The sequence below is a fragment of the Nostoc cycadae WK-1 genome (assembly GCF_002897135.1).
GTDB lineage: Bacteria > Cyanobacteriota > Cyanobacteriia > Cyanobacteriales > Nostocaceae > Nostoc_B.
The window spans coordinates 134,700-222,393 of the sequence record NZ_DF978426.1 but is presented as its reverse complement, the minus strand read 5'-3'; the positions used below and the strand labels follow the sequence as shown (position 1 = coordinate 222,393).

Below are 87,694 nucleotides of genomic sequence, written 5' to 3'. Positions count from 1 at the left end.
CCTGTAAATTTTTCCACCGACTTACTTACGGTTTAGAAAGTTTAAAATAATACCTAATTAACATAATAGCTAAAAAAATTCTTATTTACATTAATTAATGATTTGATAAAAAGCTTAAGTTAATTTAACTTAACAAATAAGTATTTTGTTAAAAATAAATTGAAAACATAGTGACTTCAGTAGTACATAAGGAGTAATAATGTCAAAAGATTCACAAACTAATCAATCTATGGATAACAAAGATGATTCTTTTACTAAGTCAGATTTGATTCAAGAGTTTTACTTAGAAAGGTACAAATATATTCTTCAAGAAATTCGTTCATTAAATGAAAATATTCATAAATATCTAACTTTATTTCAAACACTAGCTACTGCTATTGCTACTGCTGGAGTTGCCTTATTTGTAGGTCGGCAGCAACTTAATCTTACTCCTGAAATCACTAAAGTAGCACTTCAAGGTTTGCTGGGACTACTTGTGATTTTAGCTGCATTTGTTGTGTTCTCAATTGTAGCAGGGATATTTTCTTGGTTAGATTATAGAACTGAAGAAGTAGAACTTTTAAATAAAGTTGTTGGTGTTGGTTTTCGTAAACTTCCTAAAAAAAGTAATTTTTGGCGTTGGCAGGAAACTTATGTTCTTTTTTTTGTTGTGATTGTTGTGATCATCATCATTAGTTACGTACAAAGCTACATCATCCCACTCATTAAATAAATCCAACATGATAGAAGGACACGATTATATAGGAGTTGGGGTTGGTGCTGTCATATTCAATGACAAAGGACTACTATTTTTAGCAAAGCGAGGTCAAGCCGCTAGAAATGAAAGGGGAACATGGGAGTTTCCTGGTGGAGGTGTCCAATTTGGTGAACCCCTCATTGAAGCAATTAAACGCGAAATCCAAGAAGAATATGGAATGCAAATAGAGGTTAAAGATATTTTAGGCGTGTTTGACCACATCTTATTAGAAGAGAAACAACACTGGATTTCTATCACATATATAGCTTTACATTTTACTGGTGAGCCAAGGATTAATGAGCCAAATAAGTGTGAATCTATTGGATGGTTTACTCTAGAAGATTTGCCACAGCCTCTGTCAAAAATTACTCAATTAAACTTACACACGTATCTTTCAGATTATCTATATAAGTCAGATGCAGCCGCAGGCTAAAAACTTGCGGTACAGAACAAAAAATTGTTTTTTAAACTAGACTAGCTGGAGTAAATTAGGATGGCATTACAGACAGAGGCTGAAAGACAAGCTGATAAGGTACGTGAATTATCAGAATTTAGCAATCTCTCCTTACCAGGTGTTCGAGAGCAAGTTACTGAGATGCTACGCCTTATTGGACATGAGGGAATCTTTGCCACTTATACAAAGCATGACATATCACATATTGATTTCATGCTAAGGATGCTTGATTGGTTAATTCCAAAAGAGACATCAACTAAGATGACTCCTGCTGATTGGTTGTTGGTTGTTTTATCGATATATCTTCACGATTTGGGGATGTTGGTGACGACTGAGGAATATCAGCAACGAAAAAATAATGAAGAATTTCAAAACTGGCTTAAAAGTCTTGAACGTACTAATGAAGGTCGTGAGTATCTTATTGCTCGAACGCATCGCATGACAGATGATGAAAAAGAACGGTTTTTCTTTCAAGAATATATCCGTAAGGGACATGCTGCACGGATACGTGAATGGATAACAGGCAACCACTCACGAAAATGGGGATCACAAATTAATGCTATTGCCAAAGAATTAGAAAAGCTATTATCACCTTTACCAATTCGCTTTCGTGAATATCTTGGTACTGTGTGCGAAAGTCACCATGCAGATGATTTGGATAAATATGATAAGTATCCTTTGTTTGCGCTATGTGGTGCGACACCTCCATCTGGTGTCAATGTTCAGTATGCAGGAATCTTGCTCCGTACTGTTGATCTTTTACATGTAACGCAAGATCGTACTCCATCTGTTATGTTTCAAACTATTCGACTATCAGATCCTAAAGGAGTTTCGGAATGGGATAGACAATTAGGAACTTTTGCTGTTTATCACATAAACCGGACATTTGAGCTAACAGATCCTGACTCTTGTATTGTTAAAATCTCTGCAAATTTTAGAGAAGAAGCACCTCTGTTTGCACTTCAAGAGTACATTACCTACGCTAACAAACAAATATTTCAATCGAAGCGATGGGCTGAAAAAAGTCAGCAAGAACGAGACGGCAAAGACTATATTTTTCCCTGGCATACAGTCAAAGGTGATGTACAACTTGAAGGTGTACCACCAAGCCCTTTAAAATTTGAACTTGATCGAGGAAGATTACTAAACCTATTAGTTGGACACACAATCTACAATGATGCAACAGTAGCAATTCGCGAATTGCTACAAAATTCAATTGATGCTGTTCGCTTTCAACATCATCTGGATATCAGGAAGGCAAGAGAAAAAGGTCAAACAACAACGCCACCTATAGGAACTGTTAGGGTTAGATGGAAACCTGATAATCGACAACTTATTGTTGAAGATGATGGTATTGGCATGGATAAGGACATCATCGAAAATCATTTAATGATGGTTGGTTCTTCGTACTACAATACATCTCAATTTGAATCTGATTTTAAAGATTTTACTCCAATTTCTCGCTTTGGTATTGGTGTATTAACTTGTTTCATGGTGTCAGATGATATTGAAATTGTTACTTGTCGCGATCGCAAAGGACATCGTATTCGTATGACATCAGTAGATACAGATTACTTGTTGCGAGAAATCCAGCCTGATGATCAGTTACTTGAGGGGCTTGAACCTCATGGTACACGCGTAACTTTACGTCTTCGTGAAACAGTTGATCTCTCTAAAAAAACAATAGAGGAGATTGTCCGATATTGGATTATTCTTCCAGCTTGCCGTGTTGAATTTGTTGATGCTACTCAGGAACCTCAACAGATTGGTTTCAATTCACCTGAAGAAGCTTTGAGATACTTCCATACAGATCAGCTTAAAGCAGCTTCTTTAGAAGATGAAGCTTCAGGTAAGAAATTAGATGTTATTGTTAAAAAACGTTGTGAACAAGGCGAAGATAGAGCAGGACAATACGAACTTGCATTTGCTGTAAACAGCAACTTATGGTTAGAACGTTCATTTGCACAACGTCCTGAAAAAGAATTGCCAGCTGTGTGTATTGAAGGAATTCGTGTATCTAATGGACTGCCTTGGTTTAGCTATCAGTCCAACTTGTATTCTGAACGCTCAATCAGTGCAATTTTATCAGTTAGAAATGATCGCCGCTTCCGAACTACTGTATCGCGTGCAGGTTTAGAAAAAGATGAAGAGTTTGAGCGTATTGGACAGCTTTGTGCCGATATGCTGTTTGAACATCTTACAGATGAAATTAAAAGAATTTCCGATAAACCTGGACAACCACTTTCACAAGCATCCTCCGCTTCATCTGGGCTTTACAGAAATATTTTGAAAGCAACAAATGCAGGTTCTGCAACTCAATATATTGAGTCTTTATATCTAGATTCACCTTCAATAGTGATTGAAAAATTAAATGATGAGTTAAGCTCTAACAATAAAACATCTCGGTCACTTGTTAGTCACGTTGATCTTCAAGCAGAGACAGAGTTTTGGACTGTTGAATCAAGATTGGTAGATTCTCTTGGAACCATTTCTAGGGATTTAGGCCGTGAGTTGAGTCTTAACGAATTTATTGTTGCTCTTGCACCAGGGTACAAAGAACTACAATTTACTCCATTAGTGCCAGATGCACACCTATTTAGTGAAGTTATTTTGAATTCACATCGTCCTGAACTAGCTAAATTTAGCCGTCAACATCAGCAAACAGCTATTAAATGGATTCGACGCACGAGTAATGACATTAATTTTTCTATAAATGTTATAAATTTATTATCTGAAAATTTTGTAAAAGATATAGCTATCAATTATATTTATACCGATCAAGAGCGAAGGAAAAGAAATCCGTTTTTTGAAAATTTAATTAAGGCCTTAAACAGCAAAGAATTGTTTGTAATTCCAATGGATATTGTGAAAATATCAGGTGATGACAATCAAGTACAAATGGTACAAAATAGAATCACTACAATGATTAAGCAGGGCAGTGACTTAGAGAAGCTATGGAGTACATTCAAGGAAGCACTTCTTTATTTAAAAAACCAAAAACCAGATACAATTGATTTATTAAGAGCAGCTTCAGCAGTATATTCTTTCTCATTAAATTCACATTTAAAGCGGAAAGTGTATTATTCTTCACCTTCAGCAGAATCTTACATATTTGCATGGAAAGATGGTGTAGATATTTTGCGTTCAGCTTTTAGAGACATCAACTCTAATATCGATTTACCAGATAGTATTAACAAATTAGTTGCTCACTCTCATATTTTTAATGCATCAAATTACTGGAGAGACTGGTTTAATATTTATTAAAAATTTACATTCAATTTTGAACCGCTAACTCTAGAATCAACTAACTATTTTTATGATGATATTTTTCATCATAAAATTGAATTGTACATATATACATATAATTAATCAATATTTTAATGGTGGGTTGCCACAAAGCGCAACCCACCATACAAGTTTAATTCAACACAGATTGCATGAGTGGTTTATCGGGTGATACATTCCCTGAGCGTAACCATTCTGTCAGGTCTTCGGGGGCTTTGGCTTGCGTGAGGCGATCGCGCAAATCTTTACCTTCGAGAATTTCGCGTTGCAACAGTTCTTGGGCGGTTTCTTCTAACAAGTCGCGGTTTTGTTGCAGAATGCTCAAGGCGATATGGTGAGCATTGTCTACGATTTGTTTCACTTCGTGGTCAATTTCTTGCGCTACTTGAGGACTAATAGCACGGCGAGCGTTACCGTAACCATCAAGAAACTGTTGTTGAATTTTCTCAAAGGCAACTGGCCCTAATTTATCGCTCATACCATATAAGGTAACGTAGCGTTCGGCTAAATCTGTGGCTTTTTGGATATCGTCACTTGCGCCTGTGGAAACTTTGCCAAACACAACTTCTTCGGCGGAACGTCCACCTAATAAGGTAGCAATGCGACCGCGAATTTCGTCTTCAATCATCAAAAAGCGGTCTTCTTCGGGCATTTGAATTGTATAACCCAAAGCCCCAACACCACGGGGGACAACAGAGATTTTTTCAACTTTACCAGCACCCGGCATCAATGCACCGATGATAGCGTGACCAACTTCGTGATAAGCAACGGTCTTTTTCTCGGTTTCGTTGAGTACGCGAGAGCGTTTTTCTAACCCAGCAATTAAACGTTCAATTGCTTCGTTGAAATCTGCCATAACCACCGCTGGGCGATTTTGCCTTGCGGCTAACAATGCGGCTTCGTTGACAAGGTTAGCTAAGTCTGCGCCAGCAAAACCAGGAGTTCTAATAGCGATGGTGGCGAGGTTAACATCATCCGCCAATTTGACGTTACGTGCATGAACTTTGAGAATTGCTTCTCGACCAATTTTATCAGGGCGATCGACCACAACTTGACGGTCAAAGCGTCCGGGACGGCGTAAAGCTGGGTCAAGCACTTCTGGACGGTTGGTAGCGGCAATGATAATTACTCCAGTGTTGGCATCAAAGCCATCCATTTCGGTGAGTAATTGGTTGAGGGTTTGTTCCCGTTCATCGTTACCGCCGACAAATCCACCCGCACCACCGCGAGATTTACCCAGTGCGTCTAATTCATCGATGAAGACAATACAAGGTGCTTGCTGTTTGGCTTGTTCAAACAAGTCGCGCACACGCGCCGCACCCACACCAACAAACAATTCGATAAATTCTGAACCGGAAATGCTGAAGAAAGGAACGCCAGCTTCCCCTGCGATCGCTTTTGCTAGTAATGTTTTACCTGTACCCGGAGGGCCGACTAACAACACACCTTTAGGAATTTTTGCACCTAAGTTGGTATATTTGGTCGCATTTTTCAGGAAATCTACAATTTCTTCGAGTTCGGCTTTGGCTTCATCCACCCCAGCTACATCGGGGAATTTTACCCCAGTGCTACCTTCAGAATAAATGCGAGCTTTGCTTTTACCAACTGTGAGTGCAGCCGGGCCACCACCTTGGCGATTCATTAAAAAGCCCCAAACCCCAAAGAAAATTAACGGTGGTGCAACCCAACTGAGGAGAGTTCCAATCCAACCATTTTGGTCTGGGAGTGGTGCGGCAAACTCAACGTTATTCTCACGCAGAATTTTAGGTAAATCTAAATCGAGGGCGACTGGTGTAGTTGCAAATACTTGTTCAGTCTTTTTACCATCGGCAGTTGGCGTTTTAAGGGTATACTCAATGCGATCGCCACCCACAACGGCGCGGTCTACTTTACCCTGTTGTACTTGAGTAATAAAGTCACTATAAGGTACTTGTGGTAATCGAGGGCCAAAGAAACTAGGAACTATAAAATTAAGCAGTAATAACAGAGTAAACAAAATTAGTAAGCTACCCCCAAACTGCCTGATTCGCGGCGGTTTGATGGAATTTTTGTTATTTTTTTCTACAGGCATTTTGATGTATCCTCAATTTAGATTTGTCATTAGTCATTGGTCATTTGTCCTTTGTGTTGACAAATGACAAAACATAAAGTCCCCCATTCTAAATTCCTAAAAAGCTTACTACCTGGGTTGCTTCATTTCAGACTTCAGACTTCAACCTTCATGTGTATTTATATGAATATTGTAGAGAGTCTTCCATTGCGCCTAGATTCGGGTATACCCTACAGAAACAGGTGAATTGCCGTACTGCTATGGAAAATCAACTCAGTTTTATTGTCAAACTACTTGTACTATCAGCGTTGATCTCGCTGTTAATTAAGTATGTACTGCCAAACGTGGCGCTGCCGGCGACAGCAATAAACGCCCTAATTTTAGTTTTATTGCCTACTATAATTATGGCGATCGCTTTATTCTGGCGATTCCAAACCCAGAAACAAACTTAATTTAAATCACCTAGGCGTTGTCGCTAAAATCAGCTAACCTAACTGCATTACCAGAAGCATCACACCAACAGCCGGGAGTCAGCCTGTGAACCTTGGTCAATGGATTGGCTTAATCGCCATAGTTCTCTCTCTATATATATTGTGGCAAATCAAAGAAGTATTGTTACTCATGTTTGCCGCCGTGGTGTTAGCCACCACCTTAAATCGGTTAGCAAAGCGCTTCCAAAACTTGGGGATGAAAAGGGGATTTGCTGTACTCCTTTCAGTTGCTCTGTTTTTTGCTGCGGTGGTGGTTTTTTTCTTATTGATTGTGCCACCTTTTGCCCAACAATTTCATGAATTAACTTACCGTGTTCCCCAAGGTTTAGAACGCTTTAATAGTTGGCTGGATGAAATGAAAACGAGAGTTCCCAGCCAGTTAGTTCCCTACATTCCCGATCTCAACAGTCTGATTCAGCAAGCACAGCCTTTTATTAATCGCGTTTTGGGGAGTTCTTTTGCTTTTGTTTCCAGTTCTTTAGAAGTTGTCCTGAAAGTTTTGTTGGTGCTGGTGTGGACGGGAATGCTGTTAGCAGATCCCTTAGCCTACCGCAAAGTATTTATTCGCTTATTTCCCTCCTTTTATCGCCGCCGAGTAGATGGTATTTTAAATAAATGTGAAGTCTCATTAGGCGGATGGGTCACAGGTGCGTTAATTGCAATGGGTGTTGTGGGATTGATGAGTGTGGTTGGCTTATCAATTTTGGGTGTTAAAGCGGCTTTAGCTTTAGCTGTTTTGGCAGGATTTTTAAACTTAATACCCAATCTTGGCCCAACACTAAGTTTAGTTCCCGCAATGGCGATCGCTTTATTAGATGCGCCTTGGAAATCTGTTGCGGTCTTAATTCTTTACTTTATTATTCAACAAACCGAAAGTAATTTCATCACACCTTATGTCATGGCGCAGCAAGTTTCCTTGTTACCCGCCGTCACCTTAATTTCTCAATTGTTTTTTGTGACTTTCTTTGGCTTTTTAGGATTATTTTTAGCTTTACCTTTAACAGTTGTTGCCAAAATTTGGGTACAAGAGATTTTAATCAAAGATGTATTGGATGAATGGGGAACTCATCATTCACAAGATGCTGAGGTGGTGATAGTTTGTAATTCTCCTAGTAATCATGATGATTGGCCGGAAGAAAATTCAGCTACTTCTGTTGAGGATACTTTATCCAAAGAAGATTAATCAGATTTACATTTAGAGGATGTTTGAAAAGTCCTGCTGTGTGTAGCAAAAGGTTGTAGATTCCCCTTTCTAAGGGCAGGGCTGTTTCATTTTCTAGAGAAAATAAGTTTAGCACAGGGTATTAGAGGGGCAGGGAGACTCTGCCCTCTACGACTAACCTAAATTCAAACGAAAAAATAAGACTTCCAGATTTTTCTTCTCAGAATGAAACAGCCCTGCCTTATTAAGGGGGTCGCCGCAGGCGGGGGGATCTTAACCGAAACGTATTACTATCATTCTTGTTCAAAAATTAAATATGATTTCTGTATTTAAGCCAAAATGCACCCAGTACGGGGAGGAACAGTGAGAGAAAGTTGTTTAGTTTCTCCTGCGTTATTCCATTCAAATTCTGCGTAGCCAAATAGCAGCTTGCTAGGTTGAGCTTGCAAACTAGTAATATCTATGTTTGCTTGAGCAGATGCTGTGCCAGTATTAACGACTATCATTAATTCTTCTGTACCTAAAGTGCGGGCAAAAACATATAGTGTCCCTTGGGCATAAAGAACTTGATAATGTCCTATCCGCAAAGCTTGGTAAGCTTGACGAATGTCAATTAATTGGCGGTGAGTTTGCAAAATTTCTTGATCCCAATTCGCTTCTAACGGAAAGCCGCGTCGGGAGTCGGGGTCTATTGCACCGGGTAAACCCACTTCATCACCATAATAAATACTGGGCGCACCAGGAAAGGTGAGCAAAAGTAAAGTTGATAATTGGATGCTGGCTTTATCGCCACCTGCAATAGTCATTAAACGTGCGGTATCGTGACTAGCAAGTAAGTTGAGTTGCGTTAGCTGAATTTCCCAAGGATATAGTTGCAATAGTTCTTGGATTTTAGTGGCGTACTCAGCAGCAAATAAAGGTGGATAAGGTTGATAGTCACGACTTTGAACTTGTTCTAAGACTACGCGATCGCCTGCGGTAAAGGCAATTGTCGGCCCGGCAAATAAATAATTCATTACGCCGTCAAATTGTGTCCCATCCAACCACTCACGCGAATCTCCCCACACTTCACCCACAATATAAGCTTCGGGGTTAATAGCTTTAACTCGCTCTCGAAATTCTTGCCAAAAACCAGGAGTTTTAATTTCAAATGGCACATCTAACCGCCAGCCATCAATGCCGAATCTTATCCAATATTCGGCAATTTCCATGATATATTCTCTCACTTCTGGGTTGTCGTGATTAAACACTGGCAAAGCCCGATTATCCGCCCAACCTTCATAATTAGCCGGAAACTCACCATTATAAGGAGAAAGCGGCCAGCCGTGGATTTTAAACCAATTTACCCAAGGCGAATGGGGGCCATTTTCTAAAACATCATGGAAAAAGAAAAACCCACGACTTGAATGATTAAACACCCCATCTAAAACTACTTTGATATTCCGTTGATGGGCTGCTTCTAACAATTCTTTAAACGCTTCATTTCCTCCCAACAACGGATCAACTTGGTAATAATCATGGGTATGATAACGGTGATTACTAGCCGACTGAAAAATGGGCGTGAAATAAATAGCGTTAATTCCTAAACCTTGGATATGGTCTAATCCCTCAATAATGCCCCACAAATCGCCGCCTTTATAACCTTGGAGTGTGGGCATTGCTTCCCAATCTTCCCAACGAGCTTCGTGTAGCAACCGTTTACGCGGCTGTTTGCTTCTGGCGAAGCGGTCTGGAAAGATTTGGTAAAAAACAGCGTGCTTAACCCAGTCTGGTGTTTGAATTTGCATAGGTAATTATTTGTATCTTCAGGAGAGATTGTGGCAAATATTTCTACATTTATGACTCTCACCTATGATGGAAAAATGCCAAAGATTTTAATTGTTAATTTTAGATTTAAAATTTTAGATAGTAGCTTTACTTAGCCTAAGTTTGCTCACGCAAAGATGCAGAGGCGTGGAGAATCCGAGTACAGCAGTTCAATAGGATGCTTTCTAGCCATATCTCTCAGTACGTTAAGGCTAATCCTCATTTTCTTAAAACTAGCAAATCTTTGCATAGCCGTAACACATCCTACTAAATATTTAATTGATAAATAGGCTCTTAAGTTAGTTGACAGTTGTATTACCTTTTTGCAACGTTTATCAATGAAATTCAAATAAATTTTGCTTATTCACTGTGAATGTTACTGAATTAGTTAAAATCTCTATTATTCTCTTACTAGTTGCCACTGGTGTAGCCTTGCTATCCCGTCGGTTGCGAGTTCCTTATGTTACGGGTTTGGTATTAGCAGGTTTACCCATCACTGAATTATTGTCTCATCGCATTGGTTTAGACCCTTCTTTAGTTTTAAATCTGTTTCTACCAATTCTGATTTTTGAAGCTGGTATTAATACAGATGTGAGTCGCCTACGCAGCACGTTTAAACCAATTGCTCTTTTAGCTGTGCCTGGGGCTATAGTTTCCAGCGCGATTATTGCAGTAATGTTAAAACTAGGGCTGGTATTAACTTGGATACCAGCTTTACTTGTTGGCGTAATTTTGGCAAATACAGACACCGTTTCGATGATTGCGGTGTTTAAGGAAATACCTGTGCCTTCTCGTTTATCTACTATTGTTGAAGGCGAAACTTTATTTAATGATGCAGCTGCTTTAGTTTCATTCAACCTGATTTTGCAAGTATATTCTACAGGTTCACTGACGTTAATAGAGGGAATTCAGCAATTGCTATTTATTGCTGTAGGTGGTTGCATTGTCGGTTTAGTCTTAGGTTACTTAAGCATACCTGTATTCGCCCGTTTGGATGATCCTCTGAGTAGTCTTTTGCTAACGGTTGCAGTCGCACTCGGAACTTTTCAGGTTGGACAGTTTATCGGTGTATCTGGTGCTGTGGCGGTAGTTGTAGCTGGATTAATTTTTGGTAATTTGGGACTTTCGCGCAATACTTCGGCTTCTAGTCGCATCACTTTGTTGAGTTTTTGGGAATATGCCAGTTTTACGGTTAATACTTTTATTTTTCTGCTGATTGGTCTAGAAATCAACTTGGTAACGTTCTGGAAAACTTTACCTGCTGTGTTACTGGCAGTTTTAGCTTATCAAGCAGGACGAATACTAACAGTTTATCCACTACTAGCAACAGTTCGGTGGTTCGATCGCCCGATTCCTCTGCGTTGGCAACATTTACTTTTTTTAGGCAACATTAAAGGCTCTCTCTCAATGGCTTTGGCGTTGAGCTTACCAACTACTTTACCAGGTAGAGATGTTTTGATTGCGTTAGTTTTTGGCAGTGTGCTGGTTTCGTTAGTCGGACAAGGTTTAAGCCTACCTTGGCTAGTCAAACGCTTAAAATTATCGAAATTCTCCGAGACGCAGCAGCAAGTTGAAGAATTACAAGCGCAACTGATGACAGGTAAAGCCGCACAGGAAGAATTAGATAGCTTATTGAAATCAGGAGTATTGCCAAAATCAGTATACGAAGAAATGCGATCGGTTTATCAAGTCCGAGTGGCTGGGGCAGAAAAATCACTGAGAGACTTATATAATCGCCGCGTTGATAATTCAGATGCGAAAAATCATGATTTAAGCAAATTAGATGCTATTCGTCGTCGCTTGCTGTTAGCCGAAAAGGGAGTTCTCAACGAAGCGCTGCGTAAGCGAATTCTTTCGGAAGAAATTGTCCGGGGACGGATACAATCTCTTGATGAACAAATGCTGCAACTTGATGATGATTGATAGCTTTTGAATACTGCTTATTTTTTGTACATTTTTATCACTTTTCCCGGACTAATAAACGATATTCCTTGCTGAAAATCAGTGCCAATCATCACTGCTTCAACTATCGGTTCAGATATTGCTGTTGATGATACCCACTCAACAATAAAATTTGCCCCGACACCACCCCGGCTATCATTGCGATTCACAAAAAATTCTGTAGAGGCGAGTGCATCTAGTTGAATTGGCTTTTCTAAATATTGCTCAATTAATTTACCGTTGGAGTCGTAATAACGCACAGAAGTAATAATTATAGGATTAGCCACATCTGTATTCCTAATACTCAAGGTAGCTGCTAAATTAAAAATTTCTTGGCGATTGTGATGATATATCTCAGAATAAATAGGAACATAAATAGTTTGACCCATTGCTATTTTAAAATTCTGATCTAAAGTCACAACTTTATGAGCCTGACCACTCGGAGTTGGCTTAATTTGTGACTTAAGAGAATTTTCTGATGTTTGACAAGCCGTGAGAAAAATAACTGCGATCGCTAAAATAATCTGTAAATAAAACTTCATGCAAATTACTTACAACCCTCGATAAAATCAATGACTTGATGTACACTTCCTGGCTTAGTCGCAATCAAGACAGTCGAACCTGGTTCTAGAACTGTACTACCATTCGGAATCATCAAATCTTCGTGGGGATGAGGTTGATAGCCAATAATCAGAGAGCCACTAGGAAATCGAGCATCTTGTGCTATTTCAGCTAGGCTGCGATTCACTACATAACAATTATTGGGAATCGCCAGTTTTAAAACTTCAATCTGTCCTTGCTCAAAGTGCATCATTGATTCTACTTGCGGATATTCAATGGCATTTACCATTGTGGAAACGGATAGTTCAACGGTGCTAATTACATGGTTGGCTCCTGCTAAACGCAGTGGTTCTGCAAAATCAGAATGGCGCAAGCGACTTAAAATGTGCGTCACACCGTAGTGTTTGGCAAGAGTTACCATTGCTAAGTTCAACGCATCACTTCTCAGGACTGCTACTAAGGCATCGGCTTTACGAATTCCCGCTTCTAACAACACTTCTGTACTCACAGCACTGCCTTCAAACGCCATTGCTCCCACTTGTTCACGGGCATAGCGACAAGCTGTAGGCTCTATATCAATGACGGCAACAGTATGTCCTAGTTCTACCAATTTTTGAGCTAAAGAAAGCCCTACTAAGCCTGCTCCACCAACTAGCACGTACATGGCTACTCCTGATACTCAAAAACTTTTTCCTTTACAGGTTAACAATAAAGTGAATTTGACGAGCTTGTTGGATATTGGGAGAAATACTTTGGTACTTACTCTTTCAACTTTGAGGCACATCAACAACACGCCATTCCTGAATACCCCAACGTTGCAAAATTGGTTCAGCATGAAGAATATCTGCTTCTGTGCCTTCTATGGTTACTAAATAATTGCCCTGAAATACTTGGTCATGATAAAGTTGCGCTGCTTCTTCCGGCAGAAACCAACCCCGCAGCGCACCAATGATTCCGCCCGCTGCTGCACTAGCGCCACTCCCTAAAAGTGTGGCTAAGGCAGACTCAACAGCCAGGGCTGGGCCAAACCCAGGAATCAGCAAAATCCCAAAACCTGCAACTAAGGTAAGTAACCCGGCTGTTCTCGCAGTTGCTAATGCACCTATAGCCGCCCCTTCTGATTGAGTGATATTATTTGCTCTGGGATGATTATCGTCAAGTTCAGGCTGGCGAGTAATTACAGAAATTTTATTCATCGAAAAGCCAGTATTTTTTAATTCGGCGATCGCTTGTAGTACAATTTTGCGATCGCCAAATATGCCAATAGCGTGCTGGAGTTTACCTGAAGCCATTTTGCCTGCCAAAAACATGAATGAGTCAACAAAGCTTTAATCTTTGCTGGATTTGTTTTTAGTCTTAGCAACAAATATGACGAGAAAATGACTATCTATAGATAAATTGTTGACGCTTGATAGGATGAAAAGCTGACTTTACATAACTTGCTCTACGAGTTACTTACCAACAATTTTGTATTAATTACTACGAACTTTTGGCTTTATAATTCTTGATGTTTAGTTATAACATTTAGGAATTACATAAAATAAACTCTTACCTTTACCTATTCATCGCCAAAAGATGTATCTTCCCAAAACGAGCAAATTTATAACTTTTCCGTAATCATCGGGACTGTCACTGAATTACTAAAAAGCACTTCTAAAAGAAACATTTAATTTAGACACTCATGACCAAGTAATTCAACTAATCATCTCTACTATATTTGTTGACGCTAGGATATTTCAGAAGTTACAACAACATCAAATGAGGAGAGAAATAATTCATGAAAATTAGTGAGAAATGAAAATTTTAGCATTAAAATTTATGAGTTATTGATTCATTCATAAACTGATTTATGGCTATCTAGTAAAACCATAGATAACCATAAATTCTCCAGAAATAAAGCAGCAAACATCACCTAAATTTTCCTAATTTAGGGTGAATTCTCTTACTGAAAAAATTACTGTTTTCCCAAGAATAGAGGTTAAAACCACAATGAGACACGAAAAACTTTCTCCTGGGCTGCTGTTGGCAGTGGAAGATTATCAACATGAAGGGCTACCAGCTTTGATGACACACAAGCGATCGCTTGGGATCATGGCACCTAAAAGTATTGTCAAGCCTACCAAAAGCCTGGTGTTTATCTACTGTGACGATGACGCAGATTTAAGCCACTTGGCACAATATGGCATAGAAGTTAATCAAAATGCAGGCCATGTGCGTACAGCTTTCCTCCCCATTGAAAGTTTAGATGCTTTATCAGAAGAACCATCCATCCAGCGGATTAAACCATCGCGTAAGCTCAAACTGCGGATGGATGTTGCACCCCAAGCCGTAAAATTACCAGAATTTAAGAACAAAACTGGACTAAGTGGCAAGGGTGTAATTATCGGTGTGGTTGACAGTGGGATTGACCCAAAACATCCTGCTTTTGCTGGGCGGATTTTACGGTTATGGGATCAAACCCTACCGGGGCCAGGAGTTAAAGAAGGTGGTTATGGTGCGGAATTAACAGATGCCTTACTCACTGTTTCCCAAGATACTGAGGGTCATGGTACTCATGTTGCAGGTATCGCGTCTGGTGCTGATGTTACTTACGGTGGTGTCGCACCAGACGCAGAATTAGTAATTGTCAAATCTGACTTACAGGATGCTCACATTGCTGATGCTATCCGCTACGTTTTTCGAGTAGCTGGTGAGTTAGGACGGCCAGCAGTAGTCAATCTCAGTTTAGGTGGACACGCGGATGCTCACGATGGTAGCGACTCCCTTTCTAAAGTGATTGACGCAGAAACTGGCCCTGGTAGAATTGTTTGCTGTGCAGCTGGTAACGAAGGCAACGACAATATTCATGGTCAAGCTACCATAACCAGTGGACGAATGAAAGGAATGCGGTTTAATGTGCCTTTAAATCAAGTCGGTATTGTCTGGTTGAATGCTTGGTATTCCAAAGACAGCCAATTAGAAGTTTCCTTACGCAGTCCTAACGGTTTTGTCACTCCTTTCCAAAAAATTATTCCTAACGGGAACCCAACCGTAGATCATCAACTCCCCGATGCAAGGGTGCAAATTGTCACGCCCGGCCCAGATGCGTCCAACGGCGACTATAATTTCTTTGTCCAGATTCGCGGAAATGGCCCCTCGCCAGTGATGGGAGGTATTTGGCAGCTAAGAGTCCGTAACACATCTTCTAATGATACCCGCTTAGATGTATGGACATTAGATGATACTTCCTCAGTGTTTTTTACGGGTACTAGTGTTAAAGATTCCCTTAAAATTGGTGCGCCAGGATGTGCTGACAGTGCAATTACTGTTGCTGCCTATACCACCAAAGTTAAGTACACAGATATTGATAACCAAGTGCGAGAAATGGGTTTAGAACCCAACTGCATTTCTGAATTCAGTAGTGAAGGGCCGTTACGTAATGATGCCCAAAAACCGGATGTTGCTGCACCTGGAGCAATGATTGTGTCTGCTCTGTCTTCTAATGCCAATGCTGACCGTTCGATGACGATTAATTCTAAGTTTTTGGCGATGGCTGGCACTAGTATGGCGACACCTTTTGTTACAGGATTGGTAGCATTATTATTGCAGCGCGATCGCAACTTAGATCCCCAAGCCATCAAAGAGCTATTCCGCAAAAACAGTTCAATTCCAGGTAAACCATCTGGAACCTTTGATCATAAATGGGGTTATGGCTTGATTAATACAGAGAATCTGTAATAAGACGTATAAATTGGTGTATTACGTCTGTATAAGGGTAGGTAATCAAAACTTAAAAATTTGATAGCTTAATGTTAGGCCAGTTTCCAACTTGCCTACCCTTTTACTAAGGAAATACTTATGAACTATCAAAAGCTAGGCGCAGCACTGGCGATGGCACTTAATGATGTTCAAGATCCAGCCACGCCAAGTTTAACGGTATTTATCCATACTGAACCAATTTCCGAGGCGGCGATCGCAATTTTACAAAGTTTTGATGTTAGTGATGTTACTAGTGATAAAGATACTTTTACTGCCACCTTATCAGCAAATGCAATTTCCCAGCTATCAGAACAAACTTGGGTAAAATCTTTACAACTCTCCCAAAAGTTAGGGTTGCTGAATAATGGAAAAAGAATGCAAAGTTTCAAAATTTGACAAGTTAATCAAGCTTATAGTTACATCGCTATTCAAAAAAATTTCCCGTTATTACTACAGTTAATAACGGGAATAGATATTATTTTTAATATACTTTAGCAATTATCGAGTCGCAACTTGTGGCCCTGACCACACTTCTGTCTGATCACCAAAAGTTACAGGCTGATCAGCATCTGTTGTATTTACTGTTTTACCATCAGTAGCAACTTTTACCAGAGGCCATTCTTCTTCACCCATTTCTCCTTCGCGGAACAGTACGTGATCTGGTTGGTTTTTACTCCAACCTAGTAACACCGCAATTTTTTCATGCTCTTCTTCCTGGCGAGATGGAGCAACAGTGTTAGTGTGATTTTTTTGTCGATCCCAGATAACTGCACGATCGGTTGCGTCGCCTGTATTGAATACACCCTCAAATTTACGTGCTAAAAAGCGATCGCTTTTTTCTGACCAGCTAACAGGAACCAATACCCCAATTTTGCCATTTTCTTGGATCTGTTCTGGTGGTGCAACATTACTATGTAATAACGGATCTTTGACTTGCGAAGTTGAAGCCATTACCCGCAATTTCTTAGTTTGTCTATCTTCAACAAACATCGTACTGCTAACACGGCTGTTATACATTTCCGGTTTAACCTCCATTTGCACCCGGCTGTAAACAGCATACTTACCATCAGGAGAAACCACGGGTAAACTCCGGTAATAGCGCACCCCACTATTACCTTTTGCGCCAATTGCTTCTTGATTTGCCACAATCCATTTCCAAGGAATTGGATGGGGACTACCAATAGGATCTACTTGTTCTGCTTGCTCATCGCTAGGGAATTCCATTGCGGGTTCATCAGTGGTAGATTCTGATTCTGACTCTTGGGGCATTGGTACAACCCCTGGAATGCGATTTAATGCTGATGAGCCGACAAGAGCATTTTTTGCAGATGCAAAATAATCTTCTTGCCTTAACGACTCAATCTCAGCGGCTTGTAATTTTGTCGCTAACTTCAGATCATTGACGTTGATGTTGGGAATTGGAGCCAATTCTACTGCTGCTAAAGGATCAGTAGTAGTTATATCACCGCTTGTATGAGAGCCATTTTTGATTGCATAATCTGCTACTACTAAAGACTCGATTTTTTGTGCTTGTATCATTGGCTGTTCCCCAACTACAGCCAATTTCTGTGAAAATGAAGTAGATTCTCCGGTGCTGGAGTTGTGCGGAGCATCTTGAAACATTCCTGCTAAATCAGGCTCACCAAAATTAGCCGTCTCTTGAGGTACAGCTTCAGATTCTCCCGCATCAGGAGTAATTTTAGCTACTACTTTTGATTGTTTAGCAGAGGTAGAGTGACCTGATGCAGCAATTAAAGGAGCAATCAGCATCACTACAACAACAGAATTAAGAAATGGTTGCACACGGAACCATCCTGACAGCAAGAGGGGTTTGAGCATGTGTGGACTCTCTAGAAGTGCGGGTGCTGTGTGAGGAGCAATCGATGTCTATGTAGCAAGAAAAAAGGTGATGACTACAGGTATAACAATAAACTCATGGTTTTAACGAGTTGTGAGCAATAATTTTTTTAAATTTGCATTGCGTCACATAAATTGATTATCATTAGCTACACCTTTTGCTGAATAAATACTATTTATTTACGAAAGTTTTGCCAATACAAAGCTAATGCAGATTAATCGCAAAATTACTGCATAAACTCAAATTTTACGCCTTTCACCCATCATTAACCACACCAGAAAACTGATAATTAATTAAGAAGCATAAGGCGCATGATGTTGGCTACAAATACTAGTACAGATTGGCGGCAATAAAGCACCAATTATAATTTGCTCAAAAGCTCACTATATAGGTTTCTTTATTTCAGACTTCAGCCTTTTTGTACTAGCAGCCTACAGGTAGAGCAAATAGCTGAACTGTTGGGATAGACTTTAGCAACTGCCAAGCCGCAGGAGGCTCCCATGATCCCTGCTACAACAGTGCAGACCCCGGTAACGTTGAAAGTGAGTGAGGCGTTACTTTAAAAGCTGGGAAAGCTGACGCACAACATATAATACTCGAAAAACCGAGTTAGTATCCACCCCTGGGAGTAAATTAATATCTAACTGTAACAATTGGAAAAGTGCAGCTAGACTTGTAACTGCATTTTAGGAAAAACCGACTAGCTACTTTGCTTTGGTAAACCTCACAAAGCGCTTTTTTTGTCTCTAGCTGAATCAGCCTACTAAATAAAGTGTCAAGTTGATATCAATTTATCAACATATTGGGTTAAATTATTTTTAGTTTATCAATAAAACTTCGTTTCGCCAACTTTATAGAGAAAATAGGGAATAAGGAGGATAATAATAAGTATCTCAGTAATTATTACCTATTGACTATTAAATATTGATTATTGATTAATGAAAGTTGTATTTTTTGGCACTCCTGAATTTGCTATTCCTACTCTAGAAAAATTACTGAATCATCCAGAATTTGAAATTTTGGCAGTAGTTACTCAACCGGATAAACGTCGAGAACGTGGAAACAAACTTACTCCTTCACCTGTAAAAACACTTGCTCTCAATCATAATTTGCCAGTGTGGCAACCAGAGCGAGTCAAAAAAGATAGTGAAACTTTAACCCAGTTGCAACAAACAGCAGCTGATGTGTTTGTTGTGGTAGCTTATGGACAGATTTTGTCGAAAAAAATCTTGAAGATGCCTAAATTGGGTTGCATTAATGTGCATGGCTCAATTTTACCCAAGTATCGCGGTGCGGCTCCGATTCAGTGGTCTGTATGTAATGGTGAAGCAGAAACAGGAATTACCACAATGTTAATGGATGTCGGTATGGATACAGGTGATATGTTACTGAAAGCAACCACACCTATTAGCTTGTTAGATAATGCTGATAATTTAGCCGAGAGATTAGCGACAATTGGTGGAGATTTATTAATAGAAACTTTGTTAAAACTGAAGTTGCAAGAAATTCAACCAGTTCCGCAAAATAACGCAGAAGCTACTTATGCACCTTTGATACAAAAGCAAGATTACGAGTTAAATTGGTCAAAGAGCGCTATACAATTACACAATCAAATTCGGGGTTTCTATCCTAACTGCTACACAACGTTTCGGAACCAGACTCTCAAAATTACAGCCACCCTTCCCCTTGGTTCTGCTTACGCTGAAGAAATACCACCAGAATTAGCAAAAATATGTCAAAAATTGCCTGATTTATCCAATACATCTGGTAGTCCAGGAGAAATAGTAAGCATTACCAAGGGAATAGGAGCGATCGCCCAAACGGGAGCAGGTTTATTATTACTACGGGAGGTTCAGTTAGCTGGTAAACGTCCTCAGTCGGGATGGGATTTTGTCAATGGGACGCGTTTAAAAATAGGCGAAGTTTTGAAATAATATGAAGTACAAAGTTTCAGACTTCATACTAGCCTTCGGCAAGCCCCTGCGGGTCTACACACTTCATACTTTTTCATAGTAGCGACAATCCTGGCAAGGGCCGTGGGGGTTGACTGCACAGCGCACAATTTCTGACTTAGCGTTATAAATACAAGTTGCATCACCAACTACCCAACGGCCATCTACCAAAGTTTTTTCGGCTGGTCTTTGAGCAAACTGCACGTAGAGGGCTATATTATAAAGTCGATAACGCCCATATTTAAATTGATATCGATGGCGACGCTCTAGTACAGCGTAGGTTTTACCTTGAAAATCAAGATAGTTTCCCGGTTGGGGTGTCCAGTCAAGTTGCACTTTACCGAGGGACTGACGCGGGTGCGTCAGTATCACCTCGGTTGGTAGAGACTCTGGCTCCATAAATTTATGTGATGTGGTTTACATTATAAAAATAGTATCGCAGGAGCCTACGCTTGCTTATCTGACTTCGATTATAATTAATGATTAACTTTTTCTGTGAGCGATTGAGGTAAAGCGATCGCCTCAGACTTAAAATCCAAGGCGATAGATAATTTCGCTATCTCAAAACGACTTGGAAGGAATTCAAATAACCTGTAATAGTTTTGCTGAGAGTTTGTTGTTGCTTTTTCGTGGTAATCGCCATAACTTGATAAAGTCTACCTTCTGCAACGTACATCCGACTTCTGGTAATTTTACCTCCAGCATTCACAAACTCAATTTCTTTGCCGGGATGACCATTGGAACTACGAATATTGCGCTGACGAATTAAATTACTTTTCGTAGTTTTTAAAACCATAGCCTGTGCTTGCTCTAATATGGTTTGGGGATTGGTCAATGTACCATAACTGTGGGGAAACTCATTATAAACAACTACGTACGCAACTTGCTGCTTTGGTGGTTGAGCAAAGAAGATTTCTAAGTCAATTTCCCCCATATAAGTTTTTTGGATTTGGGTTTCTTTACTAGGTGTTCCTGGCATTAATACTGTAAAACGTCCATCAGGCGCACGAAATAACTTCCATTTTGGTTGGACTGGTTGCGCCGCAGTTTCTGGCTTTTGAGTTGCTGGTTGCTGGGGTTGGCGTGCTTCCACAATAAAACAGCTACCACAAACAAGTGTGGCAGCTATGAATGGTAACAATTTTTTGAATGTCATAGTTTTAGCTTTGCTGATGCAGATATCACTGATGATGTTACTGTTATAACCTCGCTGCACACAACGCTGCACCTATTAATCCTACTTGGGTGTTGAGAATAATATATACTGGTACTTCTTCTAAAAGAGAACGCATTCGGCCTTTTTGAGTAAAGTTCAATAAGAAATTACCGTGTTGAATTAAAGGTAGAATTTTCGGTGCAATTCCACCAGCGATGTACAAGCCACCGTAAGGTAAAAGTTTCAAGGCGAGATTTCCGGCTTCTGCACCGTAAGCATCAACAAATAGTTGTAGAGTTTGTTCCGAGAGGCGATCGCTTTTCTGCACTGCGGCTTTACCAATCACAGCACCAGGATCGATGCTTTTCTCTGGCTGTCCGGCTTCTTGTTCCCAGGTTCTCACAGCTTGGGCAATTTCTGGAGATTCAGTTGCATGTTTGCGTTCACCCGCCAGGGTGCCGCGCTCTGCGCGGTCGCGCAAAAATTGGTAAATCGCCACAATACCCAAACCAGAAACAACACGTTCTACAGACACACGCTGGATATCATGTTTATCCAGCAAATATTTCATCAGTTGAAATTCTAACTCGTTGCGAGGGGCAAAGTCGGCGTGACCACCTTCGGAGGGAAAAACTTGATAATGATCTCCCTGCTTCATCAAAAAGCCTTGTCCTAAGCCAGTACCTGCACCAATTACAGCGATGGGTGCTGCTGGTTTTTGTTTCCCTGGTTGTAAAGTCAGTAAATCTTCTGTACTTAAACCGAAAATACCATAACCAACAGCGGCAAAGTCATTAATCAGCGAAATTGCCGCAATACCCAATTCTTGTTGCAGACGTTCGGTATCTAAATACCATGCGAGGTTAGTTAATTTCGCTGTGTTATTGACTACTGGCCCAGCGATCGCAAAACAAGCTTTTTGGGGAGTTCCTGTATTTGCTTTGAGTAAAAACTGCTGTACTATCGGCACTAAATCAGGAAAATCCCCACTGCGATAACTGTCCTCATAAATAGTCTGTAAACCTTGTGTATCCGAGGTTTTCACCAATCGCAAAATGGTTTTTGTGCCGCCGATATCTCCTGCTAATAACAAAGTCATAAATCAATACTGAGTAATTTAGTTGTGGTTTTTGTCAATAGAAATTACGTAGAAAAATGTGCTATTTCACCCTAAACTATTGTGTATCCCTGCGTAAGTCTTGATCAAGTCAATTCAAGATTGAGGCAGAAATCTGGGTAAGACTAGATTAATATTTAATCTTTTCTTGATATGTAACTCTAGTCTTCTGCCTTGTTGAGGAATTTACGCAAATCGGATCACTTCTTCTACTTGATTTAAATGAGCAGTATCCCCCTTTAGTTCTAGCAACCATTCTGGGCCTTGAAGCACAACCTTGACTAAAGAACATAAGGAAGCTTTAACTTCAGTTTTGGCAACCTCACCAACTAACCCCATTGCCGCTCCTAGCACAGAAGCACCGTGTGCTACCAGTAATATATGCTCTGGAAAGAATTCTGCTGCTAGACATCTAGCAGTTTGTCCTGAACGTGCGCGTACTTGCTCATGTGTTTCGGGGTATTTGGCCGCAATACGCGGTGTGTAGCTAGGATCAATCCGGGGAAATAGTTCTTTTAACGCTAGAACAGAAAGTCTTTCTGGTTCTTCTGTCATCCATTCAGGATTTAGCCATTCGCTCAAGCCTGTTTCTAATTTGATGGATAAATCCAAGGTTTCAGCCACAGCATTGGCTGTTTGCACCGTTCGTAAAAAGGGAGAAGCAAAAATATGGGTAATTTTCTCGGTTTTCAAACGTTGGGCTAATTGTTTTGCCTGCACGAAACCATCATCAGATAAAGGCGGATCGTAGCGTCGTTCGGCGGTGAGGAACCAATCAGGATTTACAAAGTCGAGGCGGTTGGCGTGTCTTGCGATCCAGACTATTTGACTCATGGGTTTTTTACGGCAAATAAAGTTCACACCTATAGAAAAATAGGAGTGCTAAAAGACGGTTGCAAACCCAATATTATGACAAATTTTGTAATGTTTTGTAATAGTTAAATATTATACTAAGTATAGATTACTACTATTGATATACTACTTCCGCTTAACATTGATCAATAGCCAACTACATCCAGACAGATAAAATTAATACCTCCGGCGAGAGAGGGCATTGCATCTCAGCATCTATTAACCTGCAAATAATAGAACCTTTCAGCCGGAACAGCTAAGACTCCTTAGCTGTTTTTATTTTTTCTCTTGATGCTGCTGAATGAATATTGCACAGCCAAAAGTTAAACGATCGCACCTATCTCCATCGTTTGTGGTCAATTAGAGACCATTTATAAAGTAAATATGAGGAATTTCATTTTTACTTTATAAATCATCTCTGACTATCTTCTTTCTGAGGAACCGACCTTAAAACTGGTAAGAAATCCTATACCCGTACTAGGTTAAACCATTGTTGTATATAGTTGTTTTTTAAAATAAGTGCGATAGAGTTCGCAACGAGGTAGGATGCGATCGCCCTCAAAACAAATCAATCCTAAACTTTCGAGTTTATAAGCATCGACAGGATCAAGCGTCAAGCTTCCTGGTTGTGTTACAAGTTCAGTATATGTTTTGACTAAATGAGGATTGCTTTGCAGTTTAATCCAGTGTCGCCATAGGTGATGACGATAGATACCACCATTAGCGATCGCCTCTCTAATCAAATCTGGGAGAGTGAGAGTACAAGAGGCCAGATGATACAAGGCTAATTGAATCAAAGCCGGATGACCACCAACCAGAGACATCAATTGAGCAGATTCTTGACCAGGACTCCAGTCTAACTCGTATTTTCTGGCTAAATCTTCTACCTGTGTTTGAGTAAATTCGTTTAAACGGATTGGTAAGCCAATATTAAATGGTGAACGATTAATATCTAGAGAGATATATTGTTCTGTAGAGTAAACCACTACTAATCTCAGCTTTTGCCAATTCTGATTTTGCCGTGCTTCTTCGCACCAAGAACGCAACAAAGCAAAAAATTCTTGAGTAATATGAGGATAGTCAAAAAAGCGATCAACATCGCTCAACACCAAAACTATGGGACTGTCACTTTGTTGGAGAATATACTTTTGTAAGTAAAAGCTACAGCTTAACTTATAACCAATTTCTTCATCCCATTCGTTATCAAGATTAGGCTCAATGTCTAATTGTTGGGCAATTTTCCAACAAAGACAACGCAAAAGCTTATTTAAATCAGTCAAACAATGATCATCAATTTGATGGCAATTTACATTAACTGTGCGATATCTTTTTCGGTTAGCAAAAGCTAAAAGACGAAGCACTAGAGAACTTTTTCCCATTTGTCTAGGAGCGCGAATCCGAATTACACAGCCTGGTCGAGTAATTTCTCGATAAACTACTTCTTCTATTGGTGGACGGTCGATATATAAAGGAGAATCTAGAGCAATCGGCCCATCTGGGTATGACCAATGGTTTTCTATTTTGTAAGTAGAAAATTGAGAAGAATTATCTTTTGGTGTATATGAATATTTTGACAAAAAGTCTAAGGCTTCTGTTTTGTTTTCTCCATTTAAAACTGTGTAATCTTCTTCTCGTAATTTTAGATTAAAAGCACTAAAGCACAATTTAAGAGTTTTTTGATCTACACCTTTACTTAAAGACCATAATCGGGTCAAAGTTTTAGTAGAAATATTGATTTGTCTGCTAAGTTCTTCTAGGGTTAAACGATATCCTTGATTTTTGATAACTTCCCAAGATATAATCGCCTCTTGTAAACGTTGTATCCCGGTGGAAGTTAGTACAACGCCTCTTCTTCTCTTAGTTTTATGTTCCTGTAAATTCATAGGTTTTGTAGCAAAATTTTTGGCGTACATAAAATCTAGTAGATAAATTGTGATGGTTGATTTATGCCGAGAATTTGAGGGAAACAATTTATTCTAGTTGTGTATGATTGCTAATAACCTAGTATTTATTTTGTGTAACTTTTTTTAATTGTGAAGAGTTATTTAGCAAAGTAATTGTATATAGTTCACAATCTGTTAGATAGTAGGAGATAATAAGACTTTTTATTGATTATTTTTTAAACCACAGATTCGCATTCAGGCTGCACACTCCACCCTAAAGCACGCGTGATTTGATCTGGTAAAGTTAAGGGATTAAAGGGTTTAGCAATGGCCTCAACTACACCAAGCTGCTGAAGTTGTTGTGATGTAAACCAATCTGCAAGTACACTCAAAAGAATTACTGGAATTAATTTAGCTGAGTGTCTTTCATGAAATCTGTACAAGAATGTAGTAATGTCCATACCTGGCATAACAACATCAAGTAAGATGGCATCGGGACATTCTATCTCTAGTTGTTGAAGGGCTGCTTGGGCTGAAGCAGCTGTTATGACCTTCCATCCGACCAAATCATTTAAACAAATTTGCACCAGTTCTCGAATAGTCGGTTCATCATCAATTAACAATATTGTCTTGATTGTCATACTGAAAAAGCTGGACGGAATGAATTCAGCTTAAATCAAGAAAATAAGAAACTGATAAGAATGTCATTCGTCAATGGTCATTATTCCTCTATTCTCTACTCTTAACTTCCATAACTATTCTCTCCAGTCAAGCATTTGAGCTATTTGTTCACAAATTAGTATTGGATTAAATGGTTTATTGATAACGCCGGCTATTTGCAATTGGGCAAAGCGCTTGTAATCATCTGGTAATACTTTAGCTGTGAGCAAAATTATAGGAATTTCGTGGGTTTTGGGGTTCGCTTTAATTTGCTTGTAAAATTGAAAGCCATCCATGTCAGGCATTGATACATCAAGGAGAATTACATCTAAAGCATCATCTTGGGCTTGTAAAAGTCCTTCATGACCTGATGGGGCGGATATTGTCTCCCAGCCACCCAAATCTTCTAAGCATGTGCAGGCTAGATCTCGAAGTGATTCTTCATCATCGATAACAAGAATGCGTTTGCTCATAGTTCTTTTACCGATATTGGCAAAGTGAAATAAAATGTACTGCCTTCGCCAAGGGTACTTTCTGCCCAAATACTATCATTGTGTTGTTGAATAATACTTTGACAAATTGCCAAGCCTAGACCTGTTCCGCCTTTAGCATGAGCATCAGAAATATCTACTTGCTGAAAACGTTCAAATATGGTTTCTAGTTTATCGGCAGGAATACCTCTACCTTGGTCTTTGACTGCAAAAAGCACCCATTCTGCTTGAGTTTGGGTAGATAAGGTAATCTCTGAGTTACGGGGAGAGAACTTGATGGCGTTGCTTAATAAATTAGTTAAGGTTTGGATAATTAAATCGAAGGAAGCCCAAACGCAAGCATTAGTATGATTAATAAAGATTTTTATCTCAGCGGCCAGGGCGATTGATTGTAATCCCTCCACGGCTCGGTGCATTAAATCTGCGACATTGCTATTTACTGAATGCTGAGAATTTTGCAATGATATATGACTCACTAAACCTGTTGTTCCCCCAGTTAAAATCACAAAGGAAACTGTGAGGATCAGCCGTAAGGAAATTTTCAGCTTTTGATTGTGAGTTTGTTTTTTCCCAAAAAGATTGGAGAGCCTCACCTTTGCATCCTCCGCTTTTAAGTTTGGAGTTTTTGCTGTACACGAGAACGATCAATCCGGCTGATGACACGATTGATTAAGTCAGTCTCGACCACAGGTTTACCAATAAAGTCATCGGCTCCAGCTGCCAATACTCGTTGAACTGATTTTATATCTGTATGGGCAGTGACTACTAAAATTGGCAAATTTCCCCAATGCGGATCTTGTCGGACTACCCGACACAAGTCAGTACCACTATATGTCGGCATTTCTAAATCAATTATCAATAAGTCAGGAGTTGTAGAAACAAGTGCTTCCCAAAACTTTTGGGGATTGTCTAAGGTTTTGACTTGTAGTCCCCACGATTGCAGAAGATTGCTCAATATTTCCAACATCATTGGATCATCATCTAGAATCATCACTTTGGCTGCACTAGCTGGAGATTGGGGTAATACTTGGGTAATTACTTGAAATACTTCAGCAGTAGTCGGTGTGGTGAGAAATCCCTGAATTCCCAAACGAGCTACAGCGACTCGCTGTGTCAGATTATCTTGCTCTGCTATGACGAAAATTGGTGTAGTAGGAAACTGTTGTTTGAGTTTATTCAGCGATTTTAAACTCTTTGGCATCGATGTTTGCTCATTTAAATAGAGTAAAATCACCTTGGGCAGTTGAGAAACTTGTTGCTGAACACTCTCCCAATTCCCAGCTACTTCTATCTCCATTCCCCAATTTGCAGCTTCGGTTTTCAGTTGGTAAGTAAAAGATTCATCATGGATAGCCAGCACCAAAGGAAGTTTCATCGGTGTAAATTGCTCAACGGTTACGGGTTTGGGAGGTTGAGTGAGTGTTTCTTTGATTTGACCAATTAGTTGTGATAGTTGAACCGCATCCTTTGAAGTTAAATTTTTATCCGTAATTAGTAAATGTTCAATAGCTTGGGCGAACTTTGAGCCTGTTGCGTAGCCAAAAGAGCCTAGTGTTCCAGCTAGTTTGTGTGCTTCGTTACTAGTTTGCTGCCGTAATTCAGGCGACAATAATCCTTTATGTAAAGCTTGTTCAGCCTGCTCTAGCAAACTTACTCGTTGGATAAATGTATCTTTGTGGCGTTCTATGGCTTTGTTGATTGAAGCGATCGCTGCTAGTTTGTTTGTCTGTTTAGTTTGCGGCGGAGTCTTGAGCCGATAACCCAAGCCATAAACTGTTTCCAGTAATTCGGCAGACATTCCCACAGTTTTCAGTTTTTGGCGTAAGTCTTTAATTAAATTAGTGACAGCCCCTTCACTGGGTGAAGCATCTATTGACCAGAGGCGATCAATAATTTCACTGCGGCTAAATACACGCTGTGGATGGCGCAAAAACAGCCCTAGTAAACTATATTCCTTGGGGCTTAAAGATATAAGTTGTCCTTGATAGGTAACTTCTGCTGAGACAGTATTGATGCAGAGATTTTCCCAACTCAGCAAACTAGGCGTGAGTTCTGTCCGTCCGCGCCGCAGCAATGCTCTGATCCGAGCCAGCAACTCTGAGATATCGTAGGGTTTGGTGACATAATCATCTGCACCTGCATCCAAACCTTTCACCACATCAACACTGTGATCTTTCGCAGTCAGCAAAAGAATAGGTTTTTGCATCCCCTGAGCGCGAAGTTGTCGGCAAAGATTAATTCCGTCCAGTTTGGGAATCAGCAAATCTAACAATATCAAGTCAAAATTTGACAAGGTTGCTAAAGCTAATCCATTTTGACCATCTGTCGCCAGTTCAACTGTATAATACTCTGCTTTTAGAACCTCACTCAGTAAGGTCGCAGTTGGTAAATCGTCCTCTACCAGCAGAATTTTCACAACTTCTACTACTTACTAATCAATTATCCACATGATTTCAGTAAAACCAAAAACACTTAATCCTCAAAGAATTAAGCCCACACTGGAAACGTGCCTTATAATTTTTTGGCTATGACTTTATTTAGCAGACATTTTTTAAGATACATCTGTTTGCTTGATCAAGCAAGCCTAAATTGTCCAGAATGGAGATGTTGTATCTTTTTGGTTACAGAAAGCCTCCGGTGATGCGATCGCTTTGACTTTCTTATGCTGCTGCAATTACAGACACTTTTAGGATTATACAAGGTAATTTACGCAAATTTGTCATAAATCATCTCGGATACTGCGTACTTGCCCAGTATCGGCTTTTGCGGGAGTTTTTGAAAGTCTTTGCTCAAATCTTACATCATTCTCAATAACCGTAAGGTTAATATAGTTCCGTTAAATGCAGATTTAAATCATCTTTTATTGTGTTGAACAGCATCAGTGATATTGGATGCTAACCAATTTGGCTGAGGATAAACACTCACTTCTGTACTGAAAGTTTTATCGTGGTTTCACTTAGATAGTATCTATGAAAAGTGTGGTAATTTTTCGCTTTATTAATAGTTTTTAATATTGCTAAATTAACAATATGGCAGGTAAACGAGTTCAAAGAAAAACTAAGATATAACATCAAAATATCTGATTTTGCATTGGGTGATTCTCCGCTCCTAACATTTATGTTAGGAGCTTTATTTTTTTAAAAATACAAAATAAAATTTAATTTCTTTAAAAATATTGATAATTGTTAATTTAACAAAAATGAAAATATTAGAGATATAAAATAATCCCTAATATTTTCATTCATCAACAAGGTAAACAAATACTAACAATAGTTCCTTGATCGGGAGTGCTATTAATGGTAAATTCGCCTTGATATATTTTCACTATATGCTGCACAATAGCTAATCCTAAGCCAGAACCTTGTTGTTCATATAACTTTCTATTAAATTGAATAAATGCGCCAATCTTATCTATCTCTGCACCTGTCATTCCTTTACCATGATCAATCACATCTAATCTATATTGATAATCATTGACTTGACTCAACACTTCAATTTCACTATTTGGCAACGAAAATTTTAAGGCATTATCTATTAATTCTTCAATGATAATACTCAATTTTTCTTGTGGCATTTTCACAAGAGATTCGACTAATGATAACTTTAAATCTTTTTCTCTGTTTACTATTATCGCTTGCTTAAAACAAGCATCACTAATAACTGTTTTACTCAGGCAATTATCTATTTCTTCTTGAATTTGCCGAATTTTTTGGGGATTTCTAGCAATTAGTTCCAGATTACTATATAGTAAAAATCTTTGAGCTAATCTATGCAATCGATTGGCAGATGTATAAATGGATTCTACAATCTCAATTTCTTCTGATTCATTAATCATATCTGAATGCTCAATTAATAATTGAGACATACCAATAATACCATTTAAAGGTGTATTGATTTCATGTGGTAATGAGTGAATAATGTTCATTCTTAGTTCATCTAACTTAGCTTGAGATTGACGATCAGTCACAGCTTTTTTCTTGAGTCGTACAGAAATAGCATTGAGTAATTCTTCTGGGGTAAATGGTTTAGTCAAATAATCATCGGCTCCAAAGTCCATTCCCTGACGGAAATCTGAACGCTCTGCTTTTGCCGTCACAAATATTAAAGGAATATGGATAGTTGTTTCATTTTGACGCAGAGCAGATAGCACACTGTAGCCATCTAACTCAGGCATCATAATGTCACAGATAATTAAATCTGGTAATTGTGTTTGAGCAATTTCTAAGCCTATCTTGCCGTTTGGCGCAGACAAAGTTTCAAAATTAGAAAGTTGTAAAATTTCCAGGATATTCTCTCGAACTTGAGGTTCGTCTTCTATAATCAAAATTGTGTTCATCTACGATTTAGAAAGATAAATTATTGCTTTTGGGAATAGAATGACAACCCTAATAACATTAAAAATATATACTTATTGAAATAGAGCAATTAAGAAATAGGCTACTCTTTACTTACTATGATGTAGTAAATTGAATTTTTGCAAAATCTTGGCATTTTCTGGTGTTAATAATGCTTGTAAATTTTTCATTTCATTCAAAAGCATTATTTCCCGATCGTACTCTTCTTGTAAAATCTTCAAGTAGCGATCGCGTTCATTATCTGATTGCACCTGCCTCAGCATATACACTGCCATATTAATATTAGAAAGAGGATTACCTAAATCTTGCAAGAGTTTTTCTAAAACCTCATGACGCATATCTGCTAATTGTTTTGTTTCTTCAATTTTTTGTTGGTTGGACTGAATTTCGTGTTTCAGCTTGATATTTTGTTGACGTTCTTGTTCATACTTTTGTTTCATTAAATTTGGCTTTGCTACCCGTGCCAATCTCATCTCAATTGCCTTCAAAAGTTCCTCCGGAGAAAAAGGTTTTGTGATGTAATCATCGGCTCCTAATTCCATGCCTTGACGTAAGTCACCACGCTCGACTTTTGCAGTCAACATAATTACAGGAATAGAATCAGTTTCTGGGTCTTTCCTTAATGTTTTGAGTACACCATAGCCATCTAAATCAGGCATCATAATGTCACAGCATATCAAGTCTGGCTTTTCTGATTTAGCAAGACGTAATCCATCTAAGCCATTATTGGCAGAAATGGTTTGAAAATCAGACAAACTTAAAATCTGCTGGATGTTGGAACAGATTTGAATTTCATCTTCAATTACTAATATTTTTGGATTCATTAATTTGCTTAAAACATGAATTATATCTACACAGTTGCTTCATACCCATAAAAATAGAAGAACCATTATGAGAAAATTTGCCAAATTAGCATTGAGCAACTTAGACTTACAGCATTTCACAAAAATCCTGAGATCAATTCTTCGGTTTTTGATTCTTTTCACCTGCTCCTTGCTAACCTGTGGCCTATTTGTATCAAACTTCAAGTGAAACAGTATTAGTTCCACATAGAATCTCTTTGTTTATGTTTCCCAAAAATTATTTATGAGTAACATCTGGGATCTTCTAATTCACTGATGTGACAACCAGTGGTAGTTCTACCCTAAATGTTGTGCCAACTCCGACCTGACTGGCGATGGTAATTCTGCCTCTATGCAGGTCTACACATCGGTGAACTATTGCCAAGCCTAATCCTGTACCGGGGACATTACCAACATTACTAGCTCGGTAAAATGGCTCAAACAGGTTTTGCTGTTCTTCTGAAGAAATTCCAATACCCTGATCTTCAATCAGAAAAACAGCACTTTTATTTTGCATATATAAATCAATTTGAATATGACTGTTGTTTGGGGAGTATTTGACAGCATTGGAAAGCAAATTGCTTAAAATTTGCCGCAGCAGTTTTTTATCCATACGAGCCACGAAGTTATCGCTGGCGGAAGAACTATCTTGGGCTTGCAAGCAAAAAACTAAATTATGCTGAGGAGAACTGAGTTGAATTTCTTCTACTAAGGTATGGCAGAAACTTACTAAATCTAGAGAATTTGGCTCAAAGGCTAATTTTCCAGCTTCAGCTTTATTAATTAGCAAAATATCATCTAAAAGTTGAGTAGTGTGCTGTACGTAAGTTTGAATGCACTGGAGATGTTTTTGCTTTTGTTGCTCATCGAGTTTATGGCTAAAACTTTTTAATATCCCAGCAGAGGAAGCAATCACAGCCAAAGGAGTGCGGAACTCGTGGGATGTCATAGAAATAAACCGAGATTTTAACTCACTCAGTTCTTTTTCTTTTGCTAAAGCTTTGCAAATATCTGCCTCTGCTTTTTTGCGATCGCTAATATCACGACAGACACAAATTAGATCACCTTGTTCTGAAATCGTTAACGAAACTTCTTCTTCAAAATGACTGCCATCTTTTCTTTTAGCAATTGTTTCTCCTCTCCAATGTTTTTGCTGCATCAAAGTTGGAAAAATCTTTGTCTCAAAACGATGAAATTCTTCTTGCTCGTAGATTTCTGACCAACTTTTACCAATGAGTTCTTCGGGATGAGTATAGCCAAACATCTCTAGATGGGCTTGATTGACATAAGTGTAGATATTGCCACTTAATATCGCAATCCCATCTATGGAAGCTTCTACAGCGGCAAATTGACGTTTTAAATCTTCTTCGGCTTGTTTTTGATGGCGGATATCTTTAACTATGCCAACCGAATAAATTGGTTTACCAATTACATCTCGAATTAAAGAAACAGTCAAATTAATCCAAATTAGATAACCATTTTTATGTAAACACCGCTTTTCAATCGAAAATGTTTCTATCTCTCCTGAAATTAATTTTTGTAAATTCTTTTGATGATAGGGAATATCATCTATATAAGTCACATCCCTAAAGGTTTTATTCATGAGTTCTGCTTGGCTGTAACCCAAAAATTCGCACAATTGTTGATTAACCTTGAGAAACCGCCCATCTAAAGTTTCTAGTTTAATACCTACAGCTGCTTGATTAAAAATTGCTCTGAGTTCAGCTTCACTTTCTTGTAATTCTAAAGTACGTTGCTCAACCCTCGCCTCTAAATCTCGATTGAGTTGTTGTAAAGCTTCTTGTACTCTTTGTCTTTGAAGTTCGGCAGATGCTCTCGCCGCAAATACTCTCAAAATTCCCTCAAATTTATGGGGGTCAGGTATCCGCTTTTCATCTATTATGCAAAGTGAGCCAATTGGGTTGCCAAAATCATCACTTAAAACAACTCCCATCAAACTTTCAGCTGGCTTTGCAGCCCATCTTGCTTCTGTTGGGAACTGTTGCTGAATTCCCTCAGCACAGTAGTAATATCCTTGCTGGAGTACAATCTCACAAGGAGTTGATGTTGGGTCATAAGAAATATTGGGCTGTAACTTTCCATCAGACCAAAATCCTAAAGTGTGGATTTGCTCATCAATTAACTCACTTACCAAAGTGTGGCGGACATCCAAGGTAGAAGAAATATGCTCAACTAAAGCCGGGAAAAAGTCCTGTCCTGTTGTCGAAGCTGTACTTTCTATCAAACTTTGTAAAGCAATTTCCGTTTGTTTTCTTTCTGTAATATCTTCAGAAATACCAGTAATTCGGTAAGCTTCTCTCTGGTCATTTTTAATCGGAAAGGCACGGCTGCGAATCCAACGGATTGCACCATCGGGGCGGATAATCCGATACTCTTCATCTAATGCACCCTGCATTCGTTTAAATTTATTAGCAATAAATTTTTGGCGATCAATAGGATGGATAGAATTTATAAATATCTCATAGGATGTATACACTTCTTCTACAGGTCTGCCCCATATTTCTTCAAAAGCAGGGCTAACATAGACAATTTGGGAAAGATCATTTTGAATTTCTGTGATCCAAAGTGTACTTTTAATATTTTCTGTTAATAAGCGGAATTTTTGCTGACTCTCTCGCAAAGCAGCTTCAGCTTGTTTACGTTCTCGGAGTGCAGCTTGCTGTTCACTAATATCATTTGTGATGATGACCGCAGATGTAACTTGCTGCTCGTGCCAAATTGGGCCAATCTGAGAATGATAATATTTTAAATTTGCATTAGCGCCTAAAGCACGGGTTTCATAACTCACAACTTCTCCGTGAGCAAAAACCCGTTCTAAAGCAGAACGTTGAATCTCGCAGTCTTCAGGTAATATATAGTCATCTATACTAGTACCGACAACTTCCTCAAGGGATAAATGAGGTGTTTTTTGGTTGATAAAAGAGATTTTCCCCTCAGCATTAACCACTGTTACTATGCTGGGTGTACTTTTTAAGACAGAACGCAACATAGCTTCCGATTCCGCTAAAGCCATTTCTGCTTGCTTGCGTTCTGTAATGTCTATACCGACAGCAACAGCAGCAGTGTTTTGTTGATATTTTTGGGCTATGAGTAGGTATTTGCGTGTGATACCGTTAATTTGGGTATCAACAACGCCAGAATCGGCAGCATCTTGCCTATCGAGAAAGCAGCGCATAAACTCAGTAAATTGTGGGCTGTTTTGCAGAAACCCTAATTCTTGACCTATAAAGTCTTCGGCATTTAAATTAAAACTCTCAGCTAAATGCTGATTTACGCCTAAATAATAGCCATCAGCGCTGACCCAAGAAACAAACCCAGGTACAGCATCTAAAACTGTTTGTAATTGTTCTTTGGCTTGTTGGAGATTTTTTTCAGCCTGTTTGTATTCTGTGATGTCCTCAGAAATACACAATAAATATTCTGGTTTTTTGTCTTTGTCATAAAGTGGAATTTTAGTGGTATGTAAAATTCTGCGGCCTAGCTTGGGCGTGTCTATAGGTTCTTCGGCGATGTCTTGGGGTATACCACTGGCTAAAGCTACTTCGTCGGTTAGGCGAGAAAGTTCTAGTTGTGCTTTAGGGAAGAATTCGTCATCTGTTTTGCCAATAGCTTGCTCGGCTGTGATGCCAAATAGATGTTCGCAGGTATGATTCCAGAGTTTGAATTTGCCCAAATTTTCGGGTTTGGCATCTTTGACAAAGACCGCAACTGGCAGATTGTTAATCATTGACTGGAGAAAATTCCGCGTCTGCTGAAGTTCCTCTTGGGCTTGACGGCTTTGGGTGATATCGATACCTGTACAGACAATACAGTGAATTTCGTTATCTTGATTGAGTAAGACTTTGTTTGACCAAGAAATTAAGCGGCGATCGCTATCCTTATTGATTAAAATAGTTTCGTAACGTTGGGGAAATTCCCTAACTGCTAAATTTTGAAAAATATCTTGCAGACATTCTGTGATTTCAGGTAACACCAGTACATCCCAAACCGCTTTTCCTTTAGCCGCCTCAAATGCGTAACCTGTAGCTTGTTCGCAAGTATGATTGAAGCGAATAATTCTGCCTTGGTTATCTAATACAACCACTAAAGCATCTGTGAGATTAAAAATGGTAGAAATAAAATTACGCTCCAAGCGCAATTCGGCCTCGATGCGTTGGCGTTCTGCTAGTTTAACTCGCGCATAATTGTAGAGTCCTGCTTGTTGAATAGTAACTGCCAAAAGACTCGTAGGTGTTACTAATCCAATCAATTCCCCTTTTTCCCCGATAATAGGCAGATGACAAATGCGATATTTCCGCAGCAAATTTAATGCAGTAAAAACATCTTTAAAATCTTCTATCTTCAGTGTTACTAATTCTCTCGTCATGACTTCAGCAACACTGATACCTTCCAGATTCATTTTTTCTGCTGTTATTTTAATTAAATCTCGCTGGGTGAGAATTCCCACCAAATGTGAGTTATCTATGACAAGAACACAACTGGCAACTTGAGATGTAATATTCTCTATATCTTTACTATCTTTATTTAAATTAGGTAATGAATTAGTATTTTGGCTGGGCAACCCCTTAAAATTACTTTGCGCTTCATTGATTAATGCAATCACATCTGGAAGCAGCATCTCAGAGTTAACTATGAGAGGTTGACGGATGATAGTTTGGTGTAGATTATCAGGGCTGTGATAGTTAAGAAGCATTATGTAGATATTTGGAACAAGATAGATGATTTAAGACAAGGTATCAATAATATCTTGGTCTATAAATTTTTAATACACCTCAGTGTTTTCTATGATAAAAATTAATCTCAAATTTGCCAGGTAAAAATATCAGTATTTGACTCTTTCTATTTTCTGTAAATGTGGTTTAATTGATGATATTACTTATTGCAGATAAAGTGTAATCACTAAAGATGTGATGATAAGTAGGTACAATTTATAACTATCACTCTATTTCTTTGCCGATCAAATTGGTATTTTAGAAATTTTTTCAGTTCTTTGTCTTTTTCAAATACTAAAATTAGAGAAAATTAGTATTTGGGTAGTAAAATAGAGAGTCTGATATCCATAGCATAAAAATTACTAAACAGATTTTTACATACTCATGTATTTCTGCTAATGGCATTCCTGTAAAAATGTTAGTTGTTTGCGGCGTAATGTTAGCAAAAAATGGTTATAAAAAGCCCCATTTTGGGATTTTTTTTGTTTGAACTATTGAGATACATATAGCGGTAGTCAGATATGTTAGAACAACTTGAAAGCTTGAATGCCAGGAATATTAAGACTTGCCTTCCTGCCTTCTGCTATATCTCTATTTAGCAGTGTGATTAAGCATTAAAACATCAGGCTGTGTTCCGCATCCCAGCACTTGTTATCATACCAATTTCTGCCACTGTGTTTACAGTCAGACGCATTGTTGATCCAGGGAATAGATGTAGGGTGAGTGCTAGGAGATGAGATAGCAGAACTAATTGAAGAGATGGTAGAAGAGATGATAATTATGCTAGATGTCGATAGAATAATGAAAGACCCTACAAAAAATGCACAATTAATAGGATTACAGAAATTGGCTGTAGGTTTTTTAGTCTTGAGTTGTTGAGAATGACTTTTTATACCTGCTAAAGACATAAGTCTACACTCCTTTGGTAATTGTAGCTAAAGCTAACAGTTCTCAAAGACACTAATGAAAATTACAAAAAAATCAGTCTCTTTTCTAGCTATTTATTGCTATTCTGAAAAAGAATTTTGAATTTTGGATCAGCGCCAATCAAGAATTTAAAACCGAAAGGTAGATGCAGAATTAATGTGATTTGGAAATTGAGATAATAATAAATCCCAAATTATCTGGTAATTACATCAGGCTTTTAGAATTTCTTGATATTTACCATAACTTTATTATTCAACATTTTGATGAAAAAATAATCGAGGAAAAACAGGAAATTAGTTACTGATTAATTTGAGGATATGTACTTATCGAGAAACTTTTACTTAAGGGAGTAATACTGAGAGAATGTGCTGAAACTACACGCAAGTTTGAGGAAGTTCATAGCAGGATGATGCAGCAGAACCAATCAGCAAAATCTTTATTACCATCTAACTTGTGAGCAAAATCATTGTAGTCACTCTCAATCAGTTGTTAAATGCTGTTTTCATCACGCTAAGTAGAGAAACTTTGCCCATCGCAAATCTACTGAAAGCTTTAAGTTGGTTCTTAAGTATGTTTGCGAAACTCATTTGTGCATAGCACGTAAAACTAATGTGTACTGCCTCTAACTGGCAGTGATTTATTAATTTAGACTAAGTTAATTAAAGTTACATAGTACAACCTTTTTTTGGGAAGTATAAACATATATAAGATATTGCGGCTTTTATGCCTCTCTATTCAGAGTGGTCTTGATTTACGGGATGTTTTGAACATCAAGACTATAAACTTCTATTGTGTCGGTGTTTTTGAGTTATGAGCGATCGCTCTTCCCTAACTATTTTCCTGATTGATGATTGCGCTGTAGATCGTTATATCTATCGGCAGTATTTACAGCACGACAAATTTCAGTCATACAACATTGTAGAATTTGAGACAGCAAAACAGGCTATGACATGGTGTGAGCAACAAACACCAGATGTAATTTTGCTAGATTATTTAATGCCTGATGAGGATGGGCGGGAGTTTTTGCGAAAACTGAGGGAGAACCTGAATAATCAGCAATCAGCCATCATCCTGTTGACAGGAGCCGGGGATGAAATGATCGCCGTGAATGCGATGAAAAATGGCGCTCAAGATTATTTAGTCAAAAATAATTTCACGCCTAAAGCTTTACACAGCACTATTCATCATGCAGTAGAACGACTACATCTGACCCGACAGTTAGAACAAATTCGAGAACAACAACAACTAATTACCGCGATCGCCCTCCGCATTCGTCAGTCGCTAAAATTAGAAGAAATTCTCAGTACCACAGCCACAGAAGTAAGGGCGTTTTTAAAAGCTGACCGCGTACTTGTCTATCAATTTCAGCCAGATATGAGTGGTGTTATCGTGGCGGAGTCAGTGCTACCTGGTTGGACGATAGCTTTAGGCCAGCAAATCGAAGACACTTGCTTTCAACAGGGAGCCGGTAGTGATTATCGTCAAGGCAAAAAAAAAGCCATCAACAATATTTATCAAGCTGGCTTAAGCAATTGTCATCTGCATCTTTTAGAACAATTTGAAGTCAAAGCCTATCTAGTAGTACCCATTTTGGTAAAAGAGCAATTATGGGGATTATTAATTGCTCAACAATGTAGTGCTTTTCGCCACTGGGAATCTGTAGAGTTGGACTTGTTAGATCAATTAGGCGTGCAAATTGCGATCGCCATTCAACAGGCGAGTGCATATCAGCAAGTACAAACAGAACTGGCAGAACGCCAACGCGCAGAAGCATCCCTAAAAAGCAGTGAAGAGAGACTTAAACTGACTTTGAATTTTACTGGTATTGGCTATTGGGAGTGGAATCCCACTACTAAGCAAATATCTGCCAGTCAAAATGCAATTCATGGTTGTTGTGCTGAGTCGAGTGATGTGCAATTAACCCTAGAACAATGGTTCAGTCAGCTACATCCAGAGGATAGATTATGGGTTGAGCAGGAATTGAAACAGGCGATCGCCACTCAAACCGATTATGCTGTGGAATACCGAGTCGTCTGGTCAGATAATAGCATTCACTGGGTATCTGCCAAGGGGCGGGGAATTTACAATACAACCGGACAACTGCTGCGAATGCTGGGCGTGTTGATTGATATTACTGAACGTAAATTCTCAGAAGCAGAACACCAGCAGTCAGAAATACTGCGAATGGAATTAAATCTGCTGGAGCAAGTTCTGGAAGTCAGCCTGGCAGGTTATTGGGACTGGGATATTCCCAGCAATCAGGAGTATTTAAGCCCAACCTTCAAGCAAATGTGTGGCTATGCAGATCATGAGTTACCCAACACACCAGAAGCATGGCAACGTCTGATTTTTCCCGAAGATTTAGCAAATTCGCAGGAAATGTTCGGGCAACATGTTCAAAGTCGTGGGCAAATTCCCTATTATGGCGAGGTAAGATATCGACATAAGGATGGGTCTACCGTTTGGGTTATTTGTTCTGGGCGTGTTATTGCCTGGGATGAAGATGGTAATCCGCTGCGGATGATTGGTTGCCACATTGATATTACAGAACGCAAACAAATAGAAGCTCAGTTAATTGCTATTAATCGTTTACAACAGGCAATTTTAGATGGTAGTGACTATGCAATTATTTACAATAACTCCAATGGCATCCAAATCTTCAACGCCGCGGCTCAAAAAATGTTGGGCTACACAGCCGGTGAAGTTGTAAATCAAGTCAAGCCGAGTATTTTTCATGACTCGCAAGAACTCCAACAACGGGCAGTCGAACTGTCTTTGCAACTGGGTAGAGAAATTGCATCCGGTACAGAATTTTTTATGACCGTCACTCAAGATGGTAAAACCTATGAAAATGAATGGACTTACATTCGTCGAGATGGCTCTCGCTTTCCTGTATTTCTTTCGGTGAAAACCTTACGAGATACAGAAGGAAACAACATCGGATTTTTAGGTATTGCCAAAGATATTACCCAGCAAAAACAAATAGAAGCAGCCCTAAGAGACAGCCAACGCCGTTATGAAACTTTAACAGAAGCCGCACCAGTGGCAATTTTCCGGCTGGATACGACTGGTCAATGTATTTACGTGAATGATTATTGGAGCAAGCTCACAGATAGACCAACACCAGCGGCATTGGGTATGGGTTGGTTAGCGGGGTTGCATCCAGAAGACCGCCATTACTTGTGGATGAAATGGTCGCAAGGTTTTGAGCAAATACGCTATGAAGGCAGATATTTACATACAGATGAGAGTATTACTTGGTTTTACCTCCAAATACTTCCTGAAACCAATCCTTTCGGCAGCATTATTAGCTACATTGGCACCTTTACAGACATTACTGAACGCAAACAAGCAGAAGAAGCACTCCGAGAGAGCGAACGCCGCTATGCCCATTTGACAGAAGCAGCACCCGTCGGCATTTTCCGCCTGGATGCTAGTGGTCAATGTATTTATGTGAACGATCGCTGGAGCGAGATGACAGGTAGACCCATCCAGGCTGCCTTGGGGCTAGGGTGGGCAATAGCAATACACCCAGAAGATCGCGATCGCCTGAAGCAGGAATGGGAACTCAAATTTGATCAAGAAATTGTTGACCCTAGAGAATTCTATGAAAGTGAAGGCAGACATCTGCGTCCAGATGGTAGCATCAACTGGTTTTATGTACAGGTAATACCCGAAATTGATACCAACGGTAACATCAGTGGCTATATCGGTACATTAACAGATATCAGTGATCGCCAACAAGCAGAAGAAGCTCTGCGGGACAGTGAACATCGTTATGCCACCTTAGCGAAAGCGTCTCCTGTAGCTATTTTCCGCTTAGATGCCGTGGGCAACTGTGTCTACATTAATGATCGTTGGAGTGAGATGACAGGTAGATCAACATCGGCTGGATTGGGTATGGGTTGGATAGAAGCAATACACCCAGAAGACAGTGAACGGATTTTGAGAGAATGGTTTGAAGTAGAACTAGCACCAAACGAACTTTTTGACAACGAAGGTAGGCATCTGCTCCCCGATGGCAGTATTAAATGGTTTCACTGCTATGTATTACCCGAAACTAACGCCAGTGGCAAAGTGATTGGGTATATCGGCACACTCACAGATATTACTAGTCGCAAACAGACCGAAGAACAACTGCATCAACTCTCAGAAAGACTCACCTTAGCGCTGCAATCAGGCAGATTTGGCATTTGGGAATATGATTTTGCTCAAGCCAAACAAATTTGGGATGACCAAATGTATGAACTGTATGGGTTGAGCAAAGGTGAATTTACAGGTACTTATGATGCTTGGTTGAACTGTATACACCCAGAAGATCAAGATTATATGTTGGCGAGTATTCAGCAAGTTCTCGAAGGCCAGCAAGAATATAATGTTGAGTTCCGCATTGTGCAGCCAAGTGGTAAAGTTCGTTTCCTCAAAGGCTACGGTATTCTCAAGCGTAACCAAGATGGTGAACCTGTACGGGTGATTGGCGTAAACTTTGACATTACTGCTCACAAACAAGCCGAACAAGAACTGATTCGCAACCGGGATTTACGCGAAGCTATTTTTAACGAATCGGCCGATGCGATTTTTTTAGTTGATTCGTCAACGTTAATTACCCTAGATTGCAATCGTCGGGCAGTGGAATTATTTGAGTCGAAAGACAAAACTCAATTAATCAATATTAGTGGGCAAGCACTCCAGCGTCATCCATTCACTGCCAAGGAAACAGATGAGATAGTTGCAGAAATGCAATCTCAAGGTGTCTGGAGCCGAGAAATTGAATATGTGACCTTGCAAGGTAAGATTTTTTGGGGAAACATTGCGGCCAAACCAATTACAGTAGCCGGACGTACTATGAATATAGTCCGGATAACTGATATTAGCGATCGCAAACAGGCACAAGAAGCTCTGGCGAAATATGCCCATGCTGTTGAAGATTTATATAATAATGCTCCTTGTGGCTACCATTCCCTCGATCACGAAGGTCGATTAATTAAAGTCAACGAGACGGAATTGCAATGGTTGGGCTATGAGCGTGAGGAAATGATTGGTCAACCCTTGGTGAATTTTTTCACCCCAGCCAGCCGCTTGGCCTTTACCCATAACTATCCTTTCTTCAAACAGCGAGGCTGGGCAAAAGATTTAGAGTATGAAATGATTTGTAAAGACGGCAAAGTCTTACCAGTGTTGATTAATGCGACTGCCGTCAAAGATGCCAATGGCAAGTATTTATATAACCGCGCTACCTTATTTGATATTAGCGATCGCAAACAAGCTGAAGAAGAACTACAGCAAACAAATAAGCAGCTGGTGAACACTAACATTGAACTAGCCCGCGCCACTCGCCTCAAAGATGAATTCTTAGCCAATATGAGTCATGAACTGCGAACGCCGCTGAATGCCATTTTGGGTATGTCAGAAGGTTTGCAAGAAAGTGTATTTGGCTCCCTCAATGAACGTCAAGTCAAAGCGATCGCCACCATTGAACGCAGTGGCAGACATCTACTAGAACTAATTAATGACATCCTAGATTTGTCTAAAATCGAGTCTGGCAAACTGGAACTGCAATTAAGTGATGTTTCCGTTAGGAGTCTTTGTGATGCCAGTCTCACCTTTGTCAAACAAATGGCGTTAAAAAAGAATATTCGTCTCAATACTCACATTGATAGCAATATTGCCATCATTCAAGTAGATGAGCGCCGTCTACGTCAGGTACTAATCAACCTACTGAGCAATGCTGTCAAATTTACTCCAGAAGGAGGTTCTGTCACCATAGAAGTTCGACGAGAAGAAATAGAGGAAGTAACTTCTCCCCCAAATACGGCCAACCTTTGCTTCCATGTTACTGATACGGGCATTGGGATTGCTCCTGAAGAAATCGGCAAATTGTTTCAGCCCTTTGTCCAGCTTGACAGTAGCTTAAACCGCCATTACAATGGCACGGGTTTAGGTTTAGCATTGGTGCAGCGGATTGTCAAGCTGCATGGAGGAACGGTCTCAGTTAGTAGTGAACTTGGGAAGGGGAGTTGTTTCACTGTCCGTGTCCCCTGCCTTACCTGTGAGTATGTAATAACAACGCCAATCACTACTTTATTACCTAGAAATGTTTTACCTGCTGAAAATGCTCAAGTTTTGATTATTGAAGATTCTGTAGCAGCAGCAGACCAGATTACTCGCTACTTCCACGAAATGGGAATGCAGCCCATCACCTATTCTCAAGGCGGAGGAGCCGTAGAAGAAGTGCTGCGCGTTCAACCTGCATTAGTAATTTTGGATCTACAACTCCCCAATTTGTCTGGTTGGGATGTGCTTCATCAACTCAAAACTAATCCCCAAAGTCAAAATATTCCCGTGATTATTTTCTCTGTGGTAGATGAGCGTACCAAAGGAATGGCTCAGGGAGCATTTGAATATTTAGTTAAACCAATTACCCGCGCTCAACTTCAGGAAACTATAGGCAAATTGCAAAATTTGGCTTATTGTCAAGAGCAAAATCAAACTTTAGCATCAGAAGCAGCTTTAGCTAATCCTATGATTTTGTTGGTAGAAGATAATCAAGCAAATATTGATACTATCTCTGGTTATTTGGAAAGTCGAGGTTATCATTTGATTTTCGCCAACAATGGACAACAAGCCATTGATATTGTGAAAGTCCAACACCCCGACTTAATTATCATGGATATTCAAATGCCAGGAATGGATGGCTTGGAAGCAATGCGCCGCATCCGTGATGATCGGCAATTTGAGAATATGCCGATGATTGCACTCACGGCCTTGGCTATGCCAGGCGATCGCGAAACTAGTTTAGCTGCTGGAGCTAATGAATATTTAACTAAACCTGTAAAACTTAAACAGCTTGTAGCCACAATTCAAAAACTTTTAGGAAGATAGTAAAACTTGTCGATGGATATTCAACCCACTATTTTAGTAATCGACGATGAACCAGATAACTTTGATGTTGTTGAAACTTTGCTGGATGGAGAAAACTACCAGTTACACTATGCTCCTAGTGGTCAACAAGCTCTGAGTCGTCTTGATAATTTTCAGCCTGATCTGATTTTGCTTGATGTGATGATGCCCGATTTAGACGGAATGGAAGTCTGCAAGCAAATTAAGGCCAATCCCCAGTGGCAAGCGGTGCCGATTATCATGGTGACAGCCTTAACGGCTAAAGAAGATTTAGCTCGATGTCTAGGAACTGGTGCAGATGACTTCATTAGTAAACCCGTCAACGGTGTAGAATTACGCGCCAGAGTTCATTCTATGTTGCGGATTAAACAGCAGTATGACAGTTTACAATTATTGCTCAAACTGCGAGAAGATATGGTCAACATGATTGTCCACGATTTGCGAAATCCGCTGGCCAGCATTGTCTTAGGGGCGGAAATTCTCAAATTTCCAGGCTTATCAGCACAACAGCAACAAGGAAAAATCGAGCAAATTTTACTGGCTGGGCAACAATTACAATCACTAATTGATAGCTTATTGCTGATGGCAAAGCTGGAATCGGGCAAAATGGTTCTCAATTACAGCCCAGTCGATCTTTGTGCGCTATGTAGGTCAGCATTGGCAGATGTAGAAGCGATCGCAGCCCAAAAGAGAATCATCTTGATTAGTGAATTACCTGAACCTGGTGGCATGATTGAAATAGATGCTTTGATTTTCCGTCGAGTTTTGGATAATTTGTTCACTAATGCCATTAAATTTTCACCATCAAACTCTCAAGTTACCTTGCGTGCTGAATATCTACCAGCAGGTGGGGCGAAATTGCAAGTCGGTGATTCAGGTAAGGGCATTTCTGAAGAATTACGCAACATTATTTTTGAGAAATATGAAGTGGGAACTCGGATGTCGGAAGTTTCGCAAATTGGTTTAGGATTAGCTTTCTGTAAAATGGCAGTTGAAGCGCACTGCGGCACAATTAACATCGAAAATAATCATGCTAAGGGTAGTATTTTTACAGTTATAATTTAAATTTAGTAGTTCATATGGATAGTAAACAACTTTGGTATATTGTCAAGCGCAGTAGCGGAAATTGTGAAATCGTCCCCAGCAATTTAGTTAGAGACGATGATCCAGAGATTATGGAAAAGTGGGGGAGTTTTGCTTCTCAAGAAGAAGCGATCACGCGGCGAATTGGTTTAATCCGGGCTGGTAAGTGCCAACCCGTATAAATGCGTTATTTTTTCTCTGCGCTAGTGAGACCTTTGGCAGCAATCTGCTTACCTAAAATTTCCACTCCTTTAGCAAATTGTGGGTCTGCCATAGTAGCTAATTTGTCCCGCTCATGTAGCCATAAGTCTTGTCTTTGAGCATCAGTCAAATCCACCTTCACATCTGGCGCAATTCCTTCATGATTAATATCTCTACCACTAGGGGTATGATATTTAGCAATTGTTACTGCCAATCCAGAGCCATCTTCTAAGGGGCGCACCGATTGTACTAAACCTTTACCAAAAGTTTGAGTACCCACTAGAACCGCCCGCTTATTATCCTGCAAAGCTCCAGATAAAATTTCACTAGCACTAGCAGAACCTTTATCTACCAAGATGACCAATGGTTTCGTTGTCAGCGCTCGGCCGTTGGCTATTTCTCGCTCTTGCTCACCTTGGCGGTCAATAGTAGAAACAATTGTTCCTTTATCTAGCCACATCCGGGCAATTTCTATGCTGGAGAATAACAAGCCGCCTGGATTTCCACGCAAATCTAGAACATAGCCAGCAACTTGCTTAGACTCTAAATCTTTGATCGCATTTTGCATTTCCTTACCAGCATTAGCGCTGAATTGGTTCAAGCGGATGTAGCCAACATTCCCTGCTGGTGTTTGTTTTTGAGAATAACGTACTGGATGGATTTCAATTCTGGCGCGTGTAATATTAAACTGCTTGATAGTACTGTTGCGCTGAATTGTGAGCGTGACTTTGGTGTTGGGTTCACCTCGGATTAAGGATACAGCTTGGTTAGTATCCATCCCCTGAGTATTTTTATCGTTAATTTTCAGAATAACATCTTTGGCTAAAATGCCAGCTTTGAATGCTGGTGTATCTTCAATTGGCGCAATCACAACTAATTTCTTGGTTTTCTCATCCTGACTAATCGTAATACCGATACCTGTAAGTTCCCCAGAGGTATCAACCTGCATATTCTTGAATTCTTCAGGATCCATAAACCGGGTGTAAGGATCACCAAGCTTTTTCAGCATTTCCCGGATAGATTTATACGCTTCTTGCTGATTACTGTAGGACTTGTTCAGGTACTCCTTACGAACAGCCTGCCAATCTACCTGGTTAAAAGTACCATCTACGTATTGACGGTTAACGATTTGCCAAACTTCGTCTAATGTTTCTTTGGGACTTGCTTTAAATAAAGCCTGACCACGTGAGTGAATGCCCAGGCTAGTAACAGCAATTGTGGAGAGTGTTACTGCCGTAGCACCCAGAACAAGCCTACTTTTTGTAATCACCATAATGACAGCTGTGTCAGAGGGAAAATAATAGTCAGTATGCCCAATCTAACACAGCTATTCTGCAAAGACCGGGCATGTATTCCTAACTTCATTAAAATACTTGACAATCCGGCGAAATGGGGAATTCTGAAGTGTGAAGTATGAAGTATGAAATAGTTAGTTGTTTAGATTGGGTGTGCAGGTGTAAGGTGAAAATTTTCCTTTATACCTCTACACCCAACACACTCCAGTTGCTGCTCATAATCGGAGACGCTACGTGTAGCTTGCTTCCCCGTAAGGGTACAAGTCGGCAGAACCGTCCAACGCACTGGCTCCCCTATAACCCTTACTCATTAAGGATCTACCCAACGTCCGTCTGTTTTAATTAGGTTGATTAACTCCTCTACACCCTCTGTTTCTGGTACTTTTTTAATTTCTTCTCTTCCACGATATAAAGAAATGTAACCAGGAGTTTTGCCCACATACCCATAGTCAGCATCAGCCATTTCGCCAGGGCCATTTACAATACAACCCATTACAGCTATGTCTAATCCAGTTAAGTGCTTGGTGGCTTCCCGGACTTTATGTAACACTTCTTCTAAGTTAAATAAGGTGCGTCCACAGGAAGGACAAGCGACATATTCCACCATTGTTTTCCGCAATCCCAAAGCTTGCAAGATGCTGTAGCATACAGGAATTTCGTTTTCTGGTGCTTCTGTGAGGGAGACGCGGATAGTGTCACCAATGCCATCTGCCAGTAAGGTAGCAATACCAGCAGTAGATTTGATTCTGCCGTATTCACCATCACCTGCTTCTGTTACACCCAGATGTAAAGGATAATCCATGCCTAATTCGTCCATCCGTTTGGCTAACAGACGATAGGCGGCTACCATCACGGGAACGCGAGAGGCTTTCATTGAAACCACTAAGTTGCGGAAATCTAAAGACTCACAAATGCGAATGAATTCTAAAGCCGATTCCACCATTCCTTCTGGGGTATCTCCGTAGGTAAATAGCATTCTTTCTGCCAGTGAACCATGATTTACCCCAATCCGCATAGCTTTACCTTGGTCACGCAAGGAAACTACCAGAGGTTCTAGAGTTTCGCGGATTTTATCGCCAATTTCTTCAAATTCAGCTTGTGTATATTCGGTGCGATTGGTATTTGGTTTTTCAAACACATACAAACCTGGATTAATTCGGACTTTCTCGATGTGTTTGGCAACTTCTAAGGCAATTTTCATACCATTGTGATGTACATCAGCCACAATTGGCACATCTTGGTAGGTTTTAATGATTTTTTGCTTAATTTCTGCCAATGCTACAGCATGAGCGAGGCTAGGCACTGTAACACGCACGATTTCGCAGCCAACTTCGTGTAAACGACGAATCGCGGCGACAGAACCATCAATATCAAGAGTGTCTTCGTTAATCATTGACTGCACCACCACAGGGTAGCCACCGCCAATGGTGACATTACCTACCTTGACAGGGCGGGTTTTACGCCGCTGGATTGTAGTATCAAAGGTGGGTTGACTAGATGTGGTGTTGGAACTTGTAGGTGTAGGCAGAGTTTGCATAACTCTAGGAAGTAAATTTTTATAGCTAAAATATCAGATTGAACAATCTCTGTTTCTCAGATTGCCATAGTACGGGCTTGTTTTGGTGATGATATGGGAAAAAAGCGGATTGCGATCGCCATACTTCATCATATAAAACAAGAGCGATCGCACCATTACCTGCGATCGCTCTGTGGAAAAAATATTTCCCACGCCAATACCCCGCTAGGGGCAGTGTATAAGATAATCATTTCTTGGTGGTCAATATTGTTGAGAACATCATTAACATCCCACCAAGTAAAATTGCAAGCGCCAATCCACCAGTTGCCCAATCCAGCACATTAGTGTTATCCATCTTAAAAATCAACTCCGCGTTTGAGTTCTACGCCGTGATTTGCATAGTGTTTGTGGCAGTATACCTCAGAGTGGATACTGGCTAAATCAAAGTAAGCTGGTTGCTGTTGACAACGGCCAGTAATAATAATTTCTGTATCGCGGGGTTTGCGGAGTAAGGCTTGGACGATGGGTTCCACTGGGAGAAGTTCTAAATCGACAGTGGGGTTCAGTTCATCCAAGATGATAGTTTTATACAACCCAGAGGCGATCGCAGTTTTGGCAATTTCCCAACCGCGTTCGGCTTCGACATAATCTAATTCTTGCCGAGAATTGCGCCACACGATCGCATCTCGACCACAACGTTGATGATCTACCACTTCTGGGTAAGATTGTTGCAAAGCGGCGATCGCTGCATCTTCTGTATAACCGCTACCACCTTTGAGCCATTGCATAATTAACACGCGGGTAGAACCGGGATGGTTAATCCCTCTACCAATGGCTTGTAAGGCTTTACCCAAGGCGCTTGTTGATTTACCTTTACCTGCACCAGTATAAATTTCAATCCCCTCAATTAATAGCTGTTGGGCTGTGGGGTGGTGCTGCGGCTTCATTTCCGAGTGTAAATCGGCAATTTCCAATAACTTTTCTGGTGCGCCGCGTCCGGTGGCGATAATTTCTAATTCCTGGGGTTTGGCTTTTAATGTCCGCACCACTTCATCTACTGGTAGCAAACCCAAATCGAGGACGGGGTTCAGTTCATCTAAAACTACTACCGAATACAAACCAGATGCGATCGCACCTTTGGCCACATCCCAACCTCGTGCAGCTTCGGCGCGATCGTAGGGGATAATTTCTTCTGCACTAAAAAATTCGGCTCTTCCAGTCCGTACCTGATCGATTAAATGGGGAAACCCACGCTGCAAAGCTGCGATCGCACCATCTTCATCATAATCACGTTCTGGCCCTTTTAAAAACCGCAGCAGTAAAACGCGATTGCAATTAGCTGGTGTATTTATCCCTAAGCCAATCGAGCGCAAAACCACCCCTAAAGCCGCTTGGGATTTACCTTTACCCAAACCATCATAAACGTGAATTTGACCTGTAAGTCGTTCAGAACGCGCTTGCGCTGTGCGAATACCGATGCCGTTCCTTGTCATCTCTCGAAAACCTGTAACGTGGCAGTCTCTAATCTTACCTAACGTCTTGCACTTCCAGATCTAAAAAATCTCTTTTGGGTACTTCCATACAAGATTTTGCAGGATATATTAACAGGGTAAATAGGGGTATACTGGCACACCAAGATGGTAAATAGCGATCGCCATCACATACAGCAGAATTCAGGTGAATGAGGTACAAATTTTCATCACAAAGCTATATAAAAATAGGCTTTCGACTATGTTACCTCTTACCTGTTACCTACTGTAATTACCTTTGTCAGCCTCATTACCCTAACTTTACCTTCTCACCTTAAACCTTACCATTGGTTCTCTATGCTAGAAAATTTTACCCTTCCTCGACTTTTGCCGATTGGCGTAATGTTGTTTAACTTGTTATTTTTTTTAATTGCCATTCCTATTGAGGCTTACGTTGTCAATCGCCGACTCAAGTTTGACAAAAAAACCAGTATTTTTTATGCCATAGCCACCAATCTCTTTTCGGGAACCCTTGGTTGGGTTATATTTTTTGTCTTAGAACCACTGTTGCCGCCTGAAATTAAATCGGAATTAATTAATTATGTATTTTTTAATAACTTTAGATATCCCAATACCCAAGCGACTTTGATTTTAACTACTTTCATTATTTTCTTTACTACTTTTTTAATGAAATTTTTACTGTTACAGCTTTTAGTATTTACATTACGAGAAGATGGGTGGAAAAAACCAGAAATTGTCGAAACATCTCAGCGTAGACAGTTACGCCGTGCTATCCCTGGAATTAAATTACAAACAACTAATTTAGTGACTACAACATTAATAGCTAATTCTCTTAGCTATAGCGCTATTACAATTATTTTGCTAATTCGTAATAGATAAATAGCTGCATTTTTTGTCGAATAAATTATTGAAGGGTGAAATCATGAATGTTCTATTTAAAGATTTGCTGGGCATATTTAAGTTCACTGAAGATATCTATGCCAGAGTTAGAAAAATATTAGTTCCGTCTCAAGCTTATGCTTGGCAGACATTTATTTATTTAAGTGTATTTTCTGGAGTGTTATCTTATTTTGCCATAGGTTATGTCAGAGATATCATTGCAATTTGCGGTTGGTTATTTTTAATTGCTGGTACAGCTTGGTATACAACTGATGATCCACTGAGAGTTCCTGGAACTTTTATGCCTGTAGGTGCAGTAATTACAGGGTTCTTAGTCAGTGTTTTTGCTTTTGGCAATCAACAGGATGTAATTACTCCCAGAACCATCGTACTTTGGCCGACTATATCAGCTTTAATTACAGCAATTCCTGAATTTATTGAAGGTTCAGACACAGACTCAAAAGCGCAAATTCCCAAACCAGAAGTTAGACAAAAAATCATCGTTTTAGTTGCAAGTTGTATGATTTTAAGTTGCTGGTTGCAGTTTTACTTTGTCATGGATAAATGGTTACAAGAATACCCTAGTTTACGTGCAGATAATTTTCAGCGTAGTACCTTTGTTAGAAGAACAGATATTATCGAAAAAGTGCCGAAAAATGGTGTTTTAATTTTAGATAAACTGCAACCACTAGTAGAACAACAAATTGATGAAAGACCTTGGTCTCAAGTAGAAAAATGGCTCCTGGATGCAAGATTACAAGTAGGAAATTTGGGTAATAGAGTTATAGATAAACAACTGGCAAAGTATGAAGAAAAAGCTTTATGGCGTGTTGAACCGCGGGTAGTAAATACAAAATCAGGTGGATATATTTTAGATTTACTGAGTATTTGGCGCGGCCCAAGTTCTAGCCAAAAAGGTTACTACTTAAAAAAATCTTGTCGGATTGACCCAGTAGCAACTTCCACGAAAAAAGCAATTACAAGTAACAACCCAGAAGACAAGATTGCGGTTGGAGAAATAGAATGCGATCGCATAAGTAAATTTATTGCTGGTTCCCCTCCACCACAACAATAGTAAGTATGAAGTCTGAAACTTTATTTTTTAGCCTTCTGCGATTGAATATTGACAATTGACCATTGACTATTAACCAATGAGAACCTTGATAATTGCGAAGAATGTATTTCAAGAAGTAGTGCGCGATCGCATTTTATATGTGATTGGATTTTATACTTTGATTTTAGCGATCGCTGGGCGAGCATTACCGGAATTTGCTGCTACGAATGAAGATAAGATTTTGCTAGACTTTGGGATAGTGGCTATGAGTGTCATTACCTTAATTGTCGCTGTATTTGTTGGTACGGGACTGGTTAAAAAAGAAATTGATAAACGCACTATTTTGGTGTTAATTGCTAAACCAGTTAGCCGCAGCGAAATTATTGCTGGTAAATTCTTGGGTTTGTCAGCAGTTTTAGCTATTTTGATAGCCACAATGACAGCTATTTATCTAGGCTTTTTGCAACTAGAGAATATTCCTCATCCTACACTCAGTATTGTAATTGCCGCAGTTTTTTTGTTTTTACAGTTATCTTTAATCAATGCTGTGGCTATTACATTGGGTGTGTTTACAAATTCCTTGTTGGCGATAACTTTAACTTTTGGCGTGTATTTAATGGGGAATATTACGCAAGATTTAGTTAAATTAGGTCGTTTGAGTCGAAATTCAGCGATGGAACGCGTTACTCAAGGGTTATATCTAGTTTTGCCAGATTTATCCCGCTTAGATTTAAAAAATGATGCTGTTTATGGAATGCAAGCCTTACCTGATGCCAGTTTGTTAATCACAAATGCAGGCTACGGCGTACTTTATAGCATTTTTCTGTTGGCGATCGCGAGTTTTGTTTTCTCAAAACGGGAGTTTTAAATATTACTAATTATTAATTAATTCAGTGCTTCTTTCTAAAGGAAATCTAAAGAGACCCAGTAGGAATAAAAACGAAGGGTAGGATGCAGATAACCTTTCAGTAACATGGCTGAAACCAGAATCTTCGCAGGTATATACCAACATAACTAAAAGTATTAGGTAGGAAACAACAATGCTGGAAAGTCTGGGAAGAATTAACAATCCATTAGTCAGAAGCCTTGCCACAGCTGCTACAGTTTGCTCAGTAGTCACTTTATCTACAGCTATTGTCATTGGAGTCAGCAATCCCAAAGATAAATCTACCTATCAACTTGGTGTCTATTCTTCCATATTTGGGGCTGTGGCTGGTGCCGTATTTGGCTTAGTTTATACTAGTAAAGTAAGTGAAAATGAATCCACGCCAGACATCAAAACATTAGATAGTGATGTTTGGCAAGATTGGCGAAACTTTGTGGTTGTGCGAAAGGTAAAAGAAAGCGAAGAAATCACATCTTTCTATCTACAACCAGAAGATAAAGGTGAAATTCCCAACTTCCAACCAGGACAATTTTTAACTATTAAACTAGATATTCCCGGACAAAATAAGCCTGTAATTCGGACTTATTCACTTTCCGATTATTCTAAAACTTGTGAATACTATCGTCTCTCAATTAAGCGGGAACCTGCACCAAATGGATTAGATGTTATGCCTGGAATAGCATCTAATTTTATGCACGATCGCATTCACGAAGGTTCAGTAATTCCCGCCAAACCACCAAATGGTAAATTTGCGTTGGATGTGCATAAATCTACCCCCGCAGTCTTGATTAGCAATGGTGTGGGAATTACGCCGATGATTAGTATGGCAAAAGCTTGTACTCGTCTCAACCCTCAACGTTCTATTTGGTTTCTACATGGCGCTAGAGACAGTGACTTCCATGCTTTTCAAGACGAAATAATGGAAATTGTCCAACAAAATCCTAATTTCAATGTACATATTCGCTACAGTCGCCCCAAACTAGAAGATACAGGTAAATATCATAGTGTTGGTTATGTTGATGCGGTTTTAATTCAAGAATTAAATATCCAAGATGCTGAATATTTTTTATGTGGTTCAACTCCATTTATTCAGTCTGTTACTGAAGGACTAAAAGCAGCGAGAGTACCTAATAATAAAGTCTTCTTTGAATCTTTCGGTAAACCGATGAAGAGTGAGTCGGAAAAATCTACTCAGACTGTAACTCAAGGTGAAGAAGTTGCCGAAATTGTCTTTGCAAAATCTGGCAAAACTTTAACATGGCAACCTAGTGATGGCACTATTTTAGAATTTGCCGAAGCTAATGATATTAATCCACCTTTTAGTTGTCGTGTTGGGGTTTGTGGAACTTGTATATGTAAAATCCGCGCAGGTGAAGTTGCTTATCAAGAAGAACCAAGTGCAGCAACCGATGAAGGTGAAGTGTTAATTTGTATTTCTCAACCTGGAAGTTCTAGATTAGTGTTAGATATTTAATAAATTCCTGTGATTATCAAGAAGCCTTAGCAACTGAAGTCGCAGGCTAAACAAACAAAACCCGCGTAGGCGGGTTGAAAACTTTTAGCAAATACATTAATTGATAATCATTATGTCAGGTTTATAAATTGTCCCTTCAGGCATAATTGTATCTCTGAGCTTGCTATAAATTATTTTTGTCTCCCAAAGATTAGCATTTAACAAATTTGCCTTAGTTAAATTAGTCCATGTCAAGTCTGCACCATTTAAATTAGCTTCAGTTAAATCAGCCTCCAATAAGATTGCACCACATATACTAGCTTCTTGGAGATTCGCTCTAACTAATTTAGCTTCAATTAAAGAGGCCTCAATCAATTTGGCATAACTCAAGTCTGCTTCTGTGAAATCTGCACCACATAAAGAAGCTCCCCAAAAGTTACTATAGCTACATTGCGATCGCCATAAATAAGATCCACACAAATTGGCATAACTTAAATCAGCATGGCTCAAATTTGCTTGTGTTAAATCTGCTTCACTTAAATCTGTATCAGTCAAGATAGAACCCGATAAATTAGCAAATTTTAAATTTGCTCCTCGAAAGTTAGCACCACTTAAATTTAATTCTTTTAACTCAATTCCCTGCAAATCACATCCACTGAAATCCTGCTGCTGCAAACATTTTTCTGTAATTTGGCTAGAAATTAATTCCTGCACATCAGCAAAACTTCTCATGGTAATCACCTCAGAGTGTCAATAATTGCAAAGCTCAATTGTCAGAGGCACTGTATATCGAGATTACACCAATCCAGAGAATTAGCTGAATAAGAAATTAATCATATTTGGAGAATTCACGCAAAATAGGCTCAGAATGTATGTTCCACAACAAAAAATGCTGATTTATGTCAGGAAATATTAATAATATGCAGATAAAGATACCCAATTTATTGAAGCAGTCAGGTATCTTGTTAATCACTAATAAAATAATTATTCTTCGCCCCAAGTCTGTAACTGAAAATATACAAAAACTAAAGTTACAGCTAACAAAACTGTAGCCGCCGCCGCTGCATAACCAAAATCAAATTGTCCAAAAGCTTCTTGATAAATGTAGTAAACCAATAAATTAGTAGAATTCAAAGGGCCGCCACCAGTAATCACGTAAACTTGCTCAAAACTGCGTAATGTAAAAATTGCTGTGGTGACTGTAGCGAAAATTAAAGTGGGTCGTAATCCTGGTAAGGTAACATACCAAAATTGTTGCCAAGCATTTGCACCATCTAATTCGGCTGCTTCATAGCGGCTGGGGGGAATTGCTTGCAACCCGGCTAAAAAGACAACCATATTAAAGCCTAATTGTTTCCAAATGCTCAAAATAATTAAAACAGGCATTGCCCAAAAAGTATCCCCTAGCCAAGGAATGGGTGCAATACCAAATAAATGTAAAAATGCGTTGACAGGGCCAGTAGTTTGAAACAGCCAGCGAAATCCTAAACCAGCAGCTACTAGAGAAATAATGGAAGGTAAAAAATAAGCACCTCTTAACATTCCGCGCAAAGCTAGAGAACGATTCAATAACACTGCCAATCCCAAAGGAATAATTAAGCTGGGGATAACAGTAGCGAGGGTAAAATAGATTGTGTTACCCAGAACTTGCCAAAAATCTGGGGTAAGTAGTAAACGCCAGTAGTTTTTTAAGCCTACCCAATAAGTACCTGTGGATGTAAAACTACCAGCCGTGAAACTGAGATAAAACAAATAGGCGATCGGCCAAATTACAAAGATACCTAATAAAATTAGTGCGGGCGCAAGAAAAGTCCAAGCGGCAAATGTATCATTATCTAACCACGATTTATTACTATAGATTTTTGGCATCTATTAATTTTCCCTTGTTGCTGTTATGACCTTTCGCCCCGATTCTACCTTTAGCTTGGTTTCTCCCGTTATTAGCGATCGCCTATCATCTAGTGAGACTCCTATCAAACTAGGTATTCTGGCTTCGGGGAATGGTAGCAATTTTGCAGCAGTTGCCCAAGCTATTGAAAATGGGCAAATTAATGCCCAAATTCCAGTTCTAATTTACAATAATCCAGGTGCGAAAGCAGCAAGTCGAGCCGCTAATCTTGGTATAGAAACTGTTTTATTGAATCACCGCAAATATAAAAATCGGGAAGCTTTAGATCAACAGATTGTCCAGACTTTGCGCCAACATGATGTTGATTTGGTGATTTTAGCTGGTTGGATGCGACTGGTGACATCTGTATTAATTGATGCTTTTCCTCACAGAATTATTAATATTCATCCTAGTTTGTTACCGAGTTTTAAAGGACTTCACGCTGTGGAACAAGCGTTGCAAGCAAAGGTAACAATTACTGGTTGTACAGTGCATTTAGTTTGTTTAGAAGTGGACAGCGGCCCGATATTAATTCAAGCTGCTGTGCCAGTTTTACCAGAGGATACGCCAGAAACACTCCACGCCCGGATTCAAATTCAAGAACATCGAATCTTACCACAAGGAATTGCGATCGCTGCTAGTCAACTTCAAACCTCGCTCACACCTTTATCGGATGGGCAGAAATGTTACCTATGATTACATAATGGCTCTCGGCATCAGATTTTGAGAGACAATATAGATATAGAAAATAAGTTTCTCAATACAATTCATCGCCTCAAGTAACTTTGCCAGGATAGCAAATGGAGGTGTCCTATGTTTAGCGATTTTCCACTTTCTGACCCTACAACATACTTAATTGTCAAACTTATCGTTTTGATGTTGGCACTAATCCTTTTGATGGTAGTTTCTGCGGCTCCAGTCGTGTAGAGATGAGTTAATTTAAATATTGCTTTAAATGCTTGTTTCTCAGGAATATAGCGGTGAGATTATGCTGAAAATGAGCAATTTCTTACCAATGGCTGTTGTTGGTGTCACTCTATTAGCAAGTTCAGTGATTTCTGGTAAATTTATTTTTGCCCAAAACCTTAGCCTCGCTAATCAACCAGTCAATATTGCCAATTTAGTCAACGGCCGCTATCAATTTTGTAGTCAACCCGATCCTCAAGATTGGCGAGATGGCGCAGGTGTTTGTTTTAATTTCACTAAAAATAGAAACCAAGTGAATGGCTATTATGGCTATCCGCACTCTGATCAATTTATTTGTATTCGTGGGATAGCAGAGGGCAATCAGATTAATGGTGAAGGTCTAAGTATAGTGTGGGATATTCCGCCGAAAAATACACCTGATGCTGCTGAATTTAACTGGGATTCAGAAAAACATTTAACACTTAGTCAGACAAATATCCTCAATACCGTCAATGTTGACGAGGATAGTGCTAATTGGATTTTGTACCGCAAAGCTTCACTAAATCTTGAGGGATTTTACCAATACAATCGCCCTCGGATGACACCAGTATCTCAATTGTGTCAGTGGAGTCTAAAGTAGCAATTAATTAACTGGCATGTTCCCAGTCACTGAGCAACTCATGTTCTTGCTTGATTTTTTTGGTTTTGCGAAATGGAACTTTGGGAGAACCAATATCCGTACGCGGAAAAGACTGCTTTTTCTGCTTGGTAGACTTTTGATTTTCTGTAGTTAAGGTAGTCATTGATGATTATTTCCGAAAAACTCAGGACTACTTTAAATCATCAATTTCAAAACAGCAAATTTCTGAAGAAGTATTATTTAATTGATTTAGGCGATCGCACGGTATAAAAATAGTCTACGACTACAAACATTTTGGTATACCTTTGGCTGAGATCATCTCAGTAAACTACTAAGTAGGAGTATACCGGGGTATTTTAGATGGGAATGGCGATCGCAAACTCAGTGCCGATACCGGGCTGAGAATGAACTTCCATTGTGCCATTGTGTTTTTCTACAACAATTTGATGGGCTATGGATAAGCCAAGTCCAGTACCTTTACCCACAGGTTTTGTTGTAAATAACGGTTCAAATAAGCGTTGCTTGAGTCGTTCAGGAATACCAATTCCATTGTCAGCAATTTGAATGACCACCATTTGTTGAGAATTGACATCTGTTGTAATGTGAATTTGGGGAATGCGATCGCACATTTTGCCTTGGGTAATCGCTTCATCAAGAGCGTCAATGGCGTTAGCCAGAAGATTCATAAATACTTGGTTCATCTCTCCCACATAGCAATTGACATGGGGTAATTTGCCATAACACCGCATAACTTCAATGCCTGGGCGATCGCCATTGGCTTTTAGGCGGTGTTGTAAAATCATCAGCGTACTATCTATACCTAAATGCAAATCAGCCGCTAATTTGGTATCACTATCCGAGCGCGAAAAGCTGCGGAGTGAAGTCGAAAGGTGCTGAATTCGTTCAGAGCCTACCTGGAGTGAACTTAAAATTTTGACAATATCTTCCAGAACAAATTTCAGATCCAGGTTTCTAATAAAATCAGTAATTTTGGCTGGTGGGGTGGGATACGCTTGTTCATAAAGTTGGAGAAGCTCGGTAATTGCGTCAAAGTATTCTTGTAAAGGTGGGATATTGTTGGTGATAAAACTGATAGGATTGTTCATTTCATGGGCAATACCGGCGATTAACTCGCCTAAAGTTGAGAGTTTTTCTTGTTGTACCAGTTGTACTTGCGCTTTTTGCAACGCATCGGTGCGATCGCGCACTTGTTTTTCTAAAGATTGAGTCAATTGCTGGAGTTGTAAATGTACGCGCACTCTAGCAACTACCTCCTCTTGGGCAAAGGGTTTAGGGATATAATCTACGGCACCAAGAGAAAATCCCTTGATTTTGCTTTCTGTATCAGCTAAAGCTGTGGTGAAAATAATCGGCACATTTTGCGTCACAGGATTAGCTTTCAGGCGGCGACAAGTTTCAAATCCGTCAATACCCGGCATTTGTACGTCAAGTAAAATCAATTCTGGTTGATTGCGTTCGGCTTGGGCGATCGCACTTGCGCCATCGACTGCTACTCGAAAACGCCAACCCTCACTAGCCAGCGCTGCTGACAAGATAGATAAATTAGTCGGATTATCATCGACAATCAAAATAAATCCGTTAGTTGAAACCTTATTCATGATGCAATTTAAAAATTAAATTTATGCTGAATTAATTTATTTGTTGTTGAATAAAAGTTTCCAAACGTTTAAGTTGGAAATTGCTGGCTAATTGAATAATTTGCCTAGTAAAAGTGCTGAATTTATGATTGGAGTCCGCAAGTTGTTCAGCTATTTCTAAAATTTTTTGAATATCTCCGTCTTGTGCCAGTTCTAAAAATTGTTGTAAAACTTCTTTAGCAGGCAGAACTACATCAACTAAAGTATCTGAATTATCTACATTAGGTTTGTTAATAGAATTTTTTTGATTGTCATATAACCATTCCAGATGCAAAAATTGCCGTAGTAGTTCCAGAAGTGTTTCAGCTTCTATCGGCTTGGGCAGAAAAGCATTAGCACCCATATCAATACTTTTATATTCATCAATTGCAAAGACACTAGCAGAAGAAGCAATTACAGGTATCTTTTCAGATTGAGTCGATTGGCGTAAACTTTTAATAAACTCAAATCCATCCAGTACAGGCATTACCAAGTCAGTGATAATTAAATCTGGTTTGTAGGCGTTTACCTGTTCCCATCCTTCTTGACCATGACTCGCTTCTATGACAGTAAACCCTACGGGTTCCAATAAATTGACAATTACCGAGCGATTTTCCCATTTATCATCAACAATTAATATGGTGCGTTTTTGCCCTTGATAACCAATAATTGTGCCTCGCTCAAATCTTCTCGAAACCTTTGCCCAGTCTTTAGATTCTGGTACTTCCACCTCAAACCAGAAGATGCTACCTTTGCCAAACTCACTTTTTACTTGAATTTGACTATCCATCAACGAAATAATTTTTTGGCTAATAGCTAATCCTAAACCTGTACCTTCAGTTTGTCGCTTTTGACTTCCTACTTGTTCAAAGGGAAGAAAAATTTTCTCAAGTTGTTCAGGAGTCATACCAGTGCCTGTATCTGTAACTTCAAAGCGAAGTTTATAGATGGTTTGTCCCTTGTGATTAATTGCTTGGTTAGTGACTTGAATATTAAAGCTGACAGTGCCTTGAGAAGTGAATTTAATAGCATTACCAAGTAAATTAATTAATACTTGCCGTAAGCGTTTTTCATCAGCACGAATCCCGGTTGGTAAATCGGGGTCTAGTTGCAGATGAAAACCAATCACTTTTTGTTCAGCGCGGATGCGACAAATTTCACTTACACTGTCTAAAAATGCAGGTAAGTAAAAATCAATCGGATTCAATTCCAGTTTTCGCGCTTCAATTTTGGATAGATCTAAAATATCGTTAATGAGAGTTAATAAATGAGAACCACATTGATAAATAATGCCGATGCCTTTACTACCTTTTTCGCTTAAAGGTTCTGTGCGTTGCAGGATTTGTGCATAGCCAAGAATCCCATTAAGCGGGGTACGTAATTCATGGCTCATATTGGCAAGAAATTCACTTTTGGCTTGACTAGAGTCTTTAGCCACTTCTTCAGCTAAACGTAGCTCTGTTTCGATGCGTTTACGCTGGACAATCTCAGTTGAAAGCACTCTATTAACAGCTTCTAACTGAGCAGGACTGGGTATTGTGAGAGCGTGAGGGATGAGAACAAGTAAGGCAAATGCTGTATATATGGAAATAATTGCCGTGAACGCTTTTAAAGCACCGGAAATCCAGTAATCGGGGTGCCAAAGCGTCCAAATTTCCATCAAGTGTCCAGTCCCGCAGGCCAGGATAAACGCTCCAAATAAGAGAAAAACTCCATTAAAAGGAACATCTTTGCGTTGAGAAATAAAGTAAATCAGTAACAAAGGAATAGAATAATAGGCAAGAGCGATCGTGCCGTCAGCAATAATGTGGAGCCACACTAATTCTGGTTTCCAGAGATAACAATGCCCATGAGGAATAAAAGCGGTTGAGTAGAAAAAATAGTTAAAAAATGCCAAAACCATGCCGTGGCTCGCCGAATTTATAGTTGACTGTGCAACCTTATTATTCCCAAATTGTTATGAAAGCTGAACTTACATTTCCAAATAATCTGTCTAATTTATTACTTACCTTAGTTAGTATAACTTGTAGCTACACAGCCAAAATTGATCTAAGCAGGTTCAAAAACTTTAATTTTCTTGTGTTTATACCTAAGTAAATTTATTAGAGATGATAGCGAATTATTTAGATCAATACTGTTCAAAATAATCGTCTAGTATGCTTAAACGCTACATCTATTTGCCAAACATCTGCTGAGAATTAACAATCGAAAAACCCTGGCGTATTGGTTTAACCTTGGCTAACTCAACTTGGAAACTAACTTTATCGCTTGTTTCGCCACTCCGCGCTTCTAAAGTCCAGTTCCCAGGACGGAGATACCAAAATAAATTAGTTGATTGTAGATCAAGTTTTTCACCATTCAACCACCATTCAACCGCTGTAGATTGATTTCCTGCTAGTTTAAATTCTAATTTTTGCTGTCCTTCTGTGCCTGGATAGAGTAAAAATAAATCGCCATTATGAGGAGAAACAATTCTCAAATTGCTAGACACAAAATTTGATTGCTGCTTGGCTAACCACTCGTCATATTCGGGCGGTAGATTAAATTTTGTCTCAGTTTCGTAAGCAATCTTCTCTTCTGGATAAAAATACTCTTGCACTACAGAGTTACAGTCTGGTGTAGGACGTAAACCAGAAACTGCACATATAGGGAGTTTAATTAACCCTTGAGGAACTGTAAAATTTGCGGGTTCTTGGTTTTCGTGCAGGTGCAACATAATGCGATTCCACAAAGGTGCTGCACCCATCACACCGGATACTTGACGCATCGGTTCGCCGTTGAAATTTCCCACCCAAGTTGCAACGGTGTAGTCGGTGGTAAAGCCAACAGTCCAAGTATCGCGGAAGTTGGAAGAAGTTCCAGTTTTGACGGCGGAAGGGAAGGGCAAGTTTAGTACTGAGTCTACACCAAAAGCGGTGGCGCGGGCGTGGCGATCGCTCAACATATCAGTAATCAGTTGCCATGTTGTCGAATTTTCGATTTGAGATTTGAGATTTTGGGTTGAAGAATCGTTAACAGTAGGCACAAGTGGGATACTTTGTCCTTGTCTCGCCATTGTGACGTAAGCTTGAGCCAGTTCCCACAACGTGACTTCGCCACTACCGAGAGTTAAACCCAAACCGTAATATTCTGGAGTTTGATTCAGGTGAATAAAGCCTAATTCACGCAGACGTGCTAAAAAACTCGGTACGCCGATTTTCTCTAAAACTCGCACCGCAGGCACATTTAAAGAATTGGCTAAAGCTACCCGTACTCTTACCGGGCCGAGAAAGCGTTGAGTATAATCTGTTGGGCTATAAAGTTTTGCACCGGGAATGGCATAATGGGCGGGGACATCAGCCAAAATTGTGTTTGGGCGAATCAGTTTTTTTTCTAACGCCAACTCATAGACAAAGGGTTTGAGAGTAGAACCGGGTTGGCGTAGTGCTTGTACGCCGTCGTTGCGTCCGAGTTTGGCTTCGTTGAAATAATCTGGTGAACCGACGTAAGCTAAAACTTCGCCTGTGTGGTTGTCAATGACTAAAGCTGCTGCATCGTGGACGTTGTTAGCAGCGAGGTTGGAGATGACTTGTTGTGCTTGGGCTTCGACGAATTGTTGTAATGGTCGTTCGATAGTGGTTTGGATGAGATGATCCCCCCAACCCCCCTTAAAAAGGGGGGCTATATTCTTCCCCCCTTGATAAGGGGGGCTAGGAGGGATCTGCATTTGATTTGCTAACCAAAACAAGAAATGAGGTGCAGCGATAATTCCCCGTTGACGAGACTGAAAAACGACTTTTTCAGTTTGGGTTTTGTCGGCTATTTGCTGAGTAATATAGCCATCCTGTACCATCCGGTTGAGGACGTATTTCTGACGCTGTTTGAGTCTATCCCAATGTTGTAGCGGGTCAAAGTAGGTGGGATTATTAGGAATAGCTGCTAAAAGACTGGCTTGGGCAAGATTTAACTCACTGGCGGGTGTTGAAAAATAAGTCCGGGATGCGGCTTCTACACCATATATATTGCCGCCCATTGGTAGACGGTTGATATATGCAGTGAGAATTTCATCTTTATTCATTCCCGCCGCTAACCGCCAAGCTAACCAAATTTCTTGCAATTTTCCTGATAAGTTGCGGGTGGATGGTTCTAACATCCGTGCTAACTGCATGGTAATTGTAGAAGCACCGGAGACTATTTGTTTGGCGTGAATGGCTTGGTTGATGGCGCGGATAATGGCTTTGATATCCAACGCGCCATGATGGTAGAAACTGCTATCTTCGGCGGCGATAATTGCCTTGATAAATTGGGGAGAAACTTGATTTAAAGGGACGACGGCGGTATGTTCTTGGTCACGGGTGAGGATTGTTCCTAATGGTAGCCCATTGCGATCGCTAAATTCCAAAGCCAACTTATTTTGGGCGATGTCTGCGGTATGAATAGGCGCAAAATAAGGCAGTAGCCGCACGACTAAGCATATCAATACAATAGCTAAGATAAATTTTGACTTTTGGATGAGCCGCCTACTTAGTCTCATCAGAGACTCCCCTGTATAGTAAAACTTACTTTAATTGTGGCGCGGTGACTCTTTCTTTATCAGTGATTATTTCCAAGACTTAACAATCTCTATCAATATAAATTAAGAATTGTAGTGATTTTTGGAAATAACTACACTAAATTGGTTATCCATTGTATACCGAGTTCCTCTTTATTTTCTTCTCTGTGTAACTTTGCGTTTACCTCAGCGTACCTCTGCGTTTATTTTTATAAAACATGATTATAAAAATCATCCTCCAATTATTTATTACTCTCACATTTATACTAAGCATTAGCGGGTGTAGTTTATTGGGTATATCCTCAAACAAAGAACCGTTACCCGCCGTTTCTCCTCTCACGTCACCAAAGTTACCAGACTGGATTGAACAAATTAGCCCTATTGGTGATGCTACCCCTTTAAATCAGATTCGTATCCGCTTTAAGGAAGCATTAATTCCTGTTGAACGTCTAGATAGTGCAGAACAGCAAAATTTATTACAAAAATTTACTTTATGGCCGCCTTTACCGGGTCAATTTCGCTTTTTAACACCGCGGATGGTAGGCTTTCAAGCAGATAAAGCACTACCACAAGCGACAAGATTTCAAGTTACTTTAAAAGCGGGTTTAGCAGATTTAAAAAATCACAAGTTAAATCAAGATTTGGCTTGGACTTTTAACACTGAACCTATCAAGTTGACTGATTTACCTGGGGTGAATCCTGTGGAGAAGGCTGAGATTCAACCTATAGATTTAAAACAAAAACTGCAATTTACCTCCAATGTCGAATTAAACTTAGCTTCCTTACAAGAACATCTTAAACTTGTACCGGAAGGAAAAAATAAAGATATCAGTTTTAATGCAGAGTTGGCGAAAGAAAAAAAACCTAAAGAGGGTGAAGACCCTTTAGAGAAATTTGACCCTTCAATGCGTAATTGGGTTTATAATCTCATACCCCAGCAAGGTTTAGAAAAAGCGACTAACTACCGTCTGGTATTTTCTCCCGGCATATTACCAAATTACGGTAATTTACCAACAGATAAAGAGTCGGTGAGTAAGTTGGCGACTTATTCACCTTTAGAATTTAAAACCATCAACTTTTATGGACAACCAGATGTTAATGGAACTTACGGAAGGTTTATTAAAGGTAGCCCACAGTTAGAATTTAATAATATATTATTGGCAGATTCAGTTAAAGATAATATCAAAATTGATCCAGCACCAAAAGATATCTCTCGACTGTTCCAAGTTCCAGAAGAATCTAATTTAGTGACTCTTAATCCCTACGCTTTAGAACCTACAACTAATTATAAAATTACGATTGGAACAAATATTAAAGATAAATTTGGGCAGACTTTAAATAAACCTGTCACCTTACAATATAATACTGGCGATTTGGCAGGTGATATTTGGGTTCCATCAGATATACATATCTTTCCGTCAAATCAAAATTTACAGTTAAATATTAGTACAGTTAATTTACCAGAGTCTAAATATAAAGCTGCTTATCGTGTAGTTCAACCTAGCGATTTAGTTTATTTTAATAGTGCTTCACCTAAAGGTAATGATAACGAGTTATTACCACAGCTAAATTCATGGCAAAGCTTTAAAGTCAACACTAAGAAAAATCAACTTGTTGATGTCAATATCCCGTTAAGAGAAAAGCTTGGTAGCCCTACAGGTATGTTAGCTTATGGAGTCCAAGCCCGCACCAATAAATATCAAGATAATGGCAAAGAATTGTGGCGAGAACCTATAACTTATGGTTTAGTTCAATTAACAAATTTGGGTGTATTTAGTCAATGGTTTCCTGACTCTGGTTTAATTCGCGTGCATCATTTGAGTGATGGTTCACCAGCTAAGAATGCAGCTATTGAAGTTTATCAATCAAAGTTAGAGGAAAAATATCCCAGTAATGCTGTATCTTGCGCGATAGGTAAAACTGATGAAAATGGTAATTTCAGATTACAAGTTGATAATTTAAAGCAGTGTTTTGCAGATAATCAAAGATTTACTAAATCACCACAATTATTAGTAATTGCGCGAGAAAAACAAGATTGGGCTTTTGCGAGAACCGAAGAATATAGCGGTTCTTTTGGTTATGGTATTGATGCAGGTTGGCAAGAAGCTAAAGCAGAATCACGGGGTGTAATTTTTTCTGATAGAGACTTATATCAACCAGGCGAAAAAGCTTGGTTTACTGCTTTTGCTGACTATTTACAAAATGGGACTCTTCAGCAAGATAAAAACGCGATTTATCAATTAACTTTGCTTAATCCAGACGGAAATAAGACACAATTAGGTGGTAAAACTACAAATGAGTTTGGGACTTTTTCTTTAGAGTTACCTATTCAGAAAACTCAAGCTTTAGGCTACTATACAATTCAGGGTAAAGGTAAAGAAGGGCAAGAAATTTCTGGGGAGTTTCGGGTAGCAGAATTTAAACCACCTAATTTTAAAGTTGAACTTAATTTAGATAAAGAATTTGCCCTAACTAACGATAAAGTGGCAGCGAAAGCCGCTAGTAATTATTTATTTGGTGCGCCTGTCGAAGCTGGGGAAGCAAAATATTTTGTCACGCGCCAACAAACTAGTTTTATTCCTAAAGGTTGGGAAGAATTTAGTTTTGGGAGACAATGGTTTTGGCCGGAAGAAAGTCCATCTTTAACCAGTGATGTTTTGCAAACTAGTTCTAAATTAGATGCAAGTGGTAAAACTAGTCAAACTGTGACGGTGGCGAAAGATTTACCTTACCCAATGACTTATCAAGTAGATGTGCAAGTTGCGGATGTATCTAATTTATCTGTGGCTGCTTCTCAAAAGTTTACGGCTTTACCTAGTAACCGTTTGATTGGGTTGAAAAGTAATTTCATCGCTGATGCTGGTAAGGCTTTACCTGTTGAAGTTATTGTTACTGAACCTACAGGAAAATCAATCACAGGTCAACGGGTGCATTTAGAATTACAACAAATGAAATATAGTAGCGTGACGCAGTTAGTTGAAGGTAGCCACACTGCTAAAAATCAAGTTGAATATAAAACAGTTGGACAAGCAGAGATTACATCTGCGGAAAATCCTCAAATATTAACTTTGACACCAAAAGAGTCAGGTTCTTATCGCATTCGTGCCAATTTTAGCGATACAAAAGAGGAATTAAGTGCAACAGATTTACAAATTTGGGCAACAGGGGAAACTTCAGTTTACTGGAGTTCGGAAGATAGCGATCGCCTAGAAGTTAAACTAGATAAAAAAGAGTATAAACCTGGGGAAACTGCCACAGTTTTAATTCAATCTCCCTACCCTGAAGCGGAATTATATTTCGCGGTAATTAAAGATAAACCAATTTATCAACAAGTAACCAAAGTCAAGGGTGGTGCGCCTCAAATACAGTTTCAAGTCACACCAGAAATGTTACCAAATGCAGCAGTAGAAGCTGTGTTAGTCAGACAAGGCGCACCTCTTAACCAAGTCGCACCAGGAAGTTTAGATAAACTTGTGAAAATTGGGTTTACACCTTTTAAAGTCAACTTGCAAGATAAATATTTAAAAGTACAAGTGACACCTTTGCAAGCATCTTTAGAACCGGGTGCAGAACAAACAATACAATTAGAACTCAAAGACAATCAAAATAACCCCACCCCTGGACAATTTACTGTCATGGTGGTGAATGAAGCGGTGTTGCAACTATCTGGTTATCGTCCACCAAATTTGGTAGATACAGTCTATGCAGAACAGCAAATCTCTACCCGGTTCAGCGATAATCGTCCTGATGTGGTGATACAACCCCAAGATATCGCCAAACCCAAAGGTTGGGGTTATGGAGGTGGTTTTTCTGTCGGTGCAGCAAATACCCGTGTCCGCACAGATTTTCAAGCGTTGGCTTATTACAATGGTTCTGTGTTAGCTGATGCGAGTGGGAAGGCGCAAATAACCTTTAAATTACCTGATGATTTCACGACATGGCGGGTGATGGCTGTCGCTACCGATGGAAACTTACGCTTTGGTAACGCTGATGCGACATTTATCACCACCAAGCCACTGCTAACTAATGCCATCTTGCCACAGTTTGTCCGTCCAGGCGATCGCATTTTCGCAGGTTTATCCGTCACCAACACCACCGGGAATAACGGAAACCTCTCAATTAACGGTGAACTTAGCGGTACAGTCAAGTTTGCCGAAAATAACCCCACCACGACTTCATTGCAAACTAACGCAGAACCAGCTACCAAAGCTTATCGCTTCCCGATGATTGCAGGTGGCGTTGGAGAAAGTAAAGTCAGATTTACCACTCAACTAAATAATACAGCCGATGCTTTTGAACTGCCTTTAGAAGTGAAGCCGCTAGAAATTACCGAACAAGTTGTCGAAGCTGGGGTAACAGAAAAGCAAGTTAAAATTCCCCTCAATGTTGATAAAAATATCTACCCGGAAGCTGGCGGTTTAGATATTCAATTGGCGAGTACATTAATACCCGAAATTAAAGCACCAGCTAAACAAGTTTTAGAAGATGATGATTTACCTTTTGCAGAACCAGCCGCTAGTCAATTAATAATTGCTGCTAACCTACAAACTTTAGGACAAAAATACAGTCAATCCTTTGCTGAATTTAATCCTAGCCAAAAAGCAAATCAAGCCATTACCCAACTGCAAAAATTACAGATAGCCGACGGTGGTTTTGCTGCTTATCCAGGACAAGAAAAATCAGATCCTTGGGTTTCTGCATATTCGGCTGAATCTTTAGTAAAAGCTAATCAAGCATTTCCTGGTTTTATCGATTCTGCCACACTAACGCGCTTGAAAAATTATCTGCAAAAGGTACTAGCAAACCCAGGACAGTATGATTTTTGTAAACAACAAATTTGTAAAAATCAACTGCAATTAAACACCTTAATCGCTTTAGCAGAATTAGGTGATAAAAGCAATAGTTTCTTAGGTGATATTTACCAACAACGTAATAACTTTGATATCGTCACCCAAATCAAACTAGCGCGGTACTTATCGCAATTCCCTGAATGGCAAGATGAATCACAACAAATGTTGAACCAGCTACAACAAAATATCTATGAAACTGGACGCAACGCCGTAGTTAGTTTACCCCAAAGCTGGGGATGGATGAATTCATCTACCACCGCCCAAGTACAAGCTTTAAGGTTATTTATTGCCAAACAAAGCAAACCAGAAGTCATCGATAAATTATTCCAAAGTCTATTAGGATTACGCCGCGATGGAACATGGCAAACTAACTATGATAATGCTCAAGCTTTAACAGCATTAGTAGAATATAGTCAACTCCAACCCACACCACCAAATTTTGCCACTACAGTTAAATTAGCTGGTCAAAAGTTAGGTGAAAATCGCTTTGATGGTTACAAAAATCCTAACTTGCAACTAAATGTCGCAATGGATAAATTACCCCGTGGTCGTCATGATTTGATGTTGCAAAAATCAGGAAAAGGTAGATTACATTATTTAGTTGCCTATAATTATCGCTTGCAAGGCAACCAAGCAGGAAGATTTAACGGGTTACGAGTAACAAGAGAAATTAGCAAAGTTGGTGAAGAAAAAGTTCTGCAAAAAACAGGAATGTATGCTGTTGATAAACCCTTAACTGTAGATAGTGGTCAAGTATTTGATATTGGTTTAGAAATAATTGCAGATCATCCTGTAGATCATGTAGTAATTAAAGACCCATTACCAGCAGGATTTGAAGCGGTAGATCAGAGTTTTCAAACTGCGACAGCCGCATTACAAGCCAAAGCCGATAGTTGGGAACTTGGTTATCGGAATATTTACCGCGATCGCATTATCGCTTACGCCGACCACCTTGAACCAGGAGTTTACAGCTTACATTACTTAGTTCGTTCTGTAACTCCCGGTACATACACATGGCCTGGCGCAGAAGCGCATCTGCAATATGCACCAGAAGAGTTTGGGCGTTCGGCTGATTCTACAATTGTGCTTAACGCAGAGGTGCGCTGAGTCTTTTTATTTAACAAGTTAGATGAAATAGAATGCAGAAACTGACAAAACAACTAGTAACTTGGCTAAGTGCAACCATCATAGTTGTAGGTGTAGCAGGTTGTGATAAATTCTCTGGTGCTTCTGGAGATTTGGTTGAACGAGTTAGCGATGGTGATACTTTAGCAATTAAAGATGCTAAAGGTAATAAATTTAATGTGCGTTTTGCTTGTGTAGATGCGCCAGAAGTACCCCATTCGCAAAAAGAAAGGAACAGTAGCCGCGTTAGCGATCGCAATCAATTTAACTGGGGTGAAAAAGCACAAGCACGCTTACAACAACTCGTAAAGCAATCAGGCGATCTCGTGATTCTGAATATCACAGATACTGATCGCTATCAAAGAAAGGTGGCTGAAGTGCGTTTAAAAGATGGTACGTTTGTCCAAGAAGTCTTATTAAGAGAAGGTTTAGCTAAGGTATATCGTCCTTATCTCAATAAATGTCCCAGTAAAGATTTAGTTCAACAAGCTGAAACAAAAGCACAGCAGCAAAAACTAGGAGTTTGGAGTGATAGCAAATTTACCAACCCTTGGGAGTTTCGGAGTGCTAATAAGAATAAATAACTTGTATTTTATCTGTAAACTTTAGCCTCACCACATTAGTAGCTCAGAATAACTATTCTTTCAGACTTCTATTCGTTCTTCCCATCCATGCTTACCTGCGACTTCTTTCGTGACAAATTCAATGAGTGCTGGGGGTGCGATTGATATTAAAACACTCGGATAAACTGCTGTACCCCAAACAGGATGAACTAGCATACAGCATTTATTTTTAATGACTGGATAGCCAAGTAAGGCTTTCACTACAGCTGTATCATTATGGGGCATAGCACCAGGACGGGACAGTAACGGATAGCCAGTACGCGGATCAATTAAGTCTGCGAGATAGCCGCGATCGCGCAGATCAAAAGCCACGTCACAGCCGAACCGCATAAACTTTTCCCGTAAGCGTTGTTTCTCTGACTCAATTTCTGTTGTGCTTTTGACTAAATAATGTTGCGATCGCTGCAAGACAATTACCACCCAAAATAAAGGTTGTTGTTTCCAATCTGGTAATATGTGTTCGCAGTTGGCACAGATATATTGGCTAGGTGCATGAATGGAAATTTGCACCGCTTGTCCCATATCACCAACTAAATTTATGGGACTCCTTTGTTCCGAAATGTCAACGCTGGGGTAGTTCACTACATTGATTCGGTTTTTTACAAGTTGTTAATTTATTCCTTGCGATCGATAATAACTCTTAAAACTTTCTAAAAACCATCAATTTTTCCTCAGCAGTAAGATTTTGTTGCAAATTATGTATGTGGATGCTCAATTTTTAATCCAATTTTTATCATTTATTAACCTTACTTAAAATTCTGCACCAGATGTCAAGGACTAGAATTTTCTGGCTGGGTTGTGTAGTAAGTTTATATGTACTAATTTGAATCTCTAGACTCAAAATTCCTGCTTAATGCTTAGTTGTGAAAGTTTTGGATTGCAACAGTGGACAAGGTTAAAACCCCTTTTCTGGTTTCCTGTTGTGTACTGTCTGAGTAACCAGTTGATTCCCCACAAGATTTCCAACTGATGATTTTTTTGGAGAAGTTGTCCAAACAATTAAGTCAGGACAACTTCTGGTACACCCCTTGCACAATACAAACAATATCAGTATTCACCACAATTTGTTTGCCAAATTGGCAAAAATTAAAAATGTAGTGCGTAAGTAGGTCTGAACCTGATGATTATTGGTGTTAGCAACTCAGGAAAATTCTTAATTTTAGACGCAGTTCTCTCAAGTCAGGAAAGCCGCACACTCGCGTGTCTGTTCCTGACGGCTGAATCTTACGTTGCTAATTGTCATAATAGAAGCAGTTACTTGATTGCGTCTAAATAGTTAAATTTACTTGATTGCGTAAATCCTAGCTCTCAGAAATCAACTAAACTCAGTGAGGCTACTCATGAATACTGATCAGCAACTCAACATTAATTTACGTGAAGAACTTGAAGTAGCTAGAAGACAGTTAAAATATGACCAAAAAGGTGGAATTGCAGCCTTAGATAAGATTTACCGCCAAGGTAGAGTACCAAATCCCACTTTAAACGGTCGCTACTGGGGTGAGTTTCTGACCGCTAATTTCCATCCAGTTTTAGATAGTTGGTTAGATATTATCACTAAAATGTGGCTACCTTGGGAAGGTAAAACCTTTGATGCTAATACCAATACGGGAGATAATATTTTTACCAATGATGGCTTATTACTAGGACGCATCATCTGGCCTTTTTATAATGGTTATATTGCAGATAGTAGAGGTCGAACACTAGCTTTCAAATTCCAAACATCGCGGGACAAGTGTTTATTAGAGCCAGATATTGAAGTTTTGCGCTTGAATTTTGATTTACCTGAGAATCCTCAATTCTTGATTCGTGACTTGGTAGACCAGTTAGTCCAGATTGATGAGGATTTTTATCTAGGAAAAGCGGTACTCAAACATCCTGATGGCGGTCGGTTTTGCGCTGCTTACTTTACCCTAAAATCTGGATTGGTTACTGATTAATTATATAGGTCAATATAGCACCCTCATTTGATTTCAAGAATCGTATGAGGGTAGAGAAACATCAATAAAATTGGCTTGACAACACTTACATTAGCTAATTACTAATTATATTCCCATTCTTCATATTCCACAAAATAAATACATTGATCACACACTTCAGTCGGATTCACAGCACATTGAATATAAGGCGATCGCGCATTAAATAAGCAATCATTCTTTGGCAAAAAATTCTTAGTTTTGCGGCTTTGATTTGGTTCTCTAACCTGCATCTGGGGTGTGGCGATCGCTGATACGATTCCCAGTAAATACCAAACTGTAGTGCAAAAAGCCATTAACACAAAATCAGACACACGTCCCATATTCAACACCTAGCTAAAATCTTGACTTGCAAATGATTTTAGCGATATTAAAAGATTTATTCATCCGTCATTAGTAATTCGTCTTTAGTCAAGAAAAATAATTGATAATGAGCAAAAAAGGCTAAAAATACCTAAATCACCAGTATCTAAAGTAATAGATATCCAAAACTTATAAAAATAAATTATTCACTACTCTATTTAGCTGGAAACTCATTAACATCTGTTGAGCTTGTTACTAAAACATCAGAAGAAAGTAGTATAATTTGCAGGCTTATTAGATCGCTTAAGTAGGCTTTTGGTATTGCTCTAATGTTGTTAAATCCAGTAGTTACAATCAACATATTTCAAAAACAAGCTAACCCTCTAATATATTCAGTCGATCAAGTCATCTTTGAAGAAGGAGAGGCTGGTGATTTTATGTTTGGCATTATTGAGGGAGAAATCAATATATTAGTAAACGGTAAAGTTGTCGAGACAATTACATCTGGTGATGTTTTTGGTACAGGAGTACTCGTAGGAATCAAAAATCGGACTTATACGGCGATCGCCAAAACAAAATGCCAACTTGTTTCCCTAGATGAAAAACGATTTCTCTTCGCTGTTCAAGAAACACCGATGTTTGCACTGCATGTAATCAAAAATTATTCAGAGCGTTTGTCGCGTTTGCAACACATGGTTTAGAGGTGTAGCAAGTCAAAGGGGACAGGTGACAGGTGATAGGGTAAAAAGCTTTTAGTGTCTATCTCTGAATCACCTTGGCTATTGCTATAACTTGACTACAAGCGCAACCGAGAAACGAGACTTAATTAATACTCACTTTCTCGGTGCGATCGCATTATTTAAAGCGGCTGGACGCAATCGATAGAAAATACTCTTGTCAAATTGCACTCGCTCAAATGATTCATGGAGATTAATTGTAGTTTCTCCACTACCCAGAAATAAGTAACCATCTGGGTTTAATTGCTGTTTCACTTTGGTAAGTAAATCTTTCTTAGTAGCTATATCAAAATAAATTAAAACATTGCGAAGAAAGATAATATCAATATTAGGTAAAGTTGACCAAGAATTAACAAGATTTATTTGTTGGAAGTCAATCGTTTGGCGAACTTCATCGTGAATTTGCCATTCATTGTCTAATAATTTAAAATACTTTTCGCGCAAATTTTTAGGTAGACCACGCTTAATTTCTAATTGGTTATAACGCCCTTCCTTGGCACGGGCTAAAACTTTACCAGAAAAGTCACTAGCAATAATTTTTAAAGACCAATTAGCTAATAAAGGAAAATGCTCACGAATCAGCATAGCAACACTATAAGGTTCTTGCCCATGAGAACAGGCAGCACACCAGATATTGAGCGATCGCTCAATTCGCCGTTTTTTAATCAACTCTGGCAGAACCAATTGTTTCAAAGCTTCAAAGGGATATGTATCCCGAAAAAATGAAGTTTCGTTAGTTACTAAAGCTTCAATTGTCTGAATATGCAAATCATTCAACGGTTGATGTCGCAGGTAAGCAATTAAATTCGTAATTGTAGTGAATCCTGCGGCTTCAGCAATGGGCTGCAAATATAACTCCGCCAAATAAGTCTTATCACCATCTAACACTACTGCTGAATGCTGATAAACTAATTGCCGCAAATAGTCAAAATCCGAAGTAGTAATATCCATTGTCTGTTTCATTACAGACCCGACCTTTGAACCGGATGAATGCGCTGCATAATTTCACCTGCCATTTGCTCAAGGGGAACAATCCGATCTGCTAGTCCGGCATTGACAACAAAACCAGGCATTCCCCAGACTACACTACTAGCTTCGTCTTGTGCTAATACTTGTCCGCCAACTTCTCGGATACATTGACAGCCATGCAATCCATCTTGACCCATACCTGTAAGAATCACCGCGATCGCTCTTGCACCATAAACTTGGGCTACCGAACGTAACAGTACATCCACTGAAGGGCGACAAGAATTTTCTGGGGGTGCTTGATGAACAGCTAAACACACCTGATTTCCTTGACGCTGCACAATCAGATGAAAATCTCCCGGTGCTAACCACACTTGTCCAGCTTTGAGGGGAACTCCATCCACAGCTTCCTCTACGGGGATTTTACATTTAGAAGATAATCGTTCAGCTAGTAGCTTTGTAAACATCGGTGGCATGTGTTGCACAATCAGAATAGGAACGGAAAAATCTGCGGGGATTTCACTCAGCAGTGTAGCGAGAGCGTTCGGACCCCCAGTAGAAACCCCAATAGCGACCACATCCACTGGTGCTGTTTTTTTCGAGATAGGAAGAACAACAGCATTGGCGATCATCGCATTTAAGGGCGAAACCGCCGGGATTCCTGCACCAAATAGTTTAATTTTGGGAATTAATTCTTGGCGGATATGTTGGTTAGCAGCCTCCACACTACCCAGATTACTCGGTTTTGTGGCGTAATCTGAAGCACCTAAAGAGAGAGCTTCGATGGTAGCAGTTGCGCCAGCATGAGTAGATGTACTGAACATAATCACCGGCAGGTGTGGATAAATTGGTCGGAGGGCGGCCAAAGTTTCCAAACCGTTCATTTCCGGCATTTCTACATCTAATAGGACAACATCAGGATTGACTTGCGGAATCTTGGCCAAGGCAATGCGACCATTGGCGGCAACCCCGACTACCTCTATTTGCGGATCGCTGGATAAAATCTTACTGACGCGACTGCGAACCAACACCGCATCATCCACAACTAATACCCGAATTTTTGGCATGGTCAAGTTTCAAGAACAAAAATTGAATGTTTCACGCAGAGGAGGCAGCACGTTCGTTGTAGCGACTGCCGTCAAAGTGTCCGTCGCGCGGAGAGTAAACAAAGTTTCCTACTCCTGACTCCCAACCACCTATCAATACTTAAACTGCGTGACAACTTTTTGCAAATCTACAGCCATCCGGGCTAATTCGGTGGCGGCGGCTGAAGTGTTACTGGCTCCAATGGTGGTAGTTTGAGCATTTAGGGCGACAATGCCAATACTTTTGGCAATATCCGTGGTACCTTGAGCAGCTTCGGCTATATTTCGGGCAATTTCATTCGTGGTTGCGGTTTGTTCTTCGACAGCGCTGGCAATGGTGCTTTGCAGGTCGTTAATTTGGTTGATGATGTCAGTAATTTGACTGATGGCTGCCATTGCACCTTGAGTATCAGATTGAATCGCTTCAATGCGTTGACTAATATCTTCAGTGGCGTTGGCTGTTTGCTTGGCTAATTCTTTGACTTCATTGGCGACGACAGCAAATCCTCTCCCTGCGTCACCGGCTCTAGCGGCTTCAATGGTGGCGTTGAGTGCGAGTAAGTTTGTTTGTTGGGCTATGGATGTAATAACTTTAATGACTTTGCCAATTTCCGAGCTACTTTGACCAAGCTTATCTATTGTCTCATTGGTGCGATCGGCGGTTTTAACTGCCTGATTTGCGACTTTCGCCCCTTCTGCAACAGTTTTGGCAATTTCTCGAATGCTGGCGTTCATTTCTTCGACAGCTGTGACAACTGTGATGCTATTTTGATTGACTTGTTCTGCTGAAGCTGAGGCGGAATTTGCCTGTTCGGAAGTTTGTTTGGCATTTTCTGTCATTTCTTTACTGACAGCGGTGAGTTCTTCGGCGGATGATGCAACTGCTGTGGCAACATCCGCCATTTGTCTGATAGAAGATCTCAGACGGCTAATCATTTGATTGGCATTATCGGTCAGCTGCTTAAATTCTCCGGCGTTGTCGGCTTCGATGTGCTGAGACAAATTTCCTTGAGCCACAACTAAGGTAACTTCTCGAATACTTTTAATCTGCTCTGAGATATTTGCAGACATTTGATTGACGTTGTTGAGTAATTCTTGCCAAGAACCTTTAGCACCTTTGACGACGGCTTGAGAACCTAAATTTCCCTCTGTACCAATCTCCGAAGCGATACGAGCCACTTCGTTGTTGACCTTTTGGTTCAAACTCACCCATTCATTAAAAACTGTAGCAATTTCACTTAAACCATTGTCTTCAACTGCTAAACGGACGGTGAAATCACCATTTTTGGCGGCTTTTAATGCTGCTAATAAAGGTTGTAGTTGGATGTCTGTTGTATTTTGATTGGTTTGTATTGGTTCCGCACCATTTTCTGTGGGAGATTTAGAGTTAGCTGTTTTCCCAGAACGATTCGTAGCCATTGCCAATAACTCCTAAATGACTTTAAAGTTGAGAATTTTTTCAGTGTCAACAACTAACAAAAACCCTTCTGCAATTGGGTAAGCTCCCGCCAGTATCTGACGCATTCTACCTTTTAGGGTTGCGGGTGGAGGTTGAAAGGTGTTTTCGGGAAATTCCAAAACATCTCCAACATCATCAACAAGTAAACTAACTACTTCATGATGATGAGAACATACAACGATATTAAACCCCTGCGGTGTTTCTAGCTGAGTATTCCGCCTAGCTGACTCACCCATATCTAATCGCTGCTGCAAGTCGATGACAGTAATAATTTGGCCGCGCAAGTTAATTAATCCACAAATATCTGGCGGTGTTAAAGGTACACGAGTTAGAGCTTGGGGACGAATCACTTCTTGAACGTGCCGCACATCAATGCCAAAGTATATTTTATTTAACCAAAAAGTGCAGAGTTGTTGTTCAGCCACGATCGCTCACTTGCAACAAATAGGGGTTAGCAATCTCAATCACAGCCTCAACATCTAATATTTCTGTGATTTGCCCTTGAATTACAGCACAAAACAAAACCCCAGGTCTACTAGGGATACCTTGAATTGTCAGTGGTTCTTCTACAATATCAAGAATGCGCTCAACTACTAAGCCCACACTTAGTTCGGTATTGGGAGAAACAATTACTAATTGTAGTGTCTCGGTTTGCTGACTAGGCTGTGTATCGCCAGGAAAGATGTTTTTTAGGTCAATTAACGGCAAAATTCTGCCAACAGACCGCACAACATCCTGATTACCTACTTTTTCGATCGCAGTCCGCTTAATTTCTTCTAACCGAAAAGCGATCGCTACGGGAATTCCCATCAATGCACCTTGAGTTCCTTGAAACAGTAAAATTAACTGACGTTCTGCTACTTCTGTTGGGATGTTTGCACCGGAAATACTCGCCAATAGTTGTTGTTTTTCGTGTATCCCCGCTTGTTTTGCCAAATTTACCGCATCGAGAATTAATGCTACTCTGCCATCGCCCATAATTGTAGCTCCCGTAAACAGAGACAGGGCTTTTAATTGTTGTCCTAAAGGTTTGACAACGATATCTTCAATGTCTTCAACTGCGTCTACAACCAGCCCAAATTGGTAGTTGTCGGCTTGGATAACTACTAGGATGAGTTGGGAGTGAGGAGTGGGGAATGAGTTTGACGGGTGTAAGACTTGGCTGAGGTAAACCAAGGGGATAAGATTTCCTCGCAGGGGATATACGGGTACATCGTAAAATATTTCAATTTGTTTATGTGCTTGCTCTGGTTCTAAGCGGACTAATTCTTGCAAGCTGGCTTGGGGGATAGCATAGCGATCGCCATTACTGTTGACAATTAATGCGGGGATAATTGTTAATGTCAGGGGAATTTTCAGTTTAAAGATGGTTCCTGTTCCCGGTTGACTATCAATTTCAATACTGCCGTTAATTTTATCAATATTACTTTTGACAATATCCATCCCCATACCCCGCCCAGAAAGGTTCGTCACTTGTTGGGAGGTGGAAAATCCTGGTAAAAAAATTAAATTTATGGCTTCTGCATCACTCATTGTCTCTGCTTGTACAGAACTCACTAAACCTAGTTGCTGCGCCCGCATTTTGAGTTGTGCTGGAATTAAACCCCGTCCATCGTCACCTATTTCAATGTTGACTTTGCTGTTTTCATAAAAGGCTTGCAAAAATATCTTGCCTGTGGTTAGCTTACCAACAGCACTGCGCTCGGTTGGCAATTCAATGCCATGATCAATACAGTTGCGGACTAAATGAGTTAAGGGGTCTTTAATCGCTTCAATAATACTTTTATCGACTTCTGTCTCTGCACCTTGCATTTCTACTGCAACTTGTTTACCATGTGCGATCGCTAAATCTCGAATTACTCTTGGGAATTTCTGCCAAATAGTACTGATGGGTTGCAGTCGAGTTTTCATGACTGCTTCTTGCAACTGGACTGTAATCAAGTTGAGGTGCTGACAAGTCGCCTTAAAGCTACTATCTTGATGTTTCTGGGAAAATCCCATCACTTGATTCCGGCTTAAAACCAGTTCACCCACTAGATTCATCATCTGATCTAGCAAACTGACATTCACACGGATATAAGCTGATTCTGAGCTTGTGATTGTGGTTTCTGTTAGTTCACTAGGCTGGAGCGCTGAGGATGATGGCAATACACTAACTACCTGTTGAGTTTGTTCTAATTTTGCTAAATCACGAATAAGTGTGGAATAATCAACATCACCCTCATACTTGGTTGTTTTAATCTGAGATAGCAGCTGACGGATGCTGTCTACTGTTTGAAGTAAGGTGCTGATAATTTGTGGTGTGACTGTAAAGTTGCGATCGCCATTAACCAATGATTGCTTAGAAACATCACGCAAACATGAAATTAAACTTTCTCCTGCATGAGCTAGTGACTCTAACTTAGGAAATGGCAAAAATCCACAGTTGCCTTTAAGTGTATGGAGCGAGCGATAAATCCGATCTAACGCTTCTCGATTGACAGATGCTTTCTCAAGCTCAATGATGTCTCTTTCAATTTCCGACAAACTCTCATTGCTTTCCAAGAGAAATGCTTCTATATCATCTTTGTCAATTTCTGTTAACTCCATTAGATTTATCGGCAATAAATTTATATCTTTTGTCTTAATTTTAATATTTTTAAAACCAATAGATATATTTCTCTAGAAAGATGTTCACAGTAGTTAATGCTGAAAAGATAATGATTATCCCTAATGACCCAAATGTGAGAAATGCAATGTCCTCGTTGCCATTCAACTCAAGTTTTTAAGAATGGTCGTCGTAAAAACCGACAATGCTACAAATGTAAACAGTGTAGCCGCCAGTTTCTCGAATCTTACCATTCTTGGAGCTATTCAAACGATATCAAGCAACTTTGCTTGAAAATGTATTTCAAAGGTATGAGCCTACGGGAAATTGAACGCGTTACAGACATTCACCACACCACCGTCTTACACTGGCTACGGCAAGCCCAGTCAACCAAAGATCAAATTGCCAAAACCTAATCAGTTTGACAAAAGTCTCCCAAAAGTAGCATTATAATTTCAGCAGTATATGTATTTTGAGAGGATGTTGCTTTTGTTGAAAAAATATAAAATTAAATTATATATAAATTAAATTTAATTTCGATATTCTGCGTTTTATTTAACAACATTTATAGACGAAATCACCAATCTACAATAAGTAAATATCACCAAAGAAATTTTTAGGATCAACCTGATGAGCTTAGTGTTAATTATTGACGATGCAGCCTTTTCGCGGAGAATGATTCGCAAGTTTCTGCAAGCCGATGGTTATGAAATATTAGAAGCAACTAATGGGCGTGAAGGATTAGAAATAGTTCACAAACATCAACCCAATTGCGTATTGGCTGATTTACTTATGCCAGATATGAATGGATTTGAATTTCTCCAAGCTTTACAAGATGAAGGGTTAAAAATTCCCACAATTATCATTTCGGCAGATATTCAAGAAGGCGCACGCAATCAAAGCTATAACTTAGGAGCAGTTAACTTTATCAATAAACCACCAAAAGAACAACAATTGCGCGAAGTGGTTCAGCAAGCTATAAATACAAAGGAATAAACATCCCATGAATGTGACAGTAGATCAACTAGATGCTTTACAAGAATTAATTAATATTGGAGTTGGTCGAGCCGCCAGTCTACTCAATGAAATGGTAGATTCTCACATTCGTTTAGAAATTCCCTTTGTCAAAGTCTTGACTGCTACACAAGCTTATCAAGAATTAGCGAACAGATTTCATGATGCTAGTTTATCATCTGTCAAGTTGAATTTTACAGGCTCTTTTTATGGGACTGCGGGATTAATTTTTCCGACAGAAAGTGCATCAACATTAGTGGCAGTTCTGACTGGAGAAGAGGCAGGTTCAGCTGATTTAGATGCAGTGAAAATTGGCACTCTGAGCGAAATAGGCAATATTGTGATTAATGGAGTTATGGGTTCTATTAGTAATGTGTTAAAGCAACACATGAATTACACAATACCTGTTTATTTAGAAGATAAAATTGATAATTTATTATTATCTGATAATGCCAATAACACAACTAAAATATTACTGGCACAAGCACGGTTTGCCATTGAACAATTAGAACTGATTGGGGATATTATTTTGATTTTTGAGGTAGGGACATTTGATGCTTTAATTAAAGCGATTAACAAAGAAATTGCCGTATAACATCGCTAAATTATGTGTGCAGAAGCGAAGTGAATTTTTACATCTTTAATTTTATGTTCCCTGTTCCCTACCTCAACGAGTAATTTCATAACTCATTTAGGATGGCTATATTATGGGAAAATTTCAATTAGTTTGATTAGCATCAATTAAAAACAGTGTGAGAAGATGAGCAAAATTGAGCAAGCCCAGGAAAAATTTAGCTTGTTAGACCAAATTCCGTTGGGAGCTTTTGTTCTACATTCAGACTACACCGTTTTATTTTGGAACTGCTGTTTGGAAGAATGGACAAAAATTTCCAGACATAATATTTTAGGTAGCTCGATTGATGAGTATTTTCCCCATCTACATCAACCCCGCTATGCTATCCGCTTAAAGCAAATTTTTGAAGGCGGCCCGCCAACCATCTTTTCTTCACAGTTGCATAAATATGTTATTCCTGTAGCGCTACCACAAGATAAATACCGCATTCAACACACAACAGTTACTGCTGTACCGTCATTGGATGGAGATGGATTCTATGCACTGTTTTCTATTCAAGATGTGACAGATTTAACCTTTCGCGTGCAAGAATACAAGAACTTACGAGATCAAGCCTTAGCTGTAGCTGAAGAACGCCAAAAAGCTAAAGAAGCCGCCGAAACCGCAAACCGTATTAAAGATGAATTTCTCGCGATAGTTTCTCATGAACTGCGATCGCCCCTGCATCCGATTTTAGGCTGGGCAAAGTTATTACGGAAACGCAACTTAAACGAAGCCGCCAGCGATCGCGCCCTAGAGACAATTGAACGGAATGCAGAGTTGCAGGTGCAATTGATTGATGATTTATTAGATATCTCTCGGATTCTGCGCGGTAAGTTATCACTGAATCTAGAAAATGTTAATCTCATTTCTACAATTGAATCTGCCTTAGAAACAGTACAATTAGCCGCAGAAGCCAAATCAATTCAAATTCAACTGCATCTTGATGCCACAATTGGGCAGGTAAAAGGTGATAGCGGTCGCTTACAACAAGTTGTGTGGAATTTGCTATCTAACGCCGTCAAATTTACTCCAGATGGTGGACAGGTGACTGTTGACTTAAAACAGATTGACTCGCAAGTCCAAATCCAAATCCAGGATACAGGTAAGGGTATTAGTCCAGAGTTTTTGCCTTACGTTTTTGAGTATTTCCGTCAAGCAGATAGTAGCATCACCAGGAGATCAGGCGGATTAGGGCTGGGTTTAGCCATTGTTCGCCAGCTAGTAGAGTTACATGGTGGTAGAGTTTGGGCAGAAAGTCCTGGAGAAGAGCAAGGCGCAACATTTACAGTTTGCTTACCAGCCCAGCCACAAAATCGAGAGTTAGCCACAGAAGAAACTAAAATACCTGGAAATTCCTATCCATTAGCCATGCTTTCTCTACCTTTAGAAGGCATCAAGGTATTAGTGGTAGATGATGATGCGGATACACGAGAGTTTCTGGCATTTTTCTTAGAACAGCAAGGAGCAATTGTCACCGCAGCACATTCCGCCCATGCAGCCCTTGAATCAATAGCACAGTCCCTGCCAGATTTACTGTTAAGTGATTTGGGTATGCCCGATGTTGATGGCTATGCTTTAATTCGCAAACTGCGATCGCTACCTAATCATCAAGGTGGGCAAATTCCCGCCATCGCCCTGACTGCTTACGCCGCTGAGACAACACAACAGCTAGTTTTCGCCGCCGGATTTCAACTGCATATTGCCAAACCTGCTGATCCGGTAAAATTAATTGCTGCCATTGCTGGACTTATTCAAAAATAAAAAGCGATCGCAGTTCCGTGGTAGCGATCGCTTTAATTTATAGCCTATAAAACCCTGAACAAAGTAATCGATTACTAAAATTGTATTTTTACTAGTTTAATTCTGACTGCGGGGTTCACCCCTTGAGGGGTTTGACCCCTCATAGTACTTGGTAATTTCTTTCTGTGTCTAATTCATAACCGAATTAAAAAACTATCCCGCAAGTGAAAATCCGCTTCAGCACCTGTATGAGCTAATGCCCAGTAAGATATTTGATGGTTTTTTTGTTTCACTACAGTCGTAATTGCGACATCAAGCGCTGGCTCTGATGGCACAATTTTAGCCAAATCCACATCTAAAATCAGGTTGAAAATATCATCCTGATATTCGACACAGAACGGCAGAGTTGTCAAAGCTGTTTCTGTTTGCATTCCTTGACGATAGCCATCAAAACGATATACATTCCAATGTCCAGCGGGGGAAAGGTTAAATTCCCAATAGTGTTTTGAGTCTTTAATTCCCACAAAGAACTCAAAGCAGGTATCTTCCCAGAGAGCATCTTTTCGGGTTGGTGTATCTGATGGTGAAGCAATGATAATTTCTGTTAAATTGCCGACTAGGTTGTAATTAATAGTAAGTTTATGATCATTTCGGGCGATATTACCTATAATTTGCACATCCGGTAGCAAATTGTCAGATTTAAAAGGTTGCAAAGTGAATTTCTGCTCGTTCATTGCATATCCTGAATAATTTTGCGAATCTGGCTTGCTTGGGCTTCGATACTTTCGGTGAGTTTAAACTGAACGATCGCCCGTGCTAAATTATGTTCTGGGTACTTGACTTTAAAGTAAACATTCCCAGCTAAGTAATCGGTAAAAAATCGCAATCCTAATTCAAAAGCAATCAAACGAATGCCATCGTACATATAGGCATAATCATTCTCCGTGAGAAATGCTTTTGCTACTGTCAAATAACCTTGTAAAATTCCCTGACATAAATCCGTATCAAAATAAACACTATCCCACTGCTCAGTTTCTTCCCCAGCCGGATTGCAACCAGAACGTAAACAGTCACCAATGTCGTAATGTACTAATCCTGGCTTCACAGTATCCAAGTCAATCACACTGACAGCTTTCTGAGTTGCCGTATCAAACAGCACATTGTTAATTTTAGGATCGCCGTGCATTAAGCGTAATGGTAATTGGCCTTGAGCTTTGGCATTTTCGAGGATATGTGCAGAAGTGGTGCGATCGCTGACGAACTGCAAGCAATAATTAACTTCAGGCGATGATTGCGGCGTGGTGTTTGCTAAAACTTCTTGATAATCATGCAGGTAAAGCGGCGTAATATGGAAACCTGCCAGAGTATCGGCAAATTTTTCTGGTGATAAATCGCTGATCAAATTGTGAAACATCCCCAACGCATAGCCAATTTCTGTGGCGTATCCGATATTTGGCATCGTATCAAACGACTGTGAGTCGGGAATAAAGCTAATTGCTCGCCAAAAAGAGCCATTAGCATCAATGCAATAATCTTGAGCATCCTTAGTTGACAACACCCGTGGTAATTCCCAGCGACGGTTGAGGGGTGTATTTTGCAAACGCTGATAAACATGATCGCTCAAAATCCGCATATTCCGCATAATCAGTTGCGGTTGGCGAAATACTTGGGTATTGATGCGTTGTAAGACAAAATGCTGTGCTGTTGTAGCATCTAGAGTCACCAAAAAAGTGTCATTAATATTACCGCTGCCAAATGTTGCCACACTCTTAACGTTACCCTGAATGACAAATTGCTCGGCAGTGACAACTAAATTCTCCGCACTCTGCTGACTAATAACTGTTGCCATATTTATTTTTGACTACTCCCCACACAAAATACACAAAAGCAATAGCAGAAATGTTAACTCAAGTGTTGGTTTTAGAATATATAAATGTGTTGCAACTGTAAATTTTTACACACTTTTGTGATAAGTCTGTAATCTAGCTTTTACTGATAAGTTAAATAGAAAGATGCAGTTATCAGAAAGAGGCACTTATATGAGCAGCGAACTCAGTACAACTGCCAGATACTACAGTTACAACCTAGCATCATTAAGCTTTAGGAACTTTGAGGATCATTTTGAGTCTAACGACCTGGACAGAAAACTTTACGTAAAATTCCGCAATTGTCACCAGGACAATTGAATACTTATCATGTCATCTTTAACTAGAAAATCAGTAAGTGGTGATTTCTAGTAAAAATTTCCACTACTGCTATAACGCGATCGCTTATATATATTTCCTTTGTTCCTCATACTATGGCAGAAAAACACACCAAAATTAAATTTCCCCTTTGGCAGTATCTCAACCAACCCTTATTTAGCCGTGATTCTCAATTAGAATTAAATCCCCAGCGATTCGCCCATAGCTGGCGGATTGGATTGCTCAAAAGGTGTTGGCATAAAGAATGCGATGCCAAGGGACATCAACAATCATAAATTTAAATAATAAGTATATATTCTGAGGGTAGCTATTTACTCAAAGTATCAACGCTGAGGCAATTATCAATATTTCATAGGTTTGCATTTGTAGGTTTTATTGAGATATATCTACTTTTGTCAAAAATCTATTAATTTTTGTAGGGTGCGCTAACACTGTTAACGCACCCTATTTACTTAAGTAGTGCTGATCCAAACCTACTGAACACCTTGTTCTACCTCACTAAAACGAGAAACGCTATATTGTCATCATTAGATTAAGTAGTCTGGTAAATTCACAGAGTTTCATAAACAACATTATGAGTCAAACATTGGTGAATCCATATCTCGATGGCAACTTTGCGCCAGTTCAAGAAGAAATTACAGCAGAAAACCTGCAAGTAATTGGTGAACTCCCGCCTGAACTGTCAGGAATGTTTGTGCGGAATGGCCCTAACCCTCAATACTCCCCCATTGGTCAATATCACTGGTTTGATGGCGATGGGATGCTCCACGGTGTGAGAATTAGTGAAGGTAAAGCTATTTATCGCAACCGCTATGTGCAGACGCAAAAATGGCAAGCAGAACATGACGCAGGTAAAGCGATTTTAACTGGCTTGCTAGAACCACCCCAGGCTGTTCATCCTCCGATATCGAGAAATGCTGCCAATACAGCCTTAGTTTGGCATGACGGGCAGTTATTAGCCGTGTGGGAAGCTGGTGCGCCTCATGCAATTCAGGTTCCTGAGTTAAAGACAATTGGTGAGTACACATATAACGGCAAACTAACGTCTGCTTTCACTGCCCATCCCAAAGTAGACCCAATTACGGGTGAAATGGTATTCTTTGGCTATTCATTTATGCCGCCATATTTGCAATACGGCATAGTTTCCGCCGCAGGTGAATTGTTATGGACTGTACCCATTGAAATTCCAGCACCTGTGATGATGCACGATTTCGCCATCACAGAAAATTACACCATTTTTATGGATTTACCCCTGACTATTCGCCCAGAACGGATACAACAGGGAAAACCAATGATCATGTTTGAGTGCGATCGCCCCAGTCGTTTTGGCATTCTCCCACGTCATGGCGATAACAGCAATATTCGTTGGTTTGAGAGTCCAGCTTGCTATGTGTTTCATACCCTGAACGCTTATGAACAGGGTGATGAAGTCGTCCTCATAGCCTGTCGGATGAGTTCTACTTCAGTGTTAGGTTTTAATGGTACTGAAGACCCAGATGCTAACATTCCCCGACTTCATCAATGGCGGTTTAACCTAAATACCGGGGCTGTGTCTGAATCTAGGTTAGATGATCACGCCGGGGAATTTCCTCGCGTCAACGAGAATTTCTTAGGGCGACAAACTCGCTATGGCTATGTTAATAAAAGCGCAGCTACTCCCGTACCGTTGTTTGAAGGCGTAATCAAATACGATTTTCACAGTGGTACATCCCAAATTAATATATTTGGGCAAGGACGTTATGGCGGCGAGTCTGTATTTGCACCACGTCCCAACGCAACGGCTGAAGATGATGGCTGGTTGATCACCTTTGTTCACGATGAGACAGCCAATACTTCCGAATTGTTGGTGATGAATGCTCAAGATGTTACCGCTGAACCTGTGGCGCGGGTGCTAATTCCCCAACGTGTCCCTTATGGGTTTCATGCTGCTTGGGTAACTGAAAAACAATTGCAAGGATTTTAGCTAATTGGGCGGGGCTACCCGCCCTTAATTTTGCCCATCAGTTCCTAAGTTAATGTGAGTTCGACAAGTCTTTTTTGACCTCTCCCCCAACCCCTCTGTCTTGAAAAGTTTTGCGCCGGGAAACCCGGACGCGCAGCGCCAGTTGCTTTATGCCGGGGAACCCGTCCAACGCACTGGCTCAACTTTTCGCTCCGACGCCTACGGTGTACACACAAGTACTATCTGCAAGGGTTTCAGGCGTTATAGACCCCTTAAATTGTCATTACGAGCGCAGCGACAGCGAAGCGAAGTAATCGCATAATCTCGTAGTTTTGGCGATTGCTTCGTCGTTCCTCCTCGCAATGACAGGTTTTCAAAGCGATCGCAAAACCGAAAGCTAGACGATGAAACCAAACGTTAGGTAAGATTTCAAGACTTGTGTGTACACCGTAGCCGCAACAAGGAGAGGCTTTGATTCTTGCTTCACTTCCTTGTAGGGAATGGTTTGGCGGTTAGGTTTGAGAAAAAGTTGTAGATGGCGTTAAGTTCTCTTGGGATGGACTAGAAAGTTTATCCTACAAGAGAAAGGTTGTATTGCTTTTACATGAAAACTTGTGGCTTAACAATTAAAGAACTCACAGAAGCTGTGGGAGGTGGGATAACTCCCCGGATGGTACGACATTATCATCAATTGGGGCTATTGCCGCAACCAGTGCGATCGCCCAGTAACTATCGTCTTTACACTGAACAAGATGTGATTCGGCTGCAAAGAATTGTGGCGCTGAAGCAGCAAGGGTTCCAACTCAACCACATCCGCAATATTTTGGAGACGGAACCAGAAACCGAAAATCTTACCGCACAATTACAACAACAGTATTGGGCGATTATGCAGCAAATTGCCCAACTACGACAAACAGCCTCAGCCTTAGAAGGACTATTAGGACGCGATCGCCATTGTCAAATTATGCAGGCGGAAGTCCTCGCCCAACTGAAATTGTTAGAAGTCGAAACCCAAATTGGCTTAGGTGGACTGGAACAACTTTGGAGTGGTTTAGATGCCG

At 39.8% G+C, this 87,694-nt stretch carries 66 protein-coding genes (1 of these 66 running past the window's edge); 30 read left to right on the top strand and 36 right to left on the bottom strand.

The features are described 5' to 3' along the window. The first annotated feature begins 199 nt into the window (after positions 1-199). The 3 genes from NCWK1_RS10530 to NCWK1_RS10520 are packed head-to-tail and all read left to right on the top strand — an operon-like array spanning position 200 to position 4,454. A complete protein-coding gene (locus tag NCWK1_RS10530; protein ID WP_103124680.1) occupies positions 200-712 on the top strand; it encodes a hypothetical protein in 513 nt (170 codons plus the stop codon). Between the two features lie 7 nt (positions 713-719). Continuing rightward, the gene (locus NCWK1_RS10525; RefSeq protein WP_103124679.1) at positions 720-1,169 is read left to right on the top strand and encodes an NUDIX domain-containing protein; all 450 of its coding nucleotides are present in this window, start codon (positions 720-722) and stop codon (positions 1,167-1,169) included. 60 nt (positions 1,170-1,229) lie between these two features. Then, entirely contained in the window at positions 1,230-4,454 is a 3,225-nt protein-coding gene (locus tag NCWK1_RS10520) for an HD domain-containing protein (RefSeq protein ID WP_103124678.1), read from the top strand. A gap of 154 nt (positions 4,455-4,608) precedes the next feature. Here NCWK1_RS10520 and ftsH read toward each other — a convergent pair whose 3' ends face one another. After that, positions 4,609-6,546: an ATP-dependent zinc metalloprotease FtsH gene (gene ftsH / locus NCWK1_RS10515; protein ID WP_103124677.1), complete on the bottom strand. Its 1,938-nt coding sequence runs from the start codon at positions 6,544-6,546 to the stop codon at positions 4,609-4,611. 239 nt (positions 6,547-6,785) lie between these two features. On the opposite strand from ftsH, the gene NCWK1_RS10510 reads away from it, so the two are divergent. Together NCWK1_RS10510 and NCWK1_RS10505 are read left to right on the top strand one after the other, a co-directional pair. Then, positions 6,786-6,977: a hypothetical protein gene (locus tag NCWK1_RS10510; RefSeq protein ID WP_103124676.1), complete on the top strand. Its 192-nt coding sequence runs from the start codon at positions 6,786-6,788 to the stop codon at positions 6,975-6,977. Between the two features lie 85 nt (positions 6,978-7,062). After that, entirely contained in the window at positions 7,063-8,199 is a 1,137-nt protein-coding gene (locus NCWK1_RS10505) for an AI-2E family transporter (protein ID WP_096575396.1), read from the top strand. A 308-nt stretch (positions 8,200-8,507) separates the two neighbouring features. Here the strand turns inward: NCWK1_RS10505 and NCWK1_RS10500 are convergent, their stop codons facing one another. Continuing rightward, positions 8,508-9,965 (bottom strand): glycoside hydrolase family 13 protein, encoded by a 1,458-nt coding sequence (locus tag NCWK1_RS10500; protein ID WP_103124675.1) that lies wholly within the window; start codon positions 9,963-9,965, stop codon positions 8,508-8,510. 388 nt (positions 9,966-10,353) lie between these two features. Between NCWK1_RS10500 and NCWK1_RS10495 the strand changes: the two genes are divergently transcribed. Next, positions 10,354-11,907: a cation:proton antiporter gene (locus NCWK1_RS10495; RefSeq protein WP_103124674.1), complete on the top strand. Its 1,554-nt coding sequence runs from the start codon at positions 10,354-10,356 to the stop codon at positions 11,905-11,907. 17 nt (positions 11,908-11,924) lie between these two features. On the opposite strand, the gene NCWK1_RS10490 is transcribed toward NCWK1_RS10495, so the two are convergent. The 3 genes from NCWK1_RS10490 to NCWK1_RS10480 form a co-directional block, all read right to left on the bottom strand. Next, positions 11,925-12,467 (bottom strand): DUF3124 domain-containing protein, encoded by a 543-nt coding sequence (locus NCWK1_RS10490; protein WP_103124673.1) that lies wholly within the window; start codon positions 12,465-12,467, stop codon positions 11,925-11,927. Between the two features lie 5 nt (positions 12,468-12,472). Continuing rightward, positions 12,473-13,150: a potassium channel family protein gene (locus NCWK1_RS10485; RefSeq protein WP_096575388.1), complete on the bottom strand. Its 678-nt coding sequence runs from the start codon at positions 13,148-13,150 to the stop codon at positions 12,473-12,475. Positions 13,151-13,253: 103 nt separating this feature from the next. Continuing rightward, the gene (locus NCWK1_RS10480) at positions 13,254-13,778 is read right to left on the bottom strand and encodes a hypothetical protein (RefSeq protein WP_187308116.1); all 525 of its coding nucleotides are present in this window, start codon (positions 13,776-13,778) and stop codon (positions 13,254-13,256) included. A gap of 697 nt (positions 13,779-14,475) precedes the next feature. Between NCWK1_RS10480 and NCWK1_RS10475 the strand changes: the two genes are divergently transcribed. Beyond that, positions 14,476-16,203 carry a S8 family peptidase gene (locus tag NCWK1_RS10475; RefSeq protein WP_103124671.1) on the top strand — a complete coding sequence of 576 codons (1,728 nt, stop codon included), beginning with the start codon at positions 14,476-14,478 and terminating at the stop codon, positions 16,201-16,203. A 120-nt stretch (positions 16,204-16,323) separates the two neighbouring features. Further along, a complete protein-coding gene (locus NCWK1_RS10470; protein WP_103124670.1) occupies positions 16,324-16,620 on the top strand; it encodes a hypothetical protein in 297 nt (98 codons plus the stop codon). Positions 16,621-16,722: 102 nt separating this feature from the next. Here NCWK1_RS10470 and NCWK1_RS10465 read toward each other — a convergent pair whose 3' ends face one another. After that, positions 16,723-18,063, bottom strand: coding sequence for a hypothetical protein (locus tag NCWK1_RS10465; protein ID WP_103124669.1), 1,341 nt, complete (start codon positions 18,061-18,063; stop codon positions 16,723-16,725). 957 nt (positions 18,064-19,020) lie between these two features. Here NCWK1_RS10465 and fmt point away from each other — a divergent pair. After that, complete coding sequence (gene fmt / locus NCWK1_RS10460; protein ID WP_103124668.1) at positions 19,021-20,016, top strand: methionyl-tRNA formyltransferase; 996 nt, start codon at positions 19,021-19,023, stop codon at positions 20,014-20,016. A gap of 63 nt (positions 20,017-20,079) precedes the next feature. On the opposite strand, the gene NCWK1_RS10455 is transcribed toward fmt, so the two are convergent. The 12 genes from NCWK1_RS10455 to NCWK1_RS10400 all read right to left on the bottom strand — a co-directional run bounded on the left by NCWK1_RS10455 (position 20,080) and on the right by NCWK1_RS10400 (position 36,104). Then, the gene (locus tag NCWK1_RS10455) at positions 20,080-20,433 is read right to left on the bottom strand and encodes a DUF6464 family protein (RefSeq protein ID WP_103124667.1); all 354 of its coding nucleotides are present in this window, start codon (positions 20,431-20,433) and stop codon (positions 20,080-20,082) included. Positions 20,434-20,590: 157 nt separating this feature from the next. Beyond that, the gene (locus NCWK1_RS10450) at positions 20,591-21,190 is read right to left on the bottom strand and encodes a hypothetical protein (RefSeq protein ID WP_103124666.1); all 600 of its coding nucleotides are present in this window, start codon (positions 21,188-21,190) and stop codon (positions 20,591-20,593) included. 43 nt (positions 21,191-21,233) lie between these two features. Then, a complete protein-coding gene (locus NCWK1_RS10445; protein ID WP_103124665.1) occupies positions 21,234-22,289 on the bottom strand; it encodes a glucokinase in 1,056 nt (351 codons plus the stop codon). A 204-nt stretch (positions 22,290-22,493) separates the two neighbouring features. Next, complete coding sequence (locus NCWK1_RS10440; RefSeq protein WP_103124664.1) at positions 22,494-23,141, bottom strand: histidine phosphatase family protein; 648 nt, start codon at positions 23,139-23,141, stop codon at positions 22,494-22,496. 500 nt (positions 23,142-23,641) lie between these two features. Then, positions 23,642-25,042: an AAA-like domain-containing protein gene (locus tag NCWK1_RS10435; protein WP_103124759.1), complete on the bottom strand. Its 1,401-nt coding sequence runs from the start codon at positions 25,040-25,042 to the stop codon at positions 23,642-23,644. Between the two features lie 236 nt (positions 25,043-25,278). Next, positions 25,279-25,683, bottom strand: coding sequence for a response regulator (locus NCWK1_RS10430; RefSeq protein ID WP_096575368.1), 405 nt, complete (start codon positions 25,681-25,683; stop codon positions 25,279-25,281). Between the two features lie 114 nt (positions 25,684-25,797). Next, positions 25,798-26,175, bottom strand: coding sequence for a response regulator (locus tag NCWK1_RS10425; RefSeq protein ID WP_096575366.1), 378 nt, complete (start codon positions 26,173-26,175; stop codon positions 25,798-25,800). Next, positions 26,172-26,786: a sensor histidine kinase gene (locus NCWK1_RS10420; RefSeq protein WP_245894874.1), complete on the bottom strand. Its 615-nt coding sequence runs from the start codon at positions 26,784-26,786 to the stop codon at positions 26,172-26,174. The genes NCWK1_RS10425 and NCWK1_RS10420 overlap by 4 nt, the downstream gene beginning before the upstream one ends. 17 nt (positions 26,787-26,803) lie before the next feature. Then, complete coding sequence (locus NCWK1_RS10415) at positions 26,804-28,609, bottom strand: response regulator (protein WP_096575364.1); 1,806 nt, start codon at positions 28,607-28,609, stop codon at positions 26,804-26,806. 828 nt (positions 28,610-29,437) lie between these two features. Next, entirely contained in the window at positions 29,438-30,529 is a 1,092-nt protein-coding gene (locus NCWK1_RS10410) for a hybrid sensor histidine kinase/response regulator (protein WP_103124663.1), read from the bottom strand. Between the two features lie 108 nt (positions 30,530-30,637). Continuing rightward, positions 30,638-31,372, bottom strand: coding sequence for an ATP-binding response regulator (locus NCWK1_RS10405; protein WP_103124662.1), 735 nt, complete (start codon positions 31,370-31,372; stop codon positions 30,638-30,640). A 283-nt stretch (positions 31,373-31,655) separates the two neighbouring features. Further along, entirely contained in the window at positions 31,656-36,104 is a 4,449-nt protein-coding gene (locus NCWK1_RS10400; RefSeq protein WP_103124661.1) for a PAS domain S-box protein, read from the bottom strand. Between the two features lie 1,756 nt (positions 36,105-37,860). Between NCWK1_RS10400 and NCWK1_RS10395 the strand changes: the two genes are divergently transcribed. The 3 genes from NCWK1_RS10395 to NCWK1_RS10385 are packed head-to-tail and all read left to right on the top strand — an operon-like array spanning position 37,861 to position 45,215. Then, positions 37,861-43,932 (top strand): PAS domain S-box protein, encoded by a 6,072-nt coding sequence (locus NCWK1_RS10395; protein WP_103124660.1) that lies wholly within the window; start codon positions 37,861-37,863, stop codon positions 43,930-43,932. A 12-nt stretch (positions 43,933-43,944) separates the two neighbouring features. Next, entirely contained in the window at positions 43,945-45,015 is a 1,071-nt protein-coding gene (locus NCWK1_RS10390; RefSeq protein ID WP_103124659.1) for a hybrid sensor histidine kinase/response regulator, read from the top strand. A gap of 14 nt (positions 45,016-45,029) precedes the next feature. Then, positions 45,030-45,215, top strand: coding sequence for a DDE transposase family protein (locus NCWK1_RS10385; RefSeq protein ID WP_103124658.1), 186 nt, complete (start codon positions 45,030-45,032; stop codon positions 45,213-45,215). Positions 45,216-45,220: 5 nt separating this feature from the next. Here NCWK1_RS10385 and ctpC read toward each other — a convergent pair whose 3' ends face one another. After that, positions 45,221-46,507 (bottom strand): carboxyl-terminal processing protease CtpC, encoded by a 1,287-nt coding sequence (ctpC, locus tag NCWK1_RS10380; RefSeq protein ID WP_096575348.1) that lies wholly within the window; start codon positions 46,505-46,507, stop codon positions 45,221-45,223. A 332-nt stretch (positions 46,508-46,839) separates the two neighbouring features. After that, positions 46,840-48,066 carry a (E)-4-hydroxy-3-methylbut-2-enyl-diphosphate synthase gene (ispG, locus tag NCWK1_RS10375; RefSeq protein WP_103124657.1) on the bottom strand — a complete coding sequence of 409 codons (1,227 nt, stop codon included), beginning with the start codon at positions 48,064-48,066 and terminating at the stop codon, positions 46,840-46,842. A gap of 93 nt (positions 48,067-48,159) precedes the next feature. Between ispG and NCWK1_RS29510 the strand changes: the two genes are divergently transcribed. After that, positions 48,160-48,390, top strand: coding sequence for a hypothetical protein (locus NCWK1_RS29510; protein ID WP_187308115.1), 231 nt, complete (start codon positions 48,160-48,162; stop codon positions 48,388-48,390). Between the two features lie 11 nt (positions 48,391-48,401). Here NCWK1_RS29510 and NCWK1_RS10370 read toward each other — a convergent pair whose 3' ends face one another. Continuing rightward, entirely contained in the window at positions 48,402-49,538 is a 1,137-nt protein-coding gene (locus NCWK1_RS10370; protein WP_096575344.1) for a cob(I)yrinic acid a,c-diamide adenosyltransferase, read from the bottom strand. A gap of 333 nt (positions 49,539-49,871) precedes the next feature. Between NCWK1_RS10370 and fraC the strand changes: the two genes are divergently transcribed. From fraC to NCWK1_RS10350, 4 genes are all read left to right on the top strand, one after another. Then, a complete protein-coding gene (gene fraC / locus NCWK1_RS10365; RefSeq protein WP_103124656.1) occupies positions 49,872-50,414 on the top strand; it encodes a filament integrity protein FraC in 543 nt (180 codons plus the stop codon). A gap of 43 nt (positions 50,415-50,457) precedes the next feature. Then, positions 50,458-51,489, top strand: coding sequence for a septal junction protein FraD (fraD, locus tag NCWK1_RS10360; protein WP_103124655.1), 1,032 nt, complete (start codon positions 50,458-50,460; stop codon positions 51,487-51,489). A 76-nt stretch (positions 51,490-51,565) separates the two neighbouring features. Beyond that, the gene (locus NCWK1_RS10355; RefSeq protein WP_096575338.1) at positions 51,566-52,336 is read left to right on the top strand and encodes an ABC transporter permease; all 771 of its coding nucleotides are present in this window, start codon (positions 51,566-51,568) and stop codon (positions 52,334-52,336) included. Between the two features lie 172 nt (positions 52,337-52,508). Beyond that, entirely contained in the window at positions 52,509-53,828 is a 1,320-nt protein-coding gene (locus tag NCWK1_RS10350; protein WP_103124654.1) for a 2Fe-2S iron-sulfur cluster-binding protein, read from the top strand. A 96-nt stretch (positions 53,829-53,924) separates the two neighbouring features. Here NCWK1_RS10350 and NCWK1_RS10345 read toward each other — a convergent pair whose 3' ends face one another. Together NCWK1_RS10345 and NCWK1_RS10340 are read right to left on the bottom strand one after the other, a co-directional pair. Further along, on the bottom strand, positions 53,925-54,539 hold the full coding sequence (locus NCWK1_RS10345; protein ID WP_103124653.1) for a pentapeptide repeat-containing protein: 615 nt from the start codon (positions 54,537-54,539) through the stop codon (positions 53,925-53,927). Between the two features lie 252 nt (positions 54,540-54,791). Beyond that, positions 54,792-55,676 carry a carbohydrate ABC transporter permease gene (locus NCWK1_RS10340; protein ID WP_103124652.1) on the bottom strand — a complete coding sequence of 295 codons (885 nt, stop codon included), beginning with the start codon at positions 55,674-55,676 and terminating at the stop codon, positions 54,792-54,794. A gap of 25 nt (positions 55,677-55,701) precedes the next feature. Here NCWK1_RS10340 and purN point away from each other — a divergent pair, with 25 nt between their 5' ends. Continuing rightward, positions 55,702-56,391: a phosphoribosylglycinamide formyltransferase gene (purN, locus tag NCWK1_RS10335; protein ID WP_103124651.1), complete on the top strand. Its 690-nt coding sequence runs from the start codon at positions 55,702-55,704 to the stop codon at positions 56,389-56,391. 259 nt (positions 56,392-56,650) lie between these two features. Next, positions 56,651-57,241 (top strand): hypothetical protein, encoded by a 591-nt coding sequence (locus tag NCWK1_RS10330; protein WP_245894873.1) that lies wholly within the window; start codon positions 56,651-56,653, stop codon positions 57,239-57,241. 7 nt (positions 57,242-57,248) lie between these two features. Here the strand turns inward: NCWK1_RS10330 and NCWK1_RS29505 are convergent, their stop codons facing one another. The 4 genes from NCWK1_RS29505 to pbpC all read right to left on the bottom strand — a co-directional run bounded on the left by NCWK1_RS29505 (position 57,249) and on the right by pbpC (position 63,391). Beyond that, the gene (locus NCWK1_RS29505) at positions 57,249-57,404 is read right to left on the bottom strand and encodes a hypothetical protein (protein ID WP_187308114.1); all 156 of its coding nucleotides are present in this window, start codon (positions 57,402-57,404) and stop codon (positions 57,249-57,251) included. 193 nt (positions 57,405-57,597) lie between these two features. Beyond that, positions 57,598-58,860 (bottom strand): sensor histidine kinase, encoded by a 1,263-nt coding sequence (locus NCWK1_RS10325; RefSeq protein WP_103124649.1) that lies wholly within the window; start codon positions 58,858-58,860, stop codon positions 57,598-57,600. Between the two features lie 31 nt (positions 58,861-58,891). Next, positions 58,892-60,781, bottom strand: a complete 1,890-nt coding sequence (locus NCWK1_RS10320) for an ATP-binding protein (RefSeq protein WP_103124648.1) — start codon at positions 60,779-60,781, stop codon at positions 58,892-58,894. 270 nt (positions 60,782-61,051) lie between these two features. Beyond that, positions 61,052-63,391 carry a penicillin-binding protein 1C gene (gene pbpC, locus NCWK1_RS10315; RefSeq protein ID WP_103124647.1) on the bottom strand — a complete coding sequence of 780 codons (2,340 nt, stop codon included), beginning with the start codon at positions 63,389-63,391 and terminating at the stop codon, positions 61,052-61,054. 236 nt (positions 63,392-63,627) lie between these two features. On the opposite strand from pbpC, the gene NCWK1_RS10310 reads away from it, so the two are divergent. Both NCWK1_RS10310 and NCWK1_RS10305 read left to right on the top strand, forming a co-directional pair. Then, positions 63,628-69,366: an alpha-2-macroglobulin family protein gene (locus NCWK1_RS10310; RefSeq protein ID WP_103124646.1), complete on the top strand. Its 5,739-nt coding sequence runs from the start codon at positions 63,628-63,630 to the stop codon at positions 69,364-69,366. Positions 69,367-69,398: 32 nt separating this feature from the next. Then, complete coding sequence (locus NCWK1_RS10305; RefSeq protein WP_103124645.1) at positions 69,399-69,968, top strand: thermonuclease family protein; 570 nt, start codon at positions 69,399-69,401, stop codon at positions 69,966-69,968. Positions 69,969-70,028: 60 nt separating this feature from the next. Here the strand turns inward: NCWK1_RS10305 and NCWK1_RS10300 are convergent, their stop codons facing one another. Next, positions 70,029-70,589, bottom strand: a complete 561-nt coding sequence (locus NCWK1_RS10300) for a methylmalonic aciduria and homocystinuria type D protein (protein ID WP_187308113.1) — start codon at positions 70,587-70,589, stop codon at positions 70,029-70,031. A 758-nt stretch (positions 70,590-71,347) separates the two neighbouring features. Here NCWK1_RS10300 and NCWK1_RS10295 point away from each other — a divergent pair. Next, the gene (locus NCWK1_RS10295) at positions 71,348-71,944 is read left to right on the top strand and encodes a hypothetical protein (RefSeq protein ID WP_103124644.1); all 597 of its coding nucleotides are present in this window, start codon (positions 71,348-71,350) and stop codon (positions 71,942-71,944) included. Between the two features lie 101 nt (positions 71,945-72,045). Here the strand turns inward: NCWK1_RS10295 and NCWK1_RS10290 are convergent, their stop codons facing one another. Beyond that, on the bottom strand, positions 72,046-72,303 hold the full coding sequence (locus NCWK1_RS10290; RefSeq protein WP_096575312.1) for a DUF6464 family protein: 258 nt from the start codon (positions 72,301-72,303) through the stop codon (positions 72,046-72,048). A 312-nt stretch (positions 72,304-72,615) separates the two neighbouring features. On the opposite strand from NCWK1_RS10290, the gene NCWK1_RS10285 reads away from it, so the two are divergent. Further along, positions 72,616-72,984, top strand: a complete 369-nt coding sequence (locus NCWK1_RS10285) for a Crp/Fnr family transcriptional regulator (RefSeq protein ID WP_096584721.1) — start codon at positions 72,616-72,618, stop codon at positions 72,982-72,984. 132 nt (positions 72,985-73,116) lie between these two features. On the opposite strand, the gene NCWK1_RS10280 is transcribed toward NCWK1_RS10285, so the two are convergent. The 5 genes from NCWK1_RS10280 to NCWK1_RS10260 form a co-directional block, all read right to left on the bottom strand. Then, entirely contained in the window at positions 73,117-73,983 is an 867-nt protein-coding gene (locus NCWK1_RS10280) for a CheR family methyltransferase (protein ID WP_096575310.1), read from the bottom strand. Next, positions 73,983-75,053 (bottom strand): protein-glutamate methylesterase/protein-glutamine glutaminase, encoded by a 1,071-nt coding sequence (locus NCWK1_RS10275; RefSeq protein WP_096575308.1) that lies wholly within the window; start codon positions 75,051-75,053, stop codon positions 73,983-73,985. Before NCWK1_RS10275 ends, NCWK1_RS10280 begins: the two co-directional genes overlap by 1 nt. A 132-nt stretch (positions 75,054-75,185) precedes the next feature. Continuing rightward, positions 75,186-76,490: a methyl-accepting chemotaxis protein gene (locus NCWK1_RS10270; RefSeq protein WP_103124643.1), complete on the bottom strand. Its 1,305-nt coding sequence runs from the start codon at positions 76,488-76,490 to the stop codon at positions 75,186-75,188. Between the two features lie 12 nt (positions 76,491-76,502). Further along, a complete protein-coding gene (locus tag NCWK1_RS10265) occupies positions 76,503-76,955 on the bottom strand; it encodes a chemotaxis protein CheW (protein WP_096575304.1) in 453 nt (150 codons plus the stop codon). Then, on the bottom strand, positions 76,948-79,119 hold the full coding sequence (locus NCWK1_RS10260) for a chemotaxis protein CheA (RefSeq protein ID WP_103124642.1): 2,172 nt from the start codon (positions 79,117-79,119) through the stop codon (positions 76,948-76,950). Before NCWK1_RS10260 ends, NCWK1_RS10265 begins: the two co-directional genes overlap by 8 nt. A 141-nt stretch (positions 79,120-79,260) precedes the next feature. Between NCWK1_RS10260 and NCWK1_RS29105 the strand changes: the two genes are divergently transcribed. From NCWK1_RS29105 to NCWK1_RS10245, 4 genes are all read left to right on the top strand, one after another. Beyond that, the gene (locus NCWK1_RS29105; protein ID WP_146033974.1) at positions 79,261-79,533 is read left to right on the top strand and encodes an IS1 family transposase; all 273 of its coding nucleotides are present in this window, start codon (positions 79,261-79,263) and stop codon (positions 79,531-79,533) included. A gap of 214 nt (positions 79,534-79,747) precedes the next feature. Continuing rightward, positions 79,748-80,113 (top strand): response regulator, encoded by a 366-nt coding sequence (locus NCWK1_RS10255; RefSeq protein WP_015111408.1) that lies wholly within the window; start codon positions 79,748-79,750, stop codon positions 80,111-80,113. Between the two features lie 7 nt (positions 80,114-80,120). Beyond that, complete coding sequence (locus tag NCWK1_RS10250) at positions 80,121-80,726, top strand: chemotaxis protein CheC (RefSeq protein WP_103124641.1); 606 nt, start codon at positions 80,121-80,123, stop codon at positions 80,724-80,726. A 165-nt stretch (positions 80,727-80,891) separates the two neighbouring features. Then, positions 80,892-82,508, top strand: a complete 1,617-nt coding sequence (locus tag NCWK1_RS10245) for a hybrid sensor histidine kinase/response regulator (protein WP_103124640.1) — start codon at positions 80,892-80,894, stop codon at positions 82,506-82,508. A gap of 173 nt (positions 82,509-82,681) precedes the next feature. Here the strand turns inward: NCWK1_RS10245 and NCWK1_RS10240 are convergent, their stop codons facing one another. Then, entirely contained in the window at positions 82,682-83,221 is a 540-nt protein-coding gene (locus NCWK1_RS10240) for a DOMON-like domain-containing protein (RefSeq protein ID WP_103124639.1), read from the bottom strand. After that, positions 83,218-84,336, bottom strand: coding sequence for a phosphotransferase enzyme family protein (locus tag NCWK1_RS10235; RefSeq protein ID WP_103124638.1), 1,119 nt, complete (start codon positions 84,334-84,336; stop codon positions 83,218-83,220). The genes NCWK1_RS10240 and NCWK1_RS10235 overlap by 4 nt, the downstream gene beginning before the upstream one ends. 450 nt (positions 84,337-84,786) lie before the next feature. On the opposite strand from NCWK1_RS10235, the gene NCWK1_RS10230 reads away from it, so the two are divergent. From NCWK1_RS10230 to NCWK1_RS10220, 3 genes are all read left to right on the top strand, one after another. Further along, a complete protein-coding gene (locus NCWK1_RS10230; protein ID WP_187308112.1) occupies positions 84,787-84,966 on the top strand; it encodes a hypothetical protein in 180 nt (59 codons plus the stop codon). A 299-nt stretch (positions 84,967-85,265) separates the two neighbouring features. Next, the gene (locus NCWK1_RS10225) at positions 85,266-86,654 is read left to right on the top strand and encodes a carotenoid oxygenase family protein (protein WP_103124637.1); all 1,389 of its coding nucleotides are present in this window, start codon (positions 85,266-85,268) and stop codon (positions 86,652-86,654) included. 583 nt (positions 86,655-87,237) lie between these two features. Next, positions 87,238-87,694, top strand: partial view of a precorrin-8X methylmutase gene (locus NCWK1_RS10220; protein WP_103124636.1) — the start only. Its footprint extends 653 nt past the window's final position; the window shows 457 of its 1,110 coding nt (coding positions 1-457); its start codon is at positions 87,238-87,240; its stop codon lies off the right edge, out of view.

Coding starts and splice junctions, on each gene's coding strand:
- ftsH (WP_103124677.1), bottom strand. CDS start 6,546: ATGCCTGTAGAAAAAAATAACAAAAATTCCATCAAACCGCCGCGAATC.
- purN (WP_103124651.1), top strand. CDS start 55,702: ATGACCTTTCGCCCCGATTCTACCTTTAGCTTGGTTTCTCCCGTTATT.
- NCWK1_RS10330 (WP_245894873.1), top strand. CDS start 56,651: ATGCTTGTTTCTCAGGAATATAGCGGTGAGATTATGCTGAAAATGAGC.
- NCWK1_RS10500 (WP_103124675.1), bottom strand. CDS start 9,965: ATGCAAATTCAAACACCAGACTGGGTTAAGCACGCTGTTTTTTACCAA.
- NCWK1_RS10520 (WP_103124678.1), top strand. CDS start 1,230: ATGGCATTACAGACAGAGGCTGAAAGACAAGCTGATAAGGTACGTGAA.
- NCWK1_RS10255 (WP_015111408.1), top strand. CDS start 79,748: ATGAGCTTAGTGTTAATTATTGACGATGCAGCCTTTTCGCGGAGAATG.
- NCWK1_RS10435 (WP_103124759.1), bottom strand. CDS start 25,042: ATGAATTTACAGGAACATAAAACTAAGAGAAGAAGAGGCGTTGTACTA.
- NCWK1_RS10270 (WP_103124643.1), bottom strand. CDS start 76,490: ATGGCTACGAATCGTTCTGGGAAAACAGCTAACTCTAAATCTCCCACA.
- ispG (WP_103124657.1), bottom strand. CDS start 48,066: ATGCAAACTCTGCCTACACCTACAAGTTCCAACACCACATCTAGTCAA.
- NCWK1_RS10290 (WP_096575312.1), bottom strand. CDS start 72,303: ATGGGACGTGTGTCTGATTTTGTGTTAATGGCTTTTTGCACTACAGTT.
- NCWK1_RS10395 (WP_103124660.1), top strand. CDS start 37,861: ATGAGCGATCGCTCTTCCCTAACTATTTTCCTGATTGATGATTGCGCT.
- NCWK1_RS10445 (WP_103124665.1), bottom strand. CDS start 22,289: ATGACTTTGTTATTAGCAGGAGATATCGGCGGCACAAAAACCATTTTG.
- NCWK1_RS10510 (WP_103124676.1), top strand. CDS start 6,786: ATGGAAAATCAACTCAGTTTTATTGTCAAACTACTTGTACTATCAGCG.
- NCWK1_RS10400 (WP_103124661.1), bottom strand. CDS start 36,104: ATGCTTCTTAACTATCACAGCCCTGATAATCTACACCAAACTATCATC.
- NCWK1_RS10275 (WP_096575308.1), bottom strand. CDS start 75,053: ATGCCAAAAATTCGGGTATTAGTTGTGGATGATGCGGTGTTGGTTCGC.
- fmt (WP_103124668.1), top strand. CDS start 19,021: ATGAAAGTTGTATTTTTTGGCACTCCTGAATTTGCTATTCCTACTCTA.
- NCWK1_RS10260 (WP_103124642.1), bottom strand. CDS start 79,119: ATGGAGTTAACAGAAATTGACAAAGATGATATAGAAGCATTTCTCTTG.
- NCWK1_RS10370 (WP_096575344.1), bottom strand. CDS start 49,538: ATGACAAGGAACGGCATCGGTATTCGCACAGCGCAAGCGCGTTCTGAA.
- NCWK1_RS10440 (WP_103124664.1), bottom strand. CDS start 23,141: ATGAGTCAAATAGTCTGGATCGCAAGACACGCCAACCGCCTCGACTTT.
- NCWK1_RS10455 (WP_103124667.1), bottom strand. CDS start 20,433: ATGGAGCCAGAGTCTCTACCAACCGAGGTGATACTGACGCACCCGCGT.
- NCWK1_RS10340 (WP_103124652.1), bottom strand. CDS start 55,676: ATGCCAAAAATCTATAGTAATAAATCGTGGTTAGATAATGATACATTT.
- NCWK1_RS10345 (WP_103124653.1), bottom strand. CDS start 54,539: ATGAGAAGTTTTGCTGATGTGCAGGAATTAATTTCTAGCCAAATTACA.
- NCWK1_RS10225 (WP_103124637.1), top strand. CDS start 85,266: ATGAGTCAAACATTGGTGAATCCATATCTCGATGGCAACTTTGCGCCA.
- NCWK1_RS29510 (WP_187308115.1), top strand. CDS start 48,160: ATGGGAAAAAAGCGGATTGCGATCGCCATACTTCATCATATAAAACAA.
- NCWK1_RS10530 (WP_103124680.1), top strand. CDS start 200: ATGTCAAAAGATTCACAAACTAATCAATCTATGGATAACAAAGATGAT.
- NCWK1_RS10305 (WP_103124645.1), top strand. CDS start 69,399: ATGCAGAAACTGACAAAACAACTAGTAACTTGGCTAAGTGCAACCATC.
- NCWK1_RS10245 (WP_103124640.1), top strand. CDS start 80,892: ATGAGCAAAATTGAGCAAGCCCAGGAAAAATTTAGCTTGTTAGACCAA.
- NCWK1_RS10355 (WP_096575338.1), top strand. CDS start 51,566: ATGAGAACCTTGATAATTGCGAAGAATGTATTTCAAGAAGTAGTGCGC.
- NCWK1_RS10425 (WP_096575366.1), bottom strand. CDS start 26,175: ATGAGCAAACGCATTCTTGTTATCGATGATGAAGAATCACTTCGAGAT.
- NCWK1_RS10450 (WP_103124666.1), bottom strand. CDS start 21,190: ATGACATTCAAAAAATTGTTACCATTCATAGCTGCCACACTTGTTTGT.
- NCWK1_RS10405 (WP_103124662.1), bottom strand. CDS start 31,372: ATGAATCCAAAAATATTAGTAATTGAAGATGAAATTCAAATCTGTTCC.
- NCWK1_RS10320 (WP_103124648.1), bottom strand. CDS start 60,781: ATGGTTTTGGCATTTTTTAACTATTTTTTCTACTCAACCGCTTTTATT.
- NCWK1_RS10240 (WP_103124639.1), bottom strand. CDS start 83,221: ATGAACGAGCAGAAATTCACTTTGCAACCTTTTAAATCTGACAATTTG.
- NCWK1_RS10235 (WP_103124638.1), bottom strand. CDS start 84,336: ATGGCAACAGTTATTAGTCAGCAGAGTGCGGAGAATTTAGTTGTCACT.
- NCWK1_RS10525 (WP_103124679.1), top strand. CDS start 720: ATGATAGAAGGACACGATTATATAGGAGTTGGGGTTGGTGCTGTCATA.
- NCWK1_RS10490 (WP_103124673.1), bottom strand. CDS start 12,467: ATGAAGTTTTATTTACAGATTATTTTAGCGATCGCAGTTATTTTTCTC.
- NCWK1_RS10280 (WP_096575310.1), bottom strand. CDS start 73,983: ATGAAACAGACAATGGATATTACTACTTCGGATTTTGACTATTTGCGG.
- NCWK1_RS10310 (WP_103124646.1), top strand. CDS start 63,628: ATGATTATAAAAATCATCCTCCAATTATTTATTACTCTCACATTTATA.
- NCWK1_RS10485 (WP_096575388.1), bottom strand. CDS start 13,150: ATGTACGTGCTAGTTGGTGGAGCAGGCTTAGTAGGGCTTTCTTTAGCT.
- NCWK1_RS29505 (WP_187308114.1), bottom strand. CDS start 57,404: ATGACTACCTTAACTACAGAAAATCAAAAGTCTACCAAGCAGAAAAAG.
- NCWK1_RS10480 (WP_187308116.1), bottom strand. CDS start 13,778: ATGGCTTCAGGTAAACTCCAGCACGCTATTGGCATATTTGGCGATCGC.
- NCWK1_RS10430 (WP_096575368.1), bottom strand. CDS start 25,683: ATGACAATCAAGACAATATTGTTAATTGATGATGAACCGACTATTCGA.
- NCWK1_RS10475 (WP_103124671.1), top strand. CDS start 14,476: ATGAGACACGAAAAACTTTCTCCTGGGCTGCTGTTGGCAGTGGAAGAT.
- NCWK1_RS10385 (WP_103124658.1), top strand. CDS start 45,030: ATGGATAGTAAACAACTTTGGTATATTGTCAAGCGCAGTAGCGGAAAT.
- ctpC (WP_096575348.1), bottom strand. CDS start 46,507: ATGGTGATTACAAAAAGTAGGCTTGTTCTGGGTGCTACGGCAGTAACA.
- NCWK1_RS10295 (WP_103124644.1), top strand. CDS start 71,348: ATGAATACTGATCAGCAACTCAACATTAATTTACGTGAAGAACTTGAA.
- NCWK1_RS10325 (WP_103124649.1), bottom strand. CDS start 58,860: ATGAATAAGGTTTCAACTAACGGATTTATTTTGATTGTCGATGATAAT.
- fraC (WP_103124656.1), top strand. CDS start 49,872: ATGCTAGAAAATTTTACCCTTCCTCGACTTTTGCCGATTGGCGTAATG.
- NCWK1_RS10410 (WP_103124663.1), bottom strand. CDS start 30,529: ATGAACACAATTTTGATTATAGAAGACGAACCTCAAGTTCGAGAGAAT.
- pbpC (WP_103124647.1), bottom strand. CDS start 63,391: ATGAGACTAAGTAGGCGGCTCATCCAAAAGTCAAAATTTATCTTAGCT.
- NCWK1_RS10470 (WP_103124670.1), top strand. CDS start 16,324: ATGAACTATCAAAAGCTAGGCGCAGCACTGGCGATGGCACTTAATGAT.
- NCWK1_RS10350 (WP_103124654.1), top strand. CDS start 52,509: ATGCTGGAAAGTCTGGGAAGAATTAACAATCCATTAGTCAGAAGCCTT.
- NCWK1_RS10390 (WP_103124659.1), top strand. CDS start 43,945: ATGGATATTCAACCCACTATTTTAGTAATCGACGATGAACCAGATAAC.
- fraD (WP_103124655.1), top strand. CDS start 50,458: ATGAATGTTCTATTTAAAGATTTGCTGGGCATATTTAAGTTCACTGAA.
- NCWK1_RS10250 (WP_103124641.1), top strand. CDS start 80,121: ATGAATGTGACAGTAGATCAACTAGATGCTTTACAAGAATTAATTAAT.
- NCWK1_RS10230 (WP_187308112.1), top strand. CDS start 84,787: ATGGCAGAAAAACACACCAAAATTAAATTTCCCCTTTGGCAGTATCTC.
- NCWK1_RS10465 (WP_103124669.1), bottom strand. CDS start 18,063: ATGCTCAAACCCCTCTTGCTGTCAGGATGGTTCCGTGTGCAACCATTT.
- NCWK1_RS29105 (WP_146033974.1), top strand. CDS start 79,261: ATGCAATGTCCTCGTTGCCATTCAACTCAAGTTTTTAAGAATGGTCGT.